Source organism: Vreelandella vilamensis, from assembly GCF_031451755.1.
GTDB lineage: Bacteria > Pseudomonadota > Gammaproteobacteria > Pseudomonadales > Halomonadaceae > Vreelandella > Vreelandella vilamensis.
In genome coordinates this window covers 57,672-171,942 of the sequence record NZ_JARWAN010000005.1, presented here as the reverse complement: position 1 = coordinate 171,942, position 114,271 = coordinate 57,672, and the positions used below count along the sequence as shown (strand labels likewise).

The 114,271-nt window shown below is 52.5% G+C and carries 106 protein-coding genes and 1 tRNA gene (1 of these 107 running past the window's edge); 48 read left to right on the top strand and 59 right to left on the bottom strand.

Annotation, left to right across the window (positions count from 1 at the left end; genetic code table 11):
• Window positions 1-139: 139 nt before the first annotated feature.
• The 3 genes from pheS to QC823_RS05050 all read left to right on the top strand — a co-directional run bounded on the left by pheS (window position 140) and on the right by QC823_RS05050 (window position 3,942).
• Window positions 140-1,159 (top strand): phenylalanine--tRNA ligase subunit alpha, encoded by a 1,020-nt coding sequence (pheS, locus tag QC823_RS05060; protein ID WP_309655267.1) that lies wholly within the window; start codon window positions 140-142, stop codon window positions 1,157-1,159.
• Between the two features lie 26 nt (window positions 1,160-1,185).
• The gene (gene pheT / locus QC823_RS05055; RefSeq protein WP_309655266.1) at window positions 1,186-3,567 is read left to right on the top strand and encodes a phenylalanine--tRNA ligase subunit beta; all 2,382 of its coding nucleotides are present in this window, start codon (window positions 1,186-1,188) and stop codon (window positions 3,565-3,567) included.
• A gap of 81 nt (window positions 3,568-3,648) precedes the next feature.
• Window positions 3,649-3,942, top strand: coding sequence for an integration host factor subunit alpha (locus QC823_RS05050; protein ID WP_309655265.1), 294 nt, complete (start codon window positions 3,649-3,651; stop codon window positions 3,940-3,942).
• 108 nt (window positions 3,943-4,050) lie between these two features.
• Here the strand turns inward: QC823_RS05050 and QC823_RS05045 are convergent, their stop codons facing one another.
• Window positions 4,051-4,260: a DUF2788 domain-containing protein gene (locus QC823_RS05045; protein ID WP_309655264.1), complete on the bottom strand. Its 210-nt coding sequence runs from the start codon at window positions 4,258-4,260 to the stop codon at window positions 4,051-4,053.
• A gap of 131 nt (window positions 4,261-4,391) precedes the next feature.
• Here QC823_RS05045 and QC823_RS05040 point away from each other — a divergent pair, with 131 nt between their 5' ends.
• Entirely contained in the window at window positions 4,392-4,856 is a 465-nt protein-coding gene (locus tag QC823_RS05040) for a flavodoxin (RefSeq protein ID WP_309655263.1), read from the top strand.
• Between the two features lie 2 nt (window positions 4,857-4,858).
• Complete coding sequence (locus QC823_RS05035; RefSeq protein ID WP_309655262.1) at window positions 4,859-5,230, top strand: hypothetical protein; 372 nt, start codon at window positions 4,859-4,861, stop codon at window positions 5,228-5,230.
• A gap of 89 nt (window positions 5,231-5,319) precedes the next feature.
• Here QC823_RS05035 and QC823_RS05030 read toward each other — a convergent pair whose 3' ends face one another.
• A complete protein-coding gene (locus tag QC823_RS05030; protein ID WP_309655261.1) occupies window positions 5,320-7,824 on the bottom strand; it encodes an EAL domain-containing protein in 2,505 nt (834 codons plus the stop codon).
• Window positions 7,825-8,119: 295 nt separating this feature from the next.
• Between QC823_RS05030 and tig the strand changes: the two genes are divergently transcribed.
• From tig to QC823_RS05000, 6 genes are all read left to right on the top strand, one after another.
• Entirely contained in the window at window positions 8,120-9,463 is a 1,344-nt protein-coding gene (gene tig, locus QC823_RS05025; RefSeq protein ID WP_309655260.1) for a trigger factor, read from the top strand.
• Window positions 9,464-9,544: 81 nt separating this feature from the next.
• Complete coding sequence (gene clpP / locus QC823_RS05020) at window positions 9,545-10,162, top strand: ATP-dependent Clp endopeptidase proteolytic subunit ClpP (RefSeq protein WP_309655259.1); 618 nt, start codon at window positions 9,545-9,547, stop codon at window positions 10,160-10,162.
• Window positions 10,163-10,255: 93 nt separating this feature from the next.
• The gene (gene clpX / locus QC823_RS05015; RefSeq protein WP_309655258.1) at window positions 10,256-11,536 is read left to right on the top strand and encodes an ATP-dependent Clp protease ATP-binding subunit ClpX; all 1,281 of its coding nucleotides are present in this window, start codon (window positions 10,256-10,258) and stop codon (window positions 11,534-11,536) included.
• 223 nt (window positions 11,537-11,759) lie between these two features.
• Entirely contained in the window at window positions 11,760-14,171 is a 2,412-nt protein-coding gene (gene lon, locus QC823_RS05010) for an endopeptidase La (protein WP_309655257.1), read from the top strand.
• A 190-nt stretch (window positions 14,172-14,361) separates the two neighbouring features.
• The gene (locus QC823_RS05005) at window positions 14,362-14,634 is read left to right on the top strand and encodes an HU family DNA-binding protein (protein WP_075879410.1); all 273 of its coding nucleotides are present in this window, start codon (window positions 14,362-14,364) and stop codon (window positions 14,632-14,634) included.
• A 123-nt stretch (window positions 14,635-14,757) separates the two neighbouring features.
• Complete coding sequence (locus QC823_RS05000; RefSeq protein ID WP_309655256.1) at window positions 14,758-16,566, top strand: SurA N-terminal domain-containing protein; 1,809 nt, start codon at window positions 14,758-14,760, stop codon at window positions 16,564-16,566.
• 74 nt (window positions 16,567-16,640) lie between these two features.
• On the opposite strand, the gene QC823_RS04995 is transcribed toward QC823_RS05000, so the two are convergent.
• Complete coding sequence (locus tag QC823_RS04995) at window positions 16,641-17,414, bottom strand: UDP-2,3-diacylglucosamine diphosphatase (RefSeq protein WP_309655255.1); 774 nt, start codon at window positions 17,412-17,414, stop codon at window positions 16,641-16,643.
• Window positions 17,415-17,430: 16 nt separating this feature from the next.
• A complete protein-coding gene (locus tag QC823_RS04990) occupies window positions 17,431-17,931 on the bottom strand; it encodes a peptidylprolyl isomerase (protein ID WP_309655254.1) in 501 nt (166 codons plus the stop codon).
• A gap of 126 nt (window positions 17,932-18,057) precedes the next feature.
• Here QC823_RS04990 and QC823_RS04985 point away from each other — a divergent pair, with 126 nt between their 5' ends.
• From QC823_RS04985 to QC823_RS04940, 10 genes are all read left to right on the top strand, one after another.
• Window positions 18,058-19,737: a glutamine--tRNA ligase/YqeY domain fusion protein gene (locus QC823_RS04985; RefSeq protein ID WP_309655253.1), complete on the top strand. Its 1,680-nt coding sequence runs from the start codon at window positions 18,058-18,060 to the stop codon at window positions 19,735-19,737.
• A 10-nt stretch (window positions 19,738-19,747) separates the two neighbouring features.
• Window positions 19,748-21,157 (top strand): cysteine--tRNA ligase, encoded by a 1,410-nt coding sequence (gene cysS, locus QC823_RS04980; RefSeq protein WP_309655252.1) that lies wholly within the window; start codon window positions 19,748-19,750, stop codon window positions 21,155-21,157.
• A 220-nt stretch (window positions 21,158-21,377) separates the two neighbouring features.
• Window positions 21,378-22,250 carry a glycine betaine ABC transporter substrate-binding protein OsmF gene (osmF, locus tag QC823_RS04975; protein ID WP_422823589.1) on the top strand — a complete coding sequence of 291 codons (873 nt, stop codon included), beginning with the start codon at window positions 21,378-21,380 and terminating at the stop codon, window positions 22,248-22,250.
• A 3-nt stretch (window positions 22,251-22,253) separates the two neighbouring features.
• The gene (locus tag QC823_RS04970; protein WP_309655250.1) at window positions 22,254-23,459 is read left to right on the top strand and encodes an ABC transporter permease; all 1,206 of its coding nucleotides are present in this window, start codon (window positions 22,254-22,256) and stop codon (window positions 23,457-23,459) included.
• Window positions 23,452-24,420 (top strand): ABC transporter ATP-binding protein, encoded by a 969-nt coding sequence (locus tag QC823_RS04965; RefSeq protein ID WP_309655249.1) that lies wholly within the window; start codon window positions 23,452-23,454, stop codon window positions 24,418-24,420. Before QC823_RS04970 ends, QC823_RS04965 begins: the two co-directional genes overlap by 8 nt.
• On the top strand, window positions 24,410-25,177 hold the full coding sequence (locus tag QC823_RS04960; protein WP_309655248.1) for an ABC transporter permease: 768 nt from the start codon (window positions 24,410-24,412) through the stop codon (window positions 25,175-25,177). Before QC823_RS04965 ends, QC823_RS04960 begins: the two co-directional genes overlap by 11 nt.
• A 160-nt stretch (window positions 25,178-25,337) precedes the next feature.
• On the top strand, window positions 25,338-26,540 hold the full coding sequence (locus tag QC823_RS04955; protein WP_309655247.1) for a thiamine pyrophosphate-dependent dehydrogenase E1 component subunit alpha: 1,203 nt from the start codon (window positions 25,338-25,340) through the stop codon (window positions 26,538-26,540).
• Between the two features lies 1 nt (window position 26,541).
• The gene (locus tag QC823_RS04950) at window positions 26,542-27,519 is read left to right on the top strand and encodes an alpha-ketoacid dehydrogenase subunit beta (protein WP_309655246.1); all 978 of its coding nucleotides are present in this window, start codon (window positions 26,542-26,544) and stop codon (window positions 27,517-27,519) included.
• 31 nt (window positions 27,520-27,550) lie between these two features.
• The gene (locus QC823_RS04945) at window positions 27,551-28,816 is read left to right on the top strand and encodes a 2-oxo acid dehydrogenase subunit E2 (RefSeq protein ID WP_309655245.1); all 1,266 of its coding nucleotides are present in this window, start codon (window positions 27,551-27,553) and stop codon (window positions 28,814-28,816) included.
• Between the two features lie 38 nt (window positions 28,817-28,854).
• Window positions 28,855-30,708 carry a protein kinase domain-containing protein gene (locus QC823_RS04940; RefSeq protein WP_309655244.1) on the top strand — a complete coding sequence of 618 codons (1,854 nt, stop codon included), beginning with the start codon at window positions 28,855-28,857 and terminating at the stop codon, window positions 30,706-30,708.
• Here the strand turns inward: QC823_RS04940 and QC823_RS04935 are convergent.
• Genes QC823_RS04935 through QC823_RS04915 form a run of 5 tightly spaced genes read right to left on the bottom strand, consistent with a single transcriptional unit; the run spans window position 30,685 to window position 35,870 of the window.
• Window positions 30,685-31,293 carry an ABC-type transport auxiliary lipoprotein family protein gene (locus tag QC823_RS04935; RefSeq protein WP_309655243.1) on the bottom strand — a complete coding sequence of 203 codons (609 nt, stop codon included), beginning with the start codon at window positions 31,291-31,293 and terminating at the stop codon, window positions 30,685-30,687. The two genes, QC823_RS04940 and QC823_RS04935, sit on opposite strands and share 24 nt — an antisense overlap.
• Window positions 31,290-32,240: an MlaD family protein gene (locus QC823_RS04930; protein ID WP_309655242.1), complete on the bottom strand. Its 951-nt coding sequence runs from the start codon at window positions 32,238-32,240 to the stop codon at window positions 31,290-31,292. Before QC823_RS04930 ends, QC823_RS04935 begins: the two co-directional genes overlap by 4 nt.
• Window positions 32,240-33,016 (bottom strand): ABC transporter ATP-binding protein, encoded by a 777-nt coding sequence (locus QC823_RS04925; RefSeq protein WP_309655241.1) that lies wholly within the window; start codon window positions 33,014-33,016, stop codon window positions 32,240-32,242. The genes QC823_RS04930 and QC823_RS04925 overlap by 1 nt, the downstream gene beginning before the upstream one ends.
• Entirely contained in the window at window positions 33,016-34,140 is a 1,125-nt protein-coding gene (locus QC823_RS04920; protein WP_309655240.1) for an ABC transporter permease, read from the bottom strand. Before QC823_RS04920 ends, QC823_RS04925 begins: the two co-directional genes overlap by 1 nt.
• A gap of 5 nt (window positions 34,141-34,145) precedes the next feature.
• Window positions 34,146-35,870 (bottom strand): SulP family inorganic anion transporter, encoded by a 1,725-nt coding sequence (locus tag QC823_RS04915; protein ID WP_309655239.1) that lies wholly within the window; start codon window positions 35,868-35,870, stop codon window positions 34,146-34,148.
• Window positions 35,871-36,038: 168 nt separating this feature from the next.
• Between QC823_RS04915 and QC823_RS04910 the strand changes: the two genes are divergently transcribed.
• Together QC823_RS04910 and QC823_RS04905 are read left to right on the top strand one after the other, a co-directional pair.
• Window positions 36,039-37,313: an O-acetylhomoserine aminocarboxypropyltransferase/cysteine synthase family protein gene (locus tag QC823_RS04910; RefSeq protein ID WP_309655238.1), complete on the top strand. Its 1,275-nt coding sequence runs from the start codon at window positions 36,039-36,041 to the stop codon at window positions 37,311-37,313.
• Window positions 37,314-37,483: 170 nt separating this feature from the next.
• A complete protein-coding gene (locus QC823_RS04905; RefSeq protein ID WP_309655237.1) occupies window positions 37,484-39,130 on the top strand; it encodes a methyl-accepting chemotaxis protein in 1,647 nt (548 codons plus the stop codon).
• Here the strand turns inward: QC823_RS04905 and rarD are convergent.
• A complete protein-coding gene (rarD, locus tag QC823_RS04900; protein ID WP_309655236.1) occupies window positions 39,113-40,030 on the bottom strand; it encodes an EamA family transporter RarD in 918 nt (305 codons plus the stop codon). The genes QC823_RS04905 and rarD overlap by 18 nt on opposite strands.
• Before the next feature lie 120 nt (window positions 40,031-40,150).
• Between rarD and QC823_RS04895 the strand changes: the two genes are divergently transcribed.
• Together QC823_RS04895 and QC823_RS04890 are read left to right on the top strand one after the other, a co-directional pair.
• Window positions 40,151-40,966 carry an amidohydrolase gene (locus tag QC823_RS04895; RefSeq protein ID WP_309655235.1) on the top strand — a complete coding sequence of 272 codons (816 nt, stop codon included), beginning with the start codon at window positions 40,151-40,153 and terminating at the stop codon, window positions 40,964-40,966.
• Entirely contained in the window at window positions 40,966-41,670 is a 705-nt protein-coding gene (locus QC823_RS04890) for a pseudouridine synthase (RefSeq protein ID WP_309655234.1), read from the top strand. The genes QC823_RS04895 and QC823_RS04890 overlap by 1 nt, the downstream gene beginning before the upstream one ends.
• A 17-nt stretch (window positions 41,671-41,687) precedes the next feature.
• Here the strand turns inward: QC823_RS04890 and QC823_RS04885 are convergent, their stop codons facing one another.
• Genes QC823_RS04885 through gloB form a run of 6 tightly spaced genes read right to left on the bottom strand, consistent with a single transcriptional unit; the run spans window position 41,688 to window position 49,397 of the window.
• Window positions 41,688-43,268 (bottom strand): ABC transporter ATP-binding protein, encoded by a 1,581-nt coding sequence (locus QC823_RS04885; RefSeq protein ID WP_309655233.1) that lies wholly within the window; start codon window positions 43,266-43,268, stop codon window positions 41,688-41,690.
• A complete protein-coding gene (locus QC823_RS04880) occupies window positions 43,261-44,322 on the bottom strand; it encodes an ABC transporter permease (protein WP_422823584.1) in 1,062 nt (353 codons plus the stop codon). The genes QC823_RS04885 and QC823_RS04880 overlap by 8 nt, the downstream gene beginning before the upstream one ends.
• 2 nt (window positions 44,323-44,324) lie before the next feature.
• The gene (locus tag QC823_RS04875; RefSeq protein ID WP_309655231.1) at window positions 44,325-45,398 is read right to left on the bottom strand and encodes a microcin C ABC transporter permease YejB; all 1,074 of its coding nucleotides are present in this window, start codon (window positions 45,396-45,398) and stop codon (window positions 44,325-44,327) included.
• 22 nt (window positions 45,399-45,420) lie between these two features.
• The gene (locus QC823_RS04870) at window positions 45,421-47,334 is read right to left on the bottom strand and encodes an extracellular solute-binding protein (RefSeq protein WP_309655230.1); all 1,914 of its coding nucleotides are present in this window, start codon (window positions 47,332-47,334) and stop codon (window positions 45,421-45,423) included.
• 55 nt (window positions 47,335-47,389) lie between these two features.
• Complete coding sequence (locus QC823_RS04865; RefSeq protein ID WP_309655229.1) at window positions 47,390-48,583, bottom strand: transglycosylase SLT domain-containing protein; 1,194 nt, start codon at window positions 48,581-48,583, stop codon at window positions 47,390-47,392.
• A 46-nt stretch (window positions 48,584-48,629) separates the two neighbouring features.
• Complete coding sequence (gene gloB, locus QC823_RS04860) at window positions 48,630-49,397, bottom strand: hydroxyacylglutathione hydrolase (RefSeq protein WP_309655228.1); 768 nt, start codon at window positions 49,395-49,397, stop codon at window positions 48,630-48,632.
• A gap of 73 nt (window positions 49,398-49,470) precedes the next feature.
• On the opposite strand from gloB, the gene QC823_RS04855 reads away from it, so the two are divergent.
• From QC823_RS04855 to nudC, 4 genes are read left to right on the top strand one after another with little or no spacing between them, the layout of a single operon-like run.
• Window positions 49,471-50,328, top strand: a complete 858-nt coding sequence (locus tag QC823_RS04855; protein ID WP_309655227.1) for a methyltransferase domain-containing protein — start codon at window positions 49,471-49,473, stop codon at window positions 50,326-50,328.
• A complete protein-coding gene (rnhA, locus tag QC823_RS04850) occupies window positions 50,325-50,795 on the top strand; it encodes a ribonuclease HI (RefSeq protein WP_309655226.1) in 471 nt (156 codons plus the stop codon). Before QC823_RS04855 ends, rnhA begins: the two co-directional genes overlap by 4 nt.
• Complete coding sequence (dnaQ, locus tag QC823_RS04845) at window positions 50,795-51,523, top strand: DNA polymerase III subunit epsilon (protein ID WP_309655225.1); 729 nt, start codon at window positions 50,795-50,797, stop codon at window positions 51,521-51,523. Before rnhA ends, dnaQ begins: the two co-directional genes overlap by 1 nt.
• Window positions 51,516-52,304, top strand: coding sequence for an NAD(+) diphosphatase (gene nudC, locus QC823_RS04840; protein WP_309655224.1), 789 nt, complete (start codon window positions 51,516-51,518; stop codon window positions 52,302-52,304). Before dnaQ ends, nudC begins: the two co-directional genes overlap by 8 nt.
• A gap of 76 nt (window positions 52,305-52,380) precedes the next feature.
• Here nudC and QC823_RS04835 read toward each other — a convergent pair whose 3' ends face one another.
• Window positions 52,381-52,692, bottom strand: coding sequence for an SCP2 sterol-binding domain-containing protein (locus QC823_RS04835; RefSeq protein ID WP_309655223.1), 312 nt, complete (start codon window positions 52,690-52,692; stop codon window positions 52,381-52,383).
• A 128-nt stretch (window positions 52,693-52,820) separates the two neighbouring features.
• Here QC823_RS04835 and sohB point away from each other — a divergent pair, with 128 nt between their 5' ends.
• Complete coding sequence (gene sohB / locus QC823_RS04830) at window positions 52,821-53,864, top strand: protease SohB (RefSeq protein WP_309655222.1); 1,044 nt, start codon at window positions 52,821-52,823, stop codon at window positions 53,862-53,864.
• Between the two features lie 33 nt (window positions 53,865-53,897).
• Here sohB and QC823_RS04825 read toward each other — a convergent pair whose 3' ends face one another.
• On the bottom strand, window positions 53,898-54,218 hold the full coding sequence (locus QC823_RS04825; protein WP_309655221.1) for an ArsR/SmtB family transcription factor: 321 nt from the start codon (window positions 54,216-54,218) through the stop codon (window positions 53,898-53,900).
• A gap of 303 nt (window positions 54,219-54,521) precedes the next feature.
• Here QC823_RS04825 and QC823_RS04820 point away from each other — a divergent pair, with 303 nt between their 5' ends.
• The 3 genes from QC823_RS04820 to QC823_RS04810 all read left to right on the top strand — a co-directional run bounded on the left by QC823_RS04820 (window position 54,522) and on the right by QC823_RS04810 (window position 58,204).
• The gene (locus tag QC823_RS04820; protein ID WP_309655220.1) at window positions 54,522-56,432 is read left to right on the top strand and encodes a propionyl-CoA synthetase; all 1,911 of its coding nucleotides are present in this window, start codon (window positions 54,522-54,524) and stop codon (window positions 56,430-56,432) included.
• A gap of 223 nt (window positions 56,433-56,655) precedes the next feature.
• Window positions 56,656-57,324, top strand: coding sequence for a 7-cyano-7-deazaguanine/7-aminomethyl-7-deazaguanine transporter (locus QC823_RS04815; RefSeq protein ID WP_309655288.1), 669 nt, complete (start codon window positions 56,656-56,658; stop codon window positions 57,322-57,324).
• 58 nt (window positions 57,325-57,382) lie between these two features.
• On the top strand, window positions 57,383-58,204 hold the full coding sequence (locus QC823_RS04810) for an alpha/beta fold hydrolase (protein ID WP_309655219.1): 822 nt from the start codon (window positions 57,383-57,385) through the stop codon (window positions 58,202-58,204).
• A 23-nt stretch (window positions 58,205-58,227) separates the two neighbouring features.
• Here QC823_RS04810 and QC823_RS04805 read toward each other — a convergent pair whose 3' ends face one another.
• Both QC823_RS04805 and QC823_RS04800 read right to left on the bottom strand, forming a co-directional pair.
• Entirely contained in the window at window positions 58,228-59,622 is a 1,395-nt protein-coding gene (locus tag QC823_RS04805) for a 3'-5' exonuclease family protein (RefSeq protein WP_309655218.1), read from the bottom strand.
• 1 nt (window position 59,623) lies between these two features.
• Window positions 59,624-60,739 (bottom strand): ABC transporter substrate-binding protein, encoded by a 1,116-nt coding sequence (locus QC823_RS04800; protein ID WP_309655217.1) that lies wholly within the window; start codon window positions 60,737-60,739, stop codon window positions 59,624-59,626.
• Window positions 60,740-60,889: 150 nt separating this feature from the next.
• On the opposite strand from QC823_RS04800, the gene QC823_RS04795 reads away from it, so the two are divergent.
• Complete coding sequence (locus QC823_RS04795; RefSeq protein ID WP_309655216.1) at window positions 60,890-62,596, top strand: potassium/proton antiporter; 1,707 nt, start codon at window positions 60,890-60,892, stop codon at window positions 62,594-62,596.
• A 73-nt stretch (window positions 62,597-62,669) separates the two neighbouring features.
• Here the strand turns inward: QC823_RS04795 and QC823_RS04790 are convergent.
• From QC823_RS04790 to QC823_RS04780, 3 genes are all read right to left on the bottom strand, one after another.
• A tRNA-Ser gene (locus QC823_RS04790) sits at window positions 62,670-62,760 on the bottom strand.
• Window positions 62,761-62,834: 74 nt separating this feature from the next.
• Window positions 62,835-63,599, bottom strand: coding sequence for a sulfite exporter TauE/SafE family protein (locus QC823_RS04785; RefSeq protein WP_309655215.1), 765 nt, complete (start codon window positions 63,597-63,599; stop codon window positions 62,835-62,837).
• A gap of 22 nt (window positions 63,600-63,621) precedes the next feature.
• The gene (locus QC823_RS04780; protein WP_309655214.1) at window positions 63,622-64,323 is read right to left on the bottom strand and encodes a dienelactone hydrolase family protein; all 702 of its coding nucleotides are present in this window, start codon (window positions 64,321-64,323) and stop codon (window positions 63,622-63,624) included.
• Between the two features lie 226 nt (window positions 64,324-64,549).
• Between QC823_RS04780 and QC823_RS04775 the strand changes: the two genes are divergently transcribed.
• The 4 genes from QC823_RS04775 to tusB all read left to right on the top strand — a co-directional run bounded on the left by QC823_RS04775 (window position 64,550) and on the right by tusB (window position 66,386).
• Window positions 64,550-65,239 (top strand): Bax inhibitor-1/YccA family protein, encoded by a 690-nt coding sequence (locus QC823_RS04775; RefSeq protein WP_309655213.1) that lies wholly within the window; start codon window positions 64,550-64,552, stop codon window positions 65,237-65,239.
• A gap of 84 nt (window positions 65,240-65,323) precedes the next feature.
• Window positions 65,324-65,716 (top strand): sulfurtransferase complex subunit TusD, encoded by a 393-nt coding sequence (gene tusD, locus QC823_RS04770; RefSeq protein WP_309655212.1) that lies wholly within the window; start codon window positions 65,324-65,326, stop codon window positions 65,714-65,716.
• A 12-nt stretch (window positions 65,717-65,728) separates the two neighbouring features.
• Window positions 65,729-66,088, top strand: a complete 360-nt coding sequence (locus QC823_RS04765) for a DsrE family protein (protein WP_309655211.1) — start codon at window positions 65,729-65,731, stop codon at window positions 66,086-66,088.
• A 10-nt stretch (window positions 66,089-66,098) separates the two neighbouring features.
• Window positions 66,099-66,386 carry a sulfurtransferase complex subunit TusB gene (gene tusB / locus QC823_RS04760; RefSeq protein ID WP_309655210.1) on the top strand — a complete coding sequence of 96 codons (288 nt, stop codon included), beginning with the start codon at window positions 66,099-66,101 and terminating at the stop codon, window positions 66,384-66,386.
• Between the two features lie 73 nt (window positions 66,387-66,459).
• Here the strand turns inward: tusB and QC823_RS04755 are convergent, their stop codons facing one another.
• The gene (locus tag QC823_RS04755; RefSeq protein ID WP_309655209.1) at window positions 66,460-67,401 is read right to left on the bottom strand and encodes a histone deacetylase family protein; all 942 of its coding nucleotides are present in this window, start codon (window positions 67,399-67,401) and stop codon (window positions 66,460-66,462) included.
• 154 nt (window positions 67,402-67,555) lie between these two features.
• On the opposite strand from QC823_RS04755, the gene QC823_RS04750 reads away from it, so the two are divergent.
• Window positions 67,556-70,303: a bifunctional acetate--CoA ligase family protein/GNAT family N-acetyltransferase gene (locus QC823_RS04750; RefSeq protein WP_309655208.1), complete on the top strand. Its 2,748-nt coding sequence runs from the start codon at window positions 67,556-67,558 to the stop codon at window positions 70,301-70,303.
• A 71-nt stretch (window positions 70,304-70,374) separates the two neighbouring features.
• Here the strand turns inward: QC823_RS04750 and pdxH are convergent, their stop codons facing one another.
• From pdxH to QC823_RS04735, 3 genes are all read right to left on the bottom strand, one after another.
• Window positions 70,375-71,019 carry a pyridoxamine 5'-phosphate oxidase gene (gene pdxH, locus QC823_RS04745; protein ID WP_309655207.1) on the bottom strand — a complete coding sequence of 215 codons (645 nt, stop codon included), beginning with the start codon at window positions 71,017-71,019 and terminating at the stop codon, window positions 70,375-70,377.
• A gap of 69 nt (window positions 71,020-71,088) precedes the next feature.
• Window positions 71,089-71,442: a branched-chain amino acid transporter permease gene (locus tag QC823_RS04740; protein ID WP_309655206.1), complete on the bottom strand. Its 354-nt coding sequence runs from the start codon at window positions 71,440-71,442 to the stop codon at window positions 71,089-71,091.
• On the bottom strand, window positions 71,432-72,142 hold the full coding sequence (locus QC823_RS04735; protein ID WP_309655205.1) for an AzlC family ABC transporter permease: 711 nt from the start codon (window positions 72,140-72,142) through the stop codon (window positions 71,432-71,434). The genes QC823_RS04740 and QC823_RS04735 overlap by 11 nt, the downstream gene beginning before the upstream one ends.
• A 112-nt stretch (window positions 72,143-72,254) precedes the next feature.
• Between QC823_RS04735 and QC823_RS04730 the strand changes: the two genes are divergently transcribed.
• Window positions 72,255-72,932, top strand: coding sequence for a cytochrome b/b6 domain-containing protein (locus QC823_RS04730; RefSeq protein WP_309655204.1), 678 nt, complete (start codon window positions 72,255-72,257; stop codon window positions 72,930-72,932).
• 115 nt (window positions 72,933-73,047) lie between these two features.
• On the opposite strand, the gene QC823_RS04725 is transcribed toward QC823_RS04730, so the two are convergent.
• From QC823_RS04725 to QC823_RS04710, 4 genes are all read right to left on the bottom strand, one after another.
• Window positions 73,048-73,425, bottom strand: coding sequence for a c-type cytochrome (locus QC823_RS04725; RefSeq protein WP_309655287.1), 378 nt, complete (start codon window positions 73,423-73,425; stop codon window positions 73,048-73,050).
• A gap of 155 nt (window positions 73,426-73,580) precedes the next feature.
• Window positions 73,581-73,976: a DUF2069 domain-containing protein gene (locus QC823_RS04720; RefSeq protein WP_309655203.1), complete on the bottom strand. Its 396-nt coding sequence runs from the start codon at window positions 73,974-73,976 to the stop codon at window positions 73,581-73,583.
• A complete protein-coding gene (gene wrbA / locus QC823_RS04715) occupies window positions 73,976-74,596 on the bottom strand; it encodes an NAD(P)H:quinone oxidoreductase (RefSeq protein ID WP_309655202.1) in 621 nt (206 codons plus the stop codon). Before wrbA ends, QC823_RS04720 begins: the two co-directional genes overlap by 1 nt.
• Complete coding sequence (locus QC823_RS04710; RefSeq protein WP_309655201.1) at window positions 74,593-75,099, bottom strand: gamma-glutamylcyclotransferase family protein; 507 nt, start codon at window positions 75,097-75,099, stop codon at window positions 74,593-74,595. Before QC823_RS04710 ends, wrbA begins: the two co-directional genes overlap by 4 nt.
• Before the next feature lie 89 nt (window positions 75,100-75,188).
• Here QC823_RS04710 and smrA point away from each other — a divergent pair, with 89 nt between their 5' ends.
• The gene (smrA, locus tag QC823_RS04705; protein WP_309655200.1) at window positions 75,189-75,779 is read left to right on the top strand and encodes a DNA endonuclease SmrA; all 591 of its coding nucleotides are present in this window, start codon (window positions 75,189-75,191) and stop codon (window positions 75,777-75,779) included.
• A gap of 143 nt (window positions 75,780-75,922) precedes the next feature.
• Here smrA and QC823_RS04700 read toward each other — a convergent pair whose 3' ends face one another.
• From QC823_RS04700 to metH, 4 genes are all read right to left on the bottom strand, one after another.
• Entirely contained in the window at window positions 75,923-76,465 is a 543-nt protein-coding gene (locus QC823_RS04700) for a DUF934 domain-containing protein (RefSeq protein WP_309655199.1), read from the bottom strand.
• Window positions 76,455-78,110 (bottom strand): nitrite/sulfite reductase, encoded by a 1,656-nt coding sequence (locus QC823_RS04695; protein WP_309655198.1) that lies wholly within the window; start codon window positions 78,108-78,110, stop codon window positions 76,455-76,457. Before QC823_RS04695 ends, QC823_RS04700 begins: the two co-directional genes overlap by 11 nt.
• A gap of 173 nt (window positions 78,111-78,283) precedes the next feature.
• Entirely contained in the window at window positions 78,284-79,573 is a 1,290-nt protein-coding gene (locus QC823_RS04690; RefSeq protein WP_309655197.1) for an MATE family efflux transporter, read from the bottom strand.
• 36 nt (window positions 79,574-79,609) lie between these two features.
• Window positions 79,610-83,353, bottom strand: coding sequence for a methionine synthase (gene metH, locus QC823_RS04685; protein WP_309655196.1), 3,744 nt, complete (start codon window positions 83,351-83,353; stop codon window positions 79,610-79,612).
• 267 nt (window positions 83,354-83,620) lie between these two features.
• On the opposite strand from metH, the gene nfuA reads away from it, so the two are divergent.
• Window positions 83,621-84,241, top strand: coding sequence for a Fe-S biogenesis protein NfuA (nfuA, locus tag QC823_RS04680; protein WP_309655195.1), 621 nt, complete (start codon window positions 83,621-83,623; stop codon window positions 84,239-84,241).
• A 52-nt stretch (window positions 84,242-84,293) separates the two neighbouring features.
• Here nfuA and QC823_RS04675 read toward each other — a convergent pair whose 3' ends face one another.
• A complete protein-coding gene (locus QC823_RS04675; RefSeq protein WP_309655194.1) occupies window positions 84,294-85,352 on the bottom strand; it encodes a DNA-binding protein in 1,059 nt (352 codons plus the stop codon).
• 265 nt (window positions 85,353-85,617) lie between these two features.
• On the opposite strand from QC823_RS04675, the gene QC823_RS04670 reads away from it, so the two are divergent.
• Complete coding sequence (locus QC823_RS04670) at window positions 85,618-86,751, top strand: tyrosine-type recombinase/integrase (protein WP_309655286.1); 1,134 nt, start codon at window positions 85,618-85,620, stop codon at window positions 86,749-86,751.
• Window positions 86,752-86,809: 58 nt separating this feature from the next.
• The gene (locus QC823_RS04665; protein ID WP_309655193.1) at window positions 86,810-87,220 is read left to right on the top strand and encodes a SufE family protein; all 411 of its coding nucleotides are present in this window, start codon (window positions 86,810-86,812) and stop codon (window positions 87,218-87,220) included.
• Here QC823_RS04665 and yidD read toward each other — a convergent pair.
• The 6 genes from yidD to QC823_RS04635 are packed head-to-tail and all read right to left on the bottom strand — an operon-like array spanning window position 87,213 to window position 91,918.
• On the bottom strand, window positions 87,213-87,554 hold the full coding sequence (yidD, locus tag QC823_RS04660) for a membrane protein insertion efficiency factor YidD (protein ID WP_309655192.1): 342 nt from the start codon (window positions 87,552-87,554) through the stop codon (window positions 87,213-87,215). The genes QC823_RS04665 and yidD overlap by 8 nt on opposite strands.
• Window positions 87,547-87,984 carry a phosphoribosyl-AMP cyclohydrolase gene (gene hisI, locus QC823_RS04655; RefSeq protein ID WP_309655191.1) on the bottom strand — a complete coding sequence of 146 codons (438 nt, stop codon included), beginning with the start codon at window positions 87,982-87,984 and terminating at the stop codon, window positions 87,547-87,549. The genes yidD and hisI overlap by 8 nt, the downstream gene beginning before the upstream one ends.
• 51 nt (window positions 87,985-88,035) lie before the next feature.
• Window positions 88,036-88,482, bottom strand: coding sequence for a transcriptional repressor (locus QC823_RS04650; protein WP_309655190.1), 447 nt, complete (start codon window positions 88,480-88,482; stop codon window positions 88,036-88,038).
• Window positions 88,483-88,514: 32 nt separating this feature from the next.
• Window positions 88,515-89,516 (bottom strand): alpha-L-glutamate ligase-like protein, encoded by a 1,002-nt coding sequence (locus QC823_RS04645; protein WP_309655189.1) that lies wholly within the window; start codon window positions 89,514-89,516, stop codon window positions 88,515-88,517.
• On the bottom strand, window positions 89,513-91,036 hold the full coding sequence (locus QC823_RS04640) for an inactive transglutaminase family protein (RefSeq protein ID WP_309655188.1): 1,524 nt from the start codon (window positions 91,034-91,036) through the stop codon (window positions 89,513-89,515). The genes QC823_RS04645 and QC823_RS04640 overlap by 4 nt, the downstream gene beginning before the upstream one ends.
• A 42-nt stretch (window positions 91,037-91,078) precedes the next feature.
• A complete protein-coding gene (locus tag QC823_RS04635) occupies window positions 91,079-91,918 on the bottom strand; it encodes an ATP-dependent zinc protease family protein (protein ID WP_309655187.1) in 840 nt (279 codons plus the stop codon).
• A gap of 206 nt (window positions 91,919-92,124) precedes the next feature.
• Between QC823_RS04635 and QC823_RS04630 the strand changes: the two genes are divergently transcribed.
• Window positions 92,125-92,688, top strand: a complete 564-nt coding sequence (locus tag QC823_RS04630; protein ID WP_309655186.1) for a DUF3833 domain-containing protein — start codon at window positions 92,125-92,127, stop codon at window positions 92,686-92,688.
• Between the two features lie 68 nt (window positions 92,689-92,756).
• Here the strand turns inward: QC823_RS04630 and QC823_RS04625 are convergent, their stop codons facing one another.
• The 4 genes from QC823_RS04625 to gorA form a co-directional block, all read right to left on the bottom strand.
• Entirely contained in the window at window positions 92,757-93,149 is a 393-nt protein-coding gene (locus tag QC823_RS04625; protein WP_309655185.1) for an ectoine synthase, read from the bottom strand.
• Between the two features lie 106 nt (window positions 93,150-93,255).
• Window positions 93,256-94,524, bottom strand: a complete 1,269-nt coding sequence (gene ectB / locus QC823_RS04620; RefSeq protein WP_309655184.1) for a diaminobutyrate--2-oxoglutarate transaminase — start codon at window positions 94,522-94,524, stop codon at window positions 93,256-93,258.
• A 90-nt stretch (window positions 94,525-94,614) separates the two neighbouring features.
• A complete protein-coding gene (ectA, locus tag QC823_RS04615; protein ID WP_309655183.1) occupies window positions 94,615-95,193 on the bottom strand; it encodes a diaminobutyrate acetyltransferase in 579 nt (192 codons plus the stop codon).
• Between the two features lie 266 nt (window positions 95,194-95,459).
• Entirely contained in the window at window positions 95,460-96,839 is a 1,380-nt protein-coding gene (gene gorA / locus QC823_RS04610; RefSeq protein WP_309655182.1) for a glutathione-disulfide reductase, read from the bottom strand.
• Between the two features lie 123 nt (window positions 96,840-96,962).
• Between gorA and can the strand changes: the two genes are divergently transcribed.
• Entirely contained in the window at window positions 96,963-97,613 is a 651-nt protein-coding gene (gene can, locus QC823_RS04605) for a carbonate dehydratase (protein WP_309655181.1), read from the top strand.
• Between the two features lie 23 nt (window positions 97,614-97,636).
• Here the strand turns inward: can and QC823_RS04600 are convergent, their stop codons facing one another.
• Genes QC823_RS04600 through QC823_RS04570 form a run of 7 tightly spaced genes read right to left on the bottom strand, consistent with a single transcriptional unit; the run spans window position 97,637 to window position 107,716 of the window.
• Window positions 97,637-98,194 (bottom strand): cytochrome c, encoded by a 558-nt coding sequence (locus QC823_RS04600; protein WP_309655180.1) that lies wholly within the window; start codon window positions 98,192-98,194, stop codon window positions 97,637-97,639.
• 39 nt (window positions 98,195-98,233) lie between these two features.
• A complete protein-coding gene (gene msrA / locus QC823_RS04595) occupies window positions 98,234-98,845 on the bottom strand; it encodes a peptide-methionine (S)-S-oxide reductase MsrA (RefSeq protein ID WP_309655179.1) in 612 nt (203 codons plus the stop codon).
• Between the two features lie 33 nt (window positions 98,846-98,878).
• Complete coding sequence (gene tamB / locus QC823_RS04590; protein ID WP_309655178.1) at window positions 98,879-102,907, bottom strand: autotransporter assembly complex protein TamB; 4,029 nt, start codon at window positions 102,905-102,907, stop codon at window positions 98,879-98,881.
• Between the two features lie 9 nt (window positions 102,908-102,916).
• The gene (gene tamA / locus QC823_RS04585) at window positions 102,917-104,776 is read right to left on the bottom strand and encodes an autotransporter assembly complex protein TamA (protein ID WP_309655177.1); all 1,860 of its coding nucleotides are present in this window, start codon (window positions 104,774-104,776) and stop codon (window positions 102,917-102,919) included.
• 33 nt (window positions 104,777-104,809) lie between these two features.
• Window positions 104,810-105,517 carry a hypothetical protein gene (locus QC823_RS04580; protein WP_309655176.1) on the bottom strand — a complete coding sequence of 236 codons (708 nt, stop codon included), beginning with the start codon at window positions 105,515-105,517 and terminating at the stop codon, window positions 104,810-104,812.
• A 12-nt stretch (window positions 105,518-105,529) separates the two neighbouring features.
• Complete coding sequence (locus QC823_RS04575) at window positions 105,530-106,819, bottom strand: nucleotide sugar dehydrogenase (protein WP_309655175.1); 1,290 nt, start codon at window positions 106,817-106,819, stop codon at window positions 105,530-105,532.
• Between the two features lie 3 nt (window positions 106,820-106,822).
• On the bottom strand, window positions 106,823-107,716 hold the full coding sequence (locus QC823_RS04570; RefSeq protein ID WP_309655174.1) for a UTP--glucose-1-phosphate uridylyltransferase: 894 nt from the start codon (window positions 107,714-107,716) through the stop codon (window positions 106,823-106,825).
• 142 nt (window positions 107,717-107,858) lie between these two features.
• Between QC823_RS04570 and ubiG the strand changes: the two genes are divergently transcribed.
• Both ubiG and QC823_RS04560 read left to right on the top strand, forming a co-directional pair.
• Window positions 107,859-108,602, top strand: a complete 744-nt coding sequence (ubiG, locus tag QC823_RS04565; protein WP_309655173.1) for a bifunctional 2-polyprenyl-6-hydroxyphenol methylase/3-demethylubiquinol 3-O-methyltransferase UbiG — start codon at window positions 107,859-107,861, stop codon at window positions 108,600-108,602.
• Complete coding sequence (locus tag QC823_RS04560; protein ID WP_309655172.1) at window positions 108,602-109,306, top strand: HAD family hydrolase; 705 nt, start codon at window positions 108,602-108,604, stop codon at window positions 109,304-109,306. Before ubiG ends, QC823_RS04560 begins: the two co-directional genes overlap by 1 nt.
• A gap of 14 nt (window positions 109,307-109,320) precedes the next feature.
• Here the strand turns inward: QC823_RS04560 and QC823_RS04555 are convergent, their stop codons facing one another.
• From QC823_RS04555 to tolR, 6 genes are all read right to left on the bottom strand, one after another.
• Window positions 109,321-110,079, bottom strand: a complete 759-nt coding sequence (locus tag QC823_RS04555) for a YciK family oxidoreductase (RefSeq protein ID WP_309655171.1) — start codon at window positions 110,077-110,079, stop codon at window positions 109,321-109,323.
• A gap of 27 nt (window positions 110,080-110,106) precedes the next feature.
• Entirely contained in the window at window positions 110,107-110,967 is an 861-nt protein-coding gene (ybgF, locus tag QC823_RS04550) for a tol-pal system protein YbgF (RefSeq protein WP_422823581.1), read from the bottom strand.
• Window positions 110,968-111,041: 74 nt separating this feature from the next.
• Entirely contained in the window at window positions 111,042-111,590 is a 549-nt protein-coding gene (pal, locus tag QC823_RS04545) for a peptidoglycan-associated lipoprotein Pal (RefSeq protein WP_309655169.1), read from the bottom strand.
• Between the two features lie 10 nt (window positions 111,591-111,600).
• Window positions 111,601-112,905, bottom strand: coding sequence for a Tol-Pal system beta propeller repeat protein TolB (gene tolB / locus QC823_RS04540; RefSeq protein WP_309655168.1), 1,305 nt, complete (start codon window positions 112,903-112,905; stop codon window positions 111,601-111,603).
• Window positions 112,905-113,981, bottom strand: a complete 1,077-nt coding sequence (gene tolA / locus QC823_RS04535; RefSeq protein WP_309655167.1) for a cell envelope integrity protein TolA — start codon at window positions 113,979-113,981, stop codon at window positions 112,905-112,907. The genes tolB and tolA overlap by 1 nt, the downstream gene beginning before the upstream one ends.
• Before the next feature lie 16 nt (window positions 113,982-113,997).
• Window positions 113,998-114,271, bottom strand: partial view of a protein TolR gene (gene tolR / locus QC823_RS04530; RefSeq protein ID WP_309655166.1) — the 3' portion only. 164 nt of this gene lie beyond the right edge of the window; 274 of the gene's 438 nt are visible here — the last part of the coding sequence; the start codon falls outside the window, past its right edge — the gene reads right to left on this strand; it ends in the stop codon at window positions 113,998-114,000.

The window sequence follows — 114,271 nt, the reverse complement described above, 5'->3', positions numbered from 1 at the left end:
TAAATATGACCCATCCAGGGGAAGAGCAGCCGCTCTTCCCCTGTTTTTGTATGGGTACTGCATGGCGGTCGACTCGTCACAAGTAACTTGCTACCCCTTGATCATTGATTAGGGAAAGGCTTAATTCGGAGTTAACGGGATGGATGACCTTCCTACTCTGGTATCTGAAGCGCGCAATGCCATTGCTTCTGCGCAGAGCGTCGCCGCGCTAGATGAAATACGTGTGCGTTACCTGGGTAAAAAAGGTGAGGTAACCGCCTTGCTGAAAGGCCTAGGGAAACTACCGCATGAAGAGAGACCCGCGGCGGGCGAGCGGATTAACCAAGCTAAACAGACGATTGCCGTGGAGATTGACCGTAAGCGTGAAACGTTGGAGCAGTCAGCGCTTAACTCGCGCTTAGCGGCAGAGCGCATTGACGTTACGTTGCCTGGTCGTGGTCAGCCAAGCGGTGGTTTGCATCCGGTTACGCGTACGCTTGAGCGTATAGAAGGGCTTTTTACACGCATCGGCTACGATGTCGAGGTAGGGCCTGAAATTGAAGATGACTACCATAATTTTGAAGCGCTCAATATCCCTGCACACCATCCTGCCCGTGGAATGGCTGACACCTTTTATTTCGATGCGACACGCCTGTTGCGTACGCACACATCACCTGTGCAAGTACGTACAATGAAAGAAAAAGAGCCCCCAATAAGAATTGTGTGCCCAGGGCGTGTTTATCGTAGTGATTCTGATTTAACTCATACGCCGATGTTTCATCAGGTTGAAGGCTTGCTGGTTGATGAAGATGTCAGTTTTGCTGATTTGAAAGGGACGATTGAAGATTTTTTGCAAGCTTTTTTTGAGCGCGACGATCTTTCTGTTCGTTTCAGACCATCGTATTTCCCCTTTACTGAGCCATCCGCTGAAGTCGATATTCAGTGTGTAATGTGTGGCGGAGATGGATGTCGTGTTTGCTCTCATAGTGGGTGGTTGGAAGTTATGGGGTGTGGAATGGTGCATCCGGAAGTTTTCCGCCATTCCGGCATTGATGCTGAGCGCTTTACCGGATTTGCGTTTGGTATGGGCGCGGAGCGGTTAGCCATGCTGCGATATGGGGTTAACGACCTGCGTCTCTTCTTTGAAAATGACTTGCGCTTTTTGCGCCAGTTTGCCTAAGCCCGCTGCCAAATACAGGAACTTCTATGAAATTTTCTGAACAGTGGCTGCGTGAGTGGGTGTCTCCGCAGCTGGATACGCAAGCCATTGCTGATCAAATCACCATGGCAGGTCTAGAAGTGGATGCTGTTGAACCTGTTGCGGCTGTATTTCATGGTGTGGTGGTGGCTGAAGTGCTTACCAAAGAACCTCACCCCGATGCAGATAAGCTTAATGTCTGCACGGTAAATGATGGCTCAGCCGAGCCGTTGCAGGTGGTTTGTGGCGCACCAAATGTGGCGATTGGTCAAAAAGTGCCTTTCGCACAAGTCGGGGGCGTTCTTCCGGGTGACTTCAAGATAAAGAAAGCCAAGCTTCGCGGTGTTGAATCGCGCGGTATGATTTGCTCGGAATCAGAGCTGGGGCTTGTGGATGACGCCTCATCCGGTATTTTTGTGTTGCCTTCTAATGCGCCTGTAGGAGAGGATTTTCGCGTTTATATGGGGCTTAACGATAGCACCATTGATGTTGATTTGACGCCTAATCGCGGTGATTGCTTAAGTCTTAAAGGTTTAGCACGTGAAGTGGGTGTCCTAAACCGGTTGGCAGTGAAAGGACCGACATGTGACAGTATCACTGCAACGTCTGACGATACGTTTCCAGTCTCCGTTGAAGCTCCAGAGCACTGCCCACGCTATATCGGTCGGCTAATCCGAGGGGTCAACGTTAATGCGGTGACGCCTCTGTGGATGGTCGAGCGCTTGCGTCGTAGCGGTATTCGCTCAATTGACCCTGTTGTGGATGTCACTAACTATGTGATGTTGGAGCTTGGGCAACCTCTTCATGCTTTTGACCGTGATAATCTTCATGGCGAAGTGACGGTGCGTCTGGCTAATGAGGGCGAACGCATTACATTGTTGGATGGCCAAGATGTTGCCCTACGCCCGGAAACCTTGCTGATTACCGACGATAAGGGGCCGTTGGCGATGGCCGGGGTGATGGGGGGAGAAAAATCTGGGATTAGCGCCAATACTCAGACAATTTTCTTAGAATCCGCTTTTTTTACACCCTTAGCCATAGCAGGTCAGGCGCGATCTTATGGGTTGCATACGGATGCTTCGCATCGCTTTGAACGCGGTGTGGACCCTGATTTAACCGCAGTCGCGGTTGAGCGGGCAACCCAATTACTGCTGGAGATTTGCGGTGGAGACGCAGGGCCGTTAAACGAAGTGAAAAGTACCTTGCACTTGCCCGAGGTGCGTCGCATTAATTTTCGAGCAAAACGGCTACGTAACGCGTTGAACAAATCCCTTCCACAGCAGGAAGTCACTGATATTTTACAGCGTCTCGGGCTAAAGGTGGAAGTGACGGAACAGGGCTGGGATGTTGAGGTGCCGAGTTGGCGTTTTGATATTGCTATTGAAGAAGATTTGATTGAAGAAGTTGCGCGTATCCATGGTTATAACAACCTCCCGGTCCGTCGCCCAGTCGCACGCTTAGCGCTTCGTGCCAACGATGAAGCGCGTGTCACGCTTAGTCAGCTACGTCACCAAATGGTGGCGCGCGGTTATCAAGAGGCGGTGACATACAGCTTTGTCGCACCGGAACTGCAGGCTACCTTGCTTCCAAGAGCGGTTTCGCCAACGCTTGCTAACCCTATTTCGGCTGAGCTGTCCGTGATGCGAGCAAGTCTATTTCCTGGTTTGGTACGTGCCTTAGAGCACAACCTTAACCGCCAACAAACGCGAGTGAGATTGTTTGAAACCGGGCTGGTGTTTAATGGCCCTCTTGATAACTTAAGTCAAACGCCGATGCTCGGTGCTATTGCATGCGGTTCTCGCTATCCAGAGGGATGGACTGGTGAGCATAAGGAAATTGATTTCTATGACCTTAAAGGTGATTTAGAAAGTTTGATGGAGTTAGGGGGTAATTCACAAGCATGGCGTGTTGAAGCAGCGGATCACCCTTCGCTACATCCAGGGCAGTGTGCCAAAGTTTTTTATAATGATCGTGAAGCTGGCTGGATCGGTACCTTACATCCTCAAATCCGTGCCAAATTAGGGCTCAAAGTGGATGCGCTAATGTTCGAAGTTCGCCTTGATGCCTTAAGTGAAGGGGCGGTACCTGCTTTTGAGCCCCTTTCACGTCAACCAGAAGTTCGTCGTGATCTTGCTTTTATCGTCGATGAGACGGTGCCTGTGCAAGCGCTGCTTGATGTGGCGACACAGCAAGCGGGTGAGTACGTCAAACAGGTAAAGTTATTTGATGTTTACGCCGGCAAAGGTGTAGCTGAAGGGTATAAGAGTATTGCATTGGGCTTGACCTGGCAGCATCCATCGCGCACGCTAAATGATGATGAAATCAATCAGTTGGTAAGTGCCATTGTTGCGCAGGTGCGCAGTGAATTTAATGCTGAGTTGCGCAGTTAGGCATCATTAGCTGAGGCTATTCATAAAATAAGTGCGGTACCTTCTGTCCTGGACCGAGCATTTGCTACAAGGAGAAGCCTTATGGGTGCGTTGACCAAAGCGGAGCTTGCGGAGCATTTACACGCAGAGTTATCTCTATCAAAGCGTGAAGCGAAAGCCATGGTTGAGGCTTTCTTTGATGAAATCCGCGCCTGTTTACGTGAAAATGAGCAAGTAAAGCTATCTGGTTTTGGCAACTTTGATCTGCGTGACAAACGTGAGCGCCCAGGGCGTAATCCTAAGACTGGCGAAGAGATTCCGATTTCAGCCCGTCGTGTGGTGACTTTCCGGCCAGGGCAGAAGCTGAAGCAGCAAGTCGAGTACTACAGTGACTAAGTGTAGATTATCGCTGGCGTCAGCAAGGTAAGGTCCATAGTGGAAATCTTTAAGGAGTGTCTTACGGCACTCCTTTTCGGTTGCATTTTTTTGCGGTCCATTTCAAGGTCATCCGCCAGCGTTGCCCTCTATTAGCCACGTAATGACAACTTTTAGGACATACCCCAGCATGCCGGCCCCTAGTACAATAAACAGCATCAAGGTGCCGAAACGACCAGCGTTGGACTTTTTAGCTAAGTCCCAGATAATAAAGCACATAAACAAGATTAAACCGCCAATCATAATCGGCGTTATCCATGTTTCAAACGTTTGTTGCATGCGTTTTCCCTGTAACGTTGCTAGTTGAAGGCGTGCGTTGTTTCGCAAGCTCATGTTAATATTTGACCAAATTAATCGGGTATTTGTCGACTTTCGAGTTGGCACTGTGACACTTTGACAGGGGACTAACGATGCCAAATATCAATATTTTGGTAGGAACAATGTATGGCGGTGCATTAGATGTGGCTGAACAAGTAAAGCCGCAGTTTGAAAAGGCAGGTTATGATGTTGAGATTATCGAGCAACCTACACTGAATGATCTTAGCCAATCGGCAAATAGCTTGACGCTTTTTTGTGTTTCGACCACCGGTAGTGGTGATTTTCCTGGGAATTTTGTCAATTTTACTCGTCAGCTGATAGACCAAAGTCCCTCCCTAGCCGCGTTGCGTTATGGCTTGATTGCGCTTGGCGATAGCTCCTATGGCGACACTTTTTGCGGTGCAGGCCGTGCGCTTGACGCGCTGTTAGAAGATCATGGTGCGGTGCGTCTGGGGGAAAGGTTAGAAGTTGATGCCATGGAGACGTTTATGGCAGATGACGCAGCGGTACCCTGGGTCGAAGAGTGGATAAAAGCGCAAAAGCTAAAGGTGGCTTAAGCATGGCTCCCTCTAAAACGTTGACGCCTGAACGTATGAGTGTGGCGCTTGGGCTCTGTATTGTGATGTTAGCAACCTTGCCGCGCTACATCGCCGGTGGCCATGAAACCCACCAGTCGCTTTTACTATTAGCAATTGTTGCCGTTTTGGCTTTTGTCGTCATTCAGTGGCGTTTATTAGACGTTAAAGCTCGAAAGCGTTTACCGTCCCTGCTAGGCAAGCTTGCGCTTTGGCTGCTGCTAGGGGCTGCTATTATGACGATGTGGCACAGCTTGATGAGTGATTGGTTTAGCTGGCAATTGTTACTGTCTCATGGGGCAACGTTAGGGCTCTTATTGCATACATTGAATCTATGGCGTGGTGTGACGAGCTAATACGCTGTTTTAGTGCCTTAAGTTTAAACGCCATGCGTTAAACGTAAGTAAAACGGCCGTGCATAAGATGGGAAACGTTTAGGTTACTGTTATGCTCGGCTCAGTGAATGCGTAAAGCCCATACTGAAAGTGTCGGCTTCCACGGGGTAGCCGGTATAGAAACCCTGAATCGTATCGATAGCATAGTTGCCCAGCATTGCCCACTGGCCCTCGCTTTCAACACCTTCTGCAACCACGGTAAGCCCTAACTCTTGAGCCATGCTGGCAATCGCGGCGATGATGGGCCGGCTGCTGTGATCTGGTGAGTCAAGGGCTTCGATAAAACTGCGGTCGATTTTCAAACTGTGGGCGGGAATGTGCTGCAAGTAGCTGAGTGACGAATAGCCCGTACCAAAGTCATCCAGTGCGATACGACAACCGAGATCGCTTAAATGGGTAAGAATCTCGATGCCCTGCGCTTGCTTGTTCAGCAATAGACTTTCGGTGAGTTCAAACGTAATCAGCTCAGGGGAGATGCTAGCATTCGCAAGTTTATGTTCCACGTGTTGAACAAAGCCGTGTTGCCAGAATTGTGCCGCTGATAAGTTGATGGCAATTGGAACGACTACTAAGCCTTGTTGCTTCCAATGTTGTATATCGCGAATGACATTGTCGAGTACGTGCTCTCCCAGTGATAAAATTAATCCTGACTTTTCTGCTAAAGGGATAAACTCACCGGGTGATATTACACCACGGGTAGGGTGTTGCCAGCGAACCAGTGCTTCTGCACTGACGGTGAGCCCCGTCTGGCGGCTCACAAGCGGCTGATACATCATGAAAAGACCATCGCCTGTATCCAGCATCGTGCGCAATTCGGTTTCAAGTGTAAGGTGGTTTTGCGCGGCGAGATCCATTTCGCTACGGTAAAGACGATAAGTATTACGGCCCTCTTTTTTGGCGCGATACATGGCGGCATCGGCGTTTTGTATCAGTATTTCTGAATTATCCCCGTCATCAGGGTAGAGGCTAACCCCAAGGCTGCAACCAATTCGGAACGTATGATTATTAATGCAATAGGGAGCGCTTACGGTATCGATTAAGCGCTGAGCGATGCGAGTCGCCTCAGAAAAGTCGCTAATACCGGGCAATAGAGCGATAAACTCATCGCCACCTAAGCGTGCTAGCGTATCGTCTTCACGGAGTTTTTCTTGCATACGTGCAGAGGTTTGTAGCAGCAACTCATCGCCAATAGCATGACCCAATGTGTCGTTGACTTGTTTAAAGTGATCAAGGTCAATAAAAATAACGGCGAGCGGTTCGCCTGAACGGTGAGCGTGGCGAATCGCCAGGGTGATGCGGTCTTCGAGTAAGCGACGGTTAGGCAGTCGCGTCAAAACATCATAATAGGCAAGGTGACGGATTTGTTGCTCGTTTTCACGAATATGCGTGATGTCGGTAAACAGTCCTGCATAATGTTGCGTTTCACCCTCATCATTGGTGATGGCCGTGATAGTCAATAGCTCAAGGTAAAGCTCACCCGTTTTCTTGCGGTTCCATACTTCTCCGCGCCAATAACCATGTGTTTTTAGGGTGTCCCACATCTGTTGATAGAATGCATCGTCTTGCCGACCGGAGGAGAGCACGCGAGGCGTTTTACCCACAACATCTTCTAGCGCATACCCTGTCATGTGTGTGAACGCAGGGTTGATAAACTCAATACGTGTTGAGGAGTCGGTGATAACAATTCCTTCAAGCGAGGAGTCGATGACTCGCTCGGCTAGCTGCAAGTGCTGACGCGATGCGGCGAGTGCGGAATCGCGTTGCTCTAGAGCTTGACGTAAATCTTGAAGATAAAGATGCTCAGCGCCTGCCAACATGTCACGAAATCCGAGCAAACCGCTGACATTGCCCTGAGAATCGAGAACCGCGAGATGGCGAATACGGTGGTCAATCAGAAGGTCGCGAGCATGAATTAGTGCTGCATTTTCATCAATGGTGAGCAGGGGGTGGCTGGCGAGTTCCGCAATCGGCGTGTTGCCAGGGTGGCGGGCTATAAAGCGTACTAAGTCGCGCTCGGTTAAGATGCCCAGCGCATTATCGAGCAAGACAACAGCCGCATCATGCTCTTGGCGATGCATTTCATGCGCGGCCTTGGCGAGCAGCATGTCGCCCGGAAGCACAAGAGGTGTCCTGCGCATTGCCGCGTGAACTTCGCGAAGTCGTAAGTAAGGTTCCAGGCCTTGGTTTAGAGCAATGTCGGTTTGCGATAGAATGCCGACTGGCATGTCGTTATCATCGATTACCAGTAAGTGACGTCGTCCAAGAGCTTGAAGCTTTAGTGCTGCTTCACCAAGGGGTAAGTGAGCGTAAATACTGGCAACTGGTTGGCTCATACGCTCAGAGATAGGTTGGCGAACGGCATTGTAATCGCTAAAGTCGATATTCAATGCGTCATGTTCTGTCCAAATCCCTACTGCGTGCGCCTTTTCCATCACAAGAATTGAACTACAATGTCGCTCTGACATGCGCTTTGCGGCCTCACAAAGTGGCGTATCAGGCGCGCACTGCAGAATACCGGTTTGCATGACGCGTGAGATAGATAAATCTTGATTCATAAGAAATGACAACACGTGGCACAAAATAGTAGAGATAATGAGCAGATTAACACGTTGGTGCTGGCTGCAAAGAAATTCTCATCATAAGGTTTGAGAAAGTCGGTGTGAAAAGTAGGTTTTGGAAATAGGCATGGAAGGGGGAAAGGCCTCAAATAAGGCGGCAAACCCCTTGTAATTGCCTATTCTGGCCCCATGTTGCGTGCATGGCGCTTGCCACCATGCGCCAGGGTTCTTAAAATCGCCCTTGAATATAATTTTGTAACTAACATAACGCCCAGCCGCTAGAGGACAATTCATGCAAGTTTCCGTCGAGACGACCTCCCCAATCGAACGCCGCCTGACCATCCAAGTGCCGGCCGCTGAAATCGATGAGGCCGTCAGCACTCGCTTGAAAGAAACCGCGAAAAACGTTCGCTTGAACGGTTTCCGCAAAGGTCGAGTGCCAATGGCTGTGGTTCAGCAGCGCTATGGCCAAGATGTTCGCAACGATGTTGTGGGCGAATCGATGCGTGAACACTATGTGCGCGCCATTACGGATGAGGAACTAAATCCGGCAGGCTATCCAGAAATTGAACCTACGGTGAATGAAGCGGGTAAAGATCTGGAGTTCGTTGCAAAGATGGAGGTGTATCCGCAAGTCGAGCTGACCTCCATTGAAGGTACTGATGTTGAGCGTCCTGTCGTTGAAGTGACAGATGCTGATGTGGACGAAATGATTGAAACCCTTCGCAAGCAAAACGCTGATTGGGAAGAAGTCGATCGGCCCGCTGAAGAAGGCGATCAGGTCAAAATTGATTTTCAGGGCTACCTTGGCGACGAACCTTTTGAAGGCGGCAGTGCTGAAGACCACTCGCTAGTGTTGGGTTCCAATAGTTTTATTCCAGGTTTTGAGGAACAGCTTATTGGTGCGAAAGCTGGTGATGAAAAGACAGTTAACGTCACCTTCCCGGAAGAGTACCAAGCAGAGCACTTAGCTGGTAAAGATGCTACGTTCAACGTCAAGGTGCACAGTGTCAGTGGTCAGGCGCTCCCAAATGTTGATGCTGCTTTCATTGAACGCTTCGGCGTTGAGGACGGAGATGAAGAGAAATTCCGCGCCGAAATCAAAAAGAACATGAGCCGTGAGGCAGAGCAAGCAGTAGATAACCGTGTGAAGCAGCAAGTGCTTGATGCGCTGAAAAAAGCAAATGAGATTCCGGTGCCTAGCGCACTTGTTAAGCAAGAAACTGACGGCATGAAACGTCAAGCCGCCCAGCAGTTCGGCCTTGGTGAAGATTTTGATGTGAGTCAGCTTCCCGATGAGCTCTTTGCCGAACAAGCGAAAGGCCGCGTTCAGGTGGGCTTGCTGTTAGCGGAAGTGATCAAAGCCAATGAGCTTGACGCTACGGATGACGAAATTAAAACCAAAGTGGAAGAGTTAGCGGAGCAGTACCAAGATCCTCAGCAAGTCGTTGAATACTACATGGGGAACGAGCAGCTCAAAACACAAGTGAAGTCCGCGATTTTGGAAGAAAAAGCGGTCGATAAACTGCTTGAGCAAGCGAACGTAAACGACGTTGAAATGTCATACCAGCAGGTATTGGCAGCGGCAAAGCAGGCTGAGCAAGGTGAAGATGAGGGTGAGCAGGCAAGCGCCTAATCTCCTTCTTTCTGATTACCGTTAGCAATAGGTGCGCTTCTTAGCGGCGCACCTTTCCCCATCGAAGGCAAGGAATCACTGATGAGTGAATTTGATATTCAAAACGCCGGCGGTTTGGTGCCCATGGTGGTTGAGCAAAGCGCCAAAGGGGAACGAGCCTACGATATATACTCGCGGCTTTTAAAAGAGCGCGTCATCTTTTTGGTTGGTCCTGTAGAAGATTACATGGCTAACCTGGTAGTTGCACAGCTACTCTTCCTTGAGTCGGAAAACCCGGATAAAGATATTCATCTCTATATTAATTCTCCGGGCGGGTCCGTCACATCGGGCATGTCAATTTACGACACGATGCAGTTCGTAAAGCCGGATATTTCGACCGTGTGTATCGGTCAAGCAGCAAGCATGGGCGCTCTCTTGCTTGCTGGCGGTGCAGCAGAAAAACGTTTCTGCCTGCCCAATTCGCGGATGATGATCCACCAACCGCTTGGTGGCTATCAGGGACAAGCCTCTGATATTGAAATTCATACCCGTGAAATTTTGGGTATTCGTGATCGATTGAACCAAATCCTGGCGCACCATACCGGTCAGGAACTTTCGACAGTGGCACAAGATACTGATCGTGATAACTTTATGAGCGCCAACCAAGCGAAAGAGTATGGATTGGTTGACGCGGTGCTGGATAAGCGACCTACATCCTGATAGCGTGATCAGCATGCGCTTTATGAGATAGGTCTGCGCTTTTTTAACGAGCTTTCCGGCGGCAACTGCCGCCGCAGTGACAGAGGTACGCGAATGGCCGACGGCAAAGGCAAAGACGAAGGTGGCAAGCTGCTTTACTGCTCGTTTTGTGGTAAAAACCAAAACGAAGTGCGTAAGCTAATTGCTGGCCCATCCGTTTATATCTGCGATGAGTGTGTCGATCTGTGTAATGACATCATTCGCGAGGAAGTTCTCGAAGCCGATGCCGAGAGCGATGAGGAGCGTCTGCCGACGCCTCGTGAGATTCGTTATACCCTCGACGACTACGTCATCGGACAAGATCGCGCCAAAATGGTGCTATCCGTAGCGGTGTATAACCACTACAAACGACTAAAATCTGGTGTTCGCGAAGGCGAAGTAGAACTAGGTAAATCCAATATCTTGCTGATTGGCCCGACAGGTAGCGGTAAAACCCTACTTGCGGAGACCATGGCCCGCCTGTTGAACGTGCCTTTCACGATTGCAGATGCGACAACACTGACAGAAGCCGGTTATGTGGGTGAAGATGTTGAAAACATCATTCAAAAGCTGCTGCAAAAGTGCGAATACGACGTAGAGAAAGCAGAGCGTGGTATTGTTTATATTGATGAGATCGATAAGATTTCGCGCAAATCTGATAATCCTTCCATCACGCGTGATGTATCCGGTGAAGGGGTGCAGCAAGCGTTGCTGAAGCTGATTGAAGGTACGACAGCCTCCGTGCCGCCGCAAGGTGGTCGTAAGCACCCACAACAAGAATTTGTGCAAGTGCACACGGCGAATATATTGTTTATTGTTGGTGGTGCTTTTTCGGGTCTCGATAAAGTTATCCGTGATCGCGCTGAGAAGGGTGGCATTGGTTTCAATGCCAGTGTGAAGAGCAAAGAGTCATCACGTGGCGTGGGCGAGCTCTTGGCCGATGTCGAGCCTGAAGATTTGGTTAAGTACGGATTGATACCTGAGTTTGTTGGGCGCGTGCCTGTGATTGCAACGCTCACCGAGCTCACTGAAGATGCGTTAGTTCAAATTCTTACCGAGCCTAAAAATTCATTGATTAAACAGTATGTTAAGCTGTTTGAAATGGAAGATGTGACGCTTGAGTTCCGTGAAGATGCATTACGTGCTGTAGCAGAAAAAGCGATGGAGCGTAAAACCGGTGCACGCGGCTTGCGCTCTATTTTAGAGTCTGTGTTGCTCGACACTATGTACGAAATACCCTCACTCGAAGGCGTGAGCAAGGTCGTCATTGATGCATCCGTAATCGCTGGCGAAAGCGAACCGTTGCTGATTTACTCGCAGCAAGAAGAGGCACGGGTTGATGGTACAGATGGTTAAGAGGGATTTGACGGCGCAGTAATATTTGGCACAGCGCCTTCCTATCAGCGCCATAATGGGGGTCGCCGCGGCGGCCCCTTATTTTTCTTTGGTGCCATTTTACTCTGTGCTACTTGTCTAGCTCATTGACTAACTCGCCTATCGGATGAATGACGCGTAAGCTTGACTCGTGCGCCACACTTTCATCTTAGTTACTCACCCGAATTCCCGAGGAACGTCTGCGATGCAGCAGAACGCCAAAATGACACAAAGTTTCCCACTTCTACCGCTGCGGGATGTTGTGGTTTATCCGCAGATGGTAATTCCACTATTTGTCGGGCGCGAAAAGTCGATTCAAGCGTTAGAAGCCGCAATGGAAGCGGATAAACGCGTCTTGCTGGTTGCTCAGCGCGAAGCCTCTCAGGATGACCCTGATAATGCTGATCTTTACGCCATGGGAACGGTGGCTGAGATCATGCAGCTGTTAAAACTTCCTGATGGTACGGTCAAAGTTCTGATTGAAGGTAGTTTCCGTGCGGATGTCGGTCGTATAGAAGAGCATGACGATGGCTATACACAGGCGTATATCGAACCCCGTGATAGCCAGCCGTTGACCGAGCGTGAGCAAGAAGCATTGGTGCGTGTTCTGCTAAATCAGTTCGAACAGTACGTCAAGCTATCGAAAAAAGTCCCTAATGAGGTACTTAATTCTCTGTCGGGGATTGAAGACCCCAGCCGCTTGGTGGATATCATTTGCGCGCATTTGTCGTTGAAAATTGGCGACAAGCAGGAGTTGTTGGAGATGGATCGCGTTCGCGATCGCATCGAACATCTGATGGCGTTGATTGAGTCCGAGATCGACCTGCTTCAAGTAGAAAAGCGTATCCGTACACGCGTTAAAGAGCAGATGGAAAAGACGCAACGCGAGTATTACCTCAATGAGCAGATGAAGGCCATCCAAAAAGAAATGGGTGAGCTGGACGATGTACCCAATGAGGTGGAAAAATACGAACAGTCCATCAATGATTCGGGCATGCCCAAAGAAGCGATGGAAAAAGCGACTCAGGAGCTAAACAAGCTCAAGATGATGTCCGCCAATTCTGCTGAAGCCACGGTGGTACGCTCCTATTTGGATTGGTTAATCGCGGTGCCGTGGAAAAAACGCACACGGGTTAAGCATGATCTCGTCAAGGCGCAGCAAGTCCTCGATGAAGATCATTACGGCCTTGAGGAAGTGAAATCCCGTATTTTGGAATATCTCGCGGTCCAAAAGCGTGTGCGTAAAATGAAGGGTCCGGTGCTTTGCTTGGTAGGGCCGCCGGGGGTGGGTAAAACCTCGTTAGGGCGCTCGATTGCGCGTGCGACTAATCGAAAGTATGTGCGTTTGGCGCTTGGCGGGGTACGCGATGAGTCGGAAATTCGTGGTCATCGACGCACGTATATTGGCTCGTTACCCGGTAAGCTGATGCAGCGCATGAGTCGAGCCGGAGTGAAGAATCCGCTTTTCTTGCTTGATGAAGTGGACAAGCTTGGTATGGATCATCGCGGTGATCCGTCCTCAGCGCTATTGGAGGTACTTGATCCTGAGCAGAATAACAGCTTCAGTGACCATTACTTGGAGCTGGATTATGACCTGTCTGAGACGCTGTTTATTTGCACGGCTAATTCGATGAACATCCCAGGACCTCTGCTCGACCGGATGGAAATTATCCGCTTACCTGGGTACACCGAAGATGAAAAGCTAGCAATTGCCAAGCGTTATTTGCTGCCTAAACAGCGTGAAGCTAACGGCTTGAAAGCCGGTGAAATTGACCTAGATGATTCTGCGCTGCTAGAGCTTATTCGCTACTACACGCGTGAAGCGGGTGTACGTGAGCTTGAGCGTCAAATTGCCAAAGTTGCGCGTAAAGTGCTGCGAGAACGGCTTGAACATGAGCGCGATAATAAGCAAGCACAACCCGGGCAAGTGCTCAGCGCTGCGCAAATTGAAACGTATGCGGGTGTTCGCCGGTATAGCTATGGCTTGGCCGATCAAGAAGATCAGGTGGGGCGTGTGACTGGTTTAGCGTGGACATCGGTGGGGGGTGAGCTTCTCAATATCGAATCCGTGGTAACCCCTGGGAAAGGCCGCGTGAATAAAACAGGTTCACTGGGCGATGTGATGAAAGAATCGGTGAGTGCAGCGCATACCGTTGTTCGAGCGCGAGCCGACGCCTATGGTATTGATCCTGAGCGTTTTGAAAAAGAAGATTTGCATATTCACGTGCCAGAGGGTGCGACTCCCAAAGACGGCCCCAGTGCAGGCGTTGCAATGGTGACGGCCATGGTTTCTGCGTATAGCCGTCGGCCCGTACGTTGTAACGTGGCGATGACGGGTGAGGTCAATTTACGCGGTGAAGTGTTGCCTATTGGCGGGCTAAAGGAGAAATTGCTGGCAGCCCGTCGGGGTGGTATAAAGATCGTCCTTATACCGGAAGAAAACCGAAGAGATCTAAAAGAAGTGCCGGATAAGATTAAAGATGCGTTAGATATTCGTCCGGTGCGTTGGATCGACGATGTATTGGCGGTTGCTTTAGCTGAGTCAGGCGATAAAGAGACTATTGTGAGTGGTAGCGAAAAAGCGTTCGCTAATACTACTGCGGTAAGTACGCATTAAAGCAATCGTGTCTATACGTTTAGCTTTTTAATCCATACACTCAACGCCTTGTTGGGCGGGTGTAATGCGGCTTGGTTGCTTGACAGCGATTTCAAGGCGTTGCTATAAAATGCAGCTACGCTTTGATCGTCGAGCCAGCCGGTGACCATGCCGTTCAGAGCCATTTTTTGAAACAGTCAAGGGGTGAAGTGTGAATAAGTCCGAGCTGATTGAAGCCATTGCCGCATCTGCTGATATTCCAAAGGCAGCGGCAACCCGTGCATTGGATGCCATGGTGGAGTCTGTCACCGATAGCCTCAAAAAAGGCGAGAGTGTTTCACTGGTAGGTTTTGGTACCTTTTCGATCAAAGAGCGAGCTGCGCGAACCGGCCGCAATCCGCAAACCGGTCAGCCGATTGAAATCAGTGCCGCGAAAGTACCCAGCTTCAAAGCAGGTAAGGCACTGAAAGACGCCGTTAACTAATCCGATGTATCAGGGATAGTTTTTAGGAATAGTCTCATGGGCGCATCGTTAACGCGATGCGCCCATGTTATTTTTGGCCGCCGTTTGCAATTGAACCGTTTGGCTATTTGAACTGAGGCTAACATGCTGCAAAGTATTCGCGATGGCTCCAGAAGCTGGGGAGCAAAAATCATTATTGGCGTCATGGTGGCCGCGATGGCGCTATTTGGCGTGGAATCGCTGTTTGGCTTGTTTGGAGGCGATCCTGACGAAGTGGCGTCGGTGAATGGCGAGCCCATCGTACGGCAAGAGGTAGAGCTTGAAGTGCAGCGTGCGATGCGCTCTGGACAAGTGCCTCCTGAACAAGAACGCGCCCTGCGCAACGAAATGCTAGATCAGCTAATTACGCAACGCCTTTTGACTCAGTATGCAGAAGAGGGCGGTTTCTACGTCTCTGATGATCAGCTAGATCAGCTCATCGTTAACCTGCCTGAATTCCAAGACCAAGAGGGGGTGTTTTCCCCTGAGCAATTTCGTAACCGCTTGGCCAGGGCAGGGTACACTCCTCTCTCATTTCGTCAGGAGTTACGCACTGATGTGAAGCGTCGACAGCTTCAACAAGGTCTTGCGTTCAGTGACTTTACACTGGAGACCGAGCAGCAGCGTTTAGCCGACCTACAGCACCAACAGCGAAGTTTCCGCTACCATATTCTCTCGCCTGATGACGCAGCCAGTGTCGATGTTAGCCAAGAGGAACTTGAGCGCTACTACAATGAAAACGTCGAGCGTTTTGAACGGCCTGAGCAAGTTCGCCTAGAATATGTCGTGATTGACCGTGAAGAAATGGCGGCGAACGTCGAAGTAAGTGAGGCTGCGTTGCGTGAAGCGTGGCGCGAGCAAAATCAAAATGCGGATCGCCATGCCGCCCATATCATGATCACCTATGGCGATGAGCGAACGCGTGAGCAAGCGCAGGCGCGAGCCGAAGAAGCGTTAGCCGCATTAGATAGCGGTGAAAGCTTTGCCGATACAGCCGCCCGCTTTTCTGATGATACTGCAAGCGCTGAGGATGGCGGTGATTTGGGCCAGATTAGTCGCGGTTTCTTTGGCGAGGCGTTTGATGAGGCGGCTTTCGCCTTAGACGAAGGCGAAGTCTCATCACCTGTTGAGATGGATAACGCTTTTCATATTATTCAAATTCAAGACATTGATCGTCCTGCGTTTGAAGAGCAGCGTGATCGGTTGCGTCAAGACGTTGCAATGCGTGAGGTTGACGATGAATTTAACCAGCGCGTCCAGCAACTTATTGATGAGAGCTTTGCAGCAGATGATCTCCAAAGTGTGGCCGATGACATTGGCTTGACGCTGCAAGAGAGCGATTGGCTTGCAAGGGGAGAAGGCGAAGGTGTGCTGTCAGAACCCGGGGTTATGAATGCTGCGTTTAGCCAAGAGGTGCTAGAGGAGCGTTATAACAGCGAAGTGATCGAGCTGGATAATGACCGCCGCATGGTATTGCGCGTAGCGGAGCATCGTGAAGCAAGTGTGTTGCCTTTAGAGCAAGTGCGTGAACAGGTGCAAGCAGCCGTCAGGGCACGTAAACAGCAGCAAGCGCTAATGGATGAGGCTCAGGAATTGCTCGCCGCCCCTGAAAGCAACGCCATTGATTGGCGTGAGGCCAATGGTATCAGTCGTGAGGCCGATACCACGGTGCCACGTATGATTGTGCAGTCGGCCTTCCGCATGCCGCATCCTGAAAATGACGAAAGCACCTATCGCTCTGTTGAACTGCCCGAAGGGGTTGCCATCATCGCCCTAGATGACGTGAGAGATGGAGACGTCGATGAGCAGACCGAACGTTTTGTAGCTCAGATGGCAGAACAGCTGCGCGCGCAATCCGTGATTCAAGGTTTAATCGATGATCTACGAAGTGATGCTGACGTCGAGCGTCGCTAACGACCAAAACGTAATGTATTGCACAAAAACGCCGCCTTTAAAGGCGGCGTTTTGATGAGCGGGAGATGTCTAACCTAACGTGGTGACTGGCCTAATGGGAATTGGCGTAGACGCGGGGCTATTGCACTTTCTGTCGCGTCATCAATCACAATATCCCAGCCATGTTGATTATCCCAATCCCCTAGCACAAAGCGTTTAGCGGGCACGCCCTCCACCGTCAGATCATGCACTTTAGGTCGGTGAGTGTGGCCATGAATCATTGTGGCGACACCGCGCTTCTCCATCAGTTTCACGACTTCGGAGGGCGTCACATCCATGATCGCTTGCGCTTTTGTCGCGTTGGCGTCACCTGATTGCTGACGCAAGCTTGAGGCTAGCTCCAGGCGTTGGGCGAGTGGCAACTCAAGCATTTGTGCTTGCCACTGCGGGTCGCGAGACTGTTGTCGAAATGCCATGAAATCCTTATCCAGCGTGCAAAGGCTATCGCCATGTAGCAATACGAGCGGAATTCCATGAAGCTCAGCTTCCTGAATATCCGGCAACAAGGTAGCACTACAGGCATCAGCAAAGCGCTGGCCGATAAAAAAATCACGGTTACCGTGCATTAAATAGATACGGGTACCGTTTTCGCCAAGTTTAGATAAAGCTTCCGCGACCTGTTTGGCGATATCCGCTAGCGGATGCGGGTACTGAAGGAGGTCGTCGCCAATCCAGGCATCAAACAAATCGCCCAAAATATAAACGGCTTCCGCACCCACCGCCGTGGTGGCTAAATAGTCGAGAAACCCTTGAGTTATCTCAGGGGTATGCTCGCTAAGGTGCAAATCGGCTACCAGCAGAGTGCGCATAAGGCTCTCCGTTTATTTAGTCAGCATCTTTGAAGTAGGCGCGCTCGATAATAATGTCTTCAGCAGGAACATCGGCGTGCATGCCACGGCGCGTTGTGCTGACGTTTTTAATTTTTTCGACGACCTCCATGCCTTCGATGACCTCACCAAATACCGTGTAGCCCCAGCCCTGTAGCGATTTTCCGCTATGATCTAAAAAACTATTGTCGTTAATGTTAATGAAAAACTGTGCTGTCGCGGAGTGTGGATCTTGGGTGCGCGCCATTGCCAGCGTGCCTTTCGTATTTTTCAGGCCATTATCCGCTTCATTTTCAATGGGCGCACGGGTAGGCTTTTGATTGAAATCCTGGTCGAAACCGCCGCCTTGAACCATAAAGCCGTCAATAACGCGGTGAAACAAGGTGGCGTCATAAAATCCATCACGCACGTACTGCTCAAAGTTAGCCGCTGTTACCGGCGCTTTTTCGTGGTTAAGTGCAATGGTGATGTCACCGAGGTTAGTCTGTAATACGATCATGGGTAAATTCCTGTTCAATAAAGGCCTTCGCCTTGGTGCTATGCTCAGGCGTCACGTTATAATAGCGGTTTTGCTTGGCACCGCGAAGCCTAGCACGCCATCTACCATGAGGTTACTAACTCCACCATGACCAACGAGACCACCCCAGCGCCGAATTTTATTCGTAACCAAGTACGCGAAGAGATTGAGGGCGGCCAGGTCACTAAGATCGTGACGCGCTTTCCGCCAGAGCCAAACGGCTTTCTGCACATTGGCCATGCAAAATCGATCTGTTTGAATTTTGGTTTAGCGGAGCAGATGGGTGGTGACTGCCACTTGCGCTTTGATGACACTAATCCGGCAAAGGAAGAACAAGCCTATATTGACGCCATCAAAGAAGATGTCAGTTGGCTGGGCTTTGAATGGGCAGGCCCTGTGCGATTCGCCTCTGACTACTTTGACCAGCTATACGCGTGGGCGCAGCATTTGATTCGTGAAGGTAAAGCCTATGTTGATGATCTTTCGCCTGATGAAATTCGCGAGTACCGTGGCACCCTCACTGAGCCGGGAACCCCAAGCCCATATCGCGAGCGTAATGCAGAGGAGAACCTTGATCTGCTAGCACGCATGCGTGAGGGAGAATTTGGCGAGAGCGAAAAAGTTTTGCGCGCCAAGATTGATATGGCGTCGCCGAATATCAACCTGCGCGACCCGATTCTCTATCGTATTCGCCACGCGACGCACCACCAGACCGGCGATAAATGGAAAATTTACCCTTCTTACGATTTTACTCACGGTCAGTCGGATGCGCTTGAGGGGGTGACACACTCAATTTGCACCTTGGAGTTTGAGGATCACCGCCCGCTTTATGAGTGGTTTCTCGATAACTTACCTGTACCGTGCAAGCCGCGTCAGATCGAGTTTTCCCGACTCAACCTCAACTATACGTTGACGTCTAAGCGTAAGCTTAAGTTGCTGGTGGATCAGGGGATTGTTGACGGGTGGGATGATCCGCGCATGCCCACTGTTTCTGGCATGCGTCGCCGAGGCTACACGCCGGCCTCCATCCGTAAGTTCTGTGACATGATCGGCGTGACCCGCGCTGACGGCGGGCTGGTGGATATTGCCATGTTAACCCATGCGATTCGCTCCGATCTGGAAGACAGTGCACCGCGTTCAATGTGCGTGTTGAAGCCGCTGAAAGTTGTGCTGACCAATGTCCCCGAAGGGCATGAGGAAGTGTACGACGTTCCAGGTCATCCGGCGCGGGATGACATGCCGGTTCGTCGCGTGCCCTTTACCCGCGAGCTTTACATTGACCGCGACGATTTTATGGAAGAGCCGCCGAAAAAGTTCTTCCGCTTAGCGCCGGGCAAAGAAGTGCGTCTGCGTAATTCCTATGTGATCCGCTGCGATGATGTCATCAAGGATGAAAGCGGCGAAATAACCGCGCTTCATTGCTCGGTGGATTTCGATACGCTGGGCAAGAATCCGGAAGGCCGTAAGGTGAAGGGGGTCATTCACTGGGTAAGTGCAGTTCATGGTGTGCCATTGGAAGTGCGTTTATACGACAATCTCTTCTTGGAAGAGCAGCCCGATAAAGATAAAGACGCCGATTTTTTAGAGCATTTGAATCCGGAATCACTCACTGTTTGCCAAGCGATTGGCGAGCCGAGCCTAGCCCATGCCACGCCGGAGTCGCGTTTTCAATTTGAACGCGTTGGCTACTTCTGCGCCGATCGCCACGCATCAACGCCAGAGCATTTGGTATTCAACCGTACCGTGGGCCTGAAAGATACCTGGGCGAAAATTAAGCAGAAAGGCTAAAGGAGGGGCTATGCAAATTTACAATACGTTAACGCGTCGCAAAGAGCCTTTCCAAACGCTGGAACCAAGGAAGGTGCGCATGTATGTCTGCGGGATGACCGTTTATGACTACTGTCACCTAGGCCACGCCCGTGTCATGGTCGCGTTTGATGTTATTAGCCGTTATCTACGTGCGCGAGGGTATGACGTAACCTACGTGCGCAACATCACCGATATCGACGACAAGATATTAAAGCGTGCTGAGGAAAATGGCGAAAGCATCACGGCGTTGACCGAGCGCATGATCGCGGCGATGCACGAAGACGAAGCACGCTTGAATGTGCTGCCGCCGGATCAAGAGCCGCGTGCAACCCGCCATATTGACGATATTATTGCCATGATCGAAACGTTGATCACAAAAGGATACGCTTACGCGGCGGATAATGGCGACGTCTACTATCGCGTGCGCAAGTTTGAAGGCTACGGCAAACTTAATAATCGCAATCTCGATGATATGCGCTCGGGAGCTCGCATCGAGGTGGACGCCCACAAAGAAGACCCGCTCGACTTTGTGCTGTGGAAAGCCGCCAAATCCGGTGAGGCACATTGGGCTTCTCCTTGGGGTGAGGGTCGCCCCGGCTGGCATATTGAGTGCTCGGCAATGTCCAAGTGTTGCTTAGGTGATACCTTCGATATCCACGGCGGTGGGCCGGATTTGACCTTTCCCCATCATGAAAACGAAATTGCCCAGTCCGAGGCAGCTAATGGGAAGCCGTTTGTTAATACATGGATGCACGCTGGCGCGGTCCGGGTAAACCAAGAAAAAATGTCCAAGTCACTGGGCAATTTCTTCACCATTCGTGATGTATTAAATGAACATGATGCGGAAGTCGTGCGCTACCTGTTGGTGGCTAGCCACTATCGTAGCCCGATCAACTACTCGGTGGATTCACTCGTTGAAGCGCGCAAGTCACTCGTGCGTTTTTACACGTCACTCGAAGGGCTAGCGCTTGGAGAATCGACGCCAAGTGCGGATGCCGAGCTAGGTTCCGCGGAAAGCCATTATCGTGAGCGTTTCTTTGCCGCGATGGATGATGACTTTAATACCCCTGAGGCGCTGTCGGTATTGTTTGAATTGGTTCGCGAACTTAACCGCTTGAGAAGTAGTGACCCCGAGCAAGCGACGACACTCGCGCACGAGCTGAAAACGCTGGCAGCGCTGCTTGGGCTGCTGCAGCAGTCGCCGGAGGCCTTTTTGAAAGGGGGGCAGGCGCTTTTGCTGGATGAAGCCGATATTGAGGCCAAGATCAGGGAACGTGCCGAGGCAAAAGCGAATAAAGATTTCACCAAGGCGGATGCCATTCGTGATGAACTTGCCGAGCAGGGTATTGTGCTTAAAGACTCACGCGAAGGTACGACATGGGTAGTCGAACATGGGTAATAGAACATAAGTAGTAGAAACTGCCTAAGTCATGCAAGGCGCTTGCTTGCAGGCGTCTGACTTCAACGCGCTGAAGCCTTATACTCCATCGTGAACCGCTAATTTTGTCCAATCCGCGACCCAACCCGCGACAGAGGCCAGTCGCCTCTGCTTGAAAAGGAGCGTGACCATGCGACTCACGACATCAATCATTGCCACAAGCGTTATCTCGGCAACTTTCATGGCATCGGCTCAGGCGCAAGACCCCGTGGTGGTGTCGTCTAAAATCGACACCGAAGGGGGCGTGCTTGGCGAGTTGGTGCTGCAGACGCTTGAGCATGAGGGTATTCCCACCGAGAACCGTTTGCAGCTAGGCGCTACCAGCGTGGTGAGACAAGCGCTAAAAACAGGAGAAATTGATCTCTACCCAGAGTACACCGGTAATGGCGCGTTCTTTTTCGAGATGGCCGATAGTTCGGTTTGGAACAATGCAGAAAAGGCCTACCAAACGGTACGTGAGCGCGATGCCGAGAATGGGTTGATTTGGCTTACGCCCGCCAGCGCTAACAATACGTGGGCAATGAGTGTGCGTCAGGATATAGCCCGTGAACATGGGTTAGAAACGCTGGAAGATTTAGCCGACTACCTGGCCTCAGGTGGGGAGTTTAAGTTCGCGGCGAGCGCTGAGTTCGTTGAGTCCGAGCAGGCCCTGCCTGCCTTCCAAGACGCTTATGGGTTTGAGCTAAGCGAAGATCAGCTGCTGGTGCTCTCTGGGGGTAATACCGCCGCCACCATGCGCGCGGCGGCTCAGCAAACCAGCGGCACCAATGCGGCCATGACGTATGGCACCGATGGCGGACTAAGCGCGCTAGGACTCGTTGTGCTGGAAGACTCCAAAGGCGTGCAGCCGGTTTATCAGCCAGCGCCGGTGGTGCGTGAAGAAGTGTTAGAGCAGTATCCGCAGATTGAACCCGCGCTGGAAGCGGTTTTCACTTCGCTGGATCTCGAAACACTGCAGCGGTTGAATGCCGATGTCGCCGTTAATGGCCTTGCCGCTGACCAAGTGGCTCAAGACTATTTGAACAATTTACGCCGCAGTAGCTCGGGTCAATAATCCATGCCGTTGAAGGACGCGCTACCTACGCAGGGACGCTTCTCACAGTGGCGTCCCAACTGGGTAATCCTGACGTTGGGTCTTGCAATGTTGGCAGCAGTATGGGGACTTCCAACAGTTAGTGTTGCGGCCAACCGGATTGTCTCGGGTACCGGCTACCCTGTTTGGCAGGCGCTGAGTTGGGGAGGCGGCATACTGGCATCGGTGATTATTCTGGCGATGACCGTGCTTGCAAGCCAACCGGAGCGCACACGATTAAACTATATAGCCCAGGTAGCGGCACTGGTGTTGTTGCTGCTTCTGATGCCGTTTGGGCTAATGGCCGCTAGCCATTGGTTGGTTGATGGCGCTCAGCCTCAGGCACGGCTTGGTATTGGGCCGGCGTATTGGGTGGTGATGTTTTTAGCCCTTCTAGGGTTGGTCGAGCTGCGTTTGTGTTTATCTTTAGCGCGCGGTTGGATGGCGCTTTTGCTGGTAGGGATTGGCGCTGTATGGTGGGGGTGCGCTGCCTTTTGGCTTGAAAGCTTAGCGCTGGTGCAAGAGTTTCAAACCCGAGAAGAACAGTTTTACCAAGCGTTACGCCAACACTTGGCGCTGGTGACGATTGCCGTGAGCGTCAGTATCGTACTCGGCATGGGGATAGCGCTTTTGATGCGACGCTTTCACCGCCTGCAGCGAGGCGGCTTTGCGCTGTTAAACTTTTTTCAGACGGTGCCGAGCCTAGCGCTTTTTGGTTTGTTACTGGCCCCGTTGGCATGGCTTTCGGCGAATGTTCCCTTTGCTGCACAGTTAGGCATTAAAGGGATTGGTTGGACGCCCGCTCTGATTGCGTTAATCATCTACAGTCTTTTACCAATTGTGCGTAACACCTATGTGGCGCTAGAAGCCGTAAGTCCCGATGTGCTCGATGCAGCCACCGGCATGGGGATGCGTAACTCGCAGCGGTTTTGGCAGGTGCGTGTACCGCTGGCGCTGCCGATTTTGCTCGAAGGGGTGCGCATTACGATGGTTCAAGCCATCGGTTTAACGGCGGTAGCCGCGTTAATTGGTGCTGGTGGTTTAGGCGCCTTTATTTTTCAAGGATTAGGGCAAGCCGCGATGGATATGGTGTTACTAGGGGCATTGCCTATCTTGGTCATGGCGCTCGCCGCGGATGCCGGCATAGGCGCTTTGGCAGCGCAGCTGCGCCGGGGAGCGGCGTATGATTGAGCTACGTAACGTTTCCAAATATTTTGACGATACCGTGGCCGTTGACGATGTTTCTTTGAATATACCCAAGGGAAAGTTTTGTGCGTTAGTGGGAACGTCGGGCTGCGGTAAATCGACGACGCTACGCATGATCAACCGTTTACTAGCGCATAGTGAAGGCGAGATTTTGCTCGATGAGCAAGCGATTTCTGACTACGACCCCGTGCTTTTACGCCGCCGCATTGGCTATGTAATTCAAAATACAGGACTTTTCCCGCATTGGAGCGTGGCGCGCAATATTGGCTTAGTGCCGCGGCTTCTCAAGTGGCCGGCAAGCCAAGTGCGTCAACGTGTTGAAGAATTGATGCAGCTGCTGGGGTTACCGGTCGGCGAATTTGCTAATAAGTACCCGCATCAGCTTTCCGGCGGACAGGCGCAGCGGGTGGGGGTCGCACGGGCGCTCGCAGCGGATCCGGATATTTTGCTGATGGATGAGCCCTTTGGAGCGCTCGATCCCATTACCCGCGAAAAACTCCAAGAGATGCTAATGCAGCTGCAGGCGCGGTTGCATAAAACCATCGTGTTTGTCACCCACGATATGGATGAAGCGCTGCGTTTAGCGGATCACTTAGTGGTCATGCGTGCTGGCAAAATCATTCAGCAGGGCACGCCGCTGTCTCTTCTGCAAAAGCCGGCCGATGCCTTTGTCGATTCGCTATTAGGGGGGTTGGAGAGGGGGCTGAAGCAGGCCTCGCTCACCCGTGTAAAAGATCACATGGCGCCCCTTGGGCCGACGCTTCCGGCGCAATCGCGTATTCCTGCCCGTTATACCTTGCGCCAAGCGCTCTCGATGATGTTGCGTGACCATAGCGAGCGGCTGACCGTCGTGGATCAGCACGATATGCCCGTTGGTGAGTTATCGCTACGCAAACTGGTTAAGGAAGCCCACTCAACAGAGCAAGGAAGTTCGCGTGAGTCGTAAGCCTCAGCTTTCTCTTTCAGCCTACCATCCCGTTCAGCTACTGCTCCCCGTGATATGGATAGCGCTATTGGCATTGGCGGTTATGGCCATGCCGGCGGCTGAGGCGGTCTTTCGTTGGCTCGCGCCTGATGTTCGCCAAGTGATTTATCAGCGTGCGGATTTTATCACGCTCTTAGGGCGGCATGTGTTTGTGGTCGGCATCGCTGCGCTTGTGACGGTTAGCGTGGGCCTTCTCGCAGGCGTTGCGGTAACGCGGGAGTGGGGGCGTGATTTTTTACCTCTGGCCACGCAGGTGGCTTCGTTGGGGCAGACGTTTCCGCCGGTGGCGGTGCTGGCGCTAGCGGTGCCGGCGCTGGGGTTTGGTACGCTGCCGATTATTGTTGCCCTAGTGCTTTATGGATTGCTGCCAATTGTGCGCAACACAATTGCTGGCCTAAAAGGTGTTGATTTCGCAACGATTTCATCGGCGCGTGGGATGGGGATGACCGATGGCCAAATTCTACGCCAGGTGGAGCTTCCATTGGCGGCTCCCGTGATTCTTGCCGGGGTGCGCACCTCAATTACGATTAATATCGCAACCGCTGCGTTGGGTTCAACCGTGGGGGCAAGTAATTTAGGCGACCCGATTATTGCCGGTATCGTCAATACCAATATGGCGTATGTAGTGCAGGGGGCATTGGTCATTGCCTTGTTGGCGCTAAGCGTTGACAGTTTTTTTGAAGTGCTTCAGCGGCGGTTGCGCTCGTATACCGCTTAAGTCGTATGCCGTAAAAGAAGTGACTGCGTTAGTGTCGTGTTGTCGCATGTGATCCTTCACGTGGACATGTTGCGTTGACCGATGCTGGGGAAATCCCCTGGCAAAACGGGAAAAAACCGACAACACTGCCCTCAAAAGGGGCAAGACAAGGACAATAATCATGACACAGACGAGTTACGCACCGGACTTTATGACCGGTGATGAGTTTTCTATTCCCACCTTCAGGGTATTGAGCCCGGAGGGCGAGCTTCACGACGAAGCGCAAGCCCCCAAGTTGACCCGGGATCACGCCCGTCGCATTTATCACGCCATGCTGGCAACCCGCATTCTGGATGAGCGCATGATGGCAGCTCAGCGCCAGGGGCGGCTGTCGTTCTATATGCAGTGTACCGGTGAAGAAGCCGCGGTCGTGGGGGCGACCGCGGCCCTCGATGATACCGACATGATCATGGCGCAGTACCGTGAGCAAGGTGCGCTAATGTATCGGGGGTTCAGCTTCGATGAGTTTATGAACCAACTCTTCGGTAATGAGCTTGATTATGGCAAAGGCCGTCAAATGCCCGTGCACTATGGCTCGCGTAAGCTGCACTACATGACCATTTCCTCCCCGCTCGCGACCCAAATCCCGCAGGCAGCCGGTTACGCTTACGGGCAAAAACTGGCTGAAGAAGGTGGCTGCACGATCACGTTTTTTGGTGAAGGGGCTGCCTCAGAAGGGGACTTTCATGCGGCGCTGAACATGGCGTCGGTACATCAGGTGCCGGTGATCTTCTTTTGCCGTAATAACGGCTACGCCATCTCCACTCCCGCGAACGAACAGTTTGCCGCTGATGGCATCGCCCCGCGTGCGTTTGGCTATCATATGCACGTCATTCGCGTCGATGGTAACGATGTATTGGCCGTCTATGAGGCGACGCACCAGGCGCGCAAAATCGCTGTGGAAAAAAACCAGCCGGTGCTGATCGAAGCGATGACGTATCGCTTGGCTGCGCACTCTTCCTCGGACGACCCTTCTGGTTATCGCGCCAAAAGCGAAGAGGAAACATGGCGGTTAAAAGATCCCATTCTGCGCATGCAAAAATGGCTAAGCCACAAAGAGTGGTGGAGCGATGACGAAGAGGCCGAAACGCAGGAGCGTTTGCGTCGCGAAGTGCTCGAAACGATGAAACGTGCCGAAAAGCGCCCATCTCCAGCACTTGATACTCTGATAAGCGATGTGTATGCCGATATAACGCCAGCGTTGCAGCATCAGTTTGACGCCCTCAAGCAGCACATTCGCCGCTACCCTGAGGCGTACCCGCGCGGGGCGAAGTCGCTCGATCTCGATGTACGCGATGACGCTAACCAGCCGGAGGGGGAATAACATGCCGACGATGAACATGCTGCAAGCCATTAATAACGCCTTGGGTATCGCCATGGCGGAAGATGAAAAAGTGGTCTGCTTTGGCGAAGATGTCGGTGTTTTTGGCGGTGTCTTTCGCGCGACGAGCCACTTGCAGGAAAAATACGGCAAGGCACGCTGCTTTAATACCCCACTGGTTGAGCAGGGTATTATTGGGTTTGCAAACGGATTGGCCGCCCAAGGTGGAGTGCCGGTCGCCGAAATTCAGTTTGCCGACTATATCTTTCCGGCGTTTGACCAAATTGTTAACGAAACAGCGAAATTTCGCTACCGCTCGGGTGATCTGTTCAACGTCGGTGGTTTAACCATTCGTACTCCCTATGGGGGCGGCATTCATGGCGGGCTTTATCACTCGCAATCACCTGAGGCGTATTTCGCCCATACACCTGGCTTGAAGGTGGTGATGCCGCGTAACCCGTATCAGGCCAAAGGCTTGCTTCTGGCTGCCATTCGCGACCCTGATCCTGTGATTTTTTTCGAGCCTAAGCGCCTTTATCGCGCCTCCACCGGTGAGGTGCCCGAGGAGGATTACCAGCTGCCGATTGGCGAGGCGGAAATCACCAAGGAGGGCACCGACGTCACCGTGGTGGGCTGGGGCGCGCAGATGGAAGTGATCGACAAAGCCGTGGCGCTTGCCGAAGAAGCGGGTATTGCCTGTGAAGTGATCGACTTGAGAAGCCTGTTGCCTTGGGATGCGGATACCGTGGCGGAATCGGTACTTAAGACCGGGCGCTTGGTTATTACCCATGAAGCGCCGTTAACCGGTGGCTTTGCCGGCGAAATCGCCACAACAATTCAAGAGCGTTGTTTCCTCTATTTAGAGTCGCCCATCGCACGGGTGACGGGGCTGGATACGCCTTTCCCGCTAACGCTGGAGAAAGAGTACTTCCCCGATCACCTGAAAATTTTCGAAGCGATTCAGCATAGCGTTAATTTTTAATGCCGATTGACGTGCATAAGAGGAGACAATGATGAGCGATTTCATGTTGCCGGATATCGGCGAAGGGATTGTTGAGTGCGAAGTGGTTGAATGGCGCGTGGCCGAAGGCGACACCATCGAAGAAGATCAGCCGGTGGTAGAGGTTATGACCGACAAGGCGCTGGTGGAAATCACCGCGCCCGAACCAGGCGTAGTGACCAAGCTTTACGTGGACCAAGGGCAAATCGCCAAAGTGCATGCGCCGCTTTACGCCTACCAGGCGGAAGGTGAGACGGCATCATCAGATAAAGTTGAAGCAACCAGCGAGAAGGCAAGCGTTTCCGCGCCGCAGGAAAATACGCAACAGCCAACGGCAACGCCAGCGCCAAAAACGGTACCCGAGCGGGAAAGCACTGAAACGTCAGTGGCCCAAGCGGGCGGTGCCTACGGCAAAACACCGGCAAGCCCTGCCGTGCGCCGCTTGGTACGTGAGCACGGGCTGGATTTGGCCGCGATTGCGGGCTCCGGTAAGGATGGTCGCGTCTTAAAAGAAGATGTTCTGGGGCATTTGGAAGCGCCGGCAACGCGTACCAGCGCCCCTGCCTCGCAAAATACGCCACGGGTAGAGCCGCTACGCGGCGTTCGTGCTGCCATGGCCAAACAGATGGTGGCCGCGGCCACGACCATTCCTCACTTTCAGTACGGTGAAGAGATTGACGTGACTGAGCTGCTTGCGCTGCGCGAGCGTTTGAAACCCCAGGCGGAGACGCTGGGCGAGCGGCTGACACTGATGCCGTTTTTCATGAAAGCCATGGCGTTGGCCGTAGAGACACACCCGATTCTGAATGCCCAGTTAAACCCCGAAGCCACCGAGCTTTCTTACTACCCCGAGTGCAATATCGGTATGGCGGTGGATAGTAAGGTAGGGCTTTTGGTGCCCAACGTGAAAAATGTTAGGGCGCTCTCCTTACTGGAAGTTGCCGGTGAAGTTGGGCGTTTGACCCAAGCCGCGCGCGAGGGGCGTGTTGAGCAGGCGGATCTTAAAGGCGGCACGATTACCATTTCCAACATTGGTGCGATGGGTGGCACGTACGCGGCGCCGATTATCAACGCACCGGAAGGAGCGATTGTGGCCATTGGTAAAACGCAGTGGTTGCCGCGCTTTGATGCGGCGGGCAATGTGACGCGTCGGGCAATACTGACCGTCACCTGGGCGGGCGATCATCGCTTTATCGATGGGGGCACCATTGCGCGTTTTTGTAATCAGTGGAAAGCGTATCTGGAAGCACCCGAGAGGATGTTGCTGGAACTGCGCTAGCTTCGATGAATAAAAGCTTTGATGAATAGGAGCTTGCCATGGCCGAAGCGCCCTTGCAGCAGTTTTACATCCCGGAAGATCAATCGATCTATCTGCTTAGCCATCAAGATGCTCGCAAGTTAAAAGAGTGGGTGGCGCTATGCCAAACCCAGCTATCCCAGCTGGGTTACCGGGATATCGAGCTGATTGGCAAGGGGGCTTACGGCTTTGTGTTCGCCGGGCGTACCACGCCGCCGCGGGGTAAAATTCCGCGCGATTTGGTGTTTAAGTTCTCGCGAATCACGCTGCCCACTCACCTGCAGGAACGCCTTGAGGAAGAGGCGTTCATGCTGGAGCAAGTCGCACACCCTCGAATACCCGCGCTGGAAGCGTATCAACGTGTGCACGGCCAGTCGATTTTGGCCATGGAGCGAGCGCCTGGTTGGAACCTAGAAGAAGTCTCACTGCGCGAGGGTAGACTATCGCCGCGCTTAATCGTGCGGATTGCCGCGCAGCTGGCCGATATTCTCAAAACACTACGGCGGGAATCCGGCCCCCAAGCGCGCCCCGTGGTGCATGGCGATATTAAGCCGTCTAATTTGGTGTTTGACCCTGCGCGCGAAGCGATTGCGTTGATCGATTGGGGGTCGTCAGTTTTTGCTCAGCTCGATGCCGAGCTTCAGTTTGTCGTCGCCAATGTGATGGAGTTGATGTCGTCAGACCTGCAGCAAACTAACGCGCGGCTAGGCGATGTTTACTTTATTGGCGAGGAGCAGCTTAACGGTGCTCTGTCGTCGCCGCGTTTTGACGAACAGGGGGCGGCGGGCACGTTATATGCCCTGGCGTCGGCGCAGTCTTGCCGCTTTGGTTACCGGGCGATCCCCGCCACCGCGCTAGGGCTACCGATGGAATTTGCTCGCACGTTAGATGGCATGCTGGATAGCGACCCGGCGGTGCGCCGTCGCGCGGGGGATCACTTTTTGGAGGCGATGCCGAGGTTGGCCAAACTTGTCATGCTGGACTTGCCTTTGCCGGAACCTTTGCCGTTGATTCCTGTGTGGGCGCGGCCGAGCGAGCGTGAGATCGATACCGTGGTATACAGCTCGCGTAAATCTTTCTTGCGTGAAGCAAACGTCGTGGAAACCCTTAACGACGTCAATGACGTGCAGCTTGACCGCTACTACAAGCAGTTCATGCAAGGTATGGGCGAAACCGAAAAAGCATTTTTGGCCTCGGTCAGTCGGTTAGGGAAATACCCCGTTGTAGGGGGCTTGGCGGTACGTTGGGAGCGCGACGGGGTGTATATTGATTCGTCGCTTAACCTGCACGACCCAGCGCTAAAGCCTGCTTTTACCCAGGCGGTGAATAATATGGTGCACCTAGCGCGCGCCATTCACCGCCAGGGTGTTTTTAAAAGCTGCCTGTTCGATGCGCGTAAAACGCTTCACCTAGAACGCGCCTCGACAAGTGAGCCTTTTTACCCCGAGCCTTCGATGACGATCCCTTATGAGGTAAGTGATATACCTGAAGTGGAGGATCGTTCGCGTCAGCATAGTTACTTCGAAGATGGCCCTGACCCGGAAGAGCATCTTGCTTTGCCATCGCCGATTATCATGGCGCTTGAGCGGCTTAATTCGATCCACCATACCGGCATGATTATTTTTGAAGCGTTACCAGAGCATCTCAAAATCCATAGCTACTACCGTCTGCTCGACGCCCATCAAGAAGCTGAGTTTCAACGCCAGCTCGCGGTGATCCTAGCTGCCGTGCCCGATATCGAGGGGCTTGGCGTTTCTGGCTATATGAAGATGCCGTACAAAGATACCCGCGCTTTTACTCATCTTGCGCGCCAGCCTGAGCGTTTTTACCCGCGCGATCCACGCAAGTTTTTAGCGCTCCAGCATGAGGTGTAGCCACTGAACTAGTGCTTGATTGACTTTTTCGGCCGCTATGCCAAGGGCGTTGACCACAGCATCGACGTGTTCATTATTGGCTGCCTGCGATGCCTGAAGTTGGGTGGTGGCAAGCCGCTCGCCGCTGGCGCTGCCGTGTAGCACGACGTCAACGCGCATCACTGCCTGAGGTGTGCCATCGTTATAGACGATGTGAAAGTCCCGCAATTCACTGGTGAGTTGGTAATCAACGTCTTGGCGGTCAGCGCTCACGTGGCTGACAATCGCGCTTTGCTGAATGGCCTCGATCCATGCGCTTCGCAACATGGCAGGCGCGTCTTCGTACCAGCGTGCGCCGCCGTAAACGCTGACTTGGTTTCCATCCGGCCAAACGACAATGTTGTCGCTGCCTAAAAGCCTGCCAGCTTTTGGGAGTTGCACACTTAGCGCCACCTGCTGAGGAGAGGCACCAATCGGTGCTATTTCCGGTACAGGGAGGCGGTAAAGCTGATTCGGCGTGTTGTCGGGCAGCACAGAACAGCCGCTGATGAGCAGGATGATCAGTAGGAAAAACGCGGGAATTTTAAGTGAGGCAGGGTAATTCATGGCCGAAACTCCTGAATGGCATCGCCGCCAAAGAGAAAGTCTCTTGGATTCTCTTCTAGGCGCCGGGTTACGCGATTGAGGTTATTGAGCGTCGCGCGTAGTTCTTCCAGCGCAGGGGCAAGCAATTCAGAGCCTGCCGCTGAGTTCTCCAGCGTTATTTCAAGCGCAGAGGCATTGGTGTTGATTAAAGTATTTAAGCGCTGAGACGCTTGGTTCAGCGAATCAGCGGCATGCGTGGAGGAGACGACTAAATCGTTGCCTTCCTCTTTCAGTAGCCGATTGGCCTCTTGGCTAAGCGTACGAAGCTGTTCCAGTGTTTCTCGCGCTTCTTGGGTGAGGGCGGTGAACTCCCTCATGCTAAGTTCGAACTGTTGCTGCTGACTGGCTAACCCTCCGCTGATGGATTCTACGTTGGCAATAATTTGACTTATACGCTCCGTGCTTTCCTGTTCAAAGAGCCTATTGAGGTTGCTTAGCAACTGGCTGACATTACCCACGATGGCTTCACCGTCGGAGAGCAGCGAATCAAGCGGTGAGGGCTCGGCTAAAATTTGCGGGGGATTGCCGTCGGACGAGGTAAGCAGCGGGCTCTCTGGGGTACCGCCGTAAAGCTGTAAGGTCATGCTGCCGGTAATGTTGGCAAGCCCCAAACGGGCGCGGGTATCTTGTTTAATCGAAACGCTGCTCTCAACGCGTATTAGCGCCAATACCTGACGGGGATCGTTGGGGTTTAGACGCATATTGACGACGTTACCCACGTCGATACCGCTGTATTCTACGCGGCTCCCCTCATTTAATCCGCTGACCGCGCGATTAAACACCACTTCAATGTGCTGGTATTCACGCTCCAGGCTGGCTTTCGTCATCCACAGCGAAAACAGCATGGCGCCCGTTAGCGTCAGTAGGGTAAACAGGCCAATCACCACGTGGTGGGCGCGTGTTTCCATTAAGTTGCCTCCTTGGCTGCCAGGTATGCTGCTCGTCCGCGCGGGCCATGAAAATAGTCTTGTATCCACGCATCATCAGTCGCGGCGACGTTGGCGAGTGTATCAGCAACGAGCACGCGTTTTTGCGATATCACCGCAACCCGGTCACAAACGGTATAGAGCGTATCGAGATCGTGGGTGACGAGAAAAACACAAAAGCCTAACGCGTCGCGCAGTGTTAACAGCAGTTGGTCAAACTTGGCGGCGCTGATGGGGTCAAGCCCGGCGGTGGGTTCATCCAAAAACAGTACGTCCGGGTCGAGAGCTAGTGCTCGAGCAAGTGCTGCCCGCTTTATCATCCCTCCTGACAGCGCGGCAGGCATTTGTTTGGCGGCACTGGGATTTAGCCCCACAAGCGCCAGTTTCATGCGGGCGATATGTTCGGCATCTTGTCGGGGTAGCGGCGTATGCTCCACCAATGGCAGCGCAATATTCTCCTCCAGGTTCAGCGAGCTATAAAGTGCGCCTTGCTGAAACAACACCCCAAAACGGCGTTCAATGGCGGCGCGTTGCGATGTGTTTAAGGTGTTTAACTGCTGACCGAAGACGCGTATTTCGCCCGCGTCAATCGGCTTGAGACCGACGATACTGCGCAAGAGTACCGATTTCCCGGAACCCGAACCGCCCACTACGCCCAAAATCTCACCGCGCTTTAGGGTCAAGTTAAGATCCTGGTGCACCACATTCGCACCAAAACGGTTTTCTAAACGCTCAATGTCAATAACGGTGTCATCCATTACCAGCCCATCTCCATAAAGTAGAGTGCGGCGAGTGCATCAAATAAAATGACCATAAAAATCGATTGCACCACGCTAGAGGTGGTGTGCTCACCCACCGATTGAGCGCTACCGCTGACTTTAAATCCTTCCGCGCAACCAACCAGCGCAATCACAAGGGCAAATAGTGGCGCCTTTACGATACCGGCGAAAAAATGCGAAACGCCAATATCGCGTTCAACAATACGCAAGAACTGGGTCAGCGGAATATCTAACGCAACAACGCCAACTAACGCACCGCCTAACATACCGCTGAGGGTGCCAATAAAAGCGAGCAGGGGCAGGCTGATCCACAGCGCAAGCACACGCGGTAGTACTAAAAGCTCAATCGGGTCGAGTCCTTGAGTGCGCAGCGCATCGATTTCTTCGTTGGACTTCATGGACCCTAATTGCGCGGTAAAAGCGCTGGCGGTTCGCCCGGCTAGCATAATCGCCGCCAACAGTACGCCAAACTCGCGCAGAAACGAGAACACGACCAAATTCACGGTATAAATGGTTGCCCCAAAGCTTTCTAGCACAGTGGCGCCCAAAAAGGCGACCACAGCACCCACCATGAACGTCAGCAGCATCACAATAGGCACGGCATTGAGTCCGGTTTGCTGAATATGAGCAACCGTCGCGGTGATGCGCCAACGGCTAGGCCGCCAGACCGTGCGTGCCAATGCTGCAAGCACCAAACCTAAAAAGCCGAGTAAGTATTTTTGTTGCAAATAAAGCGATTCAATATGTTGTCCCACCAACGCAACGCCGTGGATTAACGTCGTTGAGGCTTTCACGGGCGGTGTTTCTTGCTGTTGGGTTGTGACGGCTTCTGCCACGCTAATCAGCAGGCTCTTGCGCTTAACAGGTAGCATTGATGAAAGCGCTTGTATGCGTGCGGGCCCGTACCACTCAATCAGCCACTGCGCCCCGGCGGTATCAAGGCGCGTCACGTTATCAAGGCAAAGCGTCGTAAAGTGGCTGGGATCGAGCTTCGCTAGCTGGCGCTTGATACAGGCAAAGTGCAACAGTGTCCAGTCGCCTATCAGTATCAGCCGCTCGCCGTCAGCCTCAATATGCGCGGGGGTCGAGGCGTTATCATCCACTGATCTCACTCCTCGGGTATTTCAGGTGGGCGGCTTAGTTCTCGCCAGGCCGCGTAAGTGCTTAAAAATACGCGACCGGTTAACGACTCAAGAAAGTCGCTCAGCTTTAGCTTATCCATCACAGGCCCTTTGACTTCCGCTAAATGCAGCGTGACGTTGGAGTCTTTCAGCCGCGCGTTAATTGCCTCCAAGCTTTCTAGCGCCGATGCGTCGATCAAATTGACTGCCGAGCAGACAATCACAACATGCTCCAGTGCCGGACGACTCGCGACCAAGTTGTAGAGTGTATCTTCTAAATAGCGGGCATTGGCAAAATAGAGGCTTTCATCGATGCGCAACAGCGCGACGTGGTCGACGGTTTCAACATCGTGGCGGGTAGTATTGCGAAAATGCTCAGTCCCTGGCACGCAGCCCACAAGGGCGCTATGTGGGCGGCTGGTGCGGTAAAGAAATAGCCCAATCGAAAGCGTGATGCCACCAATGATTCCCGCTTCAATGCCTTCGACAAGGGTGAGGATGATCGTAATGGCCATTGCGGCAAAATCGCTGCGTGAATAGCGCCAGGTTTGATGTAGCGTGGGGAAATCCACTAGGGTCAAGATCGACACCGTGATGGTGGCCGCCAAGGTGGCAATGGGCAGATAGTAAAGCCAGCCCGTAAACGCAAATGTGACCAGCGCAATACCCAAGGCGGCGAATGCCCCCGCTGCAGGCGTTTGCGCGCCGGCATCAAAGTTAATGACCGTACGCGAGAGTCCGCCGGTAACGGGCATACCGCTTGAAACACCTGCCGCCAGGTTGGCTGCACCAAGGCCGATGAGTTCTTGATTGGGGGAAATGCGCTGGCGGCGTTTGGCCGCCAGCATCTGCCCCATGGAGACTGATTCCACAAACCCGACCAGGCTAATCAGTAGGGCGGGAATCAATAGCGCGCGCCACAAGGAGGCATCCGACCAGGGGAAACTGAATGGCGGCAAACCGGCAGGAATGCTGCCAACCGTGGCAACGCCAGCGCTGTCCAGTTGCCAATGCCAAGTCGCCAGTGTGGTGGCTATTACGGCAAAGACAGGGCCCGCCTTGGCGATAAGGTCCGCCAGCCCAAGCGATAAACCAACGCGCCGCAAGCTGCTTTTGCCGTAGCGGCGCAACAGAACTAAAAATGCCAGCGTGCTAGCCCCGATGATAGCCGTTGGAAGATGGAAAGCGGACAGATTGAGTAGCAGAGTTGTCAGTCTTTCGATGAGGGTAAATCCGCTGCTCTCCACGCCGATAAGAGCGCTAAATTGACTGGCGGCAATCAAGATACCTGATGCAGTAAGAAAACCTGAAATCACCGGATGGCTCAAAAAATTGCTAAAAAACCCCATTTTTAGCAAGCCCATCAGCACCAAAATGGCGCCAGAAAGCAGCGCGAGTACAAGCGCTGCCTCCACGTACATCGCACTATTAGGAGCGGCAACGTTGGAGAGAGCCGCGCCGGTCATTAGGGCAATAATGGCCACGGGGCCAATCGCCAAGGTGCGGCTAGTGCCAAACAGCGTATAAAACAGTTGCGGCAGTATGCTCGCGTAAAGGCCGACAACGGCCGGCAGTCCTGCCAGTAGTGCGTAGGCAAGCGATTGCGGAATTACCATGGCGGTAACGATGAGGCCCGCCAAAGCATCGGCGGCAAACAAGCGTCGATGATAATGGGGCAGCCAGGCCAAAATGGGAACGTAACGTTTGAGCATGAGCTTTTTAATACGTTGGGGCGAAAGTCGTGACAATGCGATGATAACCAGACTAAACGATATTGGCCTTAACGTTGAGGCTTGTTTAGCATCGATGCAAGCAGGTTGGTATTTCAACCCTGTATATCCAGACCTTAAATATATCCAGACCCTATAAAGGAGTTATCTATGAAACGTGAAACCCTTGCTCTCCACCATGGCTACGAGCCCGACAATCAGAACGCCGTGGCGGTACCCATTCATCAAACCACCTCGTTTTCCTTTGATAATGCCCAGCACGCCGCGGATCTTTTTGACCTTAAGGTCGAAGGCAATATCTATTCGCGCATTATGAACCCAACGTGTGCAGTGCTGGAGCAGCGCGTGGCCGCGCTGGAAGGCGGCATCGCCGGGTTAGCTGTTGCGTCGGGCATGGCGGCGATTACCTACGCTATTCAGACCATTGCCGAGGCGGGTGACAATATCGTCTCCATTAGCGAGCTCTATGGCGGCACATACAACCTTTTCGCTCACACCTTGCCGCGTCAAGGCATTAACGTGCGCTTTGCGGATAAGGATGATTTTGACGGTATCGAAGGCTTGATTGATGGGCGCACGAAAGCCGTTTTCTGCGAAAGCATCGGTAACCCATCAGGCGGTGTGGTGGATATTGCCAAACTCGCTGAGATTGCTCATCGCCATGGCGTACCGGTCATCGTTGATAACACCACCGCGACACCTTTCCTGTGCCGGCCAATTGAGCACGGGGCCGATATCGTCGTGCAGTCGGCGACCAAGTATATTGGCGGTCATGGTACGACCGTTGGTGGGGTTATTGTCGATTCAGGCACGTTCCCGTGGGCAGAAAACGCCAACCGTTTTCCCCTTTTGACCGAGCCGGATGTCTCCTACCACGGTGTCAGTTATACCCGCGATGTGGGTGATGCTGCGTTTATTGCCCGTGCTCGTGTTGTTCCCTTGCGCAACATGGGGGCGGCGCTTTCGGCGCAAGCCGCTTGGAATCTGCTTCAGGGGCTTGAGACATTATCGCTGCGTATTGAACGCATTTGTGCCAATACCTTAACGGTGGCAAAGCACCTGGAAGCGCATCCTCAGGTGAAATGGGTGCACTATGCAGGACTTGAGAGCCACCCGGATCATGCTTTGGCTAAGCGCTATATGCAGGGGCATGCGTCCGGCATCCTGAGCTTTGGCATTGAAGGCGGTCAAGCCGCCGGCGAGCGTTTTTATGACGCATTGGGGCTAATTTTGCGCTTGGTGAATATTGGCGATGCCAAAAGCTGCTCGTCTATCCCGGCCTCAACGACGCATCGGCAGTTAAACGAGGATGAGCTTAAAACGGCCGGGGTAACGCCCGATATGGTGCGCTTGTCGATTGGCATCGAGCATATTGATGATTTGCTTGCCGATATTGATCAGGCGCTGGCTAAGGCTAAGGTCTAGCCGTTAATCCTAATGGATGGGAAATTCTTCCCCGAAAGTGCTACTTCCTTCCCTACAACAACGCGTTAAGCTCAGTACCGGATGCCCTGGCATCCGGTACTCCGGCATGAGCGTTGGCCACAACGCATTGCGATGAAACGCTTTCAATAACAAAAAGGTAAAGAGACGCTATGCGATTACTTTCTATTCTAGCAGCACTGGGATGCTTTTTACTGGCGATCGGTGCGCAAGTGCTAGGGGGAATTTGGGGTTATGCCGGGCTGGTGTTGGCAGCCCTAGGGGGCGCAGCTTGGGTGTTTAGTGGAGCCTTAGCGGTATACTACTCTGGCCGAGAAGGCCTTGCTCGCCATGGTTCGTGGTTGTGGCCCGTGCGTGACTATCGTTCGCTACGTAACATGGCCTATCGCCTCATGCAGCGTGCGAGCAGCACGGCGATTGCTTCGGCTGAAGTGTCCCATTACGCGGATCTGATGGACCAACGTCTCGATAAGCAAGAAACCATGGCGCGCGATGCCTCTGCTAGTATGAGCGCGATCAATGCCGCTATTGCTCAAGTCTCCACCAGCGCAAACCAGGTGGCAACGCTTTCTGACAGTGCCCGTGATGCCAGTCATCATAATCGCAGCGAACTTGATGAAGTCATTACCGAGATGATGCAGATTGCTGAACGCTCGGAGCAGGCACTTGATGCGCTTAATTCGCTTAACGATAAAATCGAGCGTGTCCGTGATGTCACGTCGATGATCGAGGGCATCGCTGAACAAACGCATCTGTTATCGCTAAACGCCTCTATTGAAGCCGCGCGGGCGGGCGAGCATGGGCGAGGTTTTGCGGTGGTCGCGGGGGAGGTGCGCAATCTAGCCCTTAAGACCTCCAATGCGACGCACAATGTTGATGAACTGGTGAAAGATATGCACCAGAGCGGTCAGAGCGTGGTCGGTACCATGGGGCATCTGATGACGCGAATCAGCGAACGCTCCGAGGGAATTCGCGGTGTAGGTAACAGTCTGGTCAATATCACGAGTGATTTCGACCAAGTACACAACGAAATTACTGGCGTTGCACAAGCCATGGAAGATACTCGGCAACACAGTCAGACGGTGGCGGATAACCTGCGTCAGTTGGAAGTGGATGTTGATGAAGGTAACCGCGATATGCACGATTTGGCTGAGCAGGCTCGAGAGCTGATGGACGCCGCTGAAAGCGTTGACGGCGAGCTGGCGCAGCAGCGGTTAAGTGGTCGTCACCAAGATATATTCCACGCCGCACGTAAAACAGCGGATCAGTTGGGTAAGTTGTTTGAACACGCACTAAAACATGGCGAGCTTTCTCAAACTGGGTTGTTTGATCCACGCTACGAGAAGATTCCAGGGACAACCCCGCCCATGTATAAAACCGCCTTTGATGAGTTTACCGATCGTCATTTACCGGCGCTTCAGGAGCCAATGCTGAAAGCGCAAGGACTAAGCTATGCGATTGCCTGTGACCGTAACGGCTATGTACCCACGCATAACAAGGCGACTAGCCGTCAACCGACCGGGGATTACGCGCACGACCTGAAATTTTGCCGCAGCAAACGTATTTTTGATGACCCTACCGGCAGGCGCTGTGGGGCGCATGAAAAAGCGCTATTGCTGCAAACTTACAAGCGTGACACCGGTGAAATTATGCACGATCTCTCAGTGCCGGTTTATGTGAATGGCAAGCACTGGGGTGGCTTTCGCGTGGGCTATCAGCCAGAGCGCGAAACCCTTGAGACCGTTATCGGTCATGATGAGGAAAGTGGCCAAGCTAAAGCGTTACCGAGTGGCCGCTAGGCGCGTATGTGATTGGTGCCAAGCCGAGTAGGAGTACAAGGCAAGACCGATCCAGATGAGTAAAAAGGTCACCAGTTGTATGGTGGAAAGTGGCTCATGGAAGACACTTAACGCGATGAAAAATTGGATGCTTGGGTTGATGTACATTAAAAAACCGAGCGTTGCCAAACGCAGCCGCCGGGCGGCGCCCGCGAATGCCATCAACGGTAGGGCAGTGATCACGCCGCTGGTGATCAACAGTGCCGTGGTGGTGGGGTCAATGGCAAAGTGCGAAAGCCCTGTTAAGCTCAGCCAGCTAAAGGCCAAAAGCGCCAGCGGGAGCAGCAGCAGGGTTTCGACAAAAAGCCCCGAAAGACCATCGAGCGGCACCTGTTTGCGAAAGAGCCCATAGGTGCCAAACGAAAAAGCCAGAATCAAACTCAACCACGGCATTTCGCCAAGTAAGGCAAATTGAATGGCAATGGCCAGTGTCGCAAGCCCCAAGGCGATTAGCTGTAAACGTGCCATGACTTCTCGCAGTACTAAGATACCGAGCGCGACGTTAACCAGCGGCGTTAAAAAATAGCCTAAACTGGCTTGGAGCACTTGTTGCGTTTCCACCGCGTAAATATAGACCCCCCAGTTCAAACCAATCAGCAGCGCACAACCCAGAACGCGACCAAGGCGCTTAGGCTTGCTAAGGGCAGCGACTACCGGCGGCCAGCGTCTTAACAGGCTAATCAAGCCGACTAAGAAAAGGCACGACCACAAAATACGGTGAATCAAGATCTCAAACGCTGGCACACCTTGAAATAACGCGAAAAAAAGCGGGAAGCAGCCCCACATCATGTAGGCGGTTACGCCAAAACCTACGCCTTTAACGGCTTCTGGATCGCGTACTGGAGTAGGTAAAGACGACATGACAACCTCGTTGGCAACAAGCGTGGGTATAAAACGGCATGAAAAAAGTGCGTGAAAAAATGCTAATCTATCACACTAACGAAACAAGACGAGCCATGGCGACAATAAAGGAGATGACCTATGCGTCAGCTAACCACCAGCTTGGTGCAGTGCGATCTCCGCTGGGAAGACCCTGCGGCCAACCACCGCCATTTAGAAACGTTGCTCGACGATTACGATGGGCGAGATACCGATGTAATTGTCCTGCCGGAAATGTTTTCCACTGGCTTTACCATGAATTCACGCGAGCAAGCCCAGCCAATGGCTGAGAGTCAAACCGTGGCATGGCTCCAAGCGCAAGCCCAAGCGCGTGACTGTGTGATGACCGGAAGCGTTGCTATCGAAGAGGGTGGCAAGTATTTCAATCGCCTGATCTGGGCCACACCCGACGGTGATTTAACCACCTATGACAAACGCCATCTGTTTCGTATGGCGGGCGAGCACGAGCGCTACGATATGGGGGAAACGCGCAAGGTGGTGAGCTGTAAAGGTGTCAGAATTCTGCTTAGCGTCTGCTACGACCTGCGTTTTCCCGTATGGCAACGCCAGCAGCCCAATGAGGGTGAGCATTTTGAGTACGATGCACTGTTATGCGTTGCCAATTGGCCGGCGCCACGTCGCCACCCTTGGCGCACGCTACTGCAGGCGCGGGCGATTGAAAACTTAAGCTATGTGATTGGGGTTAATCGGGTAGGCGAAGATGCCAAGGGAATCGCGTTTAGCGGCGACTCGATGCTGGTGGATTTTAAAGGCGAGCCACTCATTGACCGACCCGCTTATGAAGGGTTTATCGAAACCGGGACGCTGGACCTTGATGCGTTGGACGCTTTTCGCGAGAAGTTTCCCGCTTGGCAAGATGCCGACCGGTTTCAGCTATTGCCAGGAGTTGGCCAGTGATGCGACTTGACCGTTTTTTAAGTGAAACGACCCCGTTAACACGCAGTCTGGCCAAGCGAGCGCTCAAAAACGGTGAGGTTGAACTTAACGGCGAGCCCATCAAGCAAGCCGCCACGCAAATGGATCCGGATAACGATACGGTGAGATGGCAAGGCGAGCCTTTAGCGCTTGTGGGGCTGCGTTACGTGATGCTTAACAAGCCACTTGACGTGGAATGTAGCGCCCGGCGCGGCTTTTATCCCCGCGTAGTGGATTTGATCGACCTGCCCAAGGCCGAACGCTTGAAACCCGTTGGGCGCTTAGATGTGGATACCACCGGGCTTTTACTGTTAACCGATGATGGTCAGTGGGCGCATCGTATTACCTCGCCAAAGCATCGCTGCGCCAAGGTTTACCGCGCGACGCTTGCTTCACCCTTGGACGGGGCGGCGGCACAGCGTGCGGTGGAACAGGTGGCTGAGGGGTTGCTGCTAGATGGCGAGGAAGAACCAACTAAGCCCGCAACGCTAAAACTACTTAGCCCCACGGAAGCGGAGTTGACCATCACCGAAGGGCGCTATCATCAGGTGAAGCGCATGTTCGCGGCTTTAGGCAACCGAGTGGAATCACTGCATCGCGCAGCAATAGGCGAGCTTGTGCTTGACGCGAACCTTCCTCCCGGTGAGTGGCGCGAACTTACCGCCGACGAAATCGCGCTTTTTTAATTGAGTTTTTTGCCTGCCTACACCAGCTGTGCGGCACTCACGAGCCGCTTGGTGTAGTCGTGCTGGGGGGCGTTGAGCACCTCTTCGCAGGTGCCGGCCTCCAGCACTTCCCCTTCTTTCAGCACCATAATGCGGTGCGCCATGGCGCGAACCACGGCAAGGTCATGGCTAATGAACAGATAGCTGAGCTGCCGTTTTGACTGCAAATCGCGCAACAATGTGACCATTTGTTTCTGTACGGTGCGATCCAGCGCTGAGGTAGGCTCATCGAGCACGAGAAGCTCCGGTTCCAGAATGATGGCCCGAGCAATGGCGATGCGCTGGCGCTGACCGCCGGAAAACTCATGCGGGTAGCGCGCGGCGACACTCTCAGGTAGCCCCACTTCCGTTAGCGTACGATGAACGCGCTCGATGACTTCGGAATTCGAAAGGGCAGGAAAGTGAAACCGTAGCCCTTCGCTGATGATGTCGAACACCGGCATCCGCGGGGATAGGGCGCCGTAGGGGTCTTGGAACACCATTTGAAAGCGATAGCGTTCTTTCCTGAGCGCTTTGCCAGAAAGCGCATTCAGGGTGTCATCTCCCAACGTGATTTCGCCGCGGCTTTCTACCATCCGCATGATCGCAGAGGCCAGGGTTGTCTTGCCGGAGCCGGACTCTCCGACAATGCCCAAGGTTTCGCCGGGGGCGACGTATAAATCCATGGGTTTTACCGCCTCAAAAGGCGGTGGCGCGCGGCGAAAAAGACCGGCTTTAGGACGGGCAAAATTTACACTGAGCTGTTTAGCCGTAAGCCGTGGCGTGACTCGACCCAGTGGTGCTGGGCGCCCTTCGGGTTCGGCCGCGATCAGTGCCTTTGTGTAGTCGCTGGTAGGCGCCTTAAACACCTGCTCGACGGTGCCGCTCTCTTGTTCCCGACCCTGATACAGCACGCACACGCGGTCAGCATGGGCGCGCACCAGATTGAGATCGTGGGTAATAAATAGCATTCCCATGCCGTGACGGTCGCGCAGTTCGCGCAACAGGGCGAGAATTTCTTGTTGTACGGTGACATCCAGCGCGGTGGTAGGCTCGTCGGCAATCAGCAGTTTGGGTTGGTTGGCAATCGCCATGGCAATCATGACACGCTGGCGCTGCCCGCCGGAAAGTTGGTGAGGCCAGACGTCCAGAAGTTCTTCCGCGCGGGGGAGTTTGACCTGCTCAAGCAGCGTTTTGGTGTACTTTCGGGCATCGCGGCCGCTTAAGCCCTGATGCAGTTTGAGCGTTTCGCCAATTTGTTTGCCGATGCGATGAAGCGGGTTAAGTGACGTCATCGGTTCCTGAAAAATAAACCCCACTTGGTGGCCGCGAATGGCATTCCACTGTGGCCGTTTCAGCGCTTCAAGGTTCGTGCCTAAGAGAAAACGCTCGCCGCTTACGCGAGCGTTTTCGGGGAGCAGGTTCATCACGCCTAGCGCTGAAACAGATTTTCCGGAACCGGATTCTCCTACCAGTGCCAGCGTTTCTCCGGCGCTGACGTCAAAGTTTAAACCATCCACCACCGGAGTACCGTCAAAATCGACGCTAAGCTGTTTAACCGATAGCAATGCCTCAGCCATGAGGAGTCTCCTGTGGTGCAATCGCTTGCGCCGGCCGTTGCTTGACGTGACGCGGATCGAAGGCATCGCGAAGGCCTTCACCGATAAACACCAGCAGTGAAAGCATAATCGCGAGGGTCATAAACGCCGTGATACCAAGCCACGGCGCATGCAAGTTGTTCTTGCCTTGTGCCGCCAGTTCTCCCAGCGACGGTGCGCCGGGCGGTAGTCCAAAGCCGAGAAAATCCAGCGCCGTTAAGGTGCCGATGGCACCGGTAAAAATAAAGGGGATAAACGTGAGTGTGGCCACCATGGCGTTGGGGAGGACATGACGCCACATGATCAGGCGTGATGGTAACCCCATAGCCTTGGCCGCGCGGACATACTCCAGGTTGCGGGCGCGTAGAAACTCCGCGCGCACAATATCGACAAGCCCCAGCCATGAAAACAACAGCATAATGCCCAACAGCCACCAAAACCCCGGTTGCACGAAGCTTGCCAGAATAATTAGCAAAAATAGCACCGGTAGCCCCGACCAGATTTCGGTCACGCGTTGGCCGATCAAATCGATTTTGCCGCCGAAGTAGCCTTGAATACCGCCGAACAGCACGCCCATCACCAGAGAACCGGCGGTGAGGACTAGCGCAAACGCAACCGATAACCGAAAGCCGTAGATCACTCGGGCAAGCACATCGCGGCCTTGGTCGTCGGTGCCTAGCCAGTGGCGACTATCCGGCGGCGCGGGGGACGGGCGCGTCATGTGCATATCTAACGTCTGGTATGAGAAGGGAATTAGCGGCCATAATGCCCAGCCGTGATCGCGAATTTGCTCTTGAATAAACGGGTCAAGGTAGTCTGTCCGCGTGGGGAGAAAGCCATCAAACTCGGTTTCCGGGTAGTCGATTAAAAGCGGCACATACCAACTGCCGTCATACTGCATGACGATAGGCTTGTCGTTGGCGATCAGCTCGGCAAATAGGGTCAGCACAAAGAGCACGCTGAACAACCACAGCGACACATAGGCGCGGCGGTTGGCGCGAAAAGCGGCGAGGCGGCGACGGGTAATCGGCGACACGGTCATGACTCCCGGGTGGCAAAATCGATGCGTGGGTCAACCCACACATAGGTCAAATCGGAGACGAGCTTCAGCAACAAACCAATCAGCGTGTAGAGATAGAGAGTGCCAAAAATGACCGGGTAGTCACGCTGCATCACCGCTTCAAAACCGAGAAGCCCTAAACCATCGAGCGAGAAGATGACCTCGATCAGTAGGGCGCCGGTGAAGAAGATGCCCACCAGGGCCGCAGGTAGCCCAGCGATAATGATCAGCATCGCATTGCGAAACACATGACCATAGAGTATCCGCTGTTCGTCGGCGCCTTTGGCCCGTGCGGTGAGTACATATTGCTTGTGGATTTCATCCAAAAAACTGTTTTTGGTCAGCATGGTTAGCGTGGCGAAGCTGCCGATGGACGCGGCAATGACGGGCAGCGTGATATGCCAAAAATAGTCTTTGATTTTGCCCCATGTCGAGAGCTGATCAAAATCCGGCGAGGTGAGCCCGCGTAAAGGGAACCAGTCGAGATAGGTGCCGCCGGCAAACAGCACAATGAGTAAAATCGCGAAGAGAAAGCCGGGAATGGCATAGCCAACAATCACCAGACCTGAGGTCCAAACGTCAAATTTTGATCCGTGTTTGAGAGCCTTGCGTATCCCTAGCGGGATCGAGATTAAATACACTAGCAGCGTGGTCCAAAGCCCGAGCGAGATAGAAACCGGTAAGCGTTCCAGCATTAAATCGATAACCGGTCGGTCACGAAAGAAGCTGGTGCCAAAATCAAAGGTAAGATAATCCCCCATCATGCCGAAGAAGCGCTCATGCGCTGGCTCGTTAAAGCCAAACTGCTCCTCTAACTGCTCAATAAAGCGCGGGTCGACTCCTCGGGCACCACGGGAGTCATCGCTAATTTGCACGTCACCGCCGCCCATATCCAGGCGTGTGCTGGCCATGGCGTTCGCGCCTTCAAAGCGCGCCAGCATTTGGTCGATGGGTCCGCCGGGAGCGGCTTGTACGATGACAAAATTGAGCAGCATAATCCCTACTAGGGTTGGGATCATGAGTAGTAGTCGGCGTAATGTATAACGCGCCACGGCGGGGCTCCTTCAACAATTGTCAGCGACCGCTACGGCGGCTCTTGAGCTGGGCTTCGCGCTCAGTATCGACCCACCACGCGTCGAAATCCATGGCGTATTGAGGAAACGGCTTGGGATACTCGAACTTATCCCACACAGCGATGCGAGTTTCCCCAGAATGGTAATGGGGAATGACGTAAAACCCCCAGCGCAGCACTCTATCAAGTGCATGGGTGACGGTGTGAAGTTCCTCTCGGCTGTCTGCACGAATTAATTGCTCAACCAGTTGGTCAACCGCCGGGTGCGACAACCCCATCAAGTTGCGGCTTTGCGGTTGCTGTGCGGCGGCACTGGTCCAAAAATCACGCTGCTCATTGCCTGGGTTGTTCGACTGAGGAAATTGGCTGATGACCATGTCGTAGTCAAAATTACGTAGCCGATTAAGATACTGGTTGATATCGACGATACGTAACGAGGTTTGTACTCCCAGGCGCGCCATATTGCGCAGCATCGGTTGGACAACGCGCTCAAGTCCTGAGTCGTATAGCAACACTTCAAGCGTAAGCGGCTCGCCGCTTTCTTGGTGGACCAAGCGCTGCCCCTCTACGCGATAGCCCGCCTCGCGCAAAAGTGTCAACGCGCGCCGCAGGCGCTCGCGCCGCTCTTCCGGTTGGTCGATGGGCAGCGGCTGAGTAAAAAGCCTATCGGAACGGTGCGAGCCAATGAGTTCATCGCGAAACGGCTCAAGTAGCGCCAGCTCTTTTTTGCTGGGTTTCCCTGTGGCCTGCATCTCAGAATTTTGGAAAAAGCTCTTAGTACGCTGGTAGGCGCCGTAAAAGATATTGGTGTTCAACCAGGGGAAGTCGAAAGTCAGGCTCAGGGCTTCGCGTACCCTGGGGTCTTGGAATTTTGCCTTGCGTAGATTAAACACGAACGCCTGCATCGGTGAGGGGTTGACATCGGGAATGGTAATACGTTTGATCAACCCCTCATGATACGCGGGAAAATCGTAGCCGATAGCCCATGTCGCGGCGCGGGCATCGGTGCGAAAATCGGTCAATCCGGCTTTAAAGGCCTGCCAAGCAATATCACGGTCGCGGTAGTAGTCGTAGGCTAAACGGTCAATGTTATAGCGCCCAATATTGACCGGCAGGTCTTTCCCCCAATAGTTATCATCGCGCTTAAAGACGATACGCCGCCCAGGGTCGATGGTGTCGATTTGATACGGGCCAGAGCCAGGGTGCTTGGCTAGCGTTGGCGCGGTGAAATCGCGTGATTCCCAGTAATGGCGGGGCAAAATTGGCATCTGCGCGACAATCAAGGGTAGCTCACGCGAGTTGGTATCGTTGAAATTAAAGCGCACACGATGATCGTCAAGCGCGACGGCGTCGTCCACCCCCGCGTAGTAGTTACGATAGAAAGGGTTGCCTTCTTCGCGAAGTATATTAAGGGAGAAGACGACGTCGTCGGCGGTAACCGGCTCGCCGTCGTGAAAGTGTGCCTCAGGGCGCAGGTCAAACTCGATCCACTCACGCTCGGGGTCGAGGCGAACACCGCTTGCCAATAATCCATAAAGGCTAAAAGGCTCATTGGGGTTGCTGGCCATTAGCGTATCGTAAATCTGCGAGATGCCGCTTGCTGGCGTGCCGCGAATGATGAAAGGGTTGGTGGAGTCGAAGCTGCCGCCGACGGCAGTGCGGGTCATGCTTCCCCCACGGGGCGCATCAGGGTTCACGTGGGGGAAGTGCGTAAAGTCTTTGGGCAGTGACGGCATGTCGTATAGGGCTAACGCATGGCGGGTCTCAATGTTGTCATTACGACCAGACGTTTCGGCCTGCTGCTCTTGAGCCTGAGCAGAAAAAGTCCAAAAGAAGCAAATCAGCACCGCCAATCTTGGCCGCCAATGACGGGCATTGAATAACCCGGTTAAAAACGCGTTGCCAATCTGCTTCATTGGTTTCCCCGGTCACTTATCAGTACGCAATTAGCCGCTCTATGGCGGTGAAGCCCTAGGAGTCAGAAAGTGTCAGGAGCTGGCCTGGTTGGAGCGAATCAGGGCGCTCAATAGCATTTAACCGCATAATGTGTTGTTGCGTGAGGTTGTGTCGAGCCGCAATGGTGGAGAGGTTGTCGCCTCGTTCAACCCGGTATGTCGTCGGGTTGGCTGTGGCGACTTGTGCGTTTCTGTCTCCCAAGGCTAACTTGGCCATTCTCTCGGGGTTGGCCTCATTTGGTACCAACAACGTCTGCCCATGGCGTGGATTCATGGTGTCATTGAGAAGACCGGGATTGAGCTCAGCAAGAATGGACTGGTCAACGTCAAGACGTTTCGACGCTTCGCGCAGGGTGAGAGTATTACGCAAACGAACCTTGGCAAAGGCAGGCGCTATCTCAATGTCAGGGAGGATTACATTATAGCGTTCGGGGTCGGCAATAATGGTGGCAATCGCGTGCAGTTTAGGCACGTAATGCATGGTTTCGTCAGGCAACTGCAAATCCCAGTACTGGCCGCTTTTGCCATAGCTCTGTGCATCGCGTACGGCGCGGTTCACTCTACCGGCACCAGCATTATAAGCGGCTAGCGAAAGCGAAAGATCTCCCTCGTACCACTGGTCGGCTTGCATCTCAATATAATCAAGAGCCGCTTGTGTTGATGCCACGACATCTAAGCGCCCGTCGTATTGGCCATTACGTATTAAACCTAACGCATCGCCAGTGCCTGGCATAAATTGCCATAGTCCGGCTGCCCCACGGTGACTGCGCGCGCTGGGGTCAAAGGAGCTTTCAATAAAGGGGATAAGCGCAATTTCACCAGGTAAATTGCGTGCGTTAATTTGTTGAGTGATCCAAGCAAGCCACGGCGTGGCGCGCTCGGTAATCGTCGCAATATTCTCAGGGCTTGAGCGGTAATACGCTATCCACTTATCGACACGTGCTTGAGCTTGCGCTGAGAGCTGCTCATCTTGCCAGGCAAAGCTGTTCCGCAGCTGGCTCCAAGCATTTTGAGGCTCTAATGCTAGCGACTCCCAAAAGTGAGGCCTATCGTCACGGGTGGTAGCAAAATCGGCGCTAGGCGTTTTGTTGGCTAAACCAGAGATAGGTGCTGATGCCTGGCTTTGAGCACTCACGCATAGTAGCAGCGCTGTCAGAGTGGTGCTGCTAACGCTTAACAGTAAACGTTGCCGAATTGTGCGGTTCGTCATAGGCGATGTTGTGTCTTTGAAAGTTGGCTAAAAAAAATGATATTGACTAAAAACGATTTTTCCACTCACGCAGCGTGGTAAACGTTGCAAGGTCGTCATCTATTGGCCCCTGGATACTGGCGGCCTGCCGCACACTTGATGTACTCAAGCGCAAGTAGGGGTTAATGTCGAGTTCGCGTCCTATCGTGCTGGGTAGCGTGGGGCGCTCAAGTGACCGTGCCTTATCACATTCCTGCAATGCGAATTTGACGTTTTCATTTTCTGGATCGGCTTCACGGGCAAAGCGCAAATTTGCCTGCGTATATTCATGCCCAGCGAACACAAGCGTATCTTCGGGCAGGGTGGCAAAACGCTTAAGCGCTGTGTGCATTTGCTCCGGCGTGCCTTCAAATAAGCGTCCACAACCGGCGCAAAACATCACATCGCCGCAAAAGAGTAGCGGCGGTATCCCTGGCGTGAAAAAACTAATATGGTCAAGGGTATGACCCGGTGTCGCCATCACTTCAAATAGGCGCCCCATGACGCGAATTTCGTCGCCTTCGCCCACAGGGTCGCTAATGCCGTTAATTGAAGGGTTATCAGGACCAATCACCCGTGGTGCATAGCGCTTGATCAACTCATCAAGCCCATCCGTGTGGTCAGGGTGATGGTGAGTGATCAACACGGTTTCAAGGGTGAGTGACTCGCGTTCAAGTAACTCGATAACCGGAGCCGCCTCACCAGGATCCACGATACAAACGCCAGGACTGGCATCTTGTCGTAGCAACCAAATATAGTTGTCGCTTAAGGCGGGGATGGGTGTCACGCTCAGCATGCGAGATCCTTTAGATTTAGATCTAAGTATTGACGTCGTCAAAAGGCCGTTACTTTGGAGGTATGCGCCATTTATGTCAAATTCCCACACGGCTGATTCATTGACGCAGCGGCTAAAACACAGCCAGCGTTTTTGGGCGTCCGATGCAGGTAAAAAATTAAGTGAGGTTCAGCGTGCCTGCCTTGGCCCGGTAATTGAAGCGCGCACTGGCGGTCATTCTTTGGAGATGACCATGGGGCCTTCTTTATTAAACTTATCATCGGTGCCCCATGTGATTGAATGGGTACCCAGTCGCGCTTACGCCAGACAGGCATCAAGCCTTATATGCCCGCCGAGCGAGCTTGCTCTGCCCGATGGATGCCTGGATATCTGTCTCATCCATCACTGGCTAGAGCACGTTCCTGACGCCGAGAAGACCTTACAAGAAGCTGCCAGGCTCACCGCGGATCACGGTATTTTAGTGATTTTTGGCTTTAACCCGGTAGGTCTTAGCAATCTAACGCGACGGCTTTTGCCAGGCCGGCACAGTTTCCCTCGTAATGATACAAAGACGCATAGTGAGCGCGCGCACTGGCATGGCACATCACAGCTGACTCAATGGTTGGAGTCTGTCGATTTCACCGTTGAACGCGTAGACTATTGCGGTTTTTATGGCCCTTTATTTTGTTCGGCGAAAAAGTCAAGGTGTCGTGAAACATGGGAAGCGTGGGGGCGCCGCCTCAACGTTCCGTTAGGTGAAAGTTATATGATTCAAGCCAAGCGCCAACAACCTCAAGCACCCGCGCAGCGGGTCCAATTTGGTGTCAACCCGGCGGCGGCGACGCATTCTTTAGGTGTGGCGCGCGGCTCAAATCGCTTGGCAGCTGACCGAAGACAGCAACACTTGGCGAATCAATCGACGGTAGATCACAATGAGGAACCTAAGCGTTGAGCAATGAAGAAAAAACGCGCCGGCCGCAGGTAACGGTGTATACCGACGGCGCCTGCCGAGGCAATCCAGGCCCCGGCGGATGGGGTGTCGTTCTCCAAAGCGGTGAACATGAAAAGACGCTATACGGTTACGAAACGCTCACCACCAATAACCGGATGGAGCTGATGGCGGCTATTACGGCATTGCGCACGTTAAATCAATCCTGCGACGTCGCGCTTTGGACCGACTCGCAGTATGTGCGCCAAGGGATCACTCAGTGGATTCACAATTGGTTAAAACGCGGCTGGAAAACCGCCGCTAAACAGCCAGTAAAAAATGCGGAACTGTGGCAAATGCTGCACGAAGAAACCCAGCGCCACCAAGTTGAGTGGCATTGGGTGAAAGGACACAGTGGGCATCCCGGAAATGAGAAAGCGGATGCACTCGCCAATACTGCGATTGACGAGCACGTTGAAAGGAGGGCCTGATGCGCCAAATCGTCTTAGATACGGAAACCACTGGTATTGATCCGAAACAAGGGCATCGGTTGGTCGAGATTGGCGCGATCGAGATGGTAAATCGCCGTTTTACCGGTCGCACCTATCACCAGTACATCAATCCAGAGCGGCATATCGATGCTGAGGTAGTGGCTGTTCATGGGATTGATAATGAACGAGTGGCTGACGAGCCGATATTTGCACAAGTGGCCGATGCGTTTTGGGAGTTTATTCAAGACGCAGAGTTGGTGATTCATAACGCGGCGTTTGACGTTGGCTTTATCGATCACGAATTTGCCATGCTCAACCAAAAGCGCGGATCACCTGTTTTGGGGCCAGTCGCTGAGCATTGCCGCATCCTAGATACCTTAGAAATGGCGCGGCAAAAGCATCCTGGCCAGCGCAATAATCTCGATGCGCTGTGTAAGCGCTACGAGATTGATAATGGCCGTCGTGTGCTACACGGCGCGTTGCTGGACGCCGAGATTCTGGCGGAAGTGTATCTGTCGATGACGGGTGGGCAGACGGCACTTACGCTGGATGCAGGTAACCAAGGTAGCAATAAAAACGACGATGCCAGTCAAGGTCTCTCCATTCAGCGCTTAGCGTTAGAGCCAGGCCAATTGCGTGTTATTCGTCCAAGTGATGCTGAAAGTGACGCCCATCGCGCTAAGTGTGAGGCGCATCAACTAACCTGGCCTGAGGGTGCTCATGCTTAGGCGAGACATTCCTACCCAAGAGCGGGCAGGGCGAGTAATTGTGTTGGCCAAAAGCAAGCTGGCGCCCGCTTTTTTAGCTGACAGAGGTGAACTGCACACGCCACTGCAACCTTGGCAACGGTGGGATAACAGCATGCAACCGCTGTGCTACTGGGATGACGAACCAGTGGCGTTAAAAGTAATGTCTCAGCCGGAAGATAACTGGATTGACGGCCGACAGTGGATGGCCGAGTTACCGAGTCGATGGTTTAGTTTGCTAGCAACTGCGTTGCAAGTCGGTGCTTGGCTTGAAAATCACCGTTTCTGCGGACGGTGTGGTTCACCCGCGACAAAACTTGAAGCCGAATTCGCCATGCACTGCCATGCGTGCGGGCATCGTAATTATCCGCGTATTTCACCCTGCATTATTACGCTGGTGACTCACGGTGAATCGCTGTTGCTGGCGCGTAGTCCACGCTTTCCCCCCGGGCGTTATTCTACGCTGGCAGGTTTTATTGAACCTGGCGAATCGGCTGAAGAGGCTGTGCATCGCGAAGTTTTTGAAGAAGTCGGCGTACATGTAGACCAGCTTCGTTACTATCAAAGCCAAGCGTGGCCTTTCCCACATTCCTTAATGCTGGGCTTTTTTGCTGAAGCTACCACCAAGCGTATCCGTATTGATAATGTTGAAATCGCCGATGCGGCTTGGTTTTCACCACGACAGCTTCCCGCACTGCCTCCCCCTTACTCCATCTCTCGCGCATTGATTGAAGAGCACTTAACGAAGTGGCAAACAGGGTAAAACGGAATTTTAACGTCATAACGGCACTCGCTAGCGTCAGCCTAGCGCCGTTATGAGGGAGAGTATGACGAAAACATTACTCGCTAGGGAAAAGTGATGACAGTTTGGTGGCGAGCATGACGTTGCCAGTCGCTTTGAGCTTGCCAGTCATAAACGCGGTCATACCGTTGACGTCACCGTTCATAATGCCTTTCAGCGTGTCGGTGGTGAGACTGAGGCTGACAGAAGGATCGTCGTGTTCGCCTTCTTGTATATCTAGGGTGCCGTCCTGGATATGTAAGTAGTAATCACCGGCATCGGAAAAATGAAATTGAAAAACGTCATTCATGCCTTTCGCTGCTTCGGGGTGAAACCGGGATTTTAGCTTTTCTAACGTTGTTGATGACATAAGATAATACGTCCTTGGGTTTGTATGTTTAGATTATACCGAGGGTATTTTAAACAGCTGTTTTAATCAAGTGCGGATAATGGTTAGACCAGATACATGAGCACAACGTTTGTAAGAGGAGATGGCCAGTGGGCGAGTGGATAACCGAGTTAGGAACGTTTTTACTCCAGACTGTAGTGGTCGTGGCGTTAATCGGTATTGGCATCATGATCGTGATGCGAGCAAAAGAGGGAGCTGATCAATCGCTCACGCTGCGTATTGATACGTTAAATGATCAGCGCCGTTACCGGCGGCGCCGACTGAAAATGGCCGCTATCGCACCAAGTCAGCGTAAAAAATTGCTAAAAGCGTTTCGCCGAGATGATAAAACGCGCGAAAAATCGACGTCCAAAAAAAGTGAAGATAGCCCCGAGTCGCGCGTTTGGGTGCTGGATTTTCATGGGGACATCAAAGCGTCTGCCACTGAACATTTTGCTGAGGAAATTTCAGCCATAATAGAGGTGGCTGAAGCTAATGACGAAGTCGTCGTACGTTTAGAGTCGGGTGGCGGACTTGTGCACGCTTATGGCCTTGCGGCGGCACAGGTCGACCGGTTGAGGGAGGCAGGGTTAACGACCACGGTATGTATCGATAAAGTAGCGGCCAGTGGCGGTTATCTAATGGCCTGTAGCGCTACGCATATTAAGGCAGCTCCCTTTGCCGTGATCGGCTCGATTGGCGTGGTTGCCCAAGTGCCCAATATTCACCGCTTACTTAAGCGCCACGATATCGATGTAGAGCTTTTAACCGCAGGAAAATATAAGCGAACGTTGACGGTATTAGGAGAGAATACTGACGAAGGGCGTGAAAAGTTTATTGACGATCTGGAAAACACTCATCGACTTTTTAAAGCGCATGTGGCCGAGCGTCGCCCAGAAATGGATATTGAGCGTTTAGCGACTGGGGAGATTTGGTATGGCAGCGAAGCGCTAGCATGCAAGCTTATCGACAGTGTGCAAACCAGTGAAGCGTATCTTGTCGAGCGGATGCAGAAAGCAAATGTATTGCACGTGGCGTTAGAGCCGCCACAAACCATAAGCCGAAAACTGGGAATGGCCGTTTCGTATGGCATTGAACACGCGGGCACCAAAGCGCTGAGTGTGTTGGAGGCATCGCGTTGGTATAAACAGTAGTCTGAGATACAAACAGTACTCAGGGGCAAAGCGCTAGCGGCAAAATTGTGCTGCTAGCGCCTCTACAATGGCTTTTGCTCCATTACTGGTCAGCGAATAATAAATGGTTTGTGATTCTCGCCGCGTATTTACCAAGTTATCACGGCGCAAAATGGCAAGATGCTGAGAAAGCGCCGATTGGCTGAGGGAGAGCTGCTGATTGATCTGTGTGACTGATAACTCCTTTTCTAGCAGTAGACACACAATTTGCAGCCTTTTTTCATTTGCCATCGCTTTTAACAACGCTGTTGCCTTCTCGATAGTGTGGCTGTTTTGAGCCAACAAATCAGCGGCGGCGCTCTGGGGTAAGGGCATAGGAAACTCCTAGCGTACGCAGTGCAATGCGTTGTTGTATGCGTTGTTACATATCATGCTGGTATCTTTGTAATTTTCGGTAATTTAGTAAGTCTTGTCCAAAGCGCTAATTAACGTTTAATCAATGGTAGCAAACTTATGTTTGTTGACAATATGAGGGGTTTTGTACGTCTTTAGTCGCTTTTTAGCCCATAGTATGACGGATTTTTCCCTGTTTCTTTCTTAAAGTGTCAACAATCATACCAACGCTGCCACCACCGTGGCGCCGCTTACCGTTGACAAGCACTGACAGACAGGGCACATATGAGCCGTTATCAGCAAGAATTTCAGCACGCAACGCAAACGCCTGAGACATTTTGGGCAGAGCAGGCCAAGCGAATCCCATGGTTTACGCCGCCGACGACAATCCTGTCGTATGACGACCAGCAACATGCACGCTGGTTCGGTGACGGTGAAATGAATATTTCCCACGCGGCGCTTGACTACCATGTTGAACAAGGGCGTGGCGAGCAGCCCGCTATCTACTGGGATTCCCCGGTTACTCAGAAAAAAGCTACTATTACTTACTCAGAAATGCGCGATCGCGTTGCCTATTTCGCCGGTGGGCTGCAAGCACTGGGCGTTGAAAAAGGAGACCGTGTTGTTATCTATATGCCGATGATCCCGGAAGCATTGGTTGCCATGTTTGCCTGTGCTCGGCTTGGCGCAATTCATTCGGTCGTATTTGGTGGTTTTGCCCCTCACGAACTGGCAGTGCGTATTGAAGACGCGCAGCCGAAAGTTGTGGTGGCGGCTTCATGTGGCGTCGAAGTGAATAAAGTACTGCCCTACAAACCGATCATTGACCAAGCAATCGAACTGAGCGACCACAAACCCGATGCGTGTGTGGTCTATCAGCGTGAAGAGCATCTGGCAGAGCTGGGTGAAGGTGACCATGATTGGGCTGCACTCGTTGAAAAGGCGCCCTATGCCGAATGCGTACCGGTTAAAGGCACCGATCCGCTATACGTGCTGTATACCTCCGGTACCACAGGGAAACCGAAAGGGGTGGTGCGGGATACGGCGGGGTACGCGGTGGCGCTTGCGTATTCGATGGACGTGATTTATGACGTCGAACCGGGCGATGTGTTCTTTTCCGCGTCAGATGTTGGCTGGGTTGTAGGGCACTCTTATATCGTTTATGCACCGTTGCTACGCGGCTGCACCACCGTAGTGTACGAAGGTAAGCCAGTAAAAACGCCGGATGCCGGTGCTTTTTGGCGTTTAATCGAAGAGTACAAGGTGAAAAGCTTCTTCACCGCACCGACCGCCTTCCGGGCGATCAAAAAAGAAGATCCCGATGCTAAACTGTTGGAACAATACGATATCAGCAGTTTGAAAAATCTCTATTTGGCAGGGGAACGTCTCGATCCGCCTACGTTCCACTGGCTTGATGATCTGCTTGACGTGCCCGTAATCGACCACTGGTGGCAAACCGAAACTGGCTGGCCTATCGCCGCTAACTTGCCTGGCCTTGAGCCGATGCCAACCAAGGCTGGTTCAGCCACTGTCCCGGTGCCGGGTTTTGACGTGCAAATTCTTGATCGTGATGGCGAACAGGCTCAAGCCATGGAGCAGGGCAGTGTGGTGATCAAGCAGCCGATGCCACCGGGTTCTCTGGTCGGCGTTTGGGGTGATCCACAACGCTTTCATAGCGCCTATATGGCAGCTTTCCCCGGCTACTATTTAACCGGTGATGGCGGTTATTTTGACGAAGACGGATATCTTTTCATCATGGGGCGCACCGATGATGTCATCAACGTTGCCGGGCACCGTCTCTCTACCGGTGAAATGGAAGAAGTGGTGGGTGCCCATCCGGCCGTGGCCGAATGCGCGGTGATTGGTATTCACGATGAGCTTAAGGGCCAGTTGCCAGTAGGGTTGGTGATCCCTAAGGATGGATTTGATGGCGATGAAGCCACACTGGAAAAAGAGCTAATCGCACGTGTGCGTGATCAGATTGGCCCGATTGCTTGTTTCAAGCAGGTGCTGGTCGTTAACCGCTTGCCCAAGACGCGTTCAGGTAAAATTTTACGTAAGTTGCTGCGCAATATTGCCGACGGTAAAGAGTTTGGCGTGCCGTCGACCATTGATGACCCAACCAGCTTAGAAGATGTGCATGGCGCCATGCGCGATCGCTCTGTTGGAGCATCGGATAAAGCTACACCGGTGTAAAAATATCATCTTATTGCAAGCTAAGCCGCCGAATCTCCCCCTTCGGCGGTTTTTTTATACCGTTATCTTTATTAACGCTTTTAGTCACTTGAAATCTTATAAATTACTAGACAGCAAGTAGATTCCAAAAGTCAGACGCGTATAATGCCCCGCGCTGCCCATGACGGGCGAGGAGGGTTCCCTTACCCCTCTTTTACACTCAACTAAAAAGGCTACCCTATCTATGTTTGCGTTAACTGACGCCCAGCACCGCCGTTGCCTCTACATGATGGTGGCGTTCCATATTGGAATTATTGCAGCGAGTAACTATTTAGTTCAGCTGCCGTTTACACTTTTCGGCTGGCATACCACGTGGGGGGCTTTTAGTTTTCCGTTTATATTTTTGGCCACTGATTTAACCGTGCGGCTGTTTGGTAAAGAGCCTGCCCGTGCCATCATTCTGCGCGTCATGCTTCCTGCACTGCTGATTTCCTATGTTATTTCCGTGGTATTTCCGAAAGGCGAGTATGTTGGTTTAGCTGGGCTGGGTGAATGGAACCTGTTTGTTGCGCGTATTGCCATTGCCAGCTTTTTGGCCTATGTGTTGGGACAGCTATTGGATGTACAAGTGTTTGATCGACTGCGTCAATGGGCCTGGTGGGTGGCACCGGTTTGCTCTACCGTCGTAGGAAATTTTGCCGATACACTGGCGTTTTTCTCGGCGGCTTTTTATCAAAGTCCCGATCCTTTTATGGCGGCAAATTGGGTAGAAATCGCGTTGGTGGATTATGTGATTAAACTCGCGATTAGTTTGCTGTTTTTTTTGCCTTTGTATGGCGTGTTATTAGCGTGGTTAACGCGTCGTTTAGTGGTTTGGACAGGGCATCGAGACGCAGAACCTGGCGTTGTTTAGAAAGAAAAAATGCTCTGTAACGAAGTAGGATTTTGTCGCGAAGATGCCGGGAGTTTTTATGTCTAACGCTTCATCCGTTGAACTGCATTATCTTGATACAGGGCCTGTCGATATAGGCTCAGCCGACGCAAGTGATGCCTTGCCATTAGTCGTCATTCACGGTTTGTTGGGCAGTGCGGATAACTGGCGTTCGCACGTAAAAGTGTGGCAAAAGCATCGTCGTGTGATCGCGGTTGACCTACGTAATCATGGTCGCTCGCCGCATGCAGAAGGAATGTCTTATGCGACGATGAGTGCCGATGTACTGTCGCTGTTGGATCAGCTTGGCGTAGAAAAGGCTCATATCCTTGGCCATTCCATGGGCGGTAAAGTGGCCATCAGCTTGGCGCGTCTAGCGCCTGAGCGTGTTGCGTCGTTAGTGGTAGCCGATATCGCCCCGGTGGCGTATCAGCATGGCCACGATGATGTGTTCGCCGCCTTGCGCGAAGTTGAGCGCGGCCAGCCGCAAAATCGCCGTGAAGCAGACGACTTGCTGGCTAAGTACGTCGATCATCGCCCCACAAGGCTTTTCTTAGCCACCAACCTGGAACGTCGCGAGAGCGAAAAAGGGAGGGCACTAGCACTACGCATAGGCTTGGATGCCATCATGGCAGGTTACGATGATGTGATTGGTGAACCGGCAGGCGACACGCCCTATGAAGGCCCAGCACTGGTGCTGCGTGGCGCGGATTCCGCCTATGTAAGTGATGATATGCTGCCCATACTGCGCCAAGTGTTGCCTCAAGCGCGTGTCGTGACCTTGAAAAATGCCGGCCATTGGCTCCATGCCGATCAACCCGAGGCGTTTCAGAAAGCGGTTGACGCGTTTTTGGCTTCGTAACCAAAAAAGCTTTTAATCAGCCATCATGCTGGCGCTGGGAGCATCACCACCTCTAGCGCATGCGATGCCGGGTCGCGCAAAAAACGATTAAGAATACGGTAGGCATCCAAATCAAAGGCCGCGGTATTCGTCGTCAATGCGTTGGCGGCCGCTTCGTTATCTGTCGTGCCTAAGTAGCGCCATTGATTAATGACGTGGTACGCGATCTTTTGGCCTTTTGGGTGGTGTTCTTTTATGGCGATGCTGCCCGGCCACGGCCATGCGCTGACCTGCAGCTGTGCTAGGGCGTTTTTCGCCCGCTCAGTGTGTTCAACCAACGTCTCTTGGCCGCAACAAGCCCCACGGCACTTGCCCAGTTGATGGGCAAAGCAGCGCCCCCGCCCCTTTTCTAAGCCCAATACCTGGGGACACAAGTATTCTTCTTCGGCGATATGTCTCAACGCGCTTTTGGCATCGCGAGCCGAGCGAAAAAGCCCATAGAGATTGTGGTTTACACGTTCCATGGACTGAGCATCGAGTAATGAGGGTTGTGTTGCTCCTTCCGGCCAGTGCCAAGCCGTGAGCCCCCGCTGTTTGCGTAAACGGCGGTTCATGATCGGCATTAACGTTTTGACTAGCTGTGCTTCGCGTAATTGCGCTCCCAAGTCCCCTGCGGTTTCTTCCCACTCTATATGCTGAACTTGCTGTGCTAAGCGCATTTCTTTGTCATCTTGGTGGTCACGTTGAAAATGACCGAGCACACGACTACGAAGGTTAATGCTTTTCCCTACATAAAGTGGGAGTTGGTTGTGGCCGTAAAAAAGATAGACCCCAGGGGCTTTAGGCAATTTTTCAAGAAGCTCTGCATCAAGATGAGCGGGTAGGCTGCGGTGGCGTCTTTCTTCGGCAAGTAACGCTTCCCACTCAGCGGTCGAATATTGCGCTTGCCACGTTTGCCAAAGCGACCATAGGGCTTCTACGTCGGCCTCAGCACGGTGATGGCGAATGGCAGAAATACCATAGCGAGAAAGTAGCGTAGGTAGGTTATGTTTACGCTCTTGTGGGGCAATACGGCGTGAAAGCCGCAATGTGCACAAAAGTGGTGAGCGGTAATCAAACCCAGCACGCTTCAACTCATTACGCAGGAAGCTAAAATCAAACCGCGCATTGTGGGCAACAAGCGGTGCGTCGTTAAGCCATTCGTAAAGCGCGTGTGCAATATCGGCAAAGCGTGGGGCATCGCTTAGCATCGTGTCAGTGATCCCGGTAAGTTGGGTGATATTGAAGGGTACGCGTATGTCGGGGTTAATAAGGCGCGTCCATCGGTCAACGATCTCGTCATCAATGATTTTCAATGCTGCAATTTCAATGATGCGGTCACGTGTGGCACGTGTCCCCGTCGTTTCGATGTCAATAAAAATAAACGTGGAAGCAGACATATCAGCGTTTATGCGGGTCGATGGCTAGGTGTTCAACTTTAAAAGGGGCTTCGCTGACGCCTTGCTGGTACAAAAATGTTTCAAAGGCACGATAGCGGCGTGTATCTAATGCGGCGGGACTCAAAGCAGTACGTCGCAGTAAATCCTCCCAAGCGTTAGCGTTAATGCTGTTATCAAGCACTGGGTAGGCGGTGACCAAGGTTTCCCACGCGAGGCTTGGGTTGTTGATCATCCAGTGCGTGGCGTCTTCAAGTGCGATGACAAAGCTTACCCAGGTATCGGCGCGTTTATTGAGAGAGTTTCTATTAGCCATGACAATCAGGCCGTCGTGGCGGGGAATCGATAGTGTTTCATACGCAATAATCTTAGCTTCCATACCTTCGGTGGCTAGCTGGGCGGGAAGGGTGTGATAAAAGCCGTCAGCCACTACTTGCACTTGCTGTTCAGTCAGCGCGCGTGCTGCATCAAAATGTAAGCTTTCTGGGGTAAACCCCTCTTCGTCGGTTTGGGTAATAACACGGGGCGTCAACTTTGGAATAACCAATTGCTCGCCTTCGCGAGTCGTAAAGCCAAAATTAAGTGTGGCAAGTGATTCGAGATTCTCGTGAGCAGAGTCACTGCTTATGTGCGCTGCCGTCGTGATAACGGCATTTAGCGGGGTTTCAATCAACGTGGCAATGCGGGTTAGCGCGGCCCCTTGGTGTGCGCTCAGGTGAAGAAGGCTTTGGCGTCCTAGCGCGAGATCGATTTCTCCGGCGGCGAGTAACTTAGTCGGCAGGGATGGGTCGCCAGGCGATTGCCATTGCACGTCTATGCCTTGACGTTGAAAAAGTCCCTGCTCCTTGGCCAATAAAATGGCCGCATGTTGAGGACTTAGAAACCAATCTAACATTAACGTGACGGTTTCAAGCGGAGGTGGTGCCAGTGGCTCAGGTGGCGCTATGACAGTAGTCGGAACATCGCTTCCGTCTTCTTCAACATGCCATAGCCTTTCAGGCAGTTGGACATCTGAGTCTAACGAGAGCGGCGTTTGGGCGTGGGTCACTGCTGTTAACGTAATAGACAGCACGGCCAGCACAATAAAAGCGAGTACGGTGCGTAAAAAGCATCGTAGCATGATGAATACTCCTAAGATTATCGTATGAAGTGTATCCGGATCGCAAATAGGCTGGCTAGCTTCGTTATCAACGTATTGTGCCAATATGCCTCAGTAAAATAGATCTTGGCGTGCAATAATGGTGGTGTATTGAGGCTGAGACGGGGAATCATGGACGCACTGTATACCTTCTTTTTGCTTGGCGGCTCGTTAATGGCGTTAAGCATTTTAGCCAGCCGGCTGTCGTCGCTAATGGGCGTACCGCTGTTATTGATCTTTCTCGGCTTGGGTATGCTCGCCGGGGAAGAGGGTATTCTTGGCATCGAGTTTGATGACTACTCGATGGCTTTTGTCATTGGCCACCTCGCGCTGGCCATGATTCTGCTTGATGGTGGCTTGCGTACGCGGTTAAAAACGTTTCGCGTTGGGTTTAAGCCCGCACTCTCTTTGGCCACATTTGGCGTGTTTCTCACCAGCGCGATTGTTGGGGTGATTGCAACATGGATGTTTGACCTGACCATAGTGCAGGGGCTGCTGGTAGGGGCCATTGTGGGGTCTACTGACGCAGCGGCTGTTTTCTCTATGCTCAGCGGTCGTGGAGTGAACCTAAACGAACGCGTTGGGGCGACTCTAGAGATTGAGTCGGGTACGAACGACCCGATGGCGATTTTCCTCACCTTGATGCTGGTAGATCTACTGGTGGGAGAAATCGGTGGCTGGCAAGAAACGTTAGTGTTTTTTATTTCCCAGTTTGGTATTGGCTTAGTCATCGGGATTGGAGGTGGTTGGGTCAGCGCCAAATTGCTGCGCTGGTTAGATTTAGCGCCGGGCCTCTATTCCATGTTGGCACTCGCATTAGGATTCAGCGTTTTTGGGCTGACAAGCGTTTTGAGTGGTAGCGGCTTTTTAGCGATTTATTTAGCGGGCTTGATGATTGGCAATCAGCCCGGGCGGCATTTGAACTTTATTCTGCCGGTACACGATGGCTTGGCATGGCTTAGTCAAATTGGTTTGTTCTTGGTGCTCGGGCTTTTGGTAACTCCAAGTGAACTATGGGAAGTCGCATTGCCAGCTTCAGTGGTGGCGTTGGCGCTCATTTTCTTAGCGCGCCCACTTGCAGTGTTAATCACGATCAAGCCATTTTTTAAGTTTCGCTGGCGCGAGACGCTCTTTATTTCCTGGGTTGGTTTGCGTGGGGCTGTGCCCATTGTGCTGGCGATTTTTCCTGTCATTGGTGGAGTGGAAAACGCCTCGCTTTATTTCAATATCGCCTTTGCGGTCGTTTTGATGTCGCTTTTGATACAAGGCGGCTCGCTTACCTGGATGGCGAAGTGGATGCGAGTAGAAGTGCCGAAAGGAACGACGCCTAATCGCCGTGGCCCGCTTGGTATTTTGCCTGAAAACGACTTTGAGATGTTCGTTTACGTGGTGGAAAACCAAGACCTTGAAGATGTGCCAATTCGGCTTTTGCGCTTTCCCTCTGGTGCGCTGATTTCCGCGCTATTTCGCAATCATGTCATGTTGCATCCAAAAGGCAGTACGCGGTTGAAGCTGGACGATGTTATTTGTGTAATTGGCCGAACCGAAGATCTGCCCGGGTTAAATCGCTTGTTCAATGGAGATGCGAAGCTTAAGCGCGAACGTGCGTTTTTTGGCACTTTTACCTTGGACGGTAGTGCACGAATGCAGGATATTGCTCAAGCCTATGGCTTAACGCTGAGCCCCGGTGAGCAAGATATGACGCTGGCAGAGTTTATTGCTTTGCGTGTGGGCGGTCATCCGGTTATCGGGGATGATGTCGATTGGCACGGTATTCATTGGGTCGTAAGTGATATGGAAGGCGGTAAGATCACTCGTGTGGGGCTGCGGCTCTATTAGAATGCGTACCTGAATTCACTGGCTGGCTTAAAACAAAAAAAGATCAGTTATTTAACTGATCCTTTTTGAGTCTTGGCGGAGGGACAGGGATTCGAACCCTGGAAGGGCTATTAACCCTTGCCGGTTTTCAAGACCGGTGCATTCAACCGCTCTGCCATCCCTCCGACTTGGCTGAGTATACTACCAGCTTTTCCTTAGAAGTCAACGCTCTTAAGAGAAAAGTCGCTCGTTAACAGCGTTAGTTGCTAAGCCGCTGAATACCAACCCAGAGGAGCCTCAGTGCTAAAAGCGTTAATACTCCTCTGAAAAGGGCATCAAAACGGTACTCAGAAAGGTAGTGCAGCAAGCGAACGCCGATCCATGTGCCAATAAAGCCGAAAGCGATCATAGCGAGGAGTAAGCCCAACCAGTTATGAAAGACAAACCCAGCCAAGCCAAAGACAAACACTTTTGTCAGATGCTGCAGTGACATGCACGCAGAGAACGTTGCTACTTTGTTTAAACGGTTGGCTCGGCCTTGCTTGATAAAAGCGGAAACCATTGGCCCGCTAGCCCCAACAAAGCTGGATAATAACGTGGTAATAGCGCCTGCGATGACGGTACCGGTAGCACCCAAAGCGTGTTTGGGTAGCGGTGGGCCCCAGCAGGAGTAGAGCACAAAGGCAGCAATACAAAACTCTAATATACCGGCGGGCAAACGTATGAGGAGCCAAATAGCAGCCAAGGCGCCAAGCACAACGCCGGGTAGAAAAGCCGCAATGGTTCGGCGGTCAATATGCTGCCAAGTCAAAGCTGCTCGGCCAGCGTTGGAACCAAGCTGTACCATGCCGTGAATAGGAATAATGGCCGTTGCCGGCATTACCTGAGCCATCGCCATGATCATTAAAAGGCCACCTCCTACGCCAACGGCGGCGGTGAAAGCCGACGTTAGTGCGGAGATAATAATCAGTAATGCATTGATACCGCCTGAGAGTGGGGAGAGTGTCTCAAGAAACGTGGTCATTGGTGCCATCAAACCTAAAAAGTTAAAGCGCTATATTATCCCTAAGCCAGTCTGTGAATGTTTCCCATGAGCGTTGGTCAGCGGTTTCATGGTAGCGATCACTGTTAAATACACTAAATGCGTGTGGAGCATTTGCGTAGATGCCAATCTCGTATTCAATCGCGGCTTCTTCTAATTCCCCGGCAAGCGATACCACATCGTCAAGGCTAACAATGTTGTCGGCGCCGCCGTGTGCGATAAAAATAGGAGCGGTGTCCGTGTCATATTGCTGACCTTCTGGAATCTGCAATCCACCATGAAAACTGGCATAACCGATGATGTTATCCGTTGTGCCAGCGCGGGCCATTTCTAGCGCTAACGTCCCGCCAAAGCAGTAGCCAAGAAGCACGCTGTTGTCTGCTCCCTGCGCATTGGCGGCCTCAATGCCAGCCTCCGTGAGCTGGCGCATGCGCTTTCTATCTTGATAAAGGCGGTTAGTCGCCGCTTGTTTATCCTCTATAGCTTGGGGGCGGTTATTAGCGCCGAATATATCCAAGGCAAAGGCGTTATAGCCTTTTTTTGCAAGCATATCAGCTCGTTGACGTTCATAATCATCCAGCCCATCCCAATCATGGATGATAATCACGCTTCCTTTTGGGGTGCCCTGTGCCGCGACATAGTAACCTTCAAAGGCCTCATCGTTTTTTGTATAGCGAATGTTTTCCCCCGCCGGGGTGAAGGCCAAAGCGGGTGTGGTGGCAAGGAGTAACGAGGTAGTAATCAACGTTTTTTTTATGGTAACCACGACCAATCCTATCAGCAGGTTGGAAAGTGAATCGCGATTGTTATCTTCCAGCTACAAGCATAGCGCAGGAGAAATTGCATAACGTGGAATTGAGAGGCTTGCGTTGGGAACTTGAGAACGGCATGCTTGTCAGTTGTTGACAACGTGCTTTTAGGGAGCAAGTCGCATGGCTTACAATGACTCACGTATTTCGCGTTCAGCATCAGCTGAACAAAGTGGTTATTCAAATAGTGTTAGCACGACCAAGGTGTTGCGCAACACCTATGCTTTGCTCGCCATGACTTTGCTGTTCTCAGCGGTTACAGCTGGTGGAGCAATGGCATTAGGCATTGAGCGCATGAATATTTTCGTGTTTTTTATCGGTGCTTACGGACTTATGTTTTTAGTGCATAAAACGGCGAATTCAGCGATGGGTCTGCTAGCGACCTTCGCCTTCACTGGTTTTATGGGGTTCACGCTAGGCCCAATTCTTTCTGCCTATCTCGCCTTGCCCAATGGTGCGTCGTTGATAATGACTGCGCTGGCAATGACAGGTGTAACCTTTTTTGGCCTTTCGGCGGTCGCCTTGATCACTAAGAAAGATTTTGGTTTCCTGGCCAATTTCCTCGTGGCTGGCGCGATTGTGCTGATTCTTGCCATGGTTGCTGGCTTAATCTTTAATATTGCAGCGCTGTCGTTAATGGTATCGGCTGGATTTGTGCTATTTGCTTCTGCAGCAATTCTGTACCAAACCAGCGAAATTATTCATCGTGCTGGAGAAACCAACTATATATTGGCCACCGTTACGTTGTATGTCTCTATTTATAACCTGTTTGTCAGCCTACTTTCGCTACTAGGTATTATGAGCAGTGACTAATACGTAGGTGCAACGTAAGTTGAGTTTTGGCAGGCCCTATCGATTGGTAGGGCCTGTTTTTGATTTTTAGCTAGAGATAATGGTATGCAATATGCACTGCTGGTCATGGGAGCGCCTTATGTCAGCCAAGCGCCGCATTCGGCGCTGCGATTTGCCCATGCGCTGATAGATCAAGGGCATAATTTGGAGAGCGTTTTTTTCTACCATGATGGAGTTCACAATGCCTCATCACTGGTAACACCTGCCCAAAATGCCACGTGTTTACGCAGTGCCTGGAAAGCCTTACACCACCAGTACGACGTTCAATTAGATGTGTGTATAGCTGCAGCTCTTCATCGCGGGTTAGTTGACTCTGCAGAAGCAAAGCGCCGTGAATACTCAACTTATAACGTTGAATCTCCTTTCGAGCTAACAGGTCTTGGGCAGCTTATAACACTTCAGCAACGCTGCGATCGGTTAATAACCTTTGCTCCTTAAGAGAAGTGAACCATGACTCAAACAAACTCGTTATTAGTCGTGATTAGGCAAGCTCCGCAAAGCTCGCACTGGCTACGTGAGGCGTTAGACGCAGCAATGGTAGGTGCTGCATTTGGTCAGAAAGTTAGCCTCCTTTTTATGGGGCAGGGCGTTTTGGCACTGTTACCAGGACAAGCGCTAGGGTCAGAAAAATCGCTGTTACCCACGCAAGAAACGTTAGCTATGTATGATATTCAGCATTTATGTGTATCAGCGGCTGATCTTCATGCGCTTAATGTGAAAGCCGAAAATCTAGTGGAAGGTATAACACTGTTAGATGAGGAACAAATGCGTATCTACTTTGCTGACACTGCGAACATCCTCAATTTTTAAGGGGGGCTAAGTGCTACTACATATCGTTAATCGAGCACCACAGTTTAGTGAAGCCGCCTCTCAGGCACTGCGTGCGATGGGACCAGAAGATAAACTTGTTTTGATTGAAGACGCGGTTGTCGCAGTTTTAGATCAAGCGTGGCAGGGGTGGTCGTTACCTCCGGAACGCATTTTTGTCATGGAAGAAGACCTAGAAGCACGTGGCATATTAGCTTTGGCCGAACCAAAGCTTAGGGTCGATATAAATCGCTTTGTCACGCTGTCGGCACAGTGCCAGCAAACCATTTCTTGGCACTGAAATTTATACCGTTATCTTAATTTTAATCTTCAATAAAGTAAAAAACTCGCTTTACCAAATATAACTGTGCGCGTTATGGGACAGATTCAAATGGTTGCCCGAGAAGGGCTTTGATGTGTGCTTCAACCCCGCTAGCAAGCGTTGTGAGGTTATAGCCCCCTTCAAGCACAGAAACCACGCGGTTATCGGCATAAAGCGTCGCAATTTCCATTGCCAGGTGGGTTACCCAGTAGAAGTCTTCATCTTTTAAGCATACATCCGCCATTGGATCATCGCGATGGGCATCAAAGCCTGCAGAAAGCATGACGAGATCAGGCTTAAACGCATGTAATGCAGGCAGCCAGTGATTTTCGACAATCCGACGGAACTCGTCACTTTCTGTGCCTACTTCTAGCGGGGTATTCACTACGTTTTGCCATTCACTACGCAAGTAACGCCACGGATAGAAGGGATACTGAAAGCTACTGCAAATAAGGTAGTTCGGGTCGTTCTTAAAAATATCGATAGTACCGTTACACTGATGTACATCGAAATCCAGAATAGCGATACGTCGCGCTCCATATTTTTCACGCGCATAGGCTGCGCCAACCGCTATATTGTTATAAAAACAAAAACCCATTGCATCGGAGGCTTCTGCATGGTGCCCCGGAGGCCTTACTGCGCAAAATACGTTATCTGCTTGGCGCCGAAAAACTTGGTCAACTCCGCGCAATACGGCTCCTGCAGACATGCGAGCTGCTTTTAAACTATCAGGATTCATCATTGTGTCGCTATCAAGCGTCACAATTCCCTCGCTAGGAACGCACTTCTCCAATGCTTTAAGATGGCGCATAGGATGAACGCGTGCTAGGTCTTCGTCAGTAGCCTCCTTGGCATCCCCCTGCATGGTTTGCTGAAGAAGGCCGGATAGCGATAACCGAGCACTAATTGCCTCTAAGCGCTTAGGGTTTTCCGGATGCTCAGGCCCCATGTGATGCAAAGAGCAGTGAGGGTGGGTAAGGTAGGCAGTAATCATGCTAACGCTCCATTATGAATATAGGCACCATAATCGCGTCGAGGTGCTTTGCGACAGTGTCAATAAGTCTTAAATGGCATATTTTTTTCGCTATTTGCTTTACCGTCATCATGACTGAGCGTACTTATTTTTGACCGTAGCGGGAGAGCTATACGTGAGCACACGCTTTTTACATCATTTTTTTGAACCGCGAACGATTGCGGTTTTTGGCGCGTCAGAAAAGCCCGAATCGTTAGGCGGCTTAGTACTGCGCAATATTCAAGAAGGTGGCTTTAAAGGCACTATCTGGGCGGTGAATTTGCGTGGTTATGCGCAGGTATATGGTGAAACTTGCGTCAGCCACGTTAACGATCTCCCTGAAGTGCCTGACTTAGCCGTCATTTGTTCGCCGATTAACGGTGTCCCTCAGCTCATTAAGCAGTTAGGCAGCTTTGGAGTGAAAGCCGCTGTTGTTCTTTCAGGTGGCGCATATTTAGATCGCGATAAAGGCAATAAAGGGTCGATTCGCGAACGCATGCTAAAAGCTGCCCGTGCTTCAGGCATTCGTTTGCTCGGGCCTGAATGTATGGGTGTGATTGTCCCAGGAAAAAAGCTCAATGCCTCCTATGCAAGTCAGCAGGTAAAAGCTGGCCGCGTTGCCTACCTGGGGCAGTCCGGAATGCTGGCCAATGCGATGATTGATTGGGCAGGGGGCCGTGACGTGGGCTTTTCTCATTTAATCACCGTGGGCGATAGCGTCGATGTGCTGCTACCAGACTTAATCGACTACGTGAATCAGTTTTCTCCAGCCCAAGCGATTTTGCTGCACTTGGAGCGGGTCAACGATGCTCAGCATTTTATGACCGCGGTGCGTGATGCTTCGAGAAACCGACTGGTAGTGGCGATTAAAAGTGGCCGCACGGTTGAATCCGATATTTCGGGCATGCCACCGACGCCAGGCATTGCTAATCGCGATAAAGTCTTTGATGCAGCGTTTTCACGCGCAGGCGTTGTGCGTGTAAATGACTCCGATGAGCTCATTGATGCGCTAGAAACACTTTCCCGCATGAAGCCGCTTAAAGGGGATCGCCTTGCGGTGGTCTCCAACGGTCTGGGGCCCGCGATGCTTGCCATCGACAAGCTTATTAGCGCTGGAGGAAAGCTGGCTCAGTTTAGCGCTGATACCCAACATGCGCTGCATAAAAGCCAAGTGGATTTCACTAGACCTGGGGAAAACCCGGTAGACCTTGGGGGCAACGCAACGCCACAACGTTTTGTCGAGGCGTTGGAAATCGTGGCAGCAGATGCCAATGTTGATGCCGTATTGGTGGTGCACGCTCCCACCCGTTTAGCACCCTCGAAGGAGACAGCGCAGGCGCTGATCGAGAATCGCAAGAAATTCCGGCGTAACTTATTGACCAGTTGGATGGGGCTAAAAGAAGCACTCAATGCACGCCACGAATGTAATGTCGCGGGTATTCCAACCTACACATCACCGGAAAAAGCCGTTAAAGCTTTCATGCACATGGTGGATTACCAGCGTGTTCAGCTATTGCTGCAAGAGATACCGCCAAGCCTGCCATTTTCCACTAGCGTGGATATTCGCGCCCAATGCCGCGCTTTGATAAAAAGCGCAAAAGAGCAGGGGCGTCAAACGTTAACTCACTCTGAGACGGCGAAGGTGCTAGAAGCGTACGGTATTCCTACGGCGACTAGTGAATATGTGCATAACGAAGAGGAAGCCGCTGAAGCGGCGCAGCGCATTGACGGGGCAAAAGCGTTGAAAGTCGTGCACGAAGGCAATTGCTGGCCGTATCGTTACCGCAAGCACCCCCACAAGATTTCCGCCGGGTTGCTGCAAGATTTGGAGACCGCTGAAGACGTGGTAGAGGGAATTACGCGTCTGGGCGAAAAAGTGCGAGAAAAATTCCCTGAATATGAAATCCACGAGTACTGCTTACAGCCGATGCAACGTGGTAAGCACTCGATGCAGATTTGTGCGGGAATTACGCGTGATCCGGTTTTTGGGCCACTGATTGTATTTGGTATTGGCGGTTATAAGGTGAACATTTTGGCTGATCGCCAGGTAGCGCTACCGCCTTTGAATATGAGTCTTGCCGCCGATGTCGTTGGGCGCACCCATGCGGCGTCACTACTACGTGAACACTCCGCTGAGTCGGAGCGCGACATCGATAGGCTTTGCCAGTTGCTTGTCAAACTTTCGCAAATGGCATCTGAACTTACTGAGTTGAGAGGGCTGGAAATTAATCCGCTGCTTCTCAATCGCGATGGAATGATTGCGGTCGACTTTGCCATGGACCTTGGCCCGCCCGCACGCTTTGCCATCATGCCGTACCCTGAGGAGTTACGTGAATGGGTTACATTGAAAAATGGCTGGCAAGTGGAAGTCCGCCCGATTCGCGCTGAAGATGCACCGCTCATTACCAATTTTCACCGCCAGTTATCAGAAGAGAGCATCCGGTTTCGCTACTTCCACAATAAATCAGACCTGACTAAGCGTGATTTATCGATGCTATCGCACATCAATTACGATCGTCAGATGGCCTTTATTGCTGAGCATCAACGCGATGACGGTAGTAAAGAGATGCTGGGCGTTGTGAGGGTGTTTAATGATCCTGACAATATACGCACCGAATTCTCGGTGATTATTCGCGATGATCTTCAAGGTCTCGGCATTGGTAGTTTGCTGATGAAAAAGATGATTGCCTACTGTCGTAGTATCGGCACATTAGAAATGATTGGTAAAATCATGGTGGATAATCATCCGATGCGAGCACTAATGAAGCACCTTGGCTTTAAGAGTCGCTACAACATGGAAGAGCAGGTGATAGATTCGGTGATGCGTCTTAATGAGCCCGAAAGCGAGTGGCAGCGACACCGCTTAGAAAGCATGCCTGACTGATTTATGCCTGACAATTGATTGACAGGAAAGCTAAAAGTATAAGGGCGACATTATCGCCCTCATACTGATGTTTACGGTGCAAGTCGGAAGCGTTGCCAGGCTTCGCCGTCACGGCGCTCAAAGCGTATGCGATCGTGTAAGCGGCTAGGCTGGCCTTGCCAGAATTCCATCATATCAGGGATAACGCGGTAGCCACCCCAGTGAATTGGGCGGGGGATCTCTTGGCCTTCATAGGCTTGTTCAAAGCGCTTTTGACGTTCCTCTATCCAATTGCGGTCAGGGATCACAACGCTTTGTGTCGCAATCCAGGCGCCTAGCTGGCTGCCTCTCGGCCGGCTGTCAAAATACTCATCGGATTCATCGGCAGGTATTTGTTCGGTGCGCCCTTCAATACGCACTTGGCGAGATAGTGATGGCCACCAAAACGTCAATGCCGCGAAGGGAACATTGTTGAGTTCGCTGCCTTTGTGGCTATGGTAGTTGGTAAAAAACACCATGCCAGTTTCATCAAAACCTTTGAGTAGCACAACGCGAGCGTGGGGATGCCCTTGACTGTCGACAGTGGCAAGTGTCATCGCATTGCCGTCTTTTCCTTCGCTCTCAAGTGCTAACGTAAACCACTCATCAAAGAGGGCAAAGGGGTCATCAGGCGTATGAGACTCTTCTAGCCGACCACCCTCATAATCGCGACGAATGTCGGCAATATTACGTGTCATTGTATTACTCCCCAAAATTGTTTTATCTATGTTCGCTGCTCTAAAACAAAAGCTCAAGCGCTCTTTTGGCTATAAAGCGGACTGCCCTATCTGCACCATCAACATATATGTCGCGGTACCTGCAATAATGGATACAAGGGCGTTGCGCCGCCAAAGATGAATCCCTGCGACTAGCAAGCCGGCAATGATAAGCGGTAACCCATTGGCGCTGATATTAAGCTGCCAATTGTCCATTAACAGGCGAAAGTCACGCAGCGCGTAAATGACCAAAATAAGCATGACGGCTGGCGGTAAATAGCGACCAAGATGCAAAATTAAAGGGTGATCCGCCTGTTTTGCCAACGCCACAAATGGCACAACGCGTGTAGCAAACGTGGCTAATGCACACACAATAATTAGTTGCCATACCGGATCAGTTAGCATGGCGATCCCTCTGATCGTTAACTGGACGTGCCAAGTAACGGTAGTGGGCGAGCAATAACAGACTCGCAGAACCTATCGCGCCTAGGAGCAAATGCTGCTCGGGTAATACAAATAGCGCTGCCAAGCCAGTCCCAAGAGCAATAATAAACGGCAGTGCCTGACGTAGGCGTTTTGCTTGTTCCAGCGTCAATACAATAAAAAGTGCCGTTAAGGCAAACTCTATGCCTTGGCTATTAAACAGCTTAGCAGTGCCTAGCGCGACACCTATTAGCGTACCTAGCACCCACCACGCCTGGCTAAGCAAGCTAATACGAAACGCAAGCGCATGAGGCTTTTTTACCTGCTGCGACTGGCTAGTTAAGAGTGAATAGGTTTCATCAGTTAACGCAAAAATGAGGTAAGGTTTGCGCCATCCTGCGCCTTGAAAACGCTTAAGCAGGGAGAGTCCGTAAAAAACGTGGCGTGAATTTAGCATAATAGTGGCAACTGCCACCTCCATGATCCCCGCTCCTGCCGCAAACAGTGCGATAGCCAAAAACTGACCGGCACCCGCATAAATTAATAGTGACATGACGACGGCTTCGTACCAAGCTACCCCAACCTCAATGGCTACGATGCCAAACGCTGCGCCAAGAGGTAAATAACCAAACATGACGGGCAACGTTTGTCGGACGGCTTCACGCCATTCCTGGCTACTCACATCATTCTCCTTTAGGGGTAAACCGCTGCGACGAACTGCCTCGTATTCTATGAGAATCAAGGGATAAATGCGAAACTCACCATTCTTCTAATGCCGCCATGAGAGCTCAGTAATGCGCCATGTTTTTGTATGGGATATTTTCGTTCGATTGTTTCACTGGGGATTAGTGGGCGCTGTGATAATGGCGTTTTACACCATGGAAACCAGCGGGGCACCGTTTTTATTCCCTATTGAAGTGCATGCGCAAGCGGGTTATGTCGTGCTTGGGCTCTTGGCTTTTCGCTGGCTTTGGGGCCTGGTTGGAAGTTATTACGCACGTTTTCGCACGTTTCTTGTTGGGCCTTCCGGTTCACTGGACTACGCTCAGAGTGTCATAAGACGCTCGCCCACGCCTTACGCGGGCCACAATCCGTTGGGCGGGTGGATGGTCATCATCATGCTGATGTCGTTAACGTTTCAAGCAATTAGCGGGCTTTTTTTAAGCGATGACATTTTCTTTCAGGGGCCGCTTCATGGGCTTTTTGGAGGTGATTTCAGCAAAATGCTAATGCGTTGGCATCGATTGAATTCCAACTTTTTGATCGTGCTTATTGGGTTGCACCTTGCCGCGATTGTGGTGCATCGGCTGATGGGAGAAAAACTGGTAAAGGCGATGTTTACCGGTGTCAAAACGCCTTCGCATACACCAGTTGACTCCCCATTATCGGGCGAAGTAAAAACCCGGTGGATATGGGCGTTAGTGGCTGTTGTCACGGGAATCGCCGTTACGCTTACGTTTTGGCTTGGTTAAACCTCGATGATAGACAATCAATGACTGGGAAGGGGCTCGCTTCCCAGCTATTGGTTTTTGATCAATAGGGATTTCTAATAAGGGTAGGTTTCTGGTTTAGCGAATAACCCGTTTCTTACTTTTGACGATAGTCGTCGTGACAGTTGCGGCAAGTATCGGCCACTGTGACAAAGGCGCGACGCGAGGCGTTAAAGTCGCCTTCTTGTGCAACTTCTGCAAGGGCCGCCGCGTTTTCGGTAAAGCTTTGCACACGCTTTTGAATATCGTCGGGGTTATCAGCAATAGAAGCCTTCGCGTCTGTATCAACGCCATGCCCGTCGCCAATATATGACCCCCCAATGAAACCTTCCCAGGGTAGGGCAGCCAGCGCGTAAATGGCCTCTGCACGGCGGGCAAATTCGTCAGCATCGTAATCGATATCACCCTTTGCCATATCGCCCATTGGCCCGAAATGCCAGCCCATCACGCTGAATACAGATTGGCGATACTCGATAGCGTCGGCAGGTTCAGCTGCATAGTAGTTAATGGATCAGATGTAAATAGCGGCAGTGTACTGCGCGCAGTCAAGTGCTAAAGCATCTGACTTTATAAACCTAGCAGCTAAAGAGAAGGATTCGGGTGTTTTATCGATAATTTACACGGTCTTGTTCACTGGCGAAGCTGTAGTTGCCGGCTACGAAAGCGGGCATAGCCCATACAGGCGGTAAACAAAGCCAACGATACCAATGCTTCCAACACACCTCTTAATGCTTGGCTAGGCAAGGTGGCTACCATCACACCTTGAGTAAAATAGAGCAAACTGACAAAAGCCAACCAAGCATGCCCTCGTGGTCTACGCCCAATAATGGAAGGCAAAAACAGTACAAGAGGGAGTACAAACGCGACAACCGGAAGCCAATTAAACGCTTCTCCCTGAAGAAGGAAGCCACGATATACCGTCATTAGCATAAGCGTTACGTAGCTTATGATAACGAATTGGCGCAAGCGTAGGGTTAAGTTGTCCAGTCCGTATTGCTGTTCGATGTTTTCCAGCCACTGACGCATTAGGCCTCCTCGCGCATAGATTGCAGTGACAACGCCAATTTGGCGATGCGTTTACCTTGAGCCGTGCAGAGAGCGCTTTCACTCGGTTCAATTTGACGGTCGCTGCGCGCGCCTGCTACGTGGCTTGCGCCATAAGGTGTCCCGCCAGAATGCGTTTCAATGAGTTCGGTTTCGCTGTAGGGCAAGCCGGCAAATACCATCCCATGGTGTAGCAATGGCACCAGCATGGTGAGCAACGTGCTTTCTTGGCCACCATGTAAGCTCGATGATGAGGTAAACGCACAGGCAGGTTTGTTAATTAGCGCGCCATTGAGCCAGAGGTTGCTGGTGCTATCGAGGAAATACTTCATCGGCGCGGCCATATTGCCAAAACGCGTGGGGCTACCGATTGCCAACCCAGCGCAATAACGCAGATCATCAAGCTCAGCATAAATGGCACCTTCTTCTGGAATTTCTGGCTCAACGGCTTCACAGGTGGGCGATACTGACGGCACACAGCGTAGGCGAGCCTGTATACCCGCAATGCTTTCAACACCTTCGGCTATCAGGCGGGCCATGGTGGCAGTTGCACCGCTGCGGGAATAATACAATACAAGAATATATGGCTGGTTAGCGCTCATTGGGCGGTCTCTTTCTGGGCAAACACTTTTTGGGTATCCATCGCAATATTCATCGCATCAAAAATAGGGCTTTTCATGTTAGCAGACTCGGGCAAACGGCGGTAAACCCAAGCCATAGTGCCATCCGCAAGGGGGAGCTTCACTCGTTCATAGCGAACCCCTAAGCGTTCGTAACGATCAAGTCGCGCTAGCTGTTCAGGCGTGACAGTCAAGCGTAACCCATCAATATACTCCTCCGGCGCCGCTGTGATATCTAGCCCTTCACGAGTGAAATCTTCAAGCGTGGCAGGTTCAGGATTTCCTAATGCGCCCATCACCACAAAACGCACTGGGGCGTATGTCAGGGTGCCGTAAACAAATACCTGATGCGGGCGCGACTGAATTGGGGGCAGGTGATCGGGTCGATCATAAAGCCAAGGGCTAAGCATGGTCAGCCACAACCAAGTGGTTATCCCTACAAGCACGATCAGTAAAAGTACAGCGAAACGCTTTACGCCTGTCATGGAATTTCCTTTATTGTCCCATATCGAGTGCTTAAGCATTGTGCCTGGTTTTGCTACGATGCGCTTTCGACCTGCCGGAGGAATTCAATATGAATCAGTCGCTGCGTGATGACCGGGATTTCAGGGCCATGATGGGGGATGTCAAACCGCTAAGGAGCCACAACCGAGCAGAAACCGGGAAAAGGCGTTCCACTGCAACAGAAGCCCAGCGCGCACGGCGTGAGTCGGCAGAAGAAGCGTTAGGTGAACGTAACTTTCTCTCGGATGATTTTGTTGATCTGGTACCACCGTTTGACCCGATCATGTTTTGCCGGGAAGGTATTCAGCAGGGAGTCTTGGATAAGCTCAAGCACGGTGGGTATTCGGTGCAAGCGCAAATTCATCTTAATCGCCGGCCGCTAGCTGAGTGCCGTCGCTTGCTTTTTCCCTTTATACACGATGCCTACGCCCACGAGTTGCGTTCAATCCTGATTGTCCACGGTCGAGGCCGCGATATAGAAAGTCCTGCCAATATTTTGCGTTCTTATGTGGCGAAATGGCTCATGCAGTTTGACGAAGTACAGGCGTATATTTCGGCGCAGTCTGCCGATGGCGGGTTAGGCGCGACTTGGGTCATGCTGCGAAAAAGCGAGCGGGCCAAAGCCAATAACCGTGAGCGCCAACAGAAACGCCGTGGCTAGCTATCGATTATCGATAATTCAGTCACCAACACACCGTCGTCAATACAAAGGGGGCAGCCGTATGGCTGCCCCTTTTGGTTAGGTGACTAAGTAGTTAAATGACTAAGTGGTTAAATGGCTGAGTGGTTAGATAACTGACGCACTTAGTAATTAGCGTTAAGGCGTTTTTCAAACAGTGGCTGGCGTTCTTCGACATCCGGCTGGTAGCGCACGCTGAAAAAACTCAGCGCCCGTAAGGCATCCTCGGGATGCTGGTCATCGCGAAGCGCCATGGCGGTAAAGCCACAACGGCGCATGTATTCCAACTGGTCGACCAACACATCGCCAACCGCGCGTATTTCGCCGTTGTAGCCGAAACGCTCGCGCAACAGCCGAGCAAGGGTGTAGCCACGGCCATCGGTAAACGCTGGAAAATGAATGGCGACTGCCGGGGCCGAAAAGATCTTATCGGCGAGGGTAGCCGTCAATTCACAGTCGCTTGCCAGCAGCGGCGCCAGTTCGATGTCTTCCTGATGGGCTTTCCAGAGCGCCAGTGGTACAAACGCCGGGCGCTGCTCGGGGAGTGCCTCAGCGTTGTAAGACACACACCAGGCGTTTTCCGCCGCCAGTTCGCCATTGGCGATCAGGTAATCAGCATGAACCGGCGCCAGCTCTACCGCATCGGCCTGCTTGTCATTAGGCGGCATAAACACGCTCCTTGAAGGGTTTCAGTCCAATCCGGCGATAAGTGTCCAGAAAGCGTTCATCTTCATGGCGCTGGGCCACGTAGACTTCCAGCACTTTTTCGACGACACCGGGCACGTCTTCACGAAAGAAGGAGGGGCCGAGGATCTTGCCTAATGAGGCATCATCGGTCGAGTTGCCGCCAATCGATATCTGGTAGTATTCCTCACCTTTTTTATCGACGCCCAAAATGCCAATATGGCCCACGTGGTGGTGACCACAGGCATTCATGCAGCCGGAAATGTTCAAATCCAGCGGCCCCAGGTCGTAAAGGAAATCGAGGTCTTCAAAGCGTTCCTGTAATGCCTGGGCGATCGGTATCGACACCGCGTTAGCCAGGCTGCAGTAATCGCCGCCAGGGCAGCAGATGATGTCGTTGAGCGTGCCCACCGTCGGGTTGGCTATGCCCAGCGCTTCAAGCGCTTGCCAAAGGGCTTCCAGCTCGTCCACCGGCACGTCGGAAAGCACCAAGTTCTGCTCGTGGGTAACGCGGACTTCACCGAAGCTGTAACGATTAGCGAGGTTGGCGATGGCGTCCATTTGGTCAGCCGTCACGTCGCCGGGGGCGTGCTCGCGGCGCTTCAGCGATAGCGTCACGGCTTTATAGCCGTAGACCTTGTGGTCGGTCACGTTATTGGTCACAAAGCGTGCAAAACCTCGGTTTTCCTGACGAAGGCACTCGTAATCGGCTACCGCGCTTTCTTCCACGCTGCGCCGTTCGGGCTCGGGGAAGTGGCTTTTAGCGGCCTCGACCGCAGCAGCATTGAGCGTCTGAGGGCCATCTTTTAAATGCGCCCACTCCTCCTCGACGCGACGGCGGAACTCTTCGATCCCCAGCGCCTTGACCAGGATCTTGATCCGCGCTTTAAATTTGTTATCGCGACGCCCGAACTGGTTGTAAACCCGTACGCACGCTTCGAGATAAGTCAGCAGGTGCTGCCAGGGCAGGTCGTCGCGTACCACGTCGGCGATCATCGGCGTGCGGCCAAGGCCACCGCCAGCAAGGACTCTGATGCGCAGTTCGCCAGCCTCGTTGTACCACAGCCGCAGGCCGATATCGTGCACCTGGATGGCCGCGCGATCCTGGGAAGCACCGCTAACGGCGATCTTGAACTTGCGCGGCAGATAAGCAAATTCAGGGTGTAGCGTTGACCATTGACGGATCAGCTCGCACCAGGGACGCGGATCTTCCACTTCATCGTTGGCAATACCGGCAAACTGGTCGCTGGTGGTATTACGAATGCAGTTGCCGCTGGTCTGGATTGCGTGCATCTGAACTTTCGCCAGATCCGCCAGAATGTCGGGCACATCTTCCAGGGCAGGCCAGTTGAGCTGCAGATTTTGGCGCGTGGTGAAGTGACCATAACCGCGATCGTAGCGACGGGTAATATCCCCTAGCGCACGCAGCTGATGGCCAGCCAACATGCCGTAAGGGATCGCAATGCGCAGCATGGGCGCATGGCGTTGGATATAGAGACCATTCTGCAAACGCAGTGGACGAAACTCTTCTTCTCCCAAACGCCCGTCGCGGTAGCGATCCATTTGATCGCGAAACTGAGCGACGCGCTCATCTACCAGCGTTTGGTCATAGGTATCATAGCGGTACATGGGGCACGGTCCTGCTTAATGCGAAGGTGTCGAGCGCAGCGACACGCTGTTGTTAGCCAAGGTGGTTAACCAAACAACGAGAGCTAAGAGTTGAAACACCTTAACGCGGGCCAATTATTCCACAAAAGAATACATAATTATCTTTTTATTTCTAAATGGTATTTAAAGAGCGCTTACAAAGGGGATGCCCAGCGTCGACGCTGCCATACCCATACAAACGCCAGTGAATTGAGTAAGCGGTACATCAGCTGCACGAGCCAAATCCCAGTGAGGCCATATTCATGGACAACCCCGACCCACCAGGCCAGCGGTAAAAACAACAGCCACTGCATACTCAGCGTTAACATCATCACAGTGCGCTGGGCGCCAGCGCCCATCAGTGCCTGCGCGAGCACCAACGCGGCGGCATCGAGTACAATCATGGCCCCCGTAAGCTGAAGCGGTAGCCGACCGAGAGCAATTAATGCCTCTTGGTGAAAAAACAGCCCCAGCAACGTACTAGGGAATAACAGCATCGGAAGCGCTAACAGGGCAAGTAGTCGCCAAGCAACGCCAAGGGCATCCCAACCCCAGCGATGTGCCTCCTGGCGGGCCTCCCGTCCTAGCGCGTCACCGACCAGGCTCATGGCTGCGATGCCCAACCCCACGCCAGGTAAAATCATCAAAAGCGATAAGTTAATCAGTACGTGACCCACAGCGACGCTGGCGGTATCAATTTGGCTAAGCATCCAGATTAACACCGCGTAGCCGGCGGCAAACCAAAGTTGCTGGAAGGAGTGGGGGAATGCTAGCACCAGCGTCTGACGTATTTGCTGAGAGGACGGCAAATGCTGCAAAAAACCCTGCTGACAAGCCCCTTTAACACTGACTAAAAGCCATGCCACTAGCCCGATGAAGATTGACAGCGTGGTTCCAGCGCCTGCACCGCTGGCCCCCATTTGCGGCAGCCCTGCGTAGCCAAAAATCAGTCCGATGCTAATGAACACATTAAGCACGTGAACACTGACAATAATACGCAGGTAGAGGGACGTATATTGGCGACCATTCCAATAACCACGAAAACACAGCGTCATCGCGATGGCACTAAGCGACACCACGCGCCAGCGAAAATAATCCACGGCGACGCTATGTACATCGGTCGTTTGCGTCATTAGCCGAATGAGAAACGGTGCTTGCCACCAAGCCATTAGCGTTAAAGGAAGCCCCACCCCAAGTGCGATCAGTAGCCCAGCGTTAAGTGGTTGAGCCGGGGTGGCGCATTGCGCTCCGGTACGTTGCGCAGTTTGCGCTTGCACCCCCGATGATAGCCCGGAGACGAGCGCCGTTATCATGAACATGGCATAGCCACCGATACCAACGCCGGCGAGGGCGACCTCACCCAGTGAGCCGACCAGAGCGGCGTCGATAAGGTTCAGGACGCTTTGCGACAGCATGCCCAGCATGATCGGCAGCGCCAAGCGCATGACTTTACCCCGCCGATGGCCCATCAATACCACGGGTTAGCTCGGATCGTAAGACAGCACAGGAGCAAGCCAACGCTCTAGTTCGGTAAGCGTCATGCCTTTACGTTCTGCGAGGACTTCGACTTGATCGCGGGTGATTTTTCCCGTCGAAAAATACTTTGATTGGGGATGGGAGAAATACCACCCCGATACCGCTGCCGCCGGCCACATGGCAAAGTTCTCGGTTAATTCAAGGCCGGTGTTATTGCTGGCATTGAGCAAACGAAAGAGCGTGGCTTTTTCGGTGTGATCGGGGCAGGCCGGGTAGCCCGGTGCAGGACGAATGCCCTGGTATTTTTCCGCAATAAGGGCATCGTTATGCAGCGATTCTTCGGGGACATAGCCCCAGAATTCCTTGCGCACGCGTTCGTGCATGCGCTCGGCAAATGCCTCGGCCAAACGGTCGGTGAGTGCCTGAACCATAATGGCGTTGTAGTCGTCGCCAGCGGCCTCATAGGCTTTACTTAGTGCGTGCACACCGTGCCCGGTGGTAACCGCAAAGCCGCCGATCCAATCGGGCGTTTCGCTCGCTTTTGGCGCAATAAAATCGGCCAGGCTATAGCAGAGTCCATCGCGCCCTTTGGTAGTTTGCTGACGAATGTGGTGTAGCTGCTCCACCACGTCGCGTCGCTCATCGTCGCGGTAGACTTCAATCATATCGTCATCCACGGTATTTGCGGGCCAAAAACCGATCACTCCGCGTGCCTGAACACGTTTTTCATCGACCAGTTTACGCAACATCTTCTGCGCATCGGTAAATAGGTTGCGTGCGACTTCGCCAACTTTTTCATCATCCAAAATCTTGGGGAATTTACCCGCCAACTGCCAGCTCATGAAGAAAGGCGTCCAGTCGATACGTTCGATAAGTTCCTCAAGGTCGTAATCATCGAAAACCGTGAGACCGGCAACGTTAGGTGTTGGCGGGGTATAGGCAGCCCAATCGGTACGAAAGCGTCGCTTGCGCGCCTGCTCATAGCTTAGGTCAGCCGCTTTGGGGCGGCGTTTAGCATTACGCTCGCGGACTTTTTCGTACTCTTCGCGAATTTCGGCGACGTAAGGTGTTTTAAGGTTGGGAGTGAGCAAACGACCCGCGACACCAACCGCTCGCGACGCGTCGGTGACATAGATCACCGGGTGTTCGTATTGCGGCTCGATTTTCACCGCGGTGTGCGCTTTTGACGTCGTGGCACCGCCGATCAACAGCGGCAGACTCATGCCGCGACGCTGCATTTCTTTAGCGACGTGAACCATCTCATCCAGCGACGGCGTGATCAGGCCTGAAAGGCCAATAATATCAGCATTATGCTCCTCGGCGGCCTGCAAAATCTTTTCGGTGGGCACCATTACGCCGAGGTCAATGACTTCGTAGTTATTGCACTGCAGAACAACGCCGACGATGTTTTTGCCGATATCATGGACATCCCCTTTAACGGTCGCCATGACGATCTTGCCCTTAGTCTGGCTTTCCCCTTGGGAAAGCTCGGCCTTTTCCTCTTCGATGTAAGGAATGAGATACGCCACTGCCTGCTTCATCACGCGGGCTGATTTTACTACCTGGGGCAGGAACATTTTACCGTCACCGAACAAGTCGCCCACTACGTTCATGCCATCCATGAGTGGACCTTCGATGACCTCAATGGGGCGGGCGGCGGCTTGACGCGCCTCTTCCGTGTCCTCTTCGATGTAGGCTGTCACGCCTTTGACCAACGCATGCTGGATGCGCTGGTTAACTTCCCAGCTACGCCAAGCAAGGTCCTCTTTTTTCGCCGCGCCGCTACCGTCGCCTTTGTATTGTTCAGCGATATCTAAGAGACGCTCGGTGGCGTCATCGCGGCGGTTGAGCACCACGTCTTCAACGGCTTCACGCAACTCGTTGGGTAAGTCGTCATATACCGCTAGCTGGCCGGCGTTGACGATTCCCATGGTGAGGCCCGCGCGAATGGCGTAGTAGAGGAAAACGGAGTGGATCGCCTCGCGCACCGCGTTGTTGCCGCGAAACGAGAACGAAACGTTAGACACACCACCGGAGACCATGGCGTGGGGTAGGTGTTCACGAATCCACTGTGTCGCCTCGATAAAATCAACGGCGTAGTTGTTGTGTTCCTCAATGCCGGTAGCAATGGCAAAAATATTGGGGTCGAAAATAATGTCCTCCGCCGGGAAGCCGATCTCATCAACCAGCAGGCGGTAAGCGCGCTGGCAAATCTCGGTTTTACGCGCAAAGGTATCGGCTTGGCCCTCTTCATCGAACGCCATGACGACAATAGCAGCACCGAAGCGGCGGCACTTGGTTGCCTGTTCGCGAAAGGCCGCTTCCCCCTCTTTGAGCGAGATCGAGTTGACGACCGCCTTGCCCTGCACGCACTGCAAGCCGGCCTCGATAATTTCCCACTTGGAGGAATCGATCATGATCGGTACGCGGGCAATATCGGGCTCACCGGCGATCAGGTTGAGAAAGCGCACCATGGCTTCCTGCGACTCCAACATGCCCTCATCCATGTTGATATCGATGATCTGCGCGCCGTTTTCGACCTGCTCTAGTGCAACTTCTAACGCCGTAGTGAAGTATTCCTCCACGATCAAACGCTTAAAGCGCGCCGAGCCAGTGACGTTAGTGCGCTCGCCGACGTTGACGAACAGCGAGTCAGCCGCAATATTAAACGGTTCAAGCCCCGACAAGCGGCAGGCTGCGTTGCGCGTGGGAATTTTGCGCGGTGCCATGTCCGCGACGGATTCCGCAATCGCGCGGATGTGTTCCGGCGAGGAACCACAGCAGCCGCCGATAATATTGACCAGCCCGCTTTGGGCGAACTCGCTGACAATGGCTGCCATTTCTTCTGGCGTTTGATCGTATTCACCGAATTCGTTAGGCAGCCCAGCGTTTGGGTGAGCTGAAACAAAGGTATCGGCTTTGGTGGAAAGCTCTTCCAAGTAAGGGCGTAATTCCTCAGCACCCAGCGCGCAGTTCAGTCCAATTGAAAGAGGTTGAGCGTGGCGAACCGAGTTCCAAAACGCTTCGGTCGTTTGTCCGGAAAGAGTGCGGCCAGAGGCATCGGTGATGGTGCCAGAAATCATTACCGGCAAGCGTTCGCCGCGGTCGTCGAATAACGCTTCTAACGCATAAATGGCGGCTTTGGCGTTGAGCGTGTCGAAAATTGTCTCGATGAGAAACAGGTCGGCGCCGCCTTCGATTAGGGCAATGGCGGCTTCGCGGTAGTTCTCGCAAAGCTCATCGAAGGTGACATTACGCTTGGCTGGGTCGTTAACATCCGGGGAAAGTGACGCCGTGCGCGACGTCGGACCCAACACACCGGCAACAAAACGTGGTACGCCGGTTTCGCGGGTAACCGCATCGCATACTTCGCGTGCCAGACGCGCCGACTCTCGGTTGATTTCCGGCACTAAATCTTCCATGCCGTAATCCGACTGCGACAGGCGAGTACTATTGAACGTGTTGGTTTCAATAATGTCGGCGCCGGCTTCAAGATAGTCACGATGGATCCGCGTCACGACATCGGGGCACGTCAGCGCTAATAGGTCATTATTGCCTTTAAGGTCCGATGGCCAGTCACGAAAGCGCTCGCCCCGAAACTCCCCTTCGCTCAGCTCGGCATTTTGCAGCATGGTACCCATGCCGCCGTCGAGGATCATGATTCGCTGCTCAAGGGCGTTTTTAAGCACGTTTTTTAATGAGGATTCAACACGTTGAGTAGGCGTTGCGGTCAAGGCACTAGCAGACATGGCAGGGGGAGATCTCCAGCGTCACAGTAAACGTCATCAGTGCCGCGGTAGCCAGCGGCAAAGAGGGTGTTATTAATAAGATAATAAAAAGATGAGTATGATAGCAGAGCGCGTGCGCGGTGGCAGCTGCCCTCGCGGGAAAAGCCTAGTAAAACGGTCGGGATTGTGTCGGCAGCTAGTTTTGGCTTACCATAGTCATAACTGAAAATAGTCACAAATGAAATGTGAAGTGGCCATTGCCACTGCCACGGGAGGAAAACACCCCTCATGAGCACGACAGCAGAAGACACCGTAGAAGAAGTGAAAGGTATCGAGATTACCGACAGCGCCCAAGATTACCTGGCTGAGCTTTTGGAAAAGCAAAATGTTGAGGGCATCGCGGTGCGTATCTTTATTACTCAACCGGGTACGCCGTATGCGGAAACTTGCCTGGCTTACTGCCGCCCTGGTGAGGAAGAGCCCACCGATCAAAAGATTGAGCTTGAAAAGATTAACGTCTTTCTGGATAAAAACAGCCTGCCGTTTTTAGACGAGGCGGTGGTGGATTTTAATGCTGACCGCATGGGTGGGCAGCTCACGATCAAAGCGCCCAATGCCAAGATGCCCAAGGTGAACGCCGATAGCCCTTTGGAAGATCGCGTGAACTATGTGCTCTATAGTGAAATCAACCCTGGGCTTGCCGCGCATGGCGGTGAAATTAAGCTGGTTGAACTCACCGAAGATCAAGTGGCAATACTCGCCTTTGGTGGCGGTTGCCAAGGCTGTGCGGCAGTGGATTTAACGCTGAAAGATGGCGTGGAAAAAACACTTATTGAGCGTATTCCTGAGCTTGCGGGTATTCGTGACGTGACCGATCACTCCGACACCACCAATGCTTATTACCGTTAAGCTATAGTTCAGCCAGTATATTCATGCCTTATCGCTTTATATCACGCCCTGCTTAACGCGGGGCGTTTTCATTTTTGTCTTCACGCCGTACTTGTGCGCGTAGTGAGTCAGGCAGGCTGGAGACTTGGCGTTGAAGTGCTTGAACGCTTTGCCATAGCTCGTTTTGCCACTGCTCGGATTGACGTTTTGTCAGCGTTTCATGCTCGCGCTGAGTTTTGTTAAGGGTTTGCCGAACGCTATCGAGCTCGCTTTGTAGGCGCTTAGTTTCTTCTTCATGTTGCTGAGTGGTTTGTTTTTCTTGCGCGAGTCGCTGCTCGGCCGCTTTTTGTCGCGTTTCTGCCTGGTGGCGTGTTTTTTGCTCGTCTTTTACGCTATCGCCAAGGGCTTCAAGTCGTTTCTCAAGCTGCTGTAGGCGCTTATTTAGCGCTTTTTCCTCTTCCGCATATTCCTGTCGCACGCTATCCAAAAGTCCCATCAGTTTGCCTTCCGTTGCCTCGTTACGCTGCTGTTCCTGAACGAGTTTTTCCTCCCATGCTTGACGCTGTTGCACGAGTGTTATGCGGCTTTGCTCTTCCTGCTCGTTGCGCTGTTGGGCTAACGCTTCGAGCTGGCTATTGGCCGCTTTTAGCTGTTGTTCATGGTGCTCATTTTCTGCTTTCCAGCGCGCACACTGTGTAGTCGCTTCAGCAAGATCGCCGCTTAAACTTTCTAATCGTGCCTCTATGTGACGCAGGTGCTCAGCAAGCGCGCTTTCGCGTTGTGCGGCATTGGCCGCGTGCGTTTGCGCGTCTTTAGCCTGCGTTTGTGCGTCAGCCACTTTGCGGTCTGCCTCTTCGCGGTAGTGGGCGAGGCCTTCATTCGCGACCTCTTGTGCCTGCTGCCACATATCCGAGGCCAGCGTAACGATGACCTCGGGGACGCCTTTGGGGGGTGGGATGTCGCGGTTTTGCGCGCGTTCACTGCGCCAGTGGCGAAAGTGCTCGCTGATGGTCGTGAAACTGCCGGTACCTAAGACCTCGCGAATGCGTTGCACGCTGGGTGTATCACCGCGTGAAATCAGCTGGTCAATGGCGTGTTGTACATCGCTGTATTGAATGCCGTTGCGTGCCATTCAAAGCTCCTGAAAATGTTGAAGAGGCTTAAAGCAAGATTCGCCCGGAAATTAACGCCACTATTGTGCGTTGCGTACCCGAAAAGCGCAATAATTACATATTACGTATTATGTAATTCTATTTATGGTATAGCGTATAAATTCAAGATTACCCGTCTTATCTTGAATTTTTCCGAGCGTACTGGCAGATTAGGCACTTAGCTTGAAAGGAGCCTTCGTGAAAGAGCCAAAACCCGCCATACCCGCGCTGCATCACCTAGCAAACATGAATGTAATAGGGGAGCAGGACGCACTACCCAGCCGCGCAGAACAGCGCATTGACGCTAATAATGATGTAGACGCTGTGACGCATTGGCTTGCTGAGTACCGCGAAAGCCCGCAAACCCAGCGTGCGTATCGCCGAGAGGCCGAACGGCTGATGCTGTGGCTATATACAGAAGAACGGACACTTAACGAGGTGGATCGTCATTGCCTATCACGCTTTGAAGGCTTTCTCGCCGACCCGCAGCCGCGGGCACGATGGGTCGGGCCAACTAAACCTCGCCATCACCCAGAGTGGCGACCGATGCGCGGGCCATTATCACCAGCAAGCCGGCGGCAAAGCTTGGTCATCTTGCAGGGCATGTACAGTTGGTTAGTGGAAGCCGGGTGGGTGGCATACAATCCCTTTCGGTTGATGCGTGATAAGTCCCGGCGCCTGAATAACCAAACGCGTCAGGTAGAGCGTTATTTTGAGCAACCGTTATGGGCGTGGTTTTGGCGCTGGCTGCATCGCCCGCTGCCAAATGCGAGTCCTCGTGCGCATTTTGAGCGAGCAAGGCAACAGATCATCTTTGCCTTTGCTTATCTACTGGCGCCGCGCATTAGCGAAATGGCCGCAGCGCAAATGGGCGATTTCTACCGCCGCGAAGGTCGTTGGTGGTGGCAAGTGGTAGGGAAGGGCGACAAGCTCGCGCACGTACCGGTGCCGGATGATTTTTTTATCTATCTCACCGAATGGCGCAAAACGTTGGGCTTGCCGCCTCAGCCCGCGTATCAAGAAGCTACGCCACTGCTACGCGCGTTGGACAGTAAGCGTGGCATTAGCGACAATCAGCTTTACCGTTTAATTTGCGCGAGCTTTAACGCCGCCGCCAAAACACTCGAAGACGAAGAAGGGTCGCTTGCCTATATCGCAGCACTGCAACGCGCCACCCCGCATTGGCTGCGCCATACGGCTATCACTCATCAAGCGCAAGCCGGGGTTAGCCTGCGTTATTTGGCAGAGAGTGCTCGCCACGCCCGATTGGAAACAACATCACGCTACCTGCACACGGAGGCGCATCAGTGGCACGATGAACAACAACGCCATCGGTTGACGGCGCTTTATCCGTTAGCGTCTTCGCCGGATCAAGAGTAAACGCGTTATAATGCAGTAGCTTTCACTTCTCTAATCCATACCGATAAAAGGGCGCGTAATGAGCACTGAGCAGGCGCAGCAAGAGCTAATTGAAGAGTTTGAGATGTTTGATAACTGGATGGATCGTTATCAATACATTATCGATATGGGCAAGGCGCTACCGGATTTCCCAGATGAATGGAAAACCGACGAGTATAAAATTCAAGGCTGCCAGTCCAATGTTTGGGTACGCCACGAGCAGCAGGGTAATCAGCTTATTTTCAACGCCACTTCGGATGCGGCAATTGTCTCGGGGCTAATCGCGGTGCTGCTGCGCATTTATAATGAACGCACCGCCGAGGAAATCACGGCGACCCAGCCGCATTTTCTGGGCGACCTGGGGCTGGATAAGCACCTTTCTCCAACGCGCAGTAACGGCCTACACGCGATGCTTGAGCGCATTTATGGCGTGGCTCAAAGCGCTACTTGAGCTTGGGAGGCTCATTAGGCGAGCAACAAAGTTCTTCGTCTTCTTCACAGAGCTTTTCGCTCGGGCCGCCAGGGACAGGGTCTAATCCGCCGTCGCTTCCCGGGTGGCATTTGATTATGCGCTTAATTGCCATCCAGGTACCTTTTGACGGCCCGTGTACCTGAATTGCTTCAATCGTGTAAGAAGAACAGCTCGGCCAAAACCGACAGCGCGGACCGAGCAGAGGGCTAATCACCAGTTGATAGCCTCTTATCAGCCCGACCAGCAATGTTACCCAACACCAGCGTAACGACGCTTTGAGTCGGATAAGGCCGCGCTTAAGTGCGTTAACCATAGAGCTCAGCAGGGTCAATGAGTGGTTCACTCGTGATACGCGCATCTGATGCATTGATGTCTAAATAAAAGCAGCTGCGCCGCCCGGTATGGCAAGCAGGCCCCGTTTGCTCCACTTGGAGCAACAGCGTATCGCCATCACAATCCAAAGCGGCGGATTTTAACTGTTGTTGCTGACCCGATGACTCGCCTTTACGCCATAATTTGCCCCGCGAACGCGAGTAGTAACAGACGCGGCCAGTACGGAGTGTCTCTTCCAATGCCTCTCGGTTCATCCATGCCATCATTAACACCTCGCCGCTATCAAACTGCTGGGCGATAGCGGGAATCAATCCTTGCTCGTTATACTTAATAGCATCGAGGAGGTCAGAAGTGGAGGGCAGGGTGTCATCGCGGTTGGCACTTTCTAGCTGCTTGAATAACGCTGACATATCGTTAACTCATGGACAAGAAATTAGCCACAATGGTGGCGTAAGGATGGATTACGCCCGCTCGGTTTGACAAACAGCACATAGGCCTTGCAGTTCAATGGTTTGACGCTCAACACGAAAGCCTTTGCGTTCGGCGCGGGCAGCGAGCTGGTCGCTAATTTCGTCTAAGTGTATCTCTTCCACATGTCCGCAGCGGCGACAAATCAACAATTGAAAACCGTGGGCGTGCTCCGGGCAAGCGCAGGCGACATAAGCGTTTTGTGACTCAATACGATGGACCAACCCTTGCTCGATCAAAAAATCGAGCGCTCGATATACCGTCGGTGGGCGCGCGGCGGCATGTTCGGTGGAGAGCTTATCCAGCAGGTCGTAAGCCTTTAAGCCACCGCCACTTTGGGCAATTAGTGCGAGGACCTTGCGACGGATTGGCGTGAATCTCACGCCGCGTGCTTGGCATTGAGAAGTGGCTTGCTGAAGTAATGCGGTTGTTTGAGGCATAGCCCCCTCTGTACGTCTATCGTTCACGCAGTTTACGCGCTTGGCAACGGTGTGTCAGTGCTGTCGAGCAGTTCACTGCGGCGGGCGAAGTGGTGCTGAGCAAAAGCAACGCGCTTTTCAGGTGACACGCCGCTGGGTTGGCGCTCAATCAGGTCTAAACGCCGCCGTAAGCCTTCGCCGTTAGTCATTTGGATGGCAAGCCCGGGACGGGCGTTTAATTCCAGCAGCATTGGGCCGTGTTGTCGATCTAGCACCATATCGGTGCCTAAATAGCCCAGCCCGGTCATTTCATAGCAGCTGGCGGCCAGGTTCAGCAGCGTTTCCCACTGCGGCACCACCAAGCTTGCAAGGTCGCGACCCGTATCCGGGTGATGGGTGCAAGAACGATCAAACTGCACGCCGCGCAACGCGTAACCGCTTGCCATATCGAGCCCAACACCGACGGCCCCTTGGTGTAAGTTGGCTTTGCCATCGGAGGCGGCCGTTGATAAACGCATCATCGCCATCACAGGGTAGCCGTTAAAGATGATCACGCGGATATCGGGCACACCCTCGTAGCTATAGGCCATCAGACTTTCATCAAAGTTGATAAGCGTTTCGATCACGGCCACGTCAGGCGAGCCGCCAAGCGAATAAAGGCCTGAGAGGATATTGGAGACGTGCCGCTCGACATCCGTGAGTGAAAGGCGAACGCCACTTGGCTTAATAAAGTCATTAGCGTCGCTGACTCGCTCAATGACTAATATGCCTTTACCTCCGCTGCCTTTCGCTGGCTTGATCACAAATCCTTGGTGGCCTTTGAGAATATCGCCAATGTGCTTAACGCCAAACTGCGTTTCTACTGTGCCGATAAGGGCAGGGGTGGTGATACCGTGTGATTGCGCAAGCAGTTTCGTTTTGAGCTTATCGTCCACCAGTGGATACAAGCGGCGATTATTGTAGCGCCCAATGTAACGAATATTGCGGCGGTTCATCCCGATAATGCCTTTGCTGCGCAGTCGCGACGGCCACGTCCATTGCTGCCACCAGCTCATGATTTCGGCTCGTCATCGGTGATGGGTTTAAAGCGACGCAACTCCAGTAGGCGATAGCCTGTGTAATTACCCAAAATCAGTATTAACGCCATTAAAATAAACTGCACACCTAAGAAGTTGAACGTGATGTGGCGCACCACAGGGTTATTCATCGCCAAAAAGGCCAATACCGCCGTGACTAGGCTGCCACCCCCTTGCATAAGTACTTCTTTAGGGCCTTCTTCTTCCCAAAGAATCGACATGCGCTCAATGGTCCAGGCCAAAATGATCATCGGGAAGAACGTTATGGTCAGCCCCGCATTTAGCCCTATTCGGTATGCTAATACAGAGAAAACAGAAATAATCGCAATGACGGTGATGATAACCGCCGATACCCTCGCGACAAGCAGTAGGTTCAAATACGACAGATAATTGCGGATCACAAGGCCGACTGACACTACGAGTAAAAAGCCTATCAAACCGGTTGAAAGTGACGTTTGAATAAAAGCCAAGGCAATTAATACCGGCATAAAAGTGCCGGATGTTTTGATCCCGACAAGTACACGTAGCAACACCACCATCAGCGCGCCAATTGGAATCAGCAGAATCGTTTGGAAAAGCGCCTGCTCTTCGAGTGGCAAACTGTGAATAGAAAAATTCAGCAGGGTGTTATCGGATAAATGATTGCGCACAGCCGCTGACGCGGGCTGAGAGTGGGTAAGCATCGAGAAGGTGACACGCGAATTCGTTCCGCCTTGTACTTCAAGAACGGCTTGGCCGCCCGTTTCCCAAAGCAGCAAGTTCTCTGGCTTGCCTTGTTTACCGCTCTTCGGATGGAATAGCCACCACTGATCTTCGTTGTCGCTAAATACCTGAATCCAGTTACTCAAGGTTTGCCGGCGGCGGCCATCTTCCAGCATCAAACCGCTAATTGCACGTGCTTTAACACCGGCTTGGTTCAAGAGCCGCACAAGTAATTCTGTAGACTCAAACTGGGTCAACAAAAGACGGGCATTCTCTCCTTGGCGATCACCGTTAACATCACGGATTAACTCTCGGGCGAAGGTGGCATTGTCGGCACTGCGTGCCCAAGCCTGCTCGATCACCTCGGTGGCAGCAGTGCCGTAAGGGCGCTCCCACGGCGTTGCAGGCGGAAGGGCAGGCGCTGTTTGTTGTGCTGCTTGAGCGTCAGGCGAAACAAGAATTTGCGCTGAATAATACAGTTGCTGGCTGCCTGCCGCATCGCGGATGGTCCACTGAGCACGACGCCCAAACTCGTCAGCGTGGTAGGCCAAGCCATAGCCAGAGGAGGCCGTGTTCTCGGTTAACACGCGAAACCCTTGTTGGTGAGAGGGCAGAGAGAAGTCAACTTCCACAGGGCCATTTTGCGCGTTAAAGTTTATCATCGCTTCCACTTCCCACACTTGGCGCTGTTCGCCGGGAAGCCAGGGAATCTCAAACTGTACATGCCGGTGAACGCTCATGGCGATACCCGCAATAAGTAAAAGGCCAACAATGGCATAAAAAGGAAGCCGAGACATGCATCAAGCCCTTATGTTTAGTGTTAAGCGCGCTTGATAGCGCTACTCTTCGTTATCATCTTGGTCGACAGCTTCATCAGCGGCTGCTGCTTCCGCTGGCTCACCGCCGGGGAATTCAGGGCGTGAATGCAGGTAGGTTTCTGCAACATCGATAAGCGCAATATCGAGTAAAAAACGACGACCTAGCAGAACCGGGTAACTTAAGTGCGAACGGTTTGTAAGCGTAAATTCGACGTTTTCGCGCATTGGGCCAAGCGTCGTCAATAGTGATATAACGGGCCTCGAATCACCCTCATCATTTGCGGATTGAATAACACGTACACGCCGCTTAACCGGCGCTTCAATCCACTCATTACGCTTTTCCTCCACCGCAACATCATCGTCATTAAGAGCAAGTTTGAACCGCACCCAATTTTCGCCGTCACGTTCAAAGCGCGTGACTTCTCGGGCAGAAAGCGACGAGGTGTTAGCACCGGAATCAATGCGAGCTTTTAAGTAGGTGCCGATACCGGGTAGGCCAATCCACTCATTGCGACCAAGCAGGGTTTTGGTATCTAGTACATCACGGGTTTCACACTCTTCACGAATGATTATCGGCTCACCGCCACTGGCCTGCAACGATTGAATGTCGCCGCGTAATTGGCGTAATAAGCTCCCTACTTCACGCACATCAGCGGTTAATGCTTGCCGCTCGCGTTGGGCCTGCGCCAACGTTTCGGGTGGGTTGCACTGTGTGGAGATGTTCTGGGTTAGCTCGTTGATGCGCGCATGAAAGGCCGGCTCGCTGAGGGGGGGAGGAGTATCGTTATCAGGCTGCAGCAATGCGCATCCTGTTAACGATAGTGACAGAATTGCTGCTACCCAAATGGAACCGTGGCGCATGGTTTGGCACATCCTTTATTTACAAGAATTGGATAATAAGGAGTTGTCTTTGTAGTGTCCAATATGATTTAACATAATATATATTATGCGTACTCAAATGGCTCGTAATTATTATTTTCACTTTATGGCTAATAGCTGCACTTATCCCGAAAATACCCTACCATTACTTTACGCAATATAATGTTTGCATCGTTTTGGAGGTGCTTATGGTCCAACATGCTTTTCTTAATCGGGTTATTCCTACGTATTATCGTCGTTGGTGTTTGGCGCTTGCCTTTCTAATACTTGCAGGCTGTTCAGGTGTTGATATTGAACAATACGCTGATCGCGAACCCAAACTGGATATTGGCGAGTATTTTGCCGGCAGCACGCGTGCTTGGGGAATAGTTCAAGATTACAGTGGCGAATTACAACGTCAATTTACCGTCGATATCGCCGGTGACTATGATGGCGATACCCTAACGTTAGACGAGTCTTTTGTGTTTGCCGACGGCGAGACCGACCGCCGCGTGTGGACGTTTGAACGTGTCGAAGAACATCTCTGGATTGGCCGTGCAAGCGATGTTGAAGGTAATGTTGAAGCCCGCCAATACGGGAATGCGTTTCATATGCGCTATCCACTAGACATTGAGATCAGCGGTCGCACAATTCGTTTTACGATGGACGACTGGATGTATCTTCAATCGGATGGGCGTCTTATTAACCGTACTGCCATGCGCAAGTTTGGTCTAACGTTAGGCGAAATCACGTTGATTTTCGAGCAGCAATAGCGAGTTGAAAGCACTAAAAAGCCCGCTGGCAAATAGTCAGCGGGCTCGACAATATGATGGATATGACATCAATCGTCGGCGGGTGCGTAAGAGCCGTCTTCGCGGTGGATTTCATTCCCCGTAATGGGCGGCGTGAAAACGCAAGCCAAGTGCATGGTTTTATGGGCACGTAACAAATGGTCATCGTGCTGATCGAGAATGTAAATATCACCGGGCTTGATCGGCCAAATTTTTCCGTCAGCCAACGTTTCCACTTCGCCTTCGCCTTCAATGCAGTAGACGGATTCGTAGTGGTGCTTGTAGTGAATATGCGTTTCCGTACCTTCAAAGATACGCGTGATGTGGAATGAGAAATTGCCGCCGTCGTTTGCCAGTACCAGACGCGTGCTATCCCAGTTGCCATTTTCCGCTTTGACTAGGCGATCTGACTGACGAGCTTCTTCTATATTACGAACGATCATATCTTTTCCTCGTTTGAAGCGACTCTGTACCGAGCCGCCCTATCAGTTTTCATACTATCTGTTTCTTACTATCTGTTTCATGCTATCAGTTTCATATTATCTGGGCTTATTCGCTAATGACAGCATTAACGCTCGCTTCAAGAATATCCAAGCCTTCTAGCAGGTCTTCATCGGTAATGGTAAGCGGGCACAGACATTTGACGACTTCGCCATCTTGACCGCTGGTTTCGATGATCAGGCCGTGTTCAAACGCTTTGCTTGTGATTTTATCGGCAATATCGCCGGATACCACATCGATACCTCGCATCAAACCACGACCGCGCTCTGTTGCCGGCATACCGTTATCGCTCAGCATCGCCGCCAGCTTTTGGAAACGCTCTTCCACGATACGGGCTTTACGCTGCACATCACGCTCAAAGGTATCGTCGCTCCAGTACTTTTTGAGCGCCGCGGTTGCCGTGACCATGGCGAGACTAAAGCCACGGAACGTGCCGTTATATTGCCCCGGCTTCCACTGGTCCAACTCGGGACGCATTAGCACATGCGCAAACGGCAAACCAAAGCCAGAGAGCGATTTAGAATTGGTAATGATGTCAGGAACGATACCGGCGTGTTCAAAACTGAAAAATTTTCCGGTGCGTCCACAGCCCGCTTGAATATCATCGACGATCAACAGAATGTCATGCTCGCGACAGATGTCTTCCAAGCGCTTTAACCACTCGAGGCCGGCTACGTTAATACCGCCCTCGCCTTGCACGGTTTCAACGATCACGCCCGCTGGTACATCCAAACCACCGGATTTGTCTTTGAGCAGCTTTTCAAAGTAATCCAACGTGTCGGTATGCTCACCCATGTAGCCGTCAAAGGGCAAAAAGCTTGCGCCCTGAGTCGGAATACCACCAGTGGCTTCGCGGAACTTGCGATTACCGGTGGTGGCGAGCGCCCCCATCGTGACGCCGTGGAAACCATTGGTAAACGTGACAATATTAGGACGGCCTTTGGCAACGCGCGCAAGGCGAATCGCTGCTTCTACTGCGTTGGTGCCCGTTGGCCCTGGCAAGTGAACTTTGTAGTCCAAGCCTCGCGGTTTAAAAATCAGCGTTTCCAGCGCGTCAAAATAGTCGCGCTTAGCTTCTGTCCACATATCCAGAGCGTGAACGATACCGTCACCGGCAAGGTATTCCACCAACGCTTCTTTCATGTGCGGGTTGTTGTGGCCGTAGTTAAGCGTGCCAGCGCCGGCGAGGAAATCGATATACTCACGGCCTTCCTCATCGGTTAAGCGCGCGTTTTGCGCCTTGGTAAACACTACCGGGAAAGAGCGTGAATAGGTACGTACATTCGATTCCATACGTTCAAGCGTCTGGGTCTGCATTAGCGAACTCCTTTGATCGTTGTGACAATAACTGGTGGTGCAAAATTAAAAGAGAGACGTTGGTCTTAACACGAGCGGGAAAACGTTGCGCTAAATCGTATCAGTTTGGAAAGGACCGATGCGCACCAAGTTTTCCGGATCATGCTCGCCACCTAGCTGCTCGGTAGAAAAGTATTCGCGGCTGTTTAGCGGGGCTTGCCAACGTGCCGCTAGGCGGCGAAAGAGTCCCCACGAAGCCAAATTATCTGGTGTGATCGTGGTTTCCAGGTGATGTACGTCGTTTAGTTCAGGGCGTGACATGATCGCTTCAACTAAACGGCGGGCTAGACCGGTTCCACGCGCTTTTTCGCCTACGGCAACCTGCCAAAGAAAATAGGTATCGGGCGCATTGTCTTTAACGTAACCCGATACAAATCCCACCACTTCACCTTCTTCATTGGTTGCCACCGCACAGGTATCTCTGAACTGTGTGGCAAGCAACAAATAAGCATAAGCGGAATTCACGTCCAACGGAGGGCATGATTTGATCAGTTCATAAATGCCCCAACCATCGTCAGCGTTAGGCTTACGGATAAAAAGGGGGGTTTCCGCGTGTCCCACAACCGCATCGGCGACAGTGGGTCGAATAAGATCCGCAGAGGGAGTAAACGGCTGTATTGGGGTGGTCATAGTTATGCTTCGCTTTTGCGATTCCGAAAAAGATAATAACAGCTGATTTTGCGTAATTCAAAAATCAAATTATTTATAACCGGCCATTCTATAATTTTTTGTTATGAACTTCGTTTTTTGTGCATGATGATGCACGTCCTTAACGGCATCTGTTCAGTTTAGACGACTTTTCTGATGTGCCATCCTGGCGTACAACCTTACATCGACAACGGTACATCGCAAGGCGAGCCAATAATGCTCGCCTTAAACAGGTTAGGTGAAACGCTTTAACACCGCGATAAGCTTCGTAGCGTCACAAACTCTTCTGCCCCCGTTGGGTGAATCCCGACGGTGCGATCAAAATCGGCCTTGGTTAAACCGGCGCGTACCGCAATGGCAATCCCTTGCATAATTTCGCCGGCGTCCTCCCCCACCATGTGGGCACCCACCACCACATCGCTTGCGTCGTCGACCACTAGCTTCATCAGCGTGCGTTCTTGGCTACCGGATAGCGTATGCTTCATGGCACGAAAATCGGTACGGTAAACGCGAATATCACCGCGTTCGCGAGCCTCTTCTTCAGAAAGTCCCACGGTGCCAATATTAGGGTGGCAGAAGACCGCGGTGGGAATCGTGGCATAGTCCAGAGCCGCTGGCGTGAGCTGCTTAAAGTGAATATCAACCAACTGCATCGCTTCTGCCAGAGCAATTGGCGTAAGTTCAGGCCCAGCAATTAAATCGCCAAGGGCAAGCACCGACGGGATCGCCGTTTCAAAGCGCTCATTAACGGGGATTTTCCCCTGTTCGTCGAGCTTAATCCCCAGTGTGTCCAGCCCCAATCCTTCTACGTTGGCATGACGTCCGGTGGCGGCAAGCACCGCGTCAACTTCAAGCGTTTTCCCGTTGGTTAACGTGACAAGATAAGCGCTCTCACTTTGCTCAATTTGTGCAATATTAGTGTTGAAGTGCAGGTTTACGCCTTTGCGGGCCATTTCATCACGGGTGAATTCACGCACTTCTTGATCGAATCCTCGCAAGAACAAGTCACCGCGATAAATAAGTTCGGTCTCACTGCCTAACCCGTTAAAAATACTGGCAAATTCAACGGCAATGTAACCGCCGCCAAGGACCAAAAAACGCTCAGGGAACACATCAAGGTCAAACACGCGATTAGAATCAATGGCGTACTCACTACCGGGAAAGTCTGGCACCCAAGGCCAGCCGCCGGTCGCAACTAAAATCTTCGCGGCACTGATGTGCTGCTCGCCTTCGTGGTTATGCAGCACTACCGTATGGGCGTCGACAACGCTTGCGCGGGCGTTATAAAGCGTCACGCCCGCGCTTTCGAGTAAGCGCTGATAAATGCCGTTAAGACGTTTGATTTCCCCTGTTTTATTTTCTCGCAGGGTAGCCCAATCAAATGTGGCAGGCCCAGGTAACTGCCAACCAAAGCCGGCGGCGTCATCAAAGCTATCGTGAAAATGAGCCGCGTACGAATAAAGCTTTTTCGGTACGCAACCGACATTGACACATGTCCCGCCAAGATAGCGATCTTCCGCGATACCGACTGAAGCACCTTCGGACGCTGCCATGCGCGCAGCACGGACACCGCCTGAGCCTGCTCCAATCACAAAGAGGTCGTATTCGTACTGTGTTGCATCCATCATTCTCGGCTCCTAAGGCTGAATCTAGTGGCTGAATATTTCTGCGTGATTGACCTAACCGGTCGGTAAGGTTACAACGCCTTGTCTACATTGATGAATTTCACGTTACAGCTGCGAGATAAGGTTATGCCCAATTCTATTGATACCCTGTTAGCCAATAACCGCGCGTGGGCGGAACAAATGTGCAAACAAGATCCCGATTACTTTGCGCGGCTATCACGGCAACAGAACCCTGATTACCTTTGGATTGGTTGCTCCGATAGCCGCGTGCCAGCAAACCAAATTATTGACTTGCCGCCCGGTGAAGTCTTTGTGCATCGTAACGTGGCAAACTTACTGCATCATACTGATATGAACGCCCTTTCCGTGGTTCAATTCGCGGTTGACGTACTCAAAGTGAAGCACATTATGGTGGTAGGTCATTACGGATGCGGTGGCGTTATGGCGGCCGTTACCGGTGGCGAATGCGGGATAGTTGACTACTGGCTTCACTCGGTACGTGAGCTTTATAACCATCACCGTGACTCGCTCGATCATCTCACGCTGGATGAAAAAATTGATCGCATGTGTGAACTTAATGTTAAAGCGCAAGTTAACAGTCTCTGCCGTACCAAAATATTGCAGCGTGCCTGGCAACGCGGGGATGAAATCGCCGTCCATGGCTGGGTTTATGGCTTAAAAGATGGTCTTGTGAAAGACCTTAACTGCACGGTAACTGGCCTTTCTCAAGTAGAAACGCTCTACCGTATTGACTGTCTACAGCCAAGCAACTCGTAACGTTGCCTGGTCATCGCGATGGGTTAATCGTAGCGATATTGACGATGGCAGCCTTTGCAGCTATTCCCGACGTCTGATAAGGCTTTCGCCGCCGCGCGGTACTCCTCCGCATTGGCGGCGCCTATGAGCGTATCGATGTGCTGCTCCATGTCGTAAAATCCATCTTCAAAGCGGTCCCACTCTTCCCAGATCTCGGGGCGTGCATCGGAGCCGCGCCCGTGCGTACCGACAATATACGCAGGTAACAAATTCTCGGCACTAGCACGCTCTTTCAGCTCTTTTAACCGCGGCGACGCAGCTTTTGCATCGCGGTTATTCACTAGATCAAAGCGCAGTTGACGCAATAAACTCTCTATATCTTTCAATTCTTGCTGGCGCCACATGACCGCTTCACGCTCGCTTTCAAAGGGCGTTTGGTCTACGTCTTGGGGGGCTGAGATTCCGCGTGAATCAGCATAAGCGCCTGTTATGGCAAGCGTCATCGCGGCAATAGTAACAAACCCTACCAAAGATAATTTAACCAAACTGGTAGAGCGACTGGGAGCAAGCCCCCCAGCTTTGTATACGGATACATCAGACATCGTGGCAACATACCTCTAGTGGCGTTGTATCTTTCATGCTCAGGTGGTCGGGCAGCTAATGCCAGTCCCTTTTAAGCCGCAATAGCCGCCGGGATTTTTTTCGAGATACTGTTGATGGTAGGCCTCGGCGTAATAGAAAGTCTCAAGCTGTTTTATTTCCGTTGTGATGTCACCACGCCCTGCGCGAGTTAGTTGTTGCTGATAGGCATCGGCGCTGCGTTTAGCCTGCTCAAGCTGCGCCTCGTCCGTGGTGAAGATAGTGGAGCGGTACTGAGGGCCAATGTCATTTCCCTGACGATTCCCTTGTGTCGGGTCGTGGTTCTCCCAAAAGACCTGCAACAGGGTTTCCATGTTAGTTTGCGTTGGATCAAATACGACCAATACAACTTCAGCGTGCCCGGTACGCCCGCTACAAACTTCTTCGTACGTGGGGTTGGGTGTTTCACCGCCAGCGTAACCAACGGCCGTAACGTGTACACCGGGCAGCTGCCAAAATAGCCTTTCAGCGCCCCAAAAACAGCCCATGCCCATCACTAACGTCTTGTGCCCCTCCGGGAACGGCGGATGGAGCGATTCACCGTTCACTGCGTGTCGGTCACTGGTGGGAATCGGTGTATCACGTCCGGTAAGTGCGCCTGCAAAAAGTGTCATAACATCGCTACCTATTAATGGATGAGAATGTATCTAATCAAAAATGCGCGGGTTGCCTGGACGGTTAAACTCATAGATAAGATCCACGGCTTGAGAAGCACCAGACACCGCTTGAACATAAAGGTTGCGCCAGAGCGTGTAGCGCAACGTAAGCTCGGCAATGGGAGAGAAAATTCCGACGCCATAACTGATACGAATATCATCGGTAAGCTGGCCAGTAAGCGCCACTTGGCTGTCTTCACCGGCACCAGTGGTATCCAACGTGAGGTTATCAATGCCAAAAGCTTCGCCAATGGAGCCGACAGCACTGCCGGTGCGGCCTAGTGACATACCGATGAGTGCCGTGGTGAGGGCAGTATCCAGGCCGCCGCCACTGGCATCCGGCGAACGCCCGCGCAAGAGATAGGAAAGCGCGCGCGTTTCGTTCATTGCCGGTTCGGAAAAAATGGCAACATCAGGTGCTTCGGCAAGCCCCGTGACGCTTAACCCGGCAATCACGTCGTCTTCGGTGACTTCAGGGTTACGAATCGCTTCAAAATCGAGGGTTGGTAGCCCGGGTGGACCACTAAAAAGAATTTGTCCGCGCCGAATTAACAAATCCTGACCAAACGCTTTAAAGCGACCATCAACCAAGTTAACGTCACCAAAAAGCTGTAAACCGCCACTATCTTGACGAACCTCCAGTGTGCCCCCTAAACCGGATTCTAAACCGTACGCCGCTAACTGCATGTCCCTGCCCAGTGTCACGGTGATGAGCACATCCATTGCCATGCCTTCTTGAGCCAATTCATCGGCGGCACTGGGTTCTCCGTTCTCAGCCTGAGCCTGCGTACGCTCTTGCGCTTTACGGTCATCGCGCTCGGTGATGATGATTTCATCGCGACTAGGCCCGGTTGCTGAGCTGGGAATATCGCCTACCTCAAGCCGAGCCCAAGGAACATCCACGTTACCGCGCACTTGCAACCGTGCGGGTGTCACGCGAACGCGAATATCGGGCGCCACTTCTAAACGGCCAAATTGTGGCAGCGAGATAAGTAGCGGCGCCTGCGTGGCATTAAGATCCACCCCCATGCGCCAAGGCTCGTCACGTGGCCAAACGGCGTCGCCGGTAATGGCCAAGCGCCCACGCTCAGCCTCAATGAAGCCGTCAATGGTGCCTGAGGCACCATTGAGTGCCACGTTGATTTCTCCCTCTGAGATCACCAGCGGTAAGTCTGGGCCTGCAGCATTAATGCCGGAAAGTTCAAGCTGGCCCTGTAAGGTAGGCTCTTCAGTAACACCGCTAATCTGTACGTTGCCATTAAGCGCACCTGCTAAAGTATCCATTCCCACGACCATGGGGCGATAGGGTGCCAGCAACAATTGAGCCATGCGCAACTCACCATTAAGGCGGCCTTCGCCCACGGGATCGGCAATCGTCAATGAGAGTTCAATGTCACCTGCTTCAGAAAAGGACAGGGAACTATTTACCTGGGCACGCTCGGGGGTGGCGTTAACGCGGGCGTCGAGGGCTAGACGCGGAAGCTCGACGGGTTGACCAAAGTCGTTAATGGCGGTGATAGCCAATTCGCTCAAAAGCTGCATATCCGCCTGCCAGCGCTGCCCTCCGTCCTGCCAGGAGGCAGTCACATCGGCGGTGGTGTCGCCGTCTAAATTCCAGCCATCGGGTAAGAAAGGCGTCACCATTTGCATCGGCACTTCGCGTAGCGAGAGTACGGCTTCTCCCGCGTTGGGAGAAGCTGTTAACGGTTCTTCTGAGCAGACGACGCCACCCTCCTCGCGACGCAGACAAAATGGCGCAATATTGGCTTCGCTGCTTGCGATACGGTAATTAATATCCAGTGCGTCTTCCAAGCGGACCGTGCCGGCGTCCGAAACCACTTCGAGGGGTGTAACTTGGGCGCGGTAGTATTGTTCTGCTTGGTTAAAACTGCCTTCCAACGCCATTGAGGCTTGCTCAAACAGTGAGTTTTGGGGAGCGCCTTGCGTGTCTAGTGTCAAGCGGTGCTGAGAAAGGCGGCCGCTTAGGGTTAAATCAGCGCGTTCAATGGATTGGCCTCCAGCGTTTATATTCGCTAGGTTAAGCGTTACATCAAAGCTTGGGTCATCTACCCCACTGACATCGGCATTGAGACGCAGCGTTTCAAGCCGGTTTTCCCCAAACTGCAGGGCCTCGCCATTGAGAACCGCGCTTAGGTTAGGTTGCGAAAAATTACCACGGGCTTGAATGTTGCCGGTTAAGGTGCCCGATAGCGTTGGCGCGAGCGTTGCTAACTCGCGCAAGTTGATCTCGGCATCGAGCGACAGAGTGTCTTTGCTAAGCTCGCCGCTAGCGTTTAAGCGATTATTGCCCTGGGCAAAGCGGAGTTGGTGAATATTTGCGTTTAGTTCGCTATCGGCGTCTAACACCGCGCTGAGCGCTAATGGGTAATCCATTAACTCACCGCCAATGTTGAGCGCCGGAATTGACAAGGCCCAGCGCTCTTGCTCTTGGCGAGCCTTAATTTCAAGACTGCCGTTCAAATCACCCTTAAGCGATTCAACAAAATCCCCAGGATTGATGTGTGAGAAACTAAAAGATGCTGAAAGATTTAACGGGCTTAGCCACTCTACTTGCCCGTGGCTGCGAATTTCGCCTTCATTAATACCTACCGTAAGTGGCGACCAAGCAAACTGGCCAGTGTCGCCTTCTCCTGTCAGCGAGAGGTGCGTCTGCGGAATAGTGGGTCCTGACGCTTGCGTCTCAAGTGCTAACCGGTAATCGTTTAAATCCCCCTCCAGCGCTAAATCCAATGCCTGAAGGCGGTGGGCCGTTTCATCGTCATCCTTTGCGGCAAGCGGCCAGCTAATCGCATCGCTTTGTAAACGCAGCGTAAACGGCAGTGTGGGCGCGAGCGCATTGAGCTGGGCATCGATCGACGCCTGCACTGCGCCGTCTGCGCGCAGTTCAGCGTTAAGATCGCTTGCCGAGCCACTGAGGTTAAGGCGCAACCTTTGACCGCTTAGCGCCTCTAGTTCGAGCGCATTTAGACGCTCGGATTCCAGCACGTCGACGTTAAGTTCCGCCGTCAATGGGTAGTCTTGATGAAGTGTTACGTTGGCTGTCAATGCAATGCGAGCATCAGGTGTCGTGGCGTTAAAATGTGTCAACGTAACGCGATTGCCTTCGGTGACGAGGCCCATATCAAGCGTCTCGACTTGGTACTCAGTGGCTCCTGTCAGGGTAAATTGCGTGACATTAAACGCCGGTATACGGATATCAAGCGGCAATGCAATGGCCGGAAGCGTGATCGGCTCACGCCCGGCCAGCGCTTCATCGATAGGCAACGAGGCTTCATCATCCGCTTCAGCGCGAGGCGCCTGGATCGCAATGGCAGCATCGATTCCATCGGCGCTAAGTGGAGTGTCGGTATTTTGAGTTAGACGAACACCCGCGCTTGGCGGTAGGTACAATGTTGGCTTTTCCCAGTGTGTGGGAGAAATCTCGACGCCATCTTCTGCCGCATAAATGGCGCTTTCAAAATGCGCCCAACTCAACGTTGTGCCATTGCCTAAGTGGATGGTCACGTCGTCAAGGGCGAGCTCTCTTACCGAGAAAGGAAAAGGAAAGCGCATAGCACCACCTTGTGAACTCTCTGGCGATGCTTGTTCGGCTTCTGGCGCCGTGTCCCCCGCCGGCAAACGGATATCGGCTTGAGCGATACGTAAGGTGTCGATGCATAACTCGCCCGAGAGTACGCAGTCCTCTGCCCAGGCGAGCTCAAACTCACCGACCGATACCTCGACGCCCGCTGCGTCTAACACGAAGCCTTCAAGACGAAACGTTTCCAATAAACTGCCTTCGCGATGATCAAACGCGATCCACTCACGCTGCGCCGCTTGATCCAGCAATACGCCAGTGCCCCACGGTGAAAGCGCCCAACCCAATAACAGCATAACCAAGGATAATAACCATAGCGGCAACACCACCACTAGCCGAATAAAACTCCACAACAAAAGCCAAACGCGTTTACGGGCAGAAAGGGTGTGCCGCTTGGGCGTCGTATGAGCAACCTGGGACAAAAAAGCCTCCTAGAATTCCGGCCCGATGGAGAAATGCAAACGCCAAGCGTCTTCGTGGTCAAACGGGTGGGCAACGTCTAAGCGGATAGGACCCACCGGAGATACCCAGCGAACCCCTAGGCCGGCACCGGTTTTCAGATCATTGGGTCCCCAGTTATCAAAGGCGTCGCCGCTATCCACGAACGTTGCTCCCCACCAGTTGCCCGTCACGCGACGTTGGTACTCGACGCTGGTGGCGAGAAGCTGTTGACCGCCGCGTAAACGACCCTCGTCGTTGCGGGGGGATAGGCTTTCATACGAGTAGCCCCGCACGCTGTTGTCGCCGCCGGCAAAAAAGCGCAGCGACGGCGGAACAGGATCAAAATCGTCGGTTTCGATGGCACCGACACTGATACCACCAATAAAGCGGTTATTTTGCCCCAACATGCGGATCCATTCGGTATCACCGGTAACGCGCAAAAATTGGGCATCGGAACCCCACGCAGTATCGGAGTATTCAACCGAAAACTGCTGACGGTCCCCCCACGTAGGAAAACGTTGCTGGCGCGTACGGGTACGCGACCACTGAACCCCGGGGTAGTAAATCAACACTTTTTGAGCGTCTCCCCCCTGGGTGAAGTCGTCATAGGTGGTGCGTAGGTAAACTGACTGCACCCAGTCGTTATCAAATTGCCAACGCCTGGCAACCTCAATGGTCGCTTCTAGTGAGCGTGTATCGTTATTATCTAAATTCTTAAGTCCGTATTGGAGTTGGTAGCTGTCACGGCGGGGATCATCCAGCGGCAAACGGTAGCGCCCTGAAAAACGCTGCTCTGGCGCAGAAATATATAAATCGTGATTTAAACTGTGGCCAAAACGATTAATCCAAGGCTGTTGCCAGCCAAATTGCAAACGTGGTCCGATGTCGGTGGCATACCCCACCCCCACTTCAAACTGATGCCGGTCGGCGGGTTCGACATTGACATCGATAGGCAGTAATTGGTCATCACGGTGGCTTATGCTCATCACGCTTTGCAGCGCGGCGCGGCTAACATAGGCACGTCTTTCGCGCTCGGGGGTTGCCTCTTGCCACCAAGTCCCTTCACCACGAGGCGGTGACGTAACAACCAACTCGCGCGCGCTGGCGAGCCTTGGGCGAACGGCCACAGAACGAAACCAACCGGTTTCAGCTAACCGTTGGTTGTACTGAGCGATAGCTTCGGCACGATAAGGCTCACCTGTTACGAAGGTGCGTAAGTTTTGTAATCGCTCGGGTTCAATGTGACTGCCGTTAATGGCCACATCGCCAAATTGATAACGAGAGCCACTGGCAAACGTCATGTATAAACGAGCACTTTGCTGGTAGGGGCGGACTTCCATACGCCGATCGCTGAACTGCGAATCAAAATAGCCGCGCTCCAGTGCAAGCCCAGACAATTGGTTACGGAGGCTATCCCAGGGGGAGTGACGTAACGCATCCCCCTCTTGTAAAGGAAAATTGTCAACAGCCTCGATAAAAGGCGGATCTTCGCGCGCATCGCCTTCCAGTTGAATGGCGAGAATTTCAATGGTGACTTGTGGACCGGGGTCAATCTCTAGCGTCGCTTCGCTGCCCTCTTCACCTAGCGACACATTAATGCTCGGCTCGTAATACCCATAGGGCCTCATCGCTTCGGCAGCGCGTTGTTTGACTTCATTCTCTAAACGCCTGGGGGTATATTCTCCCGCTTCGAGGTTTTCTAAATAAGCCTTAATATTGCCTCGAACTTCGTCTTCGACGCCATTAATCGTCACATCAAAGGCCAGCGCACTTGGAGAAAGACATAGCAACGGGAAGAGTGTGATATATGCCAGTCTATTGACTGCCCGTCCTCGGCGTTTTATTCCCATAAATCAATTCCTAGCCAATATCATGGCATATCTTCAACGCAGCATTTCTAGCTGAGCACTCAACGCAAGTTGTGATTGGCGCACTTGGCGCAAATCGCCTTCTAGCGCCTGTAAGCGCTGCTGCCACTCTTGCTCGAAGGCATCAACCGACTGCGCTAGGTCGTCAAGCGTCTCTTCACGCTCGCTACCTTGTTCGGCTAAACGTTCCATTTCCTCTGCAAGACGCGCTTGAGCATTATCGCTAGACTGTTCCAGTGCATTAAGTGAAGCATTCATAGCGGCAAGCTGACTATCGCGTAATTGCATCGCTTCTTGTTGTCGCTCAACCTGCTGCAACAAGGCTTCAATCGCGTCTGCCGAGACCATTTCTTCACTGGCAGGAATGAGGCTAAAAAGCTCCTCACGTGTATTAGTAAATGCAATGGATAACTGCTCTTGTTCTTGGAACAGAGTGTTCATTTGCGCTTCAACCGAGATTAACCTTTCTTGTACATCATTGTCACCCGCGTCTAATCGTGCGTGCATATTGGAGACTTCTCCACTGACACGATTAAGCTCAGTCAAAAGGCGTTCGCGCTCAAACCAAAGCCCTGCGGCTGCCACACCAAGGACGGCAATTATCAACAATAAAACAAGCCACAAAGGCCAGAGCGAGGGGCCCTTGCGGTAGCGTAAGTGCTGGGCGTTAAAGCTTTGGTCAACGTCAGGCACGATTCGTGTCGTTGCAGCAGGGTCAGACATGCGCTCTCCTTATCAAGCGGTGGGGTCAGCGCGGCGGCCAATACCTCGATAGGTGAGGCCACAACTTGCCACGAAACTTGGGTCATAGATATTGCGACCATCCAGCACGAGCTTTGCGCTCAACAATTCGCTGAGCCGAAGCCAATCCGGGTTCCAATAGATTTTCCACTCTGTTACTAACAATAGTGCATCAGCGCCTTCACAGACGAGGTAAGGATCATCGCTAAACGTAATTAAATCATCACGTGGCCCAACGGCTTCTTCTAACGCTGGCACAGCGGCCGGATCATGAAGATGAACATGCACTCCTTGCGCCCACAATGCCTCAAGCAGTGTTAATACGGGGGCTTGGTCAATGCGTGCGGTACCCGGCTTAAAAGCTGCCCCCCAAATGGCCACTGTTTTGCCCGCTAACTGACCGTCAAAGTGTGACCATAATTTGCGAAAAAGCGTCTCTTTTTTGTGTTCGTTAATGTCCATTACTTGCTCGAGTAGCGCCGAAGCTCGGCCACTTGAGGATTGAACATCGGCCAATCGCATTAAATCACGGGAAAAATTAGGACCCCCAAAGCCACAGCCAGGATAGAGGTATTCAAAGCCGATACGGCTATCAGCTCCCATCCCCTGGCGTACGTATTCGACATCAACACCCAGCGAGTCGGCAAGTCCGGCAATTTCGTTCATGTAGCTGATGCGAGTTGCCAGCATCCCATTAATAGCCAGTTTGGTCAGTTCCGCGGCGCGCCGCGGCATTCTTTGAAACACTTCACTACGGCGATTAAAAGCGCGCAACAACTCACGCACTAAACGCTCGCTGATGGCTTCGTCACAACCAAGAAGCCAACGTGTGGGGCGGGTAAACGTTGCCCAGGCGCGGCCTTCTTCGAGCATATCCGGAAGCGCTACGCTGGATTGCGTCGACAGCATAAGCCCTTGTAGGCGCTCGGTTTCTCCCACCGGAAAGGTCGAATTATTCACTAGCAGCAAGTCAGGATTGGTGTGCATGGCGGGGTTAGAGACAAACGCCGCCGCATCATCACGCTGAGCAGGTGATAGTGACAGCCACGCAATGTCGCAATGGCCGGGAGACTCTACTTCGGTGACGAGAGTCAAATTACCCTCAGCAAGGCTGTGCTGTAGCTGATCAAACAAGGTTGGCTCACGACGTAACCATCCAGCCTGCTGCAATACGTCCCATGGCTGAGACGAGTGTGGAAGCCAATACACGTAGTGCCCAACCCAAGAAAGCGCCGCCGCCGCCGTAGCGGCGCTTAGCTCACTGCCGTAAACAAGAACTCGCATGGCCTACATCTCCTGCTGATAGCGCGCAAGTAAGGCCTTGAAGTTATTCCCGAGCGTTGGATGACAGCGGCCATATGCGAGTGTTGCCTCTAAATAGCCCAGCGGTTGACCGCAATCGTAAGTCACGCCCTGCATCCGGTACGCTTCGACACCTGATAATTGACGCAGGGTTTCTATGGCATCGGTCAGTTGAATTTCTCCCCCTGCACCGGGCGGCGTATTTTCTAGCAGCGCAAAGATTGAACCCGGAAGCGCATAGCGTCCTATAACAGCGAGATTTGAAGGAGCAGCGTTGCGAGCGGGTTTTTCTACCACTCCCGCAGCAGGTGCAGCGACCCCAGGCGCAGGTATGTCTCCCTCCAGGGCGACGATGCCGTAGCGCTCAACATGGGCCCAATCGACCTCCTCTACCATCAGCTGAGCAGTATTACGCTGTTCAAACGCCTGCAGCATCCCGCTCAAATCATTGCTTGAGGAAGTGCCTGCCTGGTTAACCAGTACATCGGGCAGCAATACGGCAAAAGGCTCGTCGTCACCAATGACCGGTCGAGCACATAGCACCGCGTGCCCTAGCCCTAAAGGCTCGCCTTGGCGCACGCTGATGATATTGACGTCGTCAGGGATAATGTCGCGAATGCTCTCCAGCAACGTATGCTTGCCTTTGGCTTCGAGGCTAGCTTCCAACTCTGCGTGGGTATCAAAGTGGTTTTCAATAGCACTTTTACTGCTGCTGGTCACTAAAACGATGTCGCGAATACCTGCCGCCACCGCCTCCTCTACCACGTATTGAATAACAGGGCGGTCGACAATAGTGATCATCTCTTTAGGGATGGCTTTTGACGCAGGTAAGCAACGCGTGCCAAAGCCAGCAACAGGAAGTACAGCCTTGCGAATCATAAAAGGTCCTTTTTATGCGTTCCGACCTCGGAATGGTTAGAATGGGCATCATACACTACACATCGGCAATCACTCACGGTGGCTGTCGATGGTTTTTTTCTGCAGTTTAATGTCTCGTTTTAGGACGCAGGGAGTAACGCACATGCAAGCGCCATCTGAGGATAGTAGTGCGCAAGGTTATCACGGTAATGTCGACGCAGCAGAAGTCGCCAAGTTTGAAGCCCTTGCCAGCCGCTGGTGGGATAAAAACAGTGAGTTCAAACCGTTGCACGACATTAACCCGCTACGCCTTGATTTTATCGATGCCCGCGCGGGGCTTGCGGGAAAGCGCGTGCTGGATGTGGGCTGTGGCGGAGGGATTTTGAGTGAAGCCATGGCGCACCGAGGGGCGAATGTCACCGGTATTGATATGGGCGAAGCGCCGCTTGCCGTCGCACGTTTGCATGCTGAAGAAAGCGGTGTCGACATCACTTATCGCCAGATAGCCGTTGAAGCGTTCGCTGATGAGCATGCCGGCTCTTTTGACGTTGTTACCTGCATGGAAATGCTTGAGCACGTTCCCGATCCGGCTTCTGTGGTCGAAGCGTGCAGCCGCTTAGTTCGCCCTGGTGGTCACATCTTCTTTTCCACGATCAACCGCACCCGCAAAGCCCATGTCTTTGCCATTGTTGGCGCTGAATATGTGCTCAAGCTTTTACCGCGGGGAACACACGACTATGCCAAGTTTATTCGCCCCTCGGAAATGGCCGCTTGGTGTCGCGCGTCTCAACTAGAGGTGAATGAGCAAACTGGACTGACCTATAACCCGCTATTGCGTCAGTACCGGCTAAATAGCCACGACGTCTCGGTCAATTACATGATGCACTGTCGCAAATCGGAGATGTAATGTCTGATGCAGTAAACGAAGTCATACTCGGCAACACCCCTGCTCGTGCCTTATTATTTGACTTGGACGGCACCTTAGTCGATACCGCGCCCGATTTAGCCAATGCGACCAATGCGCTTCGTGCTCACCACGGGTTAGCCCCTTTGCCTTTTGCCACTATCCGCAAACAGGTGTCCAACGGCGGTAGCGCCTTGGTCACGTTAGCGCTGGGGTTTGACATCGATCACCCGCATCACAGCGATGCTAGAGCGTTTTTACTTAACGCCTACGAGCAGGCGATAGCAACCCATAGCCGTGTTTTTTCGCCCCTTGATACATGGCTTAACCGCTGGCAGCGTGATAGCGGCTTATGGGGGATTGTGACTAACAAACCACGTCGTTACACCGAGCCGCTTTTGAAAGCGCTAGCCTTAATGCCAGACGCCCTGCTTTGTGCTGATGATTTAACCGCCAAAAAACCCTCGCCCGAACCGTTATGGGAAGCAGCCCGACGCCTAAACATTGCCCCTTGCGAGTGCTGGTACGTAGGAGATCATCTGCGTGATATGCAAGCTGCCAAAGCGGCAGGAATGACCGCTGTGGCAGTCGGGTATGGCTATATCAGCGAAGAAGACGATTATCACCAGTGGCCGGCTGACCTATGGTTTAGCGACTGCACGACATTGGTCGCTGCCCTACCCTCTATGGCGCTTGCGCTGCGCTAACGTCAAGTGTGATGTTAGCGGGGTGGTTGCGCATCCCACTGTTGGCCGTTAACGCCACGGCTATCAGGCCCCATTAACCATAAATAGGTGGGCATAATTTCTTCTGGTGTGCGAAGCGTCGCGGGGTCTTCACCGGGAAAAGCGCTTCGGCGCATTTGTGTCCGGGTGGCTCCTGGGTTGAGGGTGTTTATGCGTAGGTTTTGTTGGCTATCCATTTCATCAGCCAGCACCTGCATAAAACCTTCCGTGGCACATTTTGACACCGCGTAGGCGCCCCAATACGCACGACCTTTGCGCCCCACGCCGGATGAAGTGAAAATAATTGAGGCATTCTCTGACTGCTGCAAAAGCGGTAGCAACGCTTGGGTCATCCAAACAGGGCCGTTGATATTCACCTGCATCACTTGATTCCAAAGCTCAGGATTGTATTGCTCAAATGGGGTAATACGGCCAAGCATACCGGCATTGTGGAGAAGACCATCTAAGCGGCCAAACTCGCTGTCGAGCGTTTGTGCCATTTCGTGAAAATCTTTGAGCGTGGCGCCTTCAAAATTGAGCGGGAAAATAGCCGGTTGCGGACCTCCCAACGCCTCAATCTCATCGTAAACACGCTCAAGCTTGGCAATCGTACGCCCAAGCAAAATTACCGTTGCGCCATGCCGAGCATAGGTCAACGCTGCCGCTCGGCCTATACCATCGCCTGCCCCGGTGACCAAAATAATACGATCTTTAAGTAAATCAGGCGTGGGCTGATAGTCGATTTTGCAGCTCATAGCGTTGTTAGGATCCTTAAGATTAATTTAATTCGCAGATTGGCGTAAGAAGTCGCTTGCAAGCCCTGCTGCACTGCTTTGCGGATAGTCATCGCGCACCTGGGTGAGAAGTTCGCGACTGCGCTCTGATTCACCAAGGCGGGCTTTCAATAGCCCGAGTTTATATAACGCATCAGGAACCTTACGGCTGTCGCTGAACTCGTTAATCACACGATCAAACGCTTCTTCTGCAGGGACAAGCTCATCCTTTGCCGCGTAAAGTTCACCAAGCCAATAATAACCATTGGGCGTTAACGATGAATCAGCGTATTGATCGACAAAATCTTGAAAGGCAGCGATAGCGTCATCAAAGCGCCGTGCTTGGACATGAGAAAAGGCCTCTTGGTACGCTTGCTGCACATCCGCATTTATCGACTGGTGACTCCCTTCTTCGGTGACGGCCGCTAACGGTTCTTCATCCTCAGGAGTAATGCTTTCCTCAGATACAGTCGACGCTGCTTCCGGCTCATTTTCAGGGGCGGCAGGCCTCTCACGCTTTTCTAAGCTTACGATCCTGTCTTCCAAGTCAATATAACGCTGCTGACTTTGGCGCATTTGTCGCTCAAACTCATGACGCAACTCTTCTAGCTGGCCACGAAGCTGCTGGATTTCGCGTTGATGCTCTTGCACCTGATTAAAAAGAACAAGAGCTCCACCACTTGATGGTTGTGTTTGCGTTTGCTCGTAAAAACTACCGGAGCGTGAGGAAATATCTTCCACTATCGGCTGTTGCGCCGTTGCCGAAAGAGACGCCGTCACCCACAAGATAGAAACCCCAAAAGCAAGGCATTTAAGCGGTGATGGATGGATCACCCTTTTAGGCTTATTGCATGTAAGGCTGAAATTCATCATGTCTCCTGAAGCCATCTGTTAACCCCACTGTTACCAGCGGGGTGTGGCGCTCATAAAACGTTTTTGTTGGCTCAGTAGTTAAATACCACACGACGATTTCTTGCATAAGCCTCTTCGCCTTGCCCGCGTGCCTCTGGACGTTCTTCACCGAAGCTTACAACACTCATTTGGCCATTAGACACACCCTGAATATTGAGGAACCGCTGTACGGCGTTAGCTCGGCGCTCACCTAGTGCCAAATTGTATTCACGCGTACCCCGCTCATCCGTGTGCCCTTGCAGCACGACCGCCGCATTTGGATTGGCGCGCAAGTAACGGGCATGAGCCATTACGACTGACTCATACTCACTTTTGATGGTATCGCGGTCAAAATCAAAGTAAATGGTGCGGACTTCAGGAATACGTGAATCAGCTTGCTGGCTAGTGCGTGCTCCGCTGCCTGTTGTCGTGCCGTACTGGCCACCACTTCCCGCGCCGCGGCTTTCCACACCGCTACCCGTTCGGCTTGTTTGCGAGCCAGTGGAGTCGCCACCTTGGGTTCCGCCCGTACTTGAGCAACCAGCAATCACAGCGATAGAGAAAGCAACCGTTAATGCACGCACCATGGGGTTAATCTGCATTATCTTACTCCTAATTTAAAAACGGTGACCATGCGGGTTCGCGTATATCACCTTGAGCGGCAGGTAGCCTAAAAGAGGAACGCCCATCGGCAGAAACAGCGCTTAATACACCATTGCCGCCTTGTTGGGTGGCAAAGATTACCATGGTGCCGTTAGGGGCAACACTCGGTGATTCATCGCGAGTCGATTCGCTTAATACCACCAAGCGGTCATTGTCCAAATCCTGGCGAGCCACTTGATAACCTCGATTAGAGCGATGAATCAAAAAGATGTCATCGCCATCAGGAGAGAAGCGCCCACGCGCATTATAATTGCCGGTGTAAGTTAGCCGCTGAGTCTGACCGTTTCCTAACGTGTAACGATAAATTTGAGGGCCGCCACTTCGGTCTGAAGTAAACAACAAGCTACGCCCATCAGGTGCCCATTCGGGCTCAGTATCGATGCTGCTGCTGTTGGTTAGCCGCTCCAGCGAGCGATTCGCTACATTCATAAGATAAATTTCCGGCTGCCCGTCTTTGGAGAGCGACATGGCCAAGCGGCGACCATCAGGAGACCACGCTGGCGCGCTGTTGATGCCATCAAAGGAGGTTAGCTGAACCCTTTGCCCGGAAGACACTTCTTGTACGTAGATTGCCGATTGCTCGGTTTCAAACGATACGTACGCAAGCTTGCGGCCATCGGGTGACCACGATGGGGAAAGGATGGGGTTATCGGAACTGAGCACTTCCTGACTATTACGTCCATCCGCATCCGCCACGTAAAGGCCAAACTGCATATTGTCCCCAACGCCTTGTGCGGTCACGTAGGCGATGCGCGTCGAAAAAGCGCCACGGATATCGGTAATTGCCTCAAAAATTTGATCACTAAGACGGTGCGCAGCACCGCGCAGACCGCCCTCCCGGCTGTTAATGCTTTCAGAGAGCATCCGGCGCTGTCCGCTAATATCCATCAGCTCAGCGTTAATACGGTAGCCTGCTTCGCTGGTTTCTATATCGCCAACGACTAAATAACGCACGTCTAGCGAGCGCCAGGTACCAAATTGAACATCCTCGGATTTGTTAGGACGCTCAAACATGGCACCGCGCTCAAGTGGAGCGAAGTAGCCGCTGCGCTCTAAGTTATTGTGAATGATTTGCGCCACATCTTCGGGTAACCCCTGATTGTCGGCAAAGGGAACCACGGCGATCGGCAGTGCACGGTCACTCCCTCGCGTGATTTCAATGGTGAGATTCGCACTCGCGGCATGACTCACAAGAAAAAAACTGCTGATAAGCAGCAGCAATACCCCTAGTCGTAAATAGCGTAAGGTTTGCATCAGCGAACATCCCCTGGAGTAAATCGCAAATCAAATTGGCGTAAGTTACGTTGTTGTTCTGCGGATAGCTCACGCAACTCAGTAAAGGGCGCTGCATGCTCAACCGCTTGAATAGCAGAACGGTCAAAAGCGCTATCACCGCTCGATGCCGCTACTGTCGTGGCAAGCACTTCACCCGATGGCCCTAAACGAACTTGAATAGTCGCGCTCATTGTATCACTTGCACCGCCAGGAATAAGCCATGCTTGCTCTACCGCCCGGCGCACAATAGCACTAAAGCTATTGGCTGCTTGCTGTGCTTGCCGCGCATTGGCAGCGGCCTCTCTTTGTCCTTCTAGCTGGCGCTGCATGGCAGCTTCAGCGGCTTCTTGCGCTTGGCGGGCTTGTTCTTCTTCGCGACGGCGCTGCGCTTCGGCTTCTTGCGCTTGGCGGGCCTGTTCTTCTTCGCGGCGACGCTGTTCTTCGGCCTCTTGCGCTTGACGAGCCTGCTCTTCCTCGCGACGACGCTGCGCTTCGGCTTCTTGCGCTTGGCGCGCTTGTTCTTCCTCGCGGCGGCGCTGCTCTTCGGCTTCTTGCGCTTGGCGCGCTTGCTCTTCCTCACGGCGGCGCTGTTCCTGAGCTCGCTGCTCTGCTCGCTCGGCTTCTCGTGCTGCGGCCTCTAATGCTTGTTGCTCTGTCTCCTCTGCGCGTCGCTGCGCCTGCGCCTCTGCTTCAGCACGCGCTTGCTCAAGCGCTTGGGTTTCTTGCTGTGCAGCCAGTTCTGCGGCTTGTTCGATAACCGCCTCTTCCAGTGATCTTGACGGTGGCGCTGGCGCCTCTTGTGGCGGAGGAGTCTCCTCAGGCGGTTGAGACGGCATACTCGATGCCGCTTGGTTATCATTTACTTGCTGCGCCTGATCCGTATACGTTTCTGTACTCACCAACGTAGCGTGCACAATGGAAGCGGATTCAGGCGCTGCGTCTTCGCTGTCAAAATTCGTCACGCTAAACATCACAACGACAGCATGAACCAGTACTGCCAACACCAGCGGCCAAAAATAACCGACGTCGTGTTGATTTCGTGAAAAAAAAGCCACAAGGCGTCCCCTGCGTTTACTCATCTTGCGGCGGCTCGGAAACAAGACCGACGTTGGCTACACCCGCACGCTGCAGCGTGCTCATTAACGTGACGACTTGGCCGTATGCAATCTGGCGATCCCCATGCACCATCACCGGTGTATCCGGGCGGCGCTCTAGAATCACCGCGATACGTTCAGCGAGATCATCCAACGTCACCGCTGTCGTATCACCGCCCAGGCTAAGGTGATAGTTACCTTCAGGATCGACGTACACCTGAATAGGGTCACTATCTTCCGGGGTTTCGATC

Bases quoted from the DNA above. Each gene is read 5' to 3' on its own strand.
- pheS (WP_309655267.1), top strand. From the start codon at position 140: ATGGATGACCTTCCTACTCTGGTATCTGAAGCGCGCAATGCCATTGCT.
- pheT (WP_309655266.1), top strand. From the start codon at position 1,186: ATGAAATTTTCTGAACAGTGGCTGCGTGAGTGGGTGTCTCCGCAGCTG.
- QC823_RS05050 (WP_309655265.1), top strand. From the start codon at position 3,649: ATGGGTGCGTTGACCAAAGCGGAGCTTGCGGAGCATTTACACGCAGAG.
- QC823_RS05045 (WP_309655264.1), bottom strand. From the start codon at position 4,260: ATGCAACAAACGTTTGAAACATGGATAACGCCGATTATGATTGGCGGT.
- QC823_RS05040 (WP_309655263.1), top strand. From the start codon at position 4,392: ATGCCAAATATCAATATTTTGGTAGGAACAATGTATGGCGGTGCATTA.
- QC823_RS05035 (WP_309655262.1), top strand. From the start codon at position 4,859: ATGGCTCCCTCTAAAACGTTGACGCCTGAACGTATGAGTGTGGCGCTT.
- QC823_RS05030 (WP_309655261.1), bottom strand. From the start codon at position 7,824: ATGAATCAAGATTTATCTATCTCACGCGTCATGCAAACCGGTATTCTG.
- tig (WP_309655260.1), top strand. From the start codon at position 8,120: ATGCAAGTTTCCGTCGAGACGACCTCCCCAATCGAACGCCGCCTGACC.
- clpP (WP_309655259.1), top strand. From the start codon at position 9,545: ATGAGTGAATTTGATATTCAAAACGCCGGCGGTTTGGTGCCCATGGTG.
- clpX (WP_309655258.1), top strand. From the start codon at position 10,256: ATGGCCGACGGCAAAGGCAAAGACGAAGGTGGCAAGCTGCTTTACTGC.
- lon (WP_309655257.1), top strand. From the start codon at position 11,760: ATGCAGCAGAACGCCAAAATGACACAAAGTTTCCCACTTCTACCGCTG.
- QC823_RS05000 (WP_309655256.1), top strand. From the start codon at position 14,758: ATGCTGCAAAGTATTCGCGATGGCTCCAGAAGCTGGGGAGCAAAAATC.
- QC823_RS04995 (WP_309655255.1), bottom strand. From the start codon at position 17,414: ATGCGCACTCTGCTGGTAGCCGATTTGCACCTTAGCGAGCATACCCCT.
- QC823_RS04990 (WP_309655254.1), bottom strand. From the start codon at position 17,931: ATGATCGTATTACAGACTAACCTCGGTGACATCACCATTGCACTTAAC.
- QC823_RS04985 (WP_309655253.1), top strand. From the start codon at position 18,058: ATGACCAACGAGACCACCCCAGCGCCGAATTTTATTCGTAACCAAGTA.
- cysS (WP_309655252.1), top strand. From the start codon at position 19,748: ATGCAAATTTACAATACGTTAACGCGTCGCAAAGAGCCTTTCCAAACG.
- osmF (WP_422823589.1), top strand. From the start codon at position 21,378: ATGGCATCGGCTCAGGCGCAAGACCCCGTGGTGGTGTCGTCTAAAATC.
- QC823_RS04970 (WP_309655250.1), top strand. From the start codon at position 22,254: ATGCCGTTGAAGGACGCGCTACCTACGCAGGGACGCTTCTCACAGTGG.
- QC823_RS04965 (WP_309655249.1), top strand. From the start codon at position 23,452: ATGATTGAGCTACGTAACGTTTCCAAATATTTTGACGATACCGTGGCC.
- QC823_RS04955 (WP_309655247.1), top strand. From the start codon at position 25,338: ATGACACAGACGAGTTACGCACCGGACTTTATGACCGGTGATGAGTTT.
- QC823_RS04950 (WP_309655246.1), top strand. From the start codon at position 26,542: ATGCCGACGATGAACATGCTGCAAGCCATTAATAACGCCTTGGGTATC.
- QC823_RS04945 (WP_309655245.1), top strand. From the start codon at position 27,551: ATGAGCGATTTCATGTTGCCGGATATCGGCGAAGGGATTGTTGAGTGC.
- QC823_RS04940 (WP_309655244.1), top strand. From the start codon at position 28,855: ATGGCCGAAGCGCCCTTGCAGCAGTTTTACATCCCGGAAGATCAATCG.
- QC823_RS04935 (WP_309655243.1), bottom strand. From the start codon at position 31,293: ATGAATTACCCTGCCTCACTTAAAATTCCCGCGTTTTTCCTACTGATC.
- QC823_RS04930 (WP_309655242.1), bottom strand. From the start codon at position 32,240: ATGGAAACACGCGCCCACCACGTGGTGATTGGCCTGTTTACCCTACTG.
- QC823_RS04925 (WP_309655241.1), bottom strand. From the start codon at position 33,016: ATGGATGACACCGTTATTGACATTGAGCGTTTAGAAAACCGTTTTGGT.
- QC823_RS04915 (WP_309655239.1), bottom strand. From the start codon at position 35,870: ATGCTCAAACGTTACGTTCCCATTTTGGCCTGGCTGCCCCATTATCAT.
- QC823_RS04910 (WP_309655238.1), top strand. From the start codon at position 36,039: ATGAAACGTGAAACCCTTGCTCTCCACCATGGCTACGAGCCCGACAAT.
- QC823_RS04905 (WP_309655237.1), top strand. From the start codon at position 37,484: ATGCGATTACTTTCTATTCTAGCAGCACTGGGATGCTTTTTACTGGCG.
- rarD (WP_309655236.1), bottom strand. From the start codon at position 40,030: ATGTCGTCTTTACCTACTCCAGTACGCGATCCAGAAGCCGTTAAAGGC.
- QC823_RS04895 (WP_309655235.1), top strand. From the start codon at position 40,151: ATGCGTCAGCTAACCACCAGCTTGGTGCAGTGCGATCTCCGCTGGGAA.
- QC823_RS04890 (WP_309655234.1), top strand. From the start codon at position 40,966: ATGCGACTTGACCGTTTTTTAAGTGAAACGACCCCGTTAACACGCAGT.
- QC823_RS04885 (WP_309655233.1), bottom strand. From the start codon at position 43,268: ATGGCTGAGGCATTGCTATCGGTTAAACAGCTTAGCGTCGATTTTGAC.
- QC823_RS04870 (WP_309655230.1), bottom strand. From the start codon at position 47,334: ATGAAGCAGATTGGCAACGCGTTTTTAACCGGGTTATTCAATGCCCGT.
- QC823_RS04865 (WP_309655229.1), bottom strand. From the start codon at position 48,583: ATGACGAACCGCACAATTCGGCAACGTTTACTGTTAAGCGTTAGCAGC.
- gloB (WP_309655228.1), bottom strand. From the start codon at position 49,397: ATGCTGAGCGTGACACCCATCCCCGCCTTAAGCGACAACTATATTTGG.
- QC823_RS04855 (WP_309655227.1), top strand. From the start codon at position 49,471: ATGTCAAATTCCCACACGGCTGATTCATTGACGCAGCGGCTAAAACAC.
- dnaQ (WP_309655225.1), top strand. From the start codon at position 50,795: ATGCGCCAAATCGTCTTAGATACGGAAACCACTGGTATTGATCCGAAA.
- nudC (WP_309655224.1), top strand. From the start codon at position 51,516: ATGCTTAGGCGAGACATTCCTACCCAAGAGCGGGCAGGGCGAGTAATT.
- QC823_RS04835 (WP_309655223.1), bottom strand. From the start codon at position 52,692: ATGTCATCAACAACGTTAGAAAAGCTAAAATCCCGGTTTCACCCCGAA.
- QC823_RS04825 (WP_309655221.1), bottom strand. From the start codon at position 54,218: ATGCCCTTACCCCAGAGCGCCGCCGCTGATTTGTTGGCTCAAAACAGC.
- QC823_RS04820 (WP_309655220.1), top strand. From the start codon at position 54,522: ATGAGCCGTTATCAGCAAGAATTTCAGCACGCAACGCAAACGCCTGAG.
- QC823_RS04815 (WP_309655288.1), top strand. From the start codon at position 56,656: ATGTTTGCGTTAACTGACGCCCAGCACCGCCGTTGCCTCTACATGATG.
- QC823_RS04810 (WP_309655219.1), top strand. From the start codon at position 57,383: ATGTCTAACGCTTCATCCGTTGAACTGCATTATCTTGATACAGGGCCT.
- QC823_RS04805 (WP_309655218.1), bottom strand. From the start codon at position 59,622: ATGTCTGCTTCCACGTTTATTTTTATTGACATCGAAACGACGGGGACA.
- QC823_RS04800 (WP_309655217.1), bottom strand. From the start codon at position 60,739: ATGCTACGATGCTTTTTACGCACCGTACTCGCTTTTATTGTGCTGGCC.
- QC823_RS04795 (WP_309655216.1), top strand. From the start codon at position 60,890: ATGGACGCACTGTATACCTTCTTTTTGCTTGGCGGCTCGTTAATGGCG.
- QC823_RS04785 (WP_309655215.1), bottom strand. From the start codon at position 63,599: ATGACCACGTTTCTTGAGACACTCTCCCCACTCTCAGGCGGTATCAAT.
- QC823_RS04775 (WP_309655213.1), top strand. From the start codon at position 64,550: ATGGCTTACAATGACTCACGTATTTCGCGTTCAGCATCAGCTGAACAA.
- tusD (WP_309655212.1), top strand. From the start codon at position 65,324: ATGCAATATGCACTGCTGGTCATGGGAGCGCCTTATGTCAGCCAAGCG.
- QC823_RS04765 (WP_309655211.1), top strand. From the start codon at position 65,729: ATGACTCAAACAAACTCGTTATTAGTCGTGATTAGGCAAGCTCCGCAA.
- QC823_RS04755 (WP_309655209.1), bottom strand. From the start codon at position 67,401: ATGATTACTGCCTACCTTACCCACCCTCACTGCTCTTTGCATCACATG.
- pdxH (WP_309655207.1), bottom strand. From the start codon at position 71,019: ATGACACGTAATATTGCCGACATTCGTCGCGATTATGAGGGTGGTCGG.
- QC823_RS04740 (WP_309655206.1), bottom strand. From the start codon at position 71,442: ATGCTAACTGATCCGGTATGGCAACTAATTATTGTGTGTGCATTAGCC.
- QC823_RS04730 (WP_309655204.1), top strand. From the start codon at position 72,255: ATGCGCCATGTTTTTGTATGGGATATTTTCGTTCGATTGTTTCACTGG.
- QC823_RS04720 (WP_309655203.1), bottom strand. From the start codon at position 73,976: ATGCGTCAGTGGCTGGAAAACATCGAACAGCAATACGGACTGGACAAC.
- wrbA (WP_309655202.1), bottom strand. From the start codon at position 74,596: ATGAGCGCTAACCAGCCATATATTCTTGTATTGTATTATTCCCGCAGC.
- QC823_RS04710 (WP_309655201.1), bottom strand. From the start codon at position 75,099: ATGACAGGCGTAAAGCGTTTCGCTGTACTTTTACTGATCGTGCTTGTA.
- smrA (WP_309655200.1), top strand. From the start codon at position 75,189: ATGAATCAGTCGCTGCGTGATGACCGGGATTTCAGGGCCATGATGGGG.
- QC823_RS04700 (WP_309655199.1), bottom strand. From the start codon at position 76,465: ATGCCGCCTAATGACAAGCAGGCCGATGCGGTAGAGCTGGCGCCGGTT.
- QC823_RS04695 (WP_309655198.1), bottom strand. From the start codon at position 78,110: ATGTACCGCTATGATACCTATGACCAAACGCTGGTAGATGAGCGCGTC.
- QC823_RS04690 (WP_309655197.1), bottom strand. From the start codon at position 79,573: ATGCGCTTGGCGCTGCCGATCATGCTGGGCATGCTGTCGCAAAGCGTC.
- metH (WP_309655196.1), bottom strand. From the start codon at position 83,353: ATGTCTGCTAGTGCCTTGACCGCAACGCCTACTCAACGTGTTGAATCC.
- nfuA (WP_309655195.1), top strand. From the start codon at position 83,621: ATGAGCACGACAGCAGAAGACACCGTAGAAGAAGTGAAAGGTATCGAG.
- QC823_RS04675 (WP_309655194.1), bottom strand. From the start codon at position 85,352: ATGGCACGCAACGGCATTCAATACAGCGATGTACAACACGCCATTGAC.
- QC823_RS04670 (WP_309655286.1), top strand. From the start codon at position 85,618: ATGAATGTAATAGGGGAGCAGGACGCACTACCCAGCCGCGCAGAACAG.
- QC823_RS04665 (WP_309655193.1), top strand. From the start codon at position 86,810: ATGAGCACTGAGCAGGCGCAGCAAGAGCTAATTGAAGAGTTTGAGATG.
- yidD (WP_309655192.1), bottom strand. From the start codon at position 87,554: ATGGTTAACGCACTTAAGCGCGGCCTTATCCGACTCAAAGCGTCGTTA.
- hisI (WP_309655191.1), bottom strand. From the start codon at position 87,984: ATGTCAGCGTTATTCAAGCAGCTAGAAAGTGCCAACCGCGATGACACC.
- QC823_RS04650 (WP_309655190.1), bottom strand. From the start codon at position 88,482: ATGCCTCAAACAACCGCATTACTTCAGCAAGCCACTTCTCAATGCCAA.
- QC823_RS04645 (WP_309655189.1), bottom strand. From the start codon at position 89,516: ATGAGCTGGTGGCAGCAATGGACGTGGCCGTCGCGACTGCGCAGCAAA.
- QC823_RS04640 (WP_309655188.1), bottom strand. From the start codon at position 91,036: ATGTCTCGGCTTCCTTTTTATGCCATTGTTGGCCTTTTACTTATTGCG.
- QC823_RS04635 (WP_309655187.1), bottom strand. From the start codon at position 91,918: ATGCGCCACGGTTCCATTTGGGTAGCAGCAATTCTGTCACTATCGTTA.
- QC823_RS04630 (WP_309655186.1), top strand. From the start codon at position 92,125: ATGGTCCAACATGCTTTTCTTAATCGGGTTATTCCTACGTATTATCGT.
- QC823_RS04625 (WP_309655185.1), bottom strand. From the start codon at position 93,149: ATGATCGTTCGTAATATAGAAGAAGCTCGTCAGTCAGATCGCCTAGTC.
- ectB (WP_309655184.1), bottom strand. From the start codon at position 94,524: ATGCAGACCCAGACGCTTGAACGTATGGAATCGAATGTACGTACCTAT.
- ectA (WP_309655183.1), bottom strand. From the start codon at position 95,193: ATGACCACCCCAATACAGCCGTTTACTCCCTCTGCGGATCTTATTCGA.
- gorA (WP_309655182.1), bottom strand. From the start codon at position 96,839: ATGATGGATGCAACACAGTACGAATACGACCTCTTTGTGATTGGAGCA.
- can (WP_309655181.1), top strand. From the start codon at position 96,963: ATGCCCAATTCTATTGATACCCTGTTAGCCAATAACCGCGCGTGGGCG.
- QC823_RS04600 (WP_309655180.1), bottom strand. From the start codon at position 98,194: ATGTCTGATGTATCCGTATACAAAGCTGGGGGGCTTGCTCCCAGTCGC.
- msrA (WP_309655179.1), bottom strand. From the start codon at position 98,845: ATGACACTTTTTGCAGGCGCACTTACCGGACGTGATACACCGATTCCC.
- tamA (WP_309655177.1), bottom strand. From the start codon at position 104,776: ATGGGAATAAAACGCCGAGGACGGGCAGTCAATAGACTGGCATATATC.
- QC823_RS04580 (WP_309655176.1), bottom strand. From the start codon at position 105,517: ATGTCTGACCCTGCTGCAACGACACGAATCGTGCCTGACGTTGACCAA.
- QC823_RS04575 (WP_309655175.1), bottom strand. From the start codon at position 106,819: ATGCGAGTTCTTGTTTACGGCAGTGAGCTAAGCGCCGCTACGGCGGCG.
- QC823_RS04570 (WP_309655174.1), bottom strand. From the start codon at position 107,716: ATGATTCGCAAGGCTGTACTTCCTGTTGCTGGCTTTGGCACGCGTTGC.
- ubiG (WP_309655173.1), top strand. From the start codon at position 107,859: ATGCAAGCGCCATCTGAGGATAGTAGTGCGCAAGGTTATCACGGTAAT.
- QC823_RS04560 (WP_309655172.1), top strand. From the start codon at position 108,602: ATGTCTGATGCAGTAAACGAAGTCATACTCGGCAACACCCCTGCTCGT.
- QC823_RS04555 (WP_309655171.1), bottom strand. From the start codon at position 110,079: ATGAGCTGCAAAATCGACTATCAGCCCACGCCTGATTTACTTAAAGAT.
- ybgF (WP_422823581.1), bottom strand. From the start codon at position 110,967: ATGAATTTCAGCCTTACATGCAATAAGCCTAAAAGGGTGATCCATCCA.
- pal (WP_309655169.1), bottom strand. From the start codon at position 111,590: ATGCAGATTAACCCCATGGTGCGTGCATTAACGGTTGCTTTCTCTATC.
- tolB (WP_309655168.1), bottom strand. From the start codon at position 112,905: ATGCAAACCTTACGCTATTTACGACTAGGGGTATTGCTGCTGCTTATC.